The organism is Reyranella sp., assembly GCF_017305915.1.
GTDB lineage: Bacteria > Pseudomonadota > Alphaproteobacteria > Reyranellales > Reyranellaceae > Reyranella.
This window is the reverse complement of record NZ_JAFKJN010000008.1, coordinates 1-111400: the sequence shown is the minus strand read 5'-3', so window position 1 is coordinate 111400 and position 111400 is coordinate 1. Positions and strand designations below refer to the sequence as shown.

The window sequence follows — 111400 nt, the reverse complement described above, 5'->3', positions numbered from 1 at the left end:
TCTGCGCCGGCGCCGGCGGCCATGCCGGTGCACTGTCGCCGTTCGCATTGGTGCCCGAGGTGCGACAGTTCTACGACGGCTGCCTGCTGCTTTCGGGCTCGATCGCCAACGGCGCCAGCGTACTGGCGGCGCAGGCGCTGGGCGCCGATCTCGCCTATCTCGGCACGCGCTTCATCGCGGCCAAGGAAGCCAACGCCACCGACGCCAACAAGCAGTGCATCATCGACTCTTCGGGCGAGGAAATCGTCTACACTAACCTCTTCACCGGCGTGCACGGCAACTACCTGAAGAAGAGCATCGCCGCCTCCGGCCTCGATCCCGACGACCTGCCGGTGGCCGACAAGAGCAAGATGAACTTCGGCTCGGGCGGCAACAGCAAGGCCAAGGCCTGGCGCGACATCTGGGGCGCCGGCCAGGGCGTCGGCCAGATCCACGACGCCCCGCCCGCCGCCGAGATCGTCGGCCGCCTCAAGGCCGAGTACGACGCCGCGCGCGCCGCGCTTTTCGCCGGCGAGACCGTGCCGACCCGCCTCGCCCAGGCGGCTGAATAGGGCGGCCGAGCAGGTGTCCCTCTACGAGATCCTCGCGGTGGCCGCCCTGCTGGCCGCCGGCGGCTTCGCGTACCGGCTCTATCGCAAGGACACGCGGCCCGGCGCGCCGACGCCGCCGCCGAACGCCGGCCAGCCGATGTTCAGCCGCGACCGCGACAAACGTTGATCTAAAGGCCGATCGCGCGCCTGACGGCCTCCGGTTCGCGGTCGATCACCTGCAGCAAGGTCCGCGCGGCGCCTGCCGGCTTGCGTCGGTGCTGCTCCCACTCCTGAACGGTGCGGACGCTAACGCCGAAGACGTGCGCAAAAGCTGCCTGGGACATCTTCAGCCGCTTGCGAACGCGCGAAGGGTCGACCGCTTTCGGCGGATTGACCCGGCGGAACGAGGCCAATTGCCGGGCCGTCAGGATCGGCGCGTCATCATCGGGCGCGAACGCAGCCGGGCTGTTCAGCCGCGACTTGTCGACACGAGGCTGCAGGACACGGCCTTCGCTGATCAGGCGCCCGCTGGTGTCAATCCGTGCCTTCACGATACGTCCGGTCTTCATCCCGTTCTGCCCTTCGCGCCGATATGATTCTTATTTCTGTTGCGACGTCGCGTGTAGACGACGAAGTAGGTCAAACCGTCGATCTCGACGATCGTCTGGTGTCGAGGCTCGCCGTCTGTCTCGCCATTCGATGCGGAACGGATCGCCAAAGACCAGAGACGCGTAGCCGAAATCGAAGCCGCGCAATTCGTAGTTGGCGTCGCTCTTGGCTTCGTCCCATTCGAACAGCACAGGGGTACTATACGTCAGCGCCGTATATATGGCAATGCCTCGGACCTTTCCAAGCCCCCTGGCCCCCTGCTAGTCATCACCCCGCATGCGTCGACTTTACGATTGGGTGATGCGGCTCGCGCAGCACCGCTTCGCCATCCCCTTCATGGGCGTGGTGTCTTTCGCCGAAAGCTCGTTCTTTCCCATCCCGCCGGATGTGATGCTGATCCCGATGGTGCTGGCCAACCGCAAGAAGGCCTTCACCATCGCGGCGGTGTGCACCGTGACCTCGGTGCTGGGCGGGCTGCTGGGCTACGCCATCGGCTTCTACTTCTTCGAGACGATTGGCGCCTGGGTGGTGAAGACCTACGGGCTGCAGGCCGGGCTGGAGAAGTTCCGCGAGGGCTTCGCCGAATGGGGCATCTGGATCATCCTGATCAAGGGCCTGACGCCGATCCCCTACAAGCTGGTGACGATCGCTTCAGGTGCCGCGCATTTTGACCTTTTCACGTTCGTGTGGGCGTCGATCGTGACGCGTGGCGTCCGCTTCTTCCTCGTGGCAGCCTTGCTGTGGAAGTACGGCGAGCCGATCCGGACCTTCATCGAGGAGCGCTTCACGCTCGTCAGTTGGGCGTTCCTGATCGCGCTGGTCGGCGGCTTCGTCGTGGTGCGTTACCTTCTGTAGCCGGACATGTCCCTGCCCTACGCCACCCGCCTCGGACTTGCAGCCGCCATCGGCAGTGCCCTGCTGCTGGGCGGCGCCTATTACTTCCAGTACGGGGTCGGGCTGGCGCCGTGCGACATGTGCCTGTGGCAGCGCTATCCGCATATGCTGGCGATCCTGTTCGGCCTGCTGACCGCCCCCCTGCTGGTCGAGCCCCGGGTGGCGCTGGTCTTCGCCCTGGGCGCGATCGTGGCGCTGTTCGCGACCTCCGGCATCGGCATCTTCCATGCCGGCGTCGAGCAGCACTGGTGGCAGGGCCCGCAGGCCTGCTCCGGCCGGGTGCCCGCCGGCCTCTCGACCGAGGAGCTGAAGAAGTGGCTGATGAGCGCCCGCATGGTCCGCTGCGACGAGATCCCCTGGCAGCTGTGGAATATCTCGATGGCGGGATGGAACGCCATCCTCTCCGGCACGTTGGCGATCGTGCTGTCGATCAGCGTGCTGAACCACATCCGGGGGGAAAAGGCATGAGAACCGCCGACCCGCGCAATCCCGGCGACCCCGACCCGCGCCAGACCGTCGAGCGGGTGATCCGCGTCGACCAGGCCGGCGAGTTCGGCGCCGTGCGCATCTACGAGGGCCAGCTCGCCGCGCTGCGCTGGACCGGGCGCAGCAACAGCGACGCGGGCCGCAAGATCTCCAACATGGCCCGCGCCGAGCGCGAGCACCGCGCGGCCTTCGACAAGATGATGACCCAGCGCCGGGTCCGGCCGACCCTGTTGTCGCCGCTGTGGAGCGTGGCGGGCTTCGGGCTGGGCGCGGTCACGGCGCTGATGGGCGACAAAGCCGCGATGGCCTGCACCGTGGCGATCGAGGAGACGATCGACGAGCACTATGCCAGCCAGGCCGCCCAGCTGGGCGACGACGAGGCCGAGTTGCGCAGCACGGTCGAGAAGTTCCGCGCCGACGAGATAGCCCATCGCGACGAGGCGCTGGCCTCGGGCGCCGAGCAGGCGATCGGCTACCCGGCGCTGACGGCGGCGATCAAGGCGGGCTCGCGGCTCGCGATCTGGCTGTCGACGAGGATTTGATCCGGGACCGTCGTCTTTTCTGAAGCGTGCGGGCTCTCGCGCCTCAGAAGGCGCTGCCGCCCGCCAGCGCGTATGAACGCGCTAGAGCGATTTCCGGGCAGATGGAACCGCTCGCGGTTCCATCTGCCCGGAAATGCGCGCACGGGCGTTGTTGTTGCAGCAGGCATATTCCGTTCGGCTGATTCCAGCCGAACGGAATATGCTCTAAGGCTGATCCGTATCCGTCTCCAGCTCGCTGTCCCAGTACAGGAAGTCGCGCCAGCTTTCGTGCAGGTAGCCGGGCGGGAAGGCGCGGCCGTTCTCCTGCAGCTCCATGGTCGTCGGCTCCGACGGGTAGCGCTTCATCGCCATGCCGCTCTCGCGCAGCAGCCGGTTGCCCTTGAGCAGGTTGCACGGGCTGCAGGCGGTCACGACGTTGGTCCAGCTCGTCCGGCCGCCGCGCGACTTCGGCACGACGTGGTCGAAGGTCAGCTCGTTGGTCGCGAAGTCGCCGTTGCAGTACTGGCAGACGAAGTGGTCGCGCAGGAACACGTTGAACCGCGTGAACGCCGGCCGCCGCGCCGCGGGGACGTACTCCTTCAAGGCGATCACGCTGGGCAGCCGCATCTCGAAGCTGGGGCTGTGGATGATGCGGTCGTATTCGGAGATCACGCTGACCCGGTCGAGGAACACCGCCTTGACCGCGTCCTGCCATGACCAGATCGACAGAGGGAAGTACGACAACGGCCGGAAGTCGGCGTTGAGGACCAGCGCATGGCAGGACTCAAGGCCGGGCGTCACGGCTAGCTCCGCCGCCGTTGGCTGGGACTACTCGGAAAGTCGATCCGATCCATCATGGCGGCGCGCATTGTGGCAAGGTTTTGCGGAAACACAATATGTCGGCGACGCCGTCATCGACGTGTCTCCCAGAGGTAATATGATCGTTGCCGGAGGAGACGCCACATGGACACCGCAATCCGCACGGACGCGCAAAATTTTCCCCTGCCCGCGACCGACCTCGACTCGGCGGGATTCCGCAAGGATCAGATCAATCGGCTGTTCGAATTGATCGAAAAGCACATCGCCGAGGGCCGCTACCCCGGCTGCCAGATCGCGCTGGCCCGCCACGGCAAGCTCGCCCTGTTCAAGAGCTTCGGCAATGCCGTGACCGAGCCCGCCAGGCGCGCCGCGGCTGACGACACGCTGTGGCTGCTCTACTCGAATACCAAGGTCGTGACCGCGGTGGCGACATGGGTGCTGGCCGAGCGCGGGCTGTTCGGCTTCTCCGACAGGATCGCCGACCACGTGCCGGAGTTCGCCAGGCACGCCAAGGGCAACATCACGGTGCTGCAGACCATCACCCATCAGGCCGGCTTCCCCAACGCGGTGGTCGGGCCGGACGCCTGGGCCGACCACAAGCGCCTGCGCGAGGTGGTGTGCAACTTCCCGCTCGAGTTCACGCCGGGCACGAAGGTTCACTATCACGGCGCGACCGCGCACTGGACGCTCGCCGTGCTGATCGAGGCGGTGACCGGCCGCGACTTCCGCGACGTCATCCGCGAGACCGTGATCGAGCCGCTCGGCCTCGGCCGCGAGCTGTTCGTCGGCCTGCCCGACAGCGAGTTCGGCCGCGCCGCCGACATGCACCAGCCCAAATCCGACGGCACCGGTCACCAGCCGCTCGCCGACAACAACGGCGCCGACTTCCGCCGCGCCGGCGTGCCGGGCGGCGGCGGCTACGCGTCGGCACGGGCGATGGCGGCGCTCTACCAGATGATGCTGAACGGCGGCGAGCTCGGCGGCACGCGCATCATCTCGCCGCGGCTGCTGCAATACGCCGTGCGCAACCACACCGGCGATAGGGTCGACGAGTTCATGGGCATGCCGATGCATCGCGGCCTCGGCCCGCACCTGCGTGGGCTGACCGAGAACGTGCGCGGCCTCGGCGGCTTCGCCAGCCCGCGGGCGTTCGGCCATGGCGGCGTCGGCACGTCCTATTGCTGGGCCGACCCCGATTCGGGCGTGTCGTTCGCCTACCTCAGCAACAACCGCATCCCCGATCCCTGGCACTCCAAGCGCCTCGACCTGGTGGCGAACTTCGTCCACTCGGCAATCCTGTAGCTCCCGTGTCATCCCGAGCGCAGCGAGGGATCTAGAATCATGCGTCGCCATAGATCCCTCGCTGCGCTCGGGATGACACCTCGCGCTAGCGACTGAGCCTCTCCCTCGCCCCCGCCTCGCTGCCGAGCGACGCGGCGGCGAGCGCGAGCGAGCAGACCGAGAAGACCATCACCGCGGCGTAGTCGCCGGTGAGGTCGTGCAGCAGGCCGCCGACCCAGGCGCCGGCAAAGCCGCCCAGCCCCATGCCGATGCCGATCAGGCCGTAGATGCGGCCGAAATTGGCGCCGCGGTAGCGCAGCGTCGCGAGCGTCGAGATCATCGGCCCGCGCGAGCCCTGGCTGCCGCCGAATAGCAGCACGTAGATCCACAGCCAGTGATCGTCGCCCGGCCCGCGCACCATCGCCAGCGCGCCGACGCCGGCGATCGAGCAGCCATAGGCGAGGATCGCCGCGATCTTGCGGCCGCCGCGATCGGCCAGCCAGGAGAAGCCGACCATGCCGAGCGGCGTCAGGATGCCCGCGACCGCCAGCGCCCGCGCGGCGTGACCGCCGTCCATGCCGCGCTCGAGCAGGTAGCTCATGGCCTGCGGCACGATCGCGAAGATGCCGACCGAGGTGAAGGCGAACGAGAAGGTCAGCGCCCAGAACGGCCAGTCGCGGATCGCCTGGCCGACGGTCGGCCCCTCGCCGCTCGCCGCATGCGCACGCACCAGGCCGGGCGCGCCGGCCGCGATGCGCCGCCACGGCAGGAACAGCACCAGCGGCAGGAACACCACGCTGACGATCGAGAAGACCAGGTAGGCGTGGCGCCAGCCGGACTCGGCGATCATCGCCTGCGCCGCCGGGATGGTGACCATGGTGCCGACGCCGGTCGCCGACCAGGCGACGGCGAGCGCCACGCCGAGCCGCCGCGCCGGGAACCAGCGGCCGAGCAGCCCGGCGCTCAGCACGCCCGACACCGACGCACCGCCGAAGCCCAGCATGACGCCGAGCGTCGCGTAGAGATGCCACAGCGCCGTCGCATGCGCCGCGGCGACGGTCGCGGCGGCGGCGAGGCTCATGCCGATCACCGTCAGCGCGCGCAGGCCCAGCCGATCGAGGATCCAGCCGTTGACCGGGCCCGAGATGCCGCCGACCAGCAGGGCGAAGCTGTAGATGATGGTGACGTCGCCGCGGCTGGCCGCGAAGGCGCGCTCCAGCGCCGGCACGAACACCGGGAAGCTGTCGCCGATCGAGCGGCTGGCCACGCCCAGCACGAAGCAGAGCGCCACCAGCATCCACGGAACGAAGCGAGCCATCGTCAATTCCCTTCGCACGCTGCGAGGCTTGCGTCAGCCGTGGCCGTGCTGCAGTTTTCGCGCCGCGGAGAGGGTTCAGGTGGACACGATCACGATTGCGCCGGGATTCAACGGTCCCCGGCTTTCCGGGAATGGCGGCTATGTCGGCGGCGTGCTGGCCGAGCGCTACACGCGCGCCTTCGGCGGCAACGGCACGGTGGAAATCACGCTGCGTGCGCCGATCCCGATCGCGAGAGTGCTGCAGGTCGCTCCCGAGGACGAGGCCCTGATGCTGCGCGACGGCGACACGCTGCTGTGCGAGGCGCGCGCGGGCTCGGTCGATCATCTGAAGCCGCCGCCGGCACCGACCGACTGGATCGACGTGATGCGCCGCGGCGAGGAAGGCGGCAGCCCGCCCGAGAGCGACTTTGGCTCGTGCATCGTCTGCGGCCGCGACCGCGCCGTCGGCGACGGCTTGCGCGTGCTGGGCTCGGCCGGGCCGGCGCCGGGCTATTCGCTGTCCTGCTACGTGCCCCACCCCAACCATGCCGATGCCTCAGGCCGCATCCGGCCGGAGTTCGTGTGGGGCACGCTCGACTGCCCGGGTGCCTTCGCCGTCCAGGATCCCGACGACATTCGGCCGGCGCTCACCGGCCGCATGACCGTCAAGGTGATCGAGCCGCCGAAGGTCGGCGAGCGCTGCGCGGTGGTCGGCTGGCGGATCGGCGCCGAGGGCCGCAAGCTCTATTCCGGCACCGCCCTCTACACCGAGAGCGGCCGGCTGTGCGCGTTAGGCACCTGCACGTGGATTTTGCTGCGGGGCTAGTCTTTCTCCTCTCCCCCGCCAGGGGGAGAGGACGGGTGAGGGGGAAACGCACGTCGTAGCCCCCTCACCTAGCCTCTCCCCCTAGCGGGGGAGAGGAATACGAGTCACTCCCTGACGAAGATCGTCGTCTTGTCGTCGCTGTAGGCCATGCGCCAGCCCGGCAGGGTCGCGAGCAGCTTGTTGGCCGGCTGCTCCTTGAGCAGCATCGTCCAGTCGATCCGGTACTTCTCGAGCGTCTTCTGCAGCACCTCGGGGTCCTCGCCGCGCAGATGCACGGCGTCGACGTACTTCTTGATGAACTCGCCGCCGAACAGCTCGCCGCGGCCGTCGATGAAGGTCGGGACGCCCTGGCTGATCAGGTAGCCACCGTAGCCGTAGTGGTTCAGCACGCGGCCCTTCAGCCCGGCCTCGCGCGCATAGTCCATCGCCGCGGTCGGCATGGTCGCCTCGGGCGGCTTGATGCCGGCGAAGCGCACCAGGCCCGTCGCATAGACCGTCGCCACCAGCAGGCCGAGGCCGATCGCGCGGAAGCTCGCCGGCGCGGCCATGCCGCCGAACAGCATCTTGGCGCTGTCATCGCGGCGGATCGCCGGCCAGTTGCGCGCCAGCACCGGCGCGATCGCCAGCGGCGCGATGGTCGCCAGCAGCTCGGCGTTGCGGACGTGTTGCAGGAACATGTGCACCAGCCCGACCACGATCAGGGTGCGCATGATCGGCAGCTTCACGCCGCGCGCCAGCACCAGGTAGAGGCCGACCAGCAGGATCAGCTCGGTAAGCGGCTGGGTCTGGAAGTCGGGCGACTTCCATTCGTCGATCAGCGCCAGCGCATCGCCCAGGCCGAAGATCTGGAAGGTGATCAGGATCGAGCCGACACCGTAGGGCGTGATGCAGGCGACCAGCAGCGCCGCGACGCCGAACTTCAGCCAGCTCCAGAAGATCCGCTTGCGCTCGGCCCCGTCGGCGCCGTTGACCAGCGCCTCCAGGCCGAACGCGCCGCCCAGCAGCAGGCCCATGGTGAAGCCGCCATGCAGGTTGGCCCAGATCAGCATCGCCAGCAGCAGGATCGGCTCGGGCGCCCGCTTCTCCTCGACCGCGCGGATCAGGCCCGACACCCACCACAGCATGAAGGGGAAGGCCAAGGCGAACGGCCGCGCCAGGAAGTGCGACGCCATCATCACGAACGCCGCCGCGGTGAACATCAGCGCCGGCAACGGCCGCAGGTCACGCAGCAGGAGCCGCAGCAGCATCGCCGAAGTGGCGCCGAAGGCCGCCGCCGCCAGCACCACCACGCCGGCCCAGCCGCCGATGTCGTAGGCCCCCGCCATCAGCACCTGGGAGAGCCATTCCTTGGCGATCCAGGGCTGGCCGGTCAGGGTGAAGGAATAGGTGTCGACCGACGGCACCGCGCCGTGCTGCAGGATCCAGTGGCCGACGGCGATGTGCCAGTGGCTGTCCGGATCGGCGAGCAGCGGCAGGCCGTTCACATTGGCGAGGCAGATGAACACCGCCAACCCGACCGCGAGCGGCAGCGACGGCAGCCAGGAGGCGCGATTGGCTAGACGGTCGGGGGACAGCGACAGGCCGGAGGATACGGCCATGCGAAGCTCCAATATGACTGTAAGAATAAAGAATAATCGATTGATATAACTGGATTTTGCCCACTTTGTATCAGCGCGTCAAGCACGACGCGTGCAACCCTTTGAGATTGCTTGCGTTTGCCGCGGGGGATTCCCTGGGAGAACGATATGGCACGAAGGAAGAAGAGCACGATCGTCGGCGCCGTCGCCGATTCCGTCACCGACGCCGTCACCACCGCCATCGACGCGCTGGCCCACCCCGGGGCCACCGTGGCGCAGGCACGCGAGGCGATCATCGGCGCGACCCGCAAGGCCGCCACCACCGCAACCCGCCAGGTCGCCTCGGCCAAGCGCCGGATCGCGGCCAAGAAGCGCCCGGTGAAGAAGGCGGCCGCCAAGGCCAAGCGCAAGGTCGCCGCCAGGAAGGGTGCCGCCAAGCGAGTGGTGAAGAAGGCGGCAAAGAAGGTCCGCCGTCGCTAAACTCGCTCCCGCGCCCCGGTCCCGTTCGGCCGGGGCGCGGAGGAGCTCATGGCGCACGCACAGGCAAGCATCGGCACGGTCGACTACGCGACCGCCATCACCACCGGCCATCGCCACCAGCTCACCGCCGACGAAGGGCCGGAGCTGGGCGGCAAGGATGCCGGCCCCGCGCCCTACGACCTGCTGACCTCGGCGCTCGGCGCCTGCACCGTGATCACCTTGCGCATGTATGCCGAGCGCAAGCAGTGGCCGGTCACCAACGTCCGGGCCGACATCCATTTCAAGCGAACCGACAAGGTCGAGAGCATCGACCGCGTCCTGCACATCGAGGGCGCCGACGACGAGCAGAAGAAACGCATGGCCGAGATCGCCGAGAAGACGCCGGTGACCCTCACGCTGAAGCGCAGCCTCGAGATCCGCACCACGCTCGCTTAGCGCGTTTTCGATCGAAAACGCGCCCACTGACGATGTCGACTACACAGGACATATAGAGGGGAGAGACACCATGAAGATCGGTTTCAGCGCGCCCACCGCCGGACCTCTGTCCGCGCTCGATCCCCTGGTCCGGCTGTGCGTCGGTGCGGAGGAGCTGGGCTTCGACTACGGCACCTTCAGCGACCACGTCGTCATCCCGACCGAGATCTCCTCGCCCTACCCCTACTCCGCCACCGGCGAGTTCACGAACCAGGGCACCGGCGAGCGCAACGAGCAGCTCATCGAGCTGGCCTTCGTCGCGGCGCGCACCCAGACGCTCCAGCTCGTGACCTCGGTGATGGTGGTGCCGCACCGGCCGGCGGTGCTGGCGGCCAAGCAGCTCGCCACCATCGACACCCTGTCGGGCGGCCGGGTGATCCTGGGCATCGGCGCCGGCTGGATGAAGGAGGAGTTCGAGGCGATCGGCGCCCCGCCGTTCGAGGCGCGCGGCAAGGTGACCGACGAATACGTCGCCGCCTTCAAGGAGCTGTGGACCAAGGACCGGCCGAAATTCTCCGGCGCGTTCGTGAAGTTCGACAAGATCACCTTCGCGCCCAAGCCGGCGCAGAAGGGCGGCATCCCGATCTGGGTCGGCGGCGAATCAGGCCCGGCGCTGCGGCGCACCGCCACGTACGGCGACGCCTGGTATCCGATCCCCAACAACCCGGCCTTCCCGATGGACAGCCTGAAGCGGCTGACGGCCGGCATCGAGCGGCTGCGCAAGCTAACCCGCGAGGCCGGCCGCGACGCCCAGGCGGTCGGCGTCACCGTGCGCTTCCAGCGCTACGCGCCCGGCACGCCCGACAAGGCGGGCGACGGCGAGCGCAAGCTGTTCACCGGCTCTGCCGCCGACATCGTGGGCGACATCAAGGCGATGGCCGCGCTGGGCGTCGGCGCCATCGACCTGGGCTTCGCCGGCACGACGATCCCCGAGATCCTGGCCGAGATGAAGAAGTTCAAGGCCGAGGTGATAGCCAAGATCTGATCGGCAATCCTCCCCGTTCGTATGGGGAGGGTTTCCGCTTTCCTCAGCCGTAATTCAGCGACAGCGGCGCTGCGGCGATGATGCCGAGCACCACCGCGGCCAGAAGCAGGGCGACGATGGCGGCAATATGCTTGCGCACGAGCATGGCACCGGAGTCTACACGCGATTCGCGTGGGGCTCTTTCGGCGCCGACCGTCAAAACCCCGTCATCTTGCCGTGAGGGCGATCACGCGGCGGTGACTGCGGCTCAGAACCAGGACGCCTTGTCGACCTGGTTGCGCAGCGGACGCCCTGCCGCGAAGGCGCGGCAGTTGTCCGCCATGATCTCGAACCGGCGGTCGTCGAGATAGGGCCCGTGTCCGGCCATGTGCGGCGTGAGCAGCACATTGGGCAATCCCCAGAGCGGGTGCTCGGTCGGTAACGGCTCCAGCTCGTAGACGTCGAGGGCAGCGCCGGCAATCTCGCCGGCCTGCAGCGCCGCGACCAGGTCGTCCAGCCGGGTCGTCATGCCCCGGCCGATGTTGATGAAGAATGCCGCGGGCTTCATGCGCTGGAAGCGGGCGCGATTGAAGAAGCCTTCGGTGGCCGGCGTATGCGGCACCGTCAGGATCACGAAATCGGCGCGCGGCAGCAGCTCGTCCAGCGCTTCCGGCGGATGCAGCTCCGCCACCCCGCCGAGCGCGGTCGTGTGGCGGGCGTCGGTTGCCAGCACGGTCACGCCGAAAGCCGCGAGCAGGCGCGCGGCCTCGGCCCCGATGCCGCCGACGCCGACGACCAGGGCCGTCGCTTCGGGCAGATGCACGACGTCGCCCGTTTCCAGCGGGCTCTTCTTCCATTCGCGGCGGAGCTGCTGCGGGATGAACACGTGCAAGCCGCGTGCAAAGGCCAGGACGAAGGCCAGGATGTGGGCGCCGATGTGGTCGTTGTAGATCTCGCGGAAGTTCGTCACGACCGCGCGATGGCCGACCAGCTCGGGATAGAAGTAGCCGGCCGGCGGCGCCGCCATGGGCGCCTGGAGCCAGCGCAGGTTCCTGGCCTTCGCCAGCAGCTCCTTGCCGAGCCAGCCGAAGGCGGCTTCCGCGTCGGCGATCTCGCGCGCGGCGGTGTCGGCATCCTCGGCAACGACCACGCGGACCTCCGGCACCGATTCGGCCAGGCGTCCGGCCCAACGGCGGGTGGTGTCGGTCTGCGGCGGCAGCATGACGAACTTGAAGGAATTGCTGCTGACCACGATGATCCCCTCATGAAGCAGATTCCGCTCGGAGCCACGGGAACGGCGACCTTGCGCGTGCAGCCCGAACACCTCGCCGATCGATTCAAGGACGCCATCTTGCCACAGGTGCTCGCGACGCCCGTGATGATTCTGATCATGGAGAACGCGGCGCTCAATGCCATCAGGCCGTTTCTGGACGCCGGCGAAAGCGCGGTCGGCATTGCCGTGGATGTAAAACACCTCGCCGCCACGCCGGTCGGCCACGAGGTCCGCGCGACGGCCGAGGTCGTCGCGGTCGACGGCAAACGGATCGACTTCAAGGTGTCGGCCCGCGACGGCAGGGAGGAGATCGGCACGGGAAGCCACCGGCGGATCGTGATCGATCTCCGGTCGTTCAACGAGCGCCTTGCCCGGAAGAGCGTGTAGTCAGTGGACCGCGCGCATCTTGCGCGCTCATTCGGCGCATGCACATGCGCCTCCATCAGGAGGTGCGCGGTCCGCTGAGCTACTTCTTCCCGCCAGCCTTCTTCCAGGCCTCGTAGTCGGCCTTGGCCTGGTCGCCGGCGACCGGGAACAGGCCCTTGAGCGAGCGGCCCTTCGCCACCTCGAGCTCGGCCCACTCCTCGTACTCGTAGTTCTTCAGCGCCTCCTCGGCGACCGCCTCGACGATGTCGGGCGGGATCACCAGCACCGCGTCGCGGTCGCCGACCACGATGTCGCCGGGATAGACGGCGACGCCGCCGCAGGCGATCGGCAGCTGCAGGTCGACCGGCCGGTGGACGATCGGCGACGGCGGCGACGAGGCGCGGCGGTGATAGGCCGGCAGTCCCGTGCGATGCACGCCGTTGGTGTCGCGGAAGCCGCCGTCGGTGACGACGCCCGCCGCGCCGCGCGCCTTCAGCCGGCCGATATAGAGATCGCCCGCCGAGGCGGCCCGCGAATCGCCGCGGCTGTCGATCATCAGCACATGGCCGGGCGGGCATTCCTCCATCGCCTGCGGCTGGATCATGCTGCGGTTGGTCGATTGCGGCCCGTCCTTGTCCTCGCGCGAGGGGATGAAGCGCATGGTGTAGGCGATGCCGACCATCGCCGGCTGCTCGTCGCGCACCGGGCGGACGTCGAACAGGGTCATGCTCTTCAGGCTCCGGCGGTTCAGCACGCCGGTGAGCGTCGAGGTGCCGACCTTGGCGAGCACGTCGCGCAGGTCCTTGGACAATTCCTTCATGCGGTTTCCTCTTTCGTTGGCTCGACCCTAGAGCGATTTCCGGTCAGAGGGAACCGCACGCGGTTCCCTCTGACCGGAAATGCGCGCACAGGCGATCGTGGTTGAGAGAGGCACATTCCGTCCGGCTTCGCCGGACGGAATGTGTTCTAGTCTTTTCCGGGAGCGCGGGCGACTCTACCATCCCAGGCATGAAGATCACCGGCCGACAGTGGCTGATCCTGCTGTCGGTCCAGTTCACGACCGTCCTGTTCGGCCTGACGGCAACCAGCGTCACCGTGATCCTGCCGCAGCTCAAGGGCGCGTTGTCGGCGACCCAGGAGCAGATCTCCTGGGTGCTCACCTTCAACCTGGTGGCCACCGCGATCGCCACGCCGCTCACCGGCTGGCTGGCGGGCCGGCTCGGCTGGCGGACGCTGATGGTGCTGTCGGTGGCCGGCTTCACCGCCGCGTCGATGCTGTGCGGCCTGGTCGATTCGCTGGAGGCGCTGCTGGCGCTGCGGGTCGTGCAGGGCGCGTTCGGCGCACCGATCTTCCCGATGGGCCAGACCATCGTGCTGACCTCGTTCCATCGCAGCCAGCATCCCTTCATCATGATGATGTGGGGCGTCGGCGGCGTCATGGGGCCGATCCTGGGGCCGACCTTCGGTGGCCTGATCAGCGATCACCTGAGCTGGCGCTGGATCTTCTTCCTGATCGTGCCGCTCGGCGTGGCCGCCGGAATGCTCGCCTTCGCGGCCTTGAACGACGACGAGAAGGGCCGCACCCGGCCGTTCGACTTCACTGGCTTCGCCTTCATCGCCATCGCGATCGCGGCGACCCAGCTGATGTTCGACCGCGGCCAGCGCAACGACTGGTTCGACTCGGGCGAGACCGTCACCGAATGCGTGCTGGCCGGCGTGTTCTTCGTGATGTTCGCGATCCACGTGATGACGGCGCGGTCGCCGCTGTTCGATCCGGCCGCCTTCCGCGACCGCAATTTCACGATCGGCGTCGTCGTGGCGCTGATCATGGGCATGCTGCAGTACGTGCCGATGGTGCTGTTCCCGCCGCTGCTGCAGGAGCTGCAGGGCTACCCGGAGACGACGATCGGCTACCTGGTGGCGTCGCGCGGGCTCGGCAACTTCGCGTCGTTCGTGGTGGTCGCACAGCTCACCCGCTTCGACGCCCGGCTCTGCCTGTTCCTTGGCCTGTCGATCCAGGCCTTCGCCGGCTGGATGATGGGCGGCCTCGACATGCAGATCACGCCGCAGAGCGTGATCGTGAGCAACGCCCTGCACGGCTTCGGCTTCGGCCTCAGCTACACGCCGATGGCTGTGCTCGCCTTCTCGACCATGCCGGCCCAGTACATGACGCAGAGCAACGCGGTGTTCGCCCTGATCCGCATGCTGGGCTCGAGCGTGTTCGTGTCGATCACCCTGGTGGTGTTCGCCCATTCGACCGCCGAGGCCAACGCCAACCTCGCGGGCTCGATCACGTACTTCACCCGCGACCTGATCGCGCCGTGGGTCCAGGCCTTCGGCCATCTCGGCGACACCCACGTGCAGGCCCGCCTCGCCGCCGAGATCCAGCGCCAGGCCAGCATGATCGGCTACGTCAACGCCTTCCACCTGATGACGCTGATCCCGATCCTGACCGCCCCGCTCGCCTTCCTGTTCGTGCTGCGGCGGAGCTAGAGCGATTTCCGAGCAGATGGAACCGCTCGCGGTTCCATCTGCTCGGAAATGCGCGCACGGGGGGTGTTGTTGCAGCAGGCATATTCCGTTCGGCTGATTCCAGCCGAACGGAATATGCTCTAGGCCTGACCCCTCAGGGCTTCTTCTGGGTGTAGGCCCCGCCGGAATTGGCGGCGCGCACTTCCTTGGCCGACTTGGCCTTGCGCAGGTCGACCAGGCGGCGCGCCTCGTCGTCGAGCATCGCCTTGGCGTTCTTCACCACCGCCTCGGCGTGCTGCACGGGGAACTTCACGGCGCCGTTCTCGTCCATGTGGATGAGGTCGCCCGGCGCCACGTCCATGCCGCCAACCGACACGGGGACATTCACCGCATGCACCGCCTGCTCGCCGTGGCCGGCGGTGACGCCGCCCAGCATGTACTGGAACTTGAGCTTGCGGATCGCGTCGACGTCGCGCGACGGGCCGTTCGACAGGAGGCCGACGCAGCCGACCGCCATCATCGAGCTCACCATCATCTCGCCGGCCAGCCCCGCCTTCTTCATGATGCCGTCCGGCCACTTCTGCTGGATCACCAGGACGGTCGGCTTCTTCATCGCATCGAGCGCGTCGACCACGTCCATGAAGGAGAGCCGCCCCGAGTAGTTCGGATCGGGCATGCCGTAGACGCAGGTCACCGCATGGCCGACGATCGGCCCGAGCTCGGGATAGAGGCAGCGGATCGAGGTGTCGGTGTACCAGTTCTCGGTCCACGGATTGTAGAGGCCGAGGCACAGCGGGTTCTTCGGATAGGTCGCCACCACGTTGGTGATGGTCGGCGTGTCGATCTTGCGCAGCTCGGCGAAGAGCTCGTCCATGTTGCTCATTGCGGTCTCTGATCTCCCTTTGGCCGGGCCAGCTTAAAGAGAAAGGGGCGGTCCTGCCGCCCCTTTCTTGCCGTGCCGGCGCCGGTCAGCCGCGTGGCGGCAGATCGATCCGTGCGTTCTTCAGTGCCTTCTCGATCACCGGGATGGCGGTGGCGCTGTTGGTCGAGCATTGGGTGATCGCGGTGTCGACCGTGGCGTCGCGCTGCTGGCCGCGATGTGCCGCCGCGCTGTCGCCGACATAGCGCTGGTATTGAGTCGCCAGCGCCGCGCAGTAGGCGCTGTCGGCCTGCTGTGCCGATGCCGCGACGGGCAGCAGTGCGCCCGCGCAAATCATGAAAAGCGTGATCGTCCTGGTCATGTTGATCTCCGTTCGACCGGATCTTTCGGCCGAGCGCATGCTCCTCTCCCGATATGGCGAAGAGTGGGCGGTTGGCTGACGGCAGCCTTACGTCAGCGCGACCAGCAGCGAGCCGGCCGCGATCAGCGCGACGCCCAGCCAGTTGCCGCCGCTCAGCCGCTCGCCGAGGAACAGAACGCCCATCACGGCGACGAACACCACGCTCAGCTTGTCGATCGGCGCCACGCGGGCGGCGTCGCCGAGCTTCAGCGCCCGGAAGTAGCACAGCCACGACGCGCCGGTGGCCAGCCCCGACAAAGCGAGGAACATCCAGGTCCGCGGCCGAATCGACTCGGCCGGCTGCCACTGGCCGGTGGCGCTCACCAGCACGACCAGCACGCCCGCGATGACCACGGTCCGGATCAAGGTCGCGAGGTCCGAATTGATCTCGCTCACGCCGACCTTGGCGAAGATCGCGGTCAGCGCGGCGAAGGCCGCCGACAGCAGCGCCCAGAGCAGCCAGGAATTCGAGGTCATGCCATGCCTCCCTTATCTGAGCGCCGCGACCAGCAGCACCATGGTGTCGTCCGGCACGCCCTCGAGCTCGGTGCGCGCGACGGCGAGCGCCTGCTCGCGGCTCGGCAGGCCGCCCAGGTCGATCACATGGCCGCCCAGCACCAGGAACATGTCGTGCTGCACCTCGTCCCAGCGCGCCTCGAGGTGGGCCAGCGCGTCCGACGCATGGGCGCGCTCGACCCGGGCGTTGCTGCGCTGGATGCGGATCGCGCCCTCGAGATCGACTGCGCGCACCGGGGCGCGGCCGTCGATGCTCGCCTGGATCAGGCGCATGCCGTCGGTCTGGGCGGCGAGCCGGGCGGCGCCGACCGGCACGCCGAGCGAGCCGGCGGCGATCCTGAGCGCATCGGCCTCGCCGATATGGCGGCGGTGGCGGGCGCGCATCTCGGAGGCGCCGACCGCGGTCGCGCGCACCCGCTGGCTGTGCGGATCGATCTCGATCGTGACCTCGACCGTGTCGCCCGACGCGCCGAGCCGCACCACCGCATCGCGCGCCTCGCGGCGGATGGCGCGCAGGTCGTCGTCGGTCGGATCGGCGATCACCCGCTCCACCACCTCGCGCACCATGGCGAGCGCCACCCCGATCGAGGAGATCACCTCAGCGTCGGGCGAGATGACGTGGCGCAGGCCGAGCCGCTCGGCGACGAACGGCAGCAGCGCGCCCGCGCCGCCGCCCTCGCCCACCAGCAGCTGGTCGCGCTCGAGACCGTATTCGGCGATCAGCTGCTCGACCGTCGGCAGGATCTTGGCGGTCGCGCGCTCGAGGATCTCCTGCGCCACCTCCTCGAGAGGGCCGACCAGGTCGATCGCCGCGCCGGCGGCGTCGGGGTTGCCGTAGGCGTGCATGCCGGGCGTCGCATAGCCCAGCGCATTGGCGGCGCAGGTCGTGGTGACGGCATAGCGCACGCCGTCGCGGCCTCGAATCGAGAGGGGATCGAGGCTGTCGATGCGCGCACGGTCGAACACCTCGGCCGACGCGAAGGCCGCGTAAGGCAAGCCGGCGATGTGGGCGCTGCGCGGCCCGACATCGGCGATCGCGCCGCCGCGCACGCGCACCAGGCTGCCGCCCGCAATGCCCAGCACGCGCACGTCGAGCGAGCTGACATAGGTCTCGTGGCCGCCGACCTTCGCGTACTTCACCGCCGGGCGGCCGTTGCGGATGACGCCGATGTTGGTGCTGGTGCCGCCGACCTCGAAGTAGATGCCGTCGCTAAGCCGCAGATGCATCAGCGCGCCGGCGACCGACGCGGCCGGACCGCTCAACATGGTCATCGCCGGCCGCCGTCGCATCTCGCGCACGTCCATCACGCCGCCGTCGCCGCGCATGATCATCAGGGGCGCCGCGATGCCGGCCTCGCGCACGCTCGCCTCGGTCATGTCGGCGGTCTCGATCATGCGCGGCAGGATCGAGGCATTGATCACCGCCGTGCGGGTGCGCGTGGCGAGCCCGTAGAGCTTGGAGATCTCGTGGCCGCAGGTCACCGGCAGGTCGAGCGCGGCAGCCGCCTCGCGCACCGTCTCCTCGTCCGAGCCGTCGTCGACGCCGAAGGCGCTGGTCGCCGCGATCACCCGCGCGCCCTCGTCGCGCAGCGCGCGCACCGCCTCCGCGGCGGCTTTGGCGTCCATCGCCTCGCCGTGCAGGAAACGGTGGCCGGGATGCAGCACGCGGCCCGGCGCGAGCTCGATCGCCTCGATGCGGCTCTGCTTGGCGGCGAGCTCGGCGGCGGGGCCGCTGGCGATCGCCACGATGCCGACCGGCGCCACGTCGCCCTCGAGCAGGGCGTTGGTCGCCTGGGTCGTCGAATGGGCGAGGAAGACCACGTCCTCCGGCGCGACGTTCGAATCGGCGAGGACGCGGCGGAACACCTCGACCACGCCGGCGGCGACCCCGCGCGGATCGGCGTGGGTGGTCATCGTCGAGAACCGGCCGACGATCTCATGGCTGTCGTCGTCGACCAGCACCGCCTTGGTGAAGGTGCCGCCGACGTCGATGCCGATTCGGTACGCTTTACGCTCGTCCATCGCAGGTCAGGGCCGGAAATGCTCCTGTCCGGTCCCGCGATAGAGCACCTGCACCTGCCGCCCGACGATGGCGGCATGGGCGGCGAGCGATTCCGGCGTGCAGTCCGCCGTCGGCCGCGGCTCGTGCTCGAAGTGGTTGAAGGTATCGGTGCCGCGCACCAGGGTGGCGCTGTCGCGCACGCCGACCGCCTGCTTTACATGGGTCGGGATGTAGCGGATGGCGAAGCCGATGCGCCGGTCGTTCGACTTGTTGGGCGCCGAGCCGTGCGCCAGCAGCACGTGATGCAGCGACGCCTGGCCGGGCTCGAGGATCGCATCGACGCCCTTGCTCTCGTCGACCCTGACCGCGATCTCCTGGCCGCGGCTCAGCAGATTGTTCTTGTCGAAGGTGTCGACATGCTCGAGCTGCTGGTTGTGCGAGCCCGGCATGAACTTCATGCAGCCGTTCAGGAGATTGGCCGGTGTGAAGGCGACCCACGCCGTCATGACGTCGGGCGAGCTCAGGCCCCAGTAGGTGGCGTCCTGGTGCCACGACACGAAGCCCGCATCGGCGGCTTCCTTGATGAAGAAGCTGGTGCTCCAGCACAGCAGGTTCGGGCCCAACACGTCCTCGACCGCATCGAGGATGCGCGGATGACGGATCAGGTCGTTGAGGAAGGTGAGATAGAGGTGCGGCTTGTGGCGGCGGTCGCCCTGGATCGGGCCGCCCGACGCGCGCTCGTGCGCCTCGAGCTTGGCGCGCAGGTCGCGCGTCTCGCCCTCGCTCAGCACGTCGATCGGGAAGTAATAGCCGTCGCGGCGGTATTTTGCGACCGCGTCCTCGGTGAGAAGCTTGGTCATGGCTGAATCGTCCAGCTTGGGGTCGATAGGGTCAAGGTTCAATTCCAGGGCAAAATCACGGTGCGGATGCCTTCGCCGCGCCGCATGGCGTCGAAACCGTCGTTGATGCGCTGCAGCGGCAGCCGGGCGGTGATCAGCTCGTCGAGCTTGAGCTTGCCCTCGAGGTAGCAGCGCGCCAGCCACGGGAAGTCGCGCTTCGGCCGGGCGCCGCCGTAGCTCGAGCGGGTGATCTTCTTCTCGCCCATCAGGGCGCCCCAGCGGAAAGCCACGTCCTGGCCGACGTTGACCTTGCCCAGGAACACCAGATGGCCGCCCGGCCGCACGATCTCTGCCCCCAGCCGGAATCCGTCGGCGCTGCCCGCCGCCTCGAAGACATGGTCGGCGCCGCGCCCTCCTGTGTGCTGCTTCACGAAGGCCACGACGTCGTCGCCCGGCTCGCCGACGGTCAGATCCGCACCGAACACCCGCGACAGGTTCTGCCGGCCCTTCGCCCGGTCGATGGCGATGACGGTGCCGGCATTGGCGAGCCGCGCGCCCTGCAGGGCGTTCAACCCGACCGCGCCGCAGCCGATCACCGCGACCGAGGCCCCCGCCTCGACCGGCGCCAGCCGCACCGCCGCGCCGACGCCCGTCATCACGCCGCAACCGATCAGGCAGGCGCGGTCGAACGGGATCTCCACCGGCACCCTGATCGCCCCCGACTGCGGCACGACCGCGTACTGCGCATGCGACGACACGACCGAGAAGTGATGCACCGTCGCGGACTCGCAGCTCAGCCGCGACTGGCCGTCGAGCAGATGGCCGCGCGGCTGGTGCCAGGTGAAGGGCTCGCACAGGATCGGCTGGTCGCGCTCGCAGTAGAAGCAGTGGCCGCAATGCGGGTTCCACGAGCAAACGACGTGATCGCCCGGCCTCACGTCGGTGACCGCATCGCCCACCGCCTCGACCACACCGGCGCCCTCGTGGCCGAGGACGATCGGCATCGGATAGGCGAGCGAGCCCTCGATCACCTCGAGGTCGGTGTGGCAGAGGCCCGACGCCATGATCCGCACCAGCACGTCGTCGCGCTCGATCTTGTCGATCCGCGTGCGGCGGATCTCGAGCGGTTTCTTGACCGCGGGCAGGATCGCAGCGTCGAACTCGATCATCGTGTTCCTTGCGTCCACAGCTTCAGGTGGTATGCAACGCCTCCGGACTCGCCAACCGATAGGCCTTCCTCTACCGTGTCGCGCGGCTCCGATGGGGGCGCCACGAGAACACGGAGGGGAGGCCGTGCTGGCTGTGTGCTTCGGGAGGTGGTCACTGCCACTGGCTGCAGCCTTCGTCGCTTCGCTGGCGATGGCAAGCCATGCCAAACCGATACCCGGTTCGCAAACCCAGGTCGGCGCGTGGCGCGTTGCCGCCTTCACGCGGGACAGCAGCGACCTCTTCAGCCACTGTGCCATCTACCGGGTGCAAAGCGACGGCTTCGCTGTCGCCGTCATGTATCGGCAGAAGGGCAATTGGGGCCTGGTGATCGAATCGACGGATTGGACCCTGAAGCGCGACGATTTTCGCACGGCAATCATCCAGATCGGGACGGGTGCTTCGTTCACGGCGGCGACCAAGCCCATGAACCCGCGCGCGATGGAGGTCAACACCGCCTACGAACTGTTCGGCCAGTTGCGGTCGGGCGTGCAACTCTCGGCCACCGTCGACGGGCGCCACTATTCGATCAGCCTCGACGGCGTCGAGGATGCGCTGGCGCGCGCCAGGGAGTGCACCCAAGAGTATGAAGGCGCCAACACCGCGCTGGTCGCCGGGATCCAGACGTTGCTGGCCCGGCTGGGCTACGACCCCGGCCCGGCCAATGGCATCCTCACCGTCAAAACCAACATGGCGATCTCGTCCTTCCAGAGGAGCATCGGCGAGCGCAGCGACGGGCAGCCGTCGGAAGCGCTGCGCGCCCAGCTCGAAAAGGAGGCCGCAGTCCGCGGCGTTGCGGTCGCACCGCCCGCCCCGACCGCCACCAGATCGCCCGACGGACTCATTCGCGTTCAAATGATCCAGGCCAACGGAACCTATGCCGTGCCGGTCCAAATCAACGGTGCGCTGAGCCTCAACTTCTTCCTCGACAGCGGCGCAACCAACGTCAGCATCCCGTCCGACGTGTTCGGAACGCTCGTGCGCACGGGAACGCTGGCGAAAACCGACGTCATCGGGAAATCGAAATACATGCTGGCTGACGGCTCGATCAAGGAAGCCCCCACCTTTCAGATCCGATCGTTGAAGGTCGGGACTGTAACGCTGGAGAACGTTCGCGCGCTCGTGACGGAAGCCAACGGACCGTTGCTGCTGGGCATGAGCTTCCTTGCACGCTTCAGATCGTGGTCCGTCGACAACGCACAACACCAGCTGGTCCTGGTGCGATGAGCGGAGCCCCCGGGCCATGCTGCGCGCCACCAGCACGCCTCACCAGGTCCGCTCGAGGAAGCGCATCACGTCCGCGGTGAATTGCGCCGGGTCCTGCAGCATGGAGAAATGGCTGACCTCGGGCTGCAGCAGCAGGCCCGCCCTGGGGATCGACTCGGCCATGAGCTCGGTGTTGCCGCGCTCGATCGCCTCGTCGTGGTCGGCGTCGACGATCCAGGTCGGCACCTTGATCTTCTCGAGATCGGCCTTGGTCCATTTGGGCTGCTTGGACCACATGCCGCTGATCTCCTCGACGAACTGCTTGTACTCCTTGGGTGTCGCCGACAGCGCCTCGTATTCCTTCTCGGCGCGGGCGATGAACGCCTGGAAGACCGGGCTCTTGTCGACGTCCTTCACGCCCGACGGATCGGAGTTGGCGGCGAAGGCGAACAGCCGCGACACGCGCTCGGGATGGTTCATCGCCAGCGACAGGCCGATGATCGCGCCGTCGCTCCAGCCGACGATCGCGGCCTTGGGGATGGCCAGCTTGTCGAGCACGCCCAGCACGTCGGAGGCCATCAGCTCGTAGCCGTAGGGCTTGGCATCGCGGGTGCTGCGGCCGTGGCCGCGGCTGTCGATCACGATCACCTGGTACTTCTGCGCCAGCGCCGGCACCTGGTGGCCCCAGTAGCTGGAATTGGCCAGCCCGCCATGCAGCAGCACAACCGGCGGGCCCGACCCGAACATCGCGTACCAGATCGAGGCGCCGTTGACCTCGGCGCGCGCGGCCTGGGTCGGCACGGGCAGCGACGGCGTCGGCGGCAGGGTCATCCAGCGTTCGCTCTGTGCGCTGGCCTGGGGGGCGACGAGTTGCGCGGCGAGCAGCAACGCCACGATGGCTTGCACGAACCGGATCATGGCGCAGGATACCTCGGCAGCGCCACGGCGTAACCGGCCGCAAGCGGGCGTAAACCGGCGGATTCCCGCCGTTTCCGGCCGTTTTAGCGGTTTGTTTGCGCGACCGCCGTTTAGGCGATCGCGAGGGGCGTCGATCGTGCGGGTCATGGTCGCAGCATTCTACGCGCTCGATGCCACTGGACCTATTATGGGCAATGGCCGCGATTCTTTTGCAAGAGAATCAAGGACCGAATGGCGTTCCATTGCCCATAATGGCCTCGCATCCACAGGGGCCTGTGGATAAGGCATATCCCGATCGCGCTTTATGTGCAATGGACCGGGTTTTGGAGACACGTTTTACGGGCGAATCGCGCAGGCCATTGCCCATAATAGGTGTCGCGGCGCGACGCGCGTAAGACTGACGCGCATGAGCACCCGATTCGAAATCCCCGAGTGGCTCCCCGAGGAGCCCGCGCCCGCCTTGCCGCCGGTTGACGACCATCGCCTCGAAGGGCTGATCAACCGCTTCATCGCCGGCAAGCAGGAGGCGCTGTTCACCGCGCCCGATGCCTTCTATCGCGCCCGAGGCGGCAATGCGGTCGACGGCGCGCCGGCGATCGCCGACCGCCTGCAGGCGCTGCGCTTCGCGACGCTCGACCAGGCGCGCGACGACGGCGAACGGTTGGCCCTCGGGCCGCGCCTCGACCTCCATGTCGCCGACGCGATGGACGGCATCAACCGTCACATCACCGCCCAGCGCGCGGTGCATCAACGCCAGGTCCTGGCCGAGCGCCGGCGGCTGATCCGGCGCGCGGCCGAGCTGGAGCCCGACAACGACGACAAGATCGACGGCCTCGCCGAGGCGCAGGCGAGTGCGGCCCAGGCGCTGGCGCGGCTCGACGGCATCGCGCCCGGGTCGCCCGAGGAGGCGGCGGCGCAGGCCGCCGCGCGTTCGCAGATCCTGCGCGCCGCCATCGAGCAGCGCATCGGCGCCGCGATGCCCGACAAGGCGGTGACGCTGTACGACCGGGTGAAGGCGGCGCTGTCGCCGGCCGACCGGCGCGCACTCGAGCTGCCACTCGGCGTCGCGACCGACGAGGCCGCCACCGACGCCTGGCTGGCGCGCGAAGCTGGTCGGGACGGCGCGCCGCTCGCCGACCGCGCCGGGCTCGACGATACGCTCACCAACCAGCAGCGCCTGATCCTGCACGCCAAGATCGGCGCCCGTGAGTCGGCCGAGGAGAGCCGTCGCTTCGCGACCGTGAAGGGCCTCGACGACCAACTGGCCGCGGCCACCGCGACGCTGGCTACCCAGCCGTCGCTCTATCGCCCCGGCACGCTCTCCCAACTGGCTGAGGCCTATGCTGGCGCCGGCGCGCCCGAGAAAGCCGACGAGACCCGCCGCCTCGCCTTGTGGGAACGCTATTTCCTGCCCTTCGCCCAGGCCGACGCCGCCGCGCAGCAGCGCCATCTCGAAAACCTCACCGGCCCCGAACGCGCGATGGTCGAGGCGATCCTGCGCCACCAGCAAGAGGCCTTCGCCCGCGACCCCTACGCCGCGGGCACCGCGCTCTACCCCGACGTTGGCCCGCCGCTGCCGGAGGAAGATGTCGAAGGACGGCGCCGGCAGGTGCGGATGATCGAGGCGATGCGCGGATCGGTTCAACTCCCTCCAACTGCGACTACGCCAGTGAACGGAACAGAGGCGGATTTCCTGCAGAACCGTGCCGTTTGGACGGATGGCGCGTCCGCCGGCAATACGATTCATCGCAATGGCGTGCAGCGTGTCGAAGCGACGCCCGACGATTTCCGACCGATCGGCTCGGCCAGCGAGCCGAATGGCCGACGCGTCGGCACTGGGACAGCGCAAGTCGAACCGGCGCCCGACAGTGAAGTGTACCGTGCCGCTGACGCTGAGGTCCGTCGCCGGCAAGAAATCGAGGCGATCGATACGGACCGCATGATTACCGAGTGGATGGCGAGAGCATCTCAGCCTGACTACCAGCCACGCAACATTCCACCGAGCCTGGAAAAGCGTCTCAGCCCGGAGCAGAAGGAAAGCATCAATCGGATCATGTCGGCGAAACCGCACAAACTGCAAGGTCTCACCGACCCCGCGCTCTATACTGAAATCCGGACCGGTTTGACGAGCAGCGACAGCAACGAGCGCGCGCTTTGGGCTCGCAAGCCGCTCTATCAATACAGGCTGTCCCTCTCTCCCGAGGATTTTGCGCGGCTGGCGACGTTGCAGAGCACGATCAGTCCTGGCACCGGCTACCTGAGAACAGGCAAGGCCGGACAACCCATCGGCTCACTTGAAGATCATGCGAAAGTCGCACTCGTCCTGGCGACTCTCCTGGAACTGCCCGCGTGGGTTCCCGCCTTCTTGAAGAAGGCGACGGAAACACAGACGGAGGACGCACAGGAGACGCTAAAGGCCATGATCAGGCGACGGCATCTCCGTGATCCCGGCCTCGACCACAGCGAGCGCGGTACTTACTCGCCGCCGAACACCGAGCCTCTTCCCGGCAGTCGCGAGTACCAAGCCGCCGAAGATGAGCTTCATCAACTCCAACGCGACGATCCGGACCGGGCGGACGCACCCTCACCGTGAGCGCCAAGCGCGCACTATGTTCGCGCAGCGCGTCTGGCATCGTAAGCATACCAGATTAAGACGATGAAGAACGCGGCGACGGGCAACGGCGTGCCGCCCGGATCGAGAGAAAGAGGTACGGGCGGCAATCTATGCTGGAAGAACTGACACTCGAAGCCACTGGCCGGGCTGTAGAAAAAATCGGAGATGCAAGGCTGAACAGTCGGAACCAGCCAGTCGACAGCGGCGCAAACGGCGAGAACCAGGACATATCGCAGGACGAAGACCACTCGCCCCGATCGCTCCGCAATCCACTGGCGAGCCCGGGAAACGCGCCACCAACGCCAGACGGCGACGACGCCATGCCACAAGCCAACCAAGAGCAGGGCGAGTACGGCGAGTGACAGGTAGTGCGACAGGACTGGCGGATCCGGCACCGACAGTCGGTCGAGAATCGAACGGGCACACCAGACAAGATCGCCGCCGTCGAAATCGGGCTGAGCATTCAGACGCCCGACGCATGGCTCCAAAAGGAAGATTGCTTTCCATAGAAGGACGAGGGCGACAAAGAGCAGCCCTCCTTCAACGGCACTTCTGCCGAAACTCCCCATGCGACGGAAGGACAGCGGCAACAACGGGATCTCGTTCGTTCAAGCTTATGGGATCATACGAAAATGACCGGATTGCGGCTTCCTCTACAATCCATGGTTGATCGCAAGAAGGGCCGCCCGCGAGGCAACCATTAGCCCGGAACTGCGAGCCTCGCCAGCGACGACACGTCCTCGCTCCGGTCGACCGCCCAGACCGCGTCGATCAGCGGCTGGATGTCGTGGCCCTTCTGCCAGCTATCGGCCTCGATCCTGAGCTTCTCCTCGATCTCGGCGTCCTTCAGCGGGTTGGCGGCGCTGCCGCGCGCGGCTTGCGTCGAGACGCTGTGCGTCTTGCCGTCCGACGTCACGAAATCCATCTCGGCGGCGATGGTCGAGAGGCCGTCCTTGGCCGCGACCTCGACCTTGCGGCGCAGCGCCGACACCGCGGAATCGTTGACGCAGGCATCGGTGAACTCGGCAAGCCCCGCCCGGCCCAGCACCAGTGCCGCGGCGACGGCGTGCTGCAGGCTGACCTGGGCCTCGCGGCCGGTCCTGACCTCCGGCCGGTCGGTGCGCTGCAGCAGCAGCGGGTTGCCGCGGGCGCGTACCTTCTCGACCACGGCCTTCGGGTTGGCGCGGCGCCAGTCGAGCGCCAGGTCGAGCAGCGGGTGGATGACGAAGCCCGAGGGATACGGCTTGATCGAGTTGTTGGCGACCTGCCAGTCCTGGCCCAGCCCGTCGAGCAGGCCCGACCAGTTCACCGGCTCGTCCATCACCGCGAAGAAGCCTTGGGCGCCGGCCAGCGGCTCGGGCGGGCCGGCGAAGCCCTTCTCGGCCAGCAGCGCCGACCACAGGCCGTTGCGCGCGGCGTTGCCGACGCTGACGCTCTTGGCCGGCCATCCCAGGCACTCGCAGAGGCCGGCCGACTGCGTCGCCGCCGTGCCCAGCGCCCACACCATCGGTTGCGCGGCGAGGCCCAGCAACTTGCCCGCCGCCGCGGCCGCGGCGAACACGCCACAGGTCGAGGTGATGTGCCAGCCCTTCGGATAATGGCCGGGCGAGATGGCGGCGCCGATCCGGCATTCGATCTCGAAACCCAGCACGAAGGCGGTCAGGAACTCCGGCCCGGTGACGCGCTGCAGCTCGGCCATCGCCAGCACCGCAGGCGCGAGCGGCGAGGTCGGATGCACGACCGTCGGCAGGTGGGTGTCGCAATAGTCGAAGACGTTGGCGCCGGCGGCGTTGAGGAAGGCGGCACTCAGCGCGTCGATGCGATCGCGGCGGCCGATCACCGTCGCCTGCCGGCCGCCGGAGAATTCCGCCAGCGACTTCAGCGCCATCGCCACCGGCTCGGTGCGGCAGCCCGCCAGCGCCACGGCGAAGAAGTTCAGCAGCGCCCGCTTGGCCTCGTGGCGCGCCTCGGCGGGGATGTCGTCCCACCGGGTGTCGACGACGAAGCGGGCGAGAGTTTCGGTGGTTCCGGGTCGGGGCTGCATGGCCCGAGAGATGCGGCACGCCGGACGCGTTGTCCATCGCACTCCTCCCCATTCATATGGGGAGGTGGTGCGTCGGCACTTTCACGCTCCGCGTGAAAGTGCCCTACCCGCGACGGAGGGGTCTGAGCCACAACATGACTGCGGCCCATGACCCCTCCGTCAGCGTAAGACGCTGACACCTCCCCATTTGAATGGGGAGGGTTGCTCCCGGCTCACTCCGCCGGCTGGAACACCTCGAGCTTGGAGGTGAGCTCCTTGCCCTTGGTCTCCGGGCCGAGCAGCACGAAGATCACGACCAGGATGGCGAAGCCCATGGTGCTGACCATCATCGGCCAGGCGTAGCCCATCTTCATCTCGTTCGCGAAGTAGCTCAGCAGCGGCGCGATCACGCCGCCGAAGATGGCGCCCTGGTGATAGACGAAGCCGGAGGCCGTCGCCCGCACCTCGGTCGGGAAGCGCTCACAGAGGTAGCTCGGGTTCTGGCCGTAGATCGAGCCCAGGAACAGGCCCTGCAGGATGAAGCCGCCGACCACCCAGGTCGGATCGGTGGTGTGCAGGTAGAGCGGCGTTATGAAGATGCCGATGATCGCCGGGATGTAGATGCCGGGCCGCCGTCCCCATTTGTCGGAGACGAAGCCCCACAGCGCGCTGCCCCCGAACACGATGATGTTGGCGAAGAAGATCGGCACGAAGACCTGCGCCGGCGTCCAGTGCAGCTCGCGCTGCAGGTAGGTCGGGAACAGCGCCCAGATCGAGTAGTAGACGCAGAACGCCGAGGCCATCCAGAAGCAGCCGGTCAGGGTGTTCCAGATGTACTTGCGCTTGAAGATGGTGAAGAGCGGCAGCGTGACCTCGGTGTGCTCGGCGGTCTGCTGGCGCTTGTTCTCCGCCCACACCTCCGGCTCCTTGACGAAGAAGCGGATGTAGAGCACCGCGAGCGCCGGCAGGATGCCGATCCACAGCAGGCCGCGCCAGCCGAAGTCGGCGAACAGCAGCCAGTTGGCGCCGGCCGCGAGCGCGTAGCCGAGGCCCCACGAGCCCTGCAGGATGCCGCTCATCAAGCCGCGCGAGCGCGTCGGCCAGGATTCCATCGCCAGCGACGCGCCGGCCGGCCATTCGGCGCCCATGCCGATGCCCAGCAGGGTACGGAAGACCAGCAGGAACATGAAGGTCGGCGAGAAGCCCGCGATGAAGTTGCAGAACGAGTACCACAGGATGGAGATCATCAGCGGCCATCGCCGGCCGATGCGGTCGCCCAGCCAGCCCGCGGCGGTCGCGCCCAGGAGGCGCATCCACAGCGTCAGGGTGAACACGATGGTCACCTCGGTCACCGGGACTTTGAACTCGTCGGCGATCGGACCGATGATGAACAGGAACACGGTGAAGTCGAACGCATCGAGCGTCCAACCGAGCCAGGACGCGCTATAGGCGTACCATTGGTCCTTGGTCGGCTCTTTGTACCAGGGCAGCAACGCAGAAGGGCTGGACGCGGACATCGGCTAAACCTCCCTGTTTCATGGAACGAGGTTTACGCTGAGCGACTCCGGCTACTGACGTGTCAGGAAGTGTCCGCTTTTGGCTGCACGGACGCAAGCCCGGGCGCCCCGGTTACCCTTCCGGCCGGACGATCCGCCGACGGCCGTTGAGCGAACGAAACAGGCGCTGAACCGCGCGCGGGAAGGATGGCCGTACCGCGCTTTTCTTGGCACACTAACTGCTTCCGCCTTCGCAGGTCCTGAGTGGTGTTCCCGATGACGACGACCGCACGCAAGCTGCGCTTCGGCGCGTTCATGAGCGTGCCCAGCTGCCATCCGACCGGATGGCGCCATCCCGAGGCCGTTCCCGAGACCGATCTCTCGCCGAAGCTGCTGCTTCACATGGCACGCACTGCCGAGCGCGGCCTGCTCGACTGCATGTTCTTCCAGGACTCGGTCGCCATCCCCGGCAGCACCGCGGTCTATGGCGGCCAGCCGTTCCGGGTGAAGAGCGGACGGCAGGCGCATATCGAGCCGATGACCGCGATCGCCGCGATCGGCGCCATCACCAGGAACCTCGGCCTGATCTCGACCTGTACGACCTCGTACAACGAGCCCTACAACGTGGCGCGCCGCTTCCTCACCATCGACCATATCAGCGGCGGCCGCGCCGGCTGGAACCTCGTGACCTCGCAGGCCGAGGACGAGGCGGTGAACTTCGGCCGCGACCAGCATTTCGAGCACGGCATCCGCTACGAGCGGGCGTCGGAGTTTCACGACGTCGTGGTCGGGCTGTGGGACACCTGGGAGGACGACGCCTTCCTGCGCGACAAGGCGACGGGCCAGTGGTTCGACTACGACAAGATGCACATCCTCAATCACAAGGGGGAATACTTCAACGTGCGCGGGCCGCTCAACGTCGCGCGCTCGCCGCAGGGCCGGCCGGTGGTGGCGCAGGCGGGCTCGTCGGATGTCGGCATGGAGCTCGCCGCCCGCACCGCCGACCTGATCTTCACCGCGCAGGACACCATCCCCGAGGGCCGCGCCTTCCGCGACAGCATCCGTCGGCGCATGGAGAAGCATGGCCGCCGGCCGGACGAGATCCGCGTCTTCCCGGGCATCCAGCCGATCGTCGGCCGGACCATGGCGGAGGCGGAGGAGAAGTACCAGGAGCTGCGCGCGCTGGTCGATGACGGCGTCGGCATCGCCGCGGTGGCGCGGCTGGCGGGCGGCGTCGACATCTTCTCGATGGATCCCGACGGGCCGCTGCCGCCGCTCAAGCCCTCCAACGCGGCGCGGGCGCGCCAGGATCGCATCATCGCCATGGGCAAGCGCGGCATGACCATCCGCGACATCGGCCGCGTGCTGGCGATGAGCCAGACCCATCGCGTGATCTGGGGCACGCCGCAATCGATCGCCGACGACCTGACGGAATGGCTCGAGCAGGGCGCCGCCGACGGCTTCAACCTCCTGTTCGCGCACTATCCCAGGCCGCTCGAGGAATGGGTCGACATGGTGATCCCCGAGCTGCAGCGGCGCGGGATGTTCCGCACCGAGTACGAGAGCACGACCTTCCGCGGCAATCTCGGCGTCCCGATCCCGCCGAACCGGTTCGCGAAGAACCGCGTGAGCGTGGCCGTCTCAGTGGCGGCGTCCAATGGCTGAGATCGTGTCATGTGGACCGCGCGCATCCTGCACGCTCATCAGCGGGCTGGAAGCCAGCGGTCCAATGAGGGCGTCCAATGACTAACCGCATGCTCCGCCTCGGCGGCTTCTTCAGCGTGCCGGGCAACCATCTCGCGGGCTGGCGGCATCCCGACGCCATCCCGACCTACGACATGGACTTCCAGGGTTATGCCCACATCACCCAGGTCGCCGAGGCGGCGAAGTTCGACTGCATCTTCTTCCAGGACACGGTCGGCGTGTCGGGCAGCCGGCAACTGGCGCGCGGCGAGCGGGCGCGGTCCAAGCTCTCGCGCACGGTGAAGCTCGAGCCGACGGCGACGCTGGCGGCGCTCGCCATGGTGACCGAGCGGATCGGCCTGGTGGCGACCGCCACGACCACCTACAACGAGCCCTACAACATCGCCCGCCGCTTCATGTCGATCGACCACATGAGCGAGGGCCGCGCCGGCTGGAACCTCGTCACCTCGCAGATCGAGGACGAGTCGGAGAATTTCGGCTTCGATCAGCACATGGCCCACGCCGAGCGCTACGAGCGCGCCGAGGAATTCTACGAGGTCGTCACCGGCCTGTGGGATTCGTGGGAGGACGGCGGGCTGGTCCGCGACAAGGAGAGCGGCGTCTACATGGACCGCGACAAGGTCCATTTCCTCGATCACGTCGGCAAGCACTTCAAGGTCAAGGGCCCGCTCAACATCACCCGCTCGCCGCAGGGCTGGCCGGTGATCGCCCAGGCCGGCTCCTCCGAGGCCGGCCGCGACCTCGCCGCGCGCACCGCCGACGTGGTGTTCACGGCGCAGACCAAGATCGACGAGGCCAAGGCGTTCTACGCCGACATCAAGCAGCGCGCCGCAAACTACGGCCGCTCGCCCGACGACATCAAGATCATGCCGGGCCTGACGCCGGTGCTCGGCAAGACCATGGACGACGCCAGGGCGAATTACGAATACCTGCAGTCGCTGATGCCCGACGACGTGGCTCTGTTGTCGCTGACGCATATTTCCGGCGGGCTCGACCTCACCAAATTCCCGCTCGACGGGCCCCTGCCCGACCTGCCGCCCAGCAACGCCGCCAAGGCGCGCCAGGCGCTGGTGGTGAAGACGGCGCGCGACAACAACATGACCCTGCGCCAGATCGCGCGGCACACCGCGGCCGGCACCGGCCATCGCGTGATCGTCGGCACCGCCGAATACATGGCCGACGAGATGGAGAAGTGGCTGACGGAAGAGGCGGCCGACGGCTTCAACGTCGTCTGCAACCACTATCCCAAGCCGTTCGAGGATTTCTGCACCGAGGTCGTGCCGCTGTTGCAGCAGCGCGGCGTGTTCCGCAAAGAGTACGAAGGCAAGACACTCAGGGAGAATCTCGGGCTCAAGATACCGGAGAACCGGTACACCAAGGCCCGGTTGAAGGAGGCTTCATGAAAAGACGGACTCTGATGGGAGCGGCGGCCGTAGCCGCCGTAACGCCGAAGGCCTTCGCGCAGAACGCCGCGGAGAAGGTGCGCAAGATCAACCTCTACACCTGGCCGCAGGCGGCGCTGCCGCAGGCCTACCAGGCCTCGCAGCTGATCGCCCAGCAATGGCGCCAGCTCGGCCTCGACATCGACGTCAAGCCGCTGCAGCGCCAGGCGCAGACCGCGCTGATCTGGTACAGCCGCGACAAGTGGGACGCCACGATGTGGCGCATGGTCGGCCGGCCCGAGCGCTCCGATCCCGACGAGTTCGTGTACTCGCTGTTCGATTCGAGCTACGCCGACAAGGGCTACGACTTCATCGGCTACAAGAACCCCGAGTACGACAAGCTCGCCGAGAAGCAGCGCACCCAGCTCGACAGGGAGGAGCGGCGCAAGACCATCTTCGAGGCGCAGAAGATGATCGACCGCGACCAGCCCTACGCCTTCCTGGTCCATCCGAAGTATCCGATGGCCTACAACAAGGCGGTGTTCAAGGCCGACACCGTGGTCAACCAGACCGGCATCGGCATCCGCAACATCTGGACCTTCGTCGCGATCGAGCCGCTGGGCGCGCAGAAGGATTTGATCATCAACAGCTCCGAATCGATCAACGCCACCAACCCGCTCTATATCGGCGGCGCGGTCGATAGCTGGATCACCGACCTGATCTGGGACCGGCTGATGCGCATCGGCCCCGACGGCCAGCCGCAGCCCTGGGCAGCCGAGAGCGTGACCTGGAAGGACGACACCACCATCGACATCAAGCTGCGCGCCGGCATGAAATGGCACGACGGCAAGCCGGTGACGGTCGACGACATCATCTTCTCCTTCACCGCCCCGGCCGGCGACAAGGCGCCGATGTACAAGCCGTTCGTCACCGAGATCGCCGCGATGGAGAAGACCGGCGAGCTCGGGCTGGCGATGAAGCTCAAGAACCCCAACGCCACCTTCTTCACCGCCTCGCTCAGCAAGATCAACCTGATCCCCAAGCACGTCTGGGAGCCGGTGCTGAAGGACCTCGAGGGCAAGCCGGAGAACGCCGAGCAGATCAAGGAGATCAACCGCACCGGCTCGGGGCCGTTCAAGATCGTGCGCTGGGCGCCCAACGAGGAGATCGTGCTCGAGCGCTTCGGCGAGCATTTCAGGTCGCCCAAGGTGGCGCGCTGGATCATGCGCATCGTGCCCAATGCCGAGGCGACGCTCGGCATGCTGAAGCGCGGCGAGCTCAACTTTCTCGGCTTCTTCGGCGGCGACCCCGAGGTGCTGGTGAAGTTCGCCAAGGAGAACCCCGACATCGTGGTCACCACCGAGACCGATGTCGGCTTCGAGTTCGTGGCCTTCAACAACCGCCGCGCGCCGTTCGACGACCCGGCCTTCCGCCGCGCGCTTTCCTTCGCGATCGACCGGCGGCTGATGGTCTCGGCGGCGTGGCAGGACTTCGCGGTGCCGGCCAACAGCCACGTCTCGCCGGTGCTGAGCTACTGGCACGACCCGTCGGTCGACGCCATGAAGACCGGGCTCGCGGTGTCGAAGAAGATCCTGCAGGACGCGGGCTACCGCGTGGTCAGCGGCAAGCTCTACTACCCTGCCGGCAAGCAGGAAAAGCTGACCACCGAATGAAGCTCGTCCTCGAGCGCTTTGCGCACAACGCGCTCGCCCTGCTGGCGGTGACGACGATCCTGTTCTTCATGTTCCGGCTGATGCCGGGGACGCCGCTCGCCGCCTTCATCAACGAGAACCTCAACGCCGATCAGCAGCAGGCGATGCTGCAGCAGTTCGGCCTCGACAAGCCGCTGTGGCAGCAATACTTCATCTATCTCGGCAACCTGCTCGGCGGGCAGATGGGCCTGTCGTTCTTCCAGCGCCGGCCGGTCACCGACATCCTGCTCGAGGTGCTGCCCAACTCGATCATCCTGACGCTGACGTCGCTGATCATCGCCTACGTCTTCGGCGTGCTGGCCGGCGCCTGGCTGGCCTGGAAGCGCGGAAGCTGGCTGGAGCGCGTCGCCGTGCCGGTGGTGCTGGCGACCCGCGCCGCGCCCGAGTTCTGGATCGGCATGGTGCTGCTGGCCTTCCTCTCCTTCAATCTCGGCTGGTTCCCGTCCGGCGGCGCCAGCAGCCCCGGCTTGGCCTACACCAGCAACTGGCAGCGCATCCTCTCCCTCGACTACGTCCAGCACCTTGCCCTGCCGGTGATCACGCTGGCGCTCTATCTGCAGGGCCTGCCGCTGCTGCTGATGCGCTCCAACATGCTCGAGGTGATGCACGAGGAGTTCGTCACCATGGCGCGCATGAAGGGCCTTTCCGAATGGCGCATCGTCATCGGCCATGCCGCCCGGAATGCGCTGCTGCCGGTCGTGACCGCCTTCGCGCTCGGCGTCGGCCTGTCGATGGGCGGCAACGTGGTGATCGAGACGGTGTTCTCGTGGCCCGGCATCGGCCGCATGCTGGTGCAGGCGGTGTCGGTGCACGACTATCCGCTGGCCCAGGGCGCGTTCCTCATGATCGCGCTGGTGCTGGCGCTGATGAACTTCGTCGCCGACCTGCTCTACATGGTCCTCGATCCGCGGGTGAGCCATGGCCGAAAGAGCTGAGCCGTTGCCCGCGAGGCGCACCTGGCGCCTGTCGCCGGGCGTCAAGCGGCTGCTCGCCATGCCGCTGCGCGACCCGTTCGCCTTCGCCGGCATCGTGATCTACCTCGCCTTCGCCCTGGTCGCGCTCAGCGCCGACCGGCTCGCACCGGTCGATCCGATGGAGATCCTGTTCACCAAGGCCGGCAAGGTCGCGGCCAACATGCCGCCGTCGGCGGAGTTCCTGCTCGGCACCACCAACCTCGGCCGCGACATCTATGCCCAGCTCGTGCACGGCACGCGCAGCGCCCTCGCCGTCGGCCTGTCGGCGGCGGTGATCGTCGCCACCGTCGGCACGGTGGTCGGGCTGGTGTCGGGCTATTTCGGCGGCTGGATCGATGCGCTGCTGATGCGCATCGCCGACATGGCGCTCAGCCTGCCGTTCCTGCCGTTCGTGATCGTGCTGACCGGCTTCCTCGGCGCCGAGACCGAGAACATCGTGGCGGCCGTCGCCCTGCTGCTGTGGCCCAACTCCGCCCGCGTGATCCGGAGCCAGGTGCTGTCCTTGCGCGAACGCGCCTATGTCGAGGCGGCGCGAGTCACCGGCGCCAACCAGTGGCGCATCCTGTTCGTGCACATCGCGCCCAACATCCTGCCGCTCAGCTTCGTCTACGCCGCGATCGCCATCGGCTGGGCGATCATCACCGAAGCTTCGGTCAACTTCCTGGGCTTCGGCGACCCGACCAGCGTGTCGTGGGGCATGATGCTGCAGGACGCCTTCTCCTCGCAGGCTCTGTCGCGCGGCCAGTACGCCTGGTTCGTGCCGCCCGGCCTCTGCATCATCCTGGTGGTGGTCGCCGGCTTCTTCATCAGCCGCGGCTACGAGGAGGTCTTCATGCCGAGGCTGCGCGGCCGATGATGCCCGTCCAATGATGCTCGCGGTCGAGGACCTGCAGATCCACTACGCCACGCGCGACGGCGTGGCCCGCGCGGTCGACGGCGCCTCCTTCGTCGTGCCGGAAGGCAGGATCGTCGGCCTGGTCGGCGAATCGGGCTGCGGCAAGACCACGGCGGTGCGCGCCATCATGGGCGTGCTGGCCGAGAACGGCCGCCGCGCCGGCGGCAAGGTGGTGTTCAAGGGCACGGCGATCGACGAGCGCACGACCCGGCCGCTGCTGTGGCGCGAGATCGCCTACGTGCCGCAAAGCGCCATGAGCTCGCTCGACCCGGTCTACACCGTCGGCGCCCAGATCGTGGAGGTGCTGGTCAAGCGCGGCAACGCCTCGCGCGCCCAGGCGAAGGCGCGTGCCGCCGAGCTGTTCGAGCTGGTGGGCCTCAGCGACCGGCGGCTGGCCGATTATCCGCACCAGTTCTCCGGCGGCATGCGCCAGCGCGCGGCGATCGCCATGGCGCTGGCGCTCGAGCCCAGCCTGCTGCTGGCCGACGAGCCGGTGACGGCGCTCGACGTCATCGTGCAGCGCCAGATCCTCGACATGCTGCGCGCCCTGCAGCAGCGGCTGAAGCTCTCGATGGTGATGGTGACCCACGACATCTCGGTGGTCGCCTATCTCTGCGACGAGGTCGTGGTGATGTATGCCGGCCAGGTGGTCGAAAGCGGCCCAGTGCGCGAGGTGCTGGCGCGGCCGCGCCATCCCTACACCATGGGCCTGCGCAACGCCTTCCCCGACCTCCTGTCGGACGCGATGGAGCTGGTGCCGATCCACGGCAGCCCGCCCGACCTGCGCGCGGAACTCGTCGGCTGCCGCTTCGCCCCGCGCTGCCCGTTCGTCCAGCCCGCCTGCACGTCCGGCGCCATCACGCCCGAGGTCGCCGTCAACCACCTCACCGCCTGCCGCCGCTCGGCCGAGGCCGACACCCTGCGCGCCGCCGCCCTGGACCCGAAGACATGGCATTCATAGCGGACCGCGCTGCATCGACGCCGTCTCCTGGGCGCGTTCCGGAGCTCGACCGGGGCGAGGGAGTGCGGTCCGCGTGAGCACGCTCGTCCCCAAGGAACGCGCCCTCCTCGAACTCCGCGATGTCGTGAAGCACTTCCCGGTGTCGCGGTCGCTGAGCGAGATCGTCCGCGGCCGGCATCCGGTCGTGCGCGCGCTCGACGGCATCACGCTCGATATCGGCGCGGGCGATGCGATCGCCATCGTCGGCGAATCGGGCTGCGGCAAGACCACGCTCGGCCGGCTGATGCTGAAGCTCACCGAGCCCAGCGGCGGCGCCATCGCCTTCGACGGCGCGGCGCTGGACGGCCTCGCGGGCGAGTCCTTGCGCGCCTTCCGCCGCCAGGCGCAGCTCGTGTTCCAGAACCCGTTCGATGCGCTGAACCCGCGCTTCACCATCTACCGCGCCGTCGCCGAGCCCTTGCTCAACGCCGGCATCGCCAAATCGGAGCACGCCGACCGCGTCGCGTCCGCCTTCCGCCGCGTCCACCTGCCCGACCTCGAGCGCTATCTCGACCGCTACCCGCACCAGCTCAGCGGCGGCCAGCTCCAGCGCGTGGTGCTGGCGCGCGCCCTCGTCCTCGGTCCGCGCTTCCTGGTCGCCGACGAGCCGGTGTCGATGCTCGATGTCAGCGTGCGCGCCGGCATCCTCGCGCTGCTGCGCGAGGTGCGCGACGCCATGGGCCTGACCGCGGTCTATATCAGCCACGACCTGGCGCTGGTCCGCTATCTCTGCGAGCGCACGGTGGTGATGTATCTCGGCACCGTGGTCGAGGACGGCCCCACGGCCGAGATCGTGCGCAACCCGCGCCATCCCTACACCCGCGCCCTGGTCGCCGCCGTGCCGGTACCCGACGCCGACCAGTCGCGCAGCCCTCTGCCGATCAGCGGCAACGTCCCCGACGCCCGCGAGCCGCCGTCGGGCTGCCGCTTCCGCGACCGCTGCCCGCACGCCTTCGCGCGATGCGCGGAGGAGGTGCCGGCGCTGCGCACGACCGCGTCCGGCCATCGCGTCGCCTGTCATCTCGACGGCTGATTGACATATGTAACGTGACATGCGACAGTCCGTCCCGGACCTGAGCGCATGATCGAGAGCTTTCGCCACAAGGGCCTCAAACGCCTGTTCGAGAACGGCGAAAGGAAGGGGATCAATCCTCAGTTCGTCGACAGGGTCGAGAACATTCTCGGCCTTCTGGATGCAGCCAGCACGGTCACGGATATGGCGCTGGCGAGCTTTCGCCTGCACGCCTTGACCGGGAACCTGCGGGGCTTCTGGGCCGTAACGGTACGGGCAAACTGGCGGATCATATTCCGGTTCGAGGATGGCACCGCCTTCGACGTCGATCTGGTCGACTATCATTGAGAAGCGAGAGACACATGCCGATGAAGAACCCTCCCCATCCCGGCCGCCTGGTGAAGGACGAGATCGAGGCCTTGGGACTATCGGTCGCCAAGGCGGCGCAGGGTCTTGGCGTCACGCGCCAGCAGCTTTACCGGGTGATCAACGGCGAGTCCGCGATCTCGGCGGAGATGGCGGTGCGCCTGGAGGCGGGCCTGGGCAGCAGCGCCGCCACGTGGCTGCAAATGCAGATGAATTACGACCTTGCCGCGCTCCGAAAGCGCGCGCGGTCGTTGCATGTCAAACCGCTCGCCGCCTGAAACACCTCGGAAAGCGTCGCAGCAGGTCATGATTGCTGGTATCCTGATGCCCGAGATGGCAGCCCAGGAGACCGGCCCGCAGACAGCCGCCGATGGCGAGCTCCGGCTGGAGCTGGCCCGCAGCTGCCCGAGATCGCGCGCAGGGTCGAGGCGCTCGAGGACCATGCCGAGCGGACCGGCCTGCCGACCGAGACCGCCTACCAGGTCACCCTGGTGCTCGACGAGCTGGTCACCAACCTCGTGAGCTATGGCATGGCGCCGGGCGGCACCCGGCCGATCACGCTCAGGCTGTCCTATGCGGCGGCGTGCTCGAGATCCTGCTGTCCGACCCAGGCAGGCCCTTCGATCCGCGCACCGTGTCGCCGCCCGAAACCGAGGTGTCGCTCGACGACCGCCAGATCGGCGGGCTCGGCGTGCACATCGCGTAGCGTCGGCTAGGCGTGGGTCCGGTTGAGGATCACCCAGGCCAGTTGCACGAAGAAGAGGACCCCCAGCAGGACGGCAATGGCGGCGACGACCGCATCGTCTTTCCGGCGTCCGCGTCGAAATGACGAACGAGCGGTTCCTGCCTTCCGAGCCGCGCTGTCGGTCGCCTGGTACATGGTGCGCCTGTGAAGCTGTTCGACGCGCTTATAAGAAGGCCCGGTTTCCCGAACATTGTGCGAGGGACGACTTGGGTTTCGTGCGTTTCACGGCGTGGCGCATTGCCGGCCTGATTGCAATTGCCGCGAAAGGTCCCAGTCGCATCGCGGTTCACGGTGGTCGCGGGGCCTCAGCCACTGTCTGCTAGGGCAGCAGCACGCGACCAATTTCGTGCACGACGCCGTTGTCAGCGATCTGATCCGTTGCGGTCACTTTTACTTTGTTGATGCGGATGCCTTCACCCGGATCGTCGGCGTCGATCTCGATCTCTTTGCCCAGGATCGTCTTGGTGTTGTACATCTTGCCATCCATGTCCTTCGCCGCTACCCGCGCCGGAACGATGTGGTAGCTCACCAACTTGACGAGCTGCTCGTGGTTCTCGGCCTTCATCAGATTGTCGAGCGCCTTGCCGGGCAGCCGTTTGAACGCTTCGTCCGTCGGCGCGAACACCGTAAATGGGCCCTTTTCCTTCAGCTTATCGGTCAGTCCAGCCGATTTGATGGCGGCGGCAAAGAGCGTGAGCTTCGGGTTGGCCGCGATGATCTCGACGATATCGGCTGCGCTTGCCGAAGTTGTGAACGCCGGCAGAAATGCCGCGCAGAGCAGTGCGACGACGAGTTTCCTTCGCATCAAGTCCTCCTGTGGTTGACGAATAGGCGATAGACGGTCGGAAGAACCAGAAGCGTCAGCAGCGTGCTGGTGACCAGCCCGCCGATGACGACCACGGCAAGCGGCCGCTGCACTTCCGCACCGGCGCCGGTCGCTACGGCCATGGGGACGAACCCCAGGGAGGCGACCAGCATGGTCATCAATACCGGACGCAGCCGCGTCTGCGCGCCAAGCCGCACCGCCTGGTCGACTCCCATTCCTTCGGCGAGCCGCCCGTTGATCGAGCTGGCGAGCACAAGGCCGTTCAGCACGGCCACGCCCGACAAGGCGATGAACCCAACTGCCGCGGAAACCGAGAACGGCATGCCGCTCACCAGGAGCCCCAGAACGCCTCCGGTCAAGGCGAGCGGCACACCGGTGAACACGATAAGGGACTGCCGCAGCGACCCGAGTGCCCCGTAGAGCAGCGCAAGGATTGCCGCGAGGCAGAGCGGGACCACGACCGAGAGCCGCCGCCGTGCCGACTGCAGGTTCTCGAACTGGCCGCCCCATTCGATCCAGACGCCCGCCGGCAGCTTCACCTTGTCGACGATCTGGCGACGCGCCTCGTCCACGGTCGAGCCGAGGTCGCGGCCCCGCACGTTGGCAGACACCGTGACCCGGCGCTTGCCGTACTCGCGGCTGATCTGGCTCAAGCCGTCGTTGACCTCGATACGCGCCACTTCCGACAGCGGAACGAAGTTGGTCGGCGGCAACTCCAGCAGGTTCGCCGCATTGTGCAACGGGGCGACCGTGGGTGGCGAGGTCGCGGACGGGAGCGGCACCGGCAACACACCGAGCGCTTCGGGCCTGCTGCGATAGGGGTCGGCGAAGCGAAGAACCAGCGGATAGGACAGAGTGCCGTCGTACATCTGTCCCACCGTGCGACCGATCACGGCGGCCGTCAGCGTATCGTGGATGTCCGGCACGGCGACGCCATAGCGGGCCACCGCGGTCCGATCAGGCTTCACCGTCACGATCGGCTGACCGATCGTCTGCTCGACCCTGACGCCGGACGTGCCGCGCACCTTGCTCACCACGCTGGCGACCTGGTCGGCGATATCGCGCAGCACCTCGAGGTCGTCACCGAACACCTTGATGGCGAGGTCGCTCTTGACGCCTGCGATCAGCTCGTTGAAGCGCAACTGGATCGGTTGGCTGAATTCGTAGCTGGTCCCCGGCACCTTCTCGACCGCCTCCCGCAGGCGGGCGATCAGCGCGCTCTTGGGCTCGTCCGGATCAGGCCATCGCTCCCTCGGCTTCAGGATGATGTAGACATCCGAAACCTCGGGCCCCATCGGATCCGTCGCCAACTCGGCGGCACCCGTTTTCGAGACGACTACGGAAACCTCCGGTACCTTGGATAGCGAGTTCTCGGTGACCTGCTGCAATCTGGTCGATGTCGTCAGCGAGACCCCAGGAATCTTGCGGGTCTCCGCGGCCAGATTGCCTTCGTCGAGCGTAGGGATGAATTCCTGCCCCAGGGTCAGGAAGAGGAGAACTGAGAGGGCGACCAGACCCATGGCGCCGGCAAGCAGAGAACCGCGACGCCGGAACGTGATCTCGAGCAGCGGCGCATAGAAGCGTCGCGCCGCCACCGTGATGTATCCTTCGCGTTCTCCGGCCGATCCGCCGAGGAACGTGAGGATAAGCGCCGGAATGACAGTCAACGACAGGACGAAGGCGGCAGCCAGGGCGAAGATGACCGTCATCGCCATGGGAGTGAACATTTTGCCTTCGACGCCGGTTAGCAGCAGCATCGGGATGTAGACGATGATGATGATCATCTGACCGTAGACGGACGGCTGGATCATCTCGTAGGTCGACCGGGTCACCACCTCGCGCCGCTCTTCAAAGATTAGCAGGCGTCCGAGCCGCGCACGTTCCTCGTGGAGATGGCGCAGCGAGTTCTCGACAATGATGATAGCGCCATCGACGATGAGACCGAAGTCGAGGGCGCCGAGGCTCATCAGGTTGGCGCTGACCCCCTTCTCGACCATGCCGATCGCTGTTGCCAGGATCGCGAGCGGGATGACCAACGCTGTAATCAGAGCGGCGCGCAGGTTGCCGATGGTCAGGAACAGGACGGCGATGACGAGAAGCGCCCCCTCCGCCAGGTTGGTCGCCACCGTGTGGATGGTCGAATTGACGAGCTCAGTCCGGTCGAGCACCGGCGTGACCCTGACGCCGGGCGGCAGACTGGGAAGAATCTCCTTGAGCCGATCTGCAACGGTCCGGCTGTTGCCACCTATCCGCATCAAGCCAATCCCGAGGACGACCTCTTCTCCGTTGGCACTGGCACTGCCGCTGCGCAGCTCCTTGCCTGGGACGACCTTCGCCAGATCGCCAACAGTGATTGGCGTGCTGTCGCGCACCGCAATGACTGTCTTCAGCACATCCTCGCTGTCGCGAAAGCGACTGTCGGCCCGCACCAGATAGGCGGCGCCGCGGCTTTCAAGATAGCCGGCGCCGGTAGCGACGTTGCTGCGGCCCAGCGCGGCCGCCACCTCGTCGAGGGATATGCCGTAGGCAATGAGACGCGCCGGGTCCGGCTGCACCTCGAGCTGTCGCACATATCCGCCGATCGAATCGACACCCGCCACGCCCTGGGCAGCCAGCAGGCGCGGCCGGATAGTCCAGTCCTGGAGGGTGCGCAGATAGGTCGCCCGCTCGAGTGCCGTGCGCAGCACATCGCCGTTCGGCGTCACATAGGCCCCGTTGGGCTGCAGCCCGGGTCCGGGGTGAGGTGCCGCTGGCGGCCGATCGAAGGAGAGTGTCCACCAGTAGACCTCGCCCAGTCCGGTGGCGTTCGGCCCGAGGACCGGCTCGGCGCCGGCCGGCAGGTTCTCGCGCGCGGAAATCAGGCGCTCGGTCAGCTGCTGGCGGGCGAAATAGATGTCGGTGCCGTCAGTGAAGACCGCTGTCACCTGGGAGAAGCCGTTGCGCGAGATCGACCGCGTCGAGACGAGCCCCGGCGTCCCCGCCACTGCCGTTTCGATACGGAACGTCACGCGCGCCTCGACTTCCTCGGGCGAGAGGCTCGGCACCAGGGTGTTGATCTGGACCTGCCGATTGGTGATGTCGGGAACGGCGTCGAGCGGCAGACGGACCGCTGCGAATATACCGCCGACCGCGACTGCCGCCGCCAGCAGCAGCACGACAAAGCGATTGTTCAGAGAGGCGCTAATCACCCATCTCAGCATCGCCGGCCTCCGCCGCACGCAGCGCGCGCCTCAGTCATTGTCGTCGCCGGTGTTTTCCAGTTGGCTCTTCAAGGCGAATGTCTCGCCGGTCGCGATCTTCTCGCCCGCGGTCAGGCCCTTGACGATCTCGGTGGACTTGCCATCCGTCCTGCCGACCTTCACTTCACGCAGGCGAAATCCCGACTTGACCGCGACGAAGACCGACGGCTTGCCCCCAACGACCTGCACTGCATCGTTCGGCACCGCGATGGCGACGGCTGCGCTCGGCCCGGGAATGCGCGCATCGACGACCATGCCTGGCCGCCAGCGATGCTCGGGATTGACGAGATCGACCCGGGCGCGCACCGATCGCGTGCCTTCAGAAATCATCGGCGCCAGGTAGGTGATCGGCGCCTGGGCTTTCAGGCCGGTGCTGGACACGATCTCGACCGGCTTGCCGACCTGTGCCTCTGCCAGCAGCTCGGGTCCGATCCGAAGGTTGACCCAGACCACATCGAGGTCGGCGACGACGAAGACGTCGCGATTGGCCGGCAGCAGTTCGCCGGTGAAGATCTGCTTTTCCAGGACCTCGCCGGCAAACGGCGAAACGATTTCGTAGCGCGCCAGGTCCGCGTGCTCCACGTCGAGCTTGTCGAGATCGGCGCGGCTGAGACCAAGCGTAAGAAGCGCCTGAGTGGCATTGCGCAAGTCGATCTGGGCTTGGTTGAGTTCACGTTGCGCCAGGAGGATATCCTTTTCCGTTCCGCCACCCCCGCGGACGAGTTCTTGCTGGCGACGGAGTGTCTTCTCGGCCAAGGCCAGTTTGTCCTTGGCCGCCAGATACATCGCTTTGGCATCGGCAATGTCGCGGCTGTGGATGACAGCAAGAACATCACCCGCGGCGACCTTGTCGCCGATGCTCTTGTCGACCTGACGGACCGTTCCGGAAACGCGCACGGCGATGCGGGCGACCTTCGTGTCGTCGAAACCGACCGATCCCACGACTGTGAATTCGGTCGCAAGCGTGGCCGGCCCAGCCGTGCCGATCTCGATGCCCAGCGTCTTGGCGATACCGGAATCGACGGAAACCAGTTTCTTGTCCTTCACCTCAGTTGGGGGAGCCTCCTTGTTCGTATCGCCAGCACCGAGCACGGAGAGCAAACGCGCAACCGGCCGCTCGAGCAGCCCGCCTACCGCGATGCCTGCGAGCAGGAGAGCACCAGCGCTGACAAGTCGACGACTTGGCATTTGCCTGCCTATCCGGCCTCATCTTGTGGGAAGGAACGTCGAGCGGCCGCGAGTTCTCGGCGCGCATCCACGATGATCGCGTAGGCGGAATGCAGGAACAGGCCGGCAATCACCATGGCGACCCCGAGATCGGGCCACGGCGTTCGAGTCCAGGCGACCAGGGCCGCGGCGACCACCACTGCAACGTTGGCGATGGCGTCGTTCCGACTGAACAGCCATATGGCGCGGACGTTTGCATCGCCGTGGCGATGCGGCACGAGGACGGCGGCCGCCGTGAGGTTCACGATGAGCCCGATGGCGCCGAAGATGCCCATCAGTTCTGCCTCGGGCTGCCGAAGTACGAACACGCGATAGGCAGTGGCCAGAAGGACGCCGATGCCGAGCGCCGCAAGGAAGACCCCCTGCAGCAACGCCGTGCCAGCCCGCGCCTTTGCCCCCCAGCGGATGGCGACCAGTCCCAGCAAGGAGATCAGGCCGTCGCCGATGAAGTCGAGCGCATCGGCTTTCAGCGATTGCGAGGCAGCCACGAAGCCGCCGACGAATTCGATCAGCCCATAGCCGGCATTGAGCAGCACGACGATCCAGAGCGCCCGCCTGTAACCCCGCGAAAGATGCGAGAGGCGCGGGCCTTGTTCGCGATCGCCTTCGGCGTCCAGTCGCGCAAGGCGGTAGCCTAGTCCGGCAATCTTCTGTTCGAGTTCGGCGAGCGGGCCGGCGTTCGGGCCGGCCAGCCGCAGCGTCATCTCCTGTGCAGCGAGCGAGACCCGGGCGTCGCGAATGCCGGCCACATCTCTCGCCGTGCGCTCGATCGTGCTCGCGCAGTCCGAGCAATCCATGCCCGTCACTCGGTATCTCACTTCGGCCAGCGCGCCGGACATGGCCGCAACCTCTCTTGTACTTGTGCCGATGTCGGCAAAACTGCATCCTGTAGCCGCTACAGGATCAAGCTGGGACGACGGATATGATGTCGATCGGGACACTTTCGAGACGGACCGGCGTTCACATCGAGACCATTCGTTACTACGAGCGGGTCGGCGTGTTGCCGAAAGCGGATCGGGCAGCCAACGGCCGTCGGACCTATTGCGAAGCGGACGCCGGACGAGTGGCTTTCATTCGGCATGCGCGCGAACTCGGCTTCGACCTCAAGGCGGCGCGGACGTTGCTGGCGCTGCAGGAATCGCCGGAGATGCCCTGCAAGGAGGCCGATGATCTGGCGTCGGCTCAGCTTGCCGCCGTGGAAAGCCGCCTGAGGCGTCTCACAGCGCTGCGCAACGAGCTTCGGCGCATGGCGCACCGCTGCAAGAACGAGCGGGTCGCGGACTGCCGCGTCATCCAGGCGGTCTCACGATTGAGCTAGTCCAGCTGCGATTGGCGCGCCATGAGATGACGACCCGCTCGCTGTGGGAGGACGGCTACCAGCGCGACGATTGTAACCAGGATGATGGTCGACGCCATCGGCCGGCTAACGGCGAAGCCCCCTTGTGCAGCCGGCTTGTCGAGGAGATCGCCAACGGTTGCGCCGAGCGGTCGCGTCAGAATGAACGCCGCCCAGAACAGGGAGACGCGCGAGATGTCCGTCCAGTAGTAGAGCGCGGCCAGGACCGCCAGCGCAGCCCCGAAGACGACTGCGCCGCCGCGATACCCGAGGCCGGTGTCGCCAGCAATCCAGTCGCCCAAGGCCGTGCCCAGCGTCTGCGAGAAGGTAATCGTGACCCAGTAGAAGATCTCCACCTTCGGCGTTGCGACCGTCTGCACGTTTACCGTCCCGAGGGTGAGGTACCACAGCGCAAGAGAGCCCAGCACGCAGGCCAGCAGGATCGACGCGCCGCCCGTATAGCCGATGCCGAGCGAGCGATCGAAGAAGTCCGCCATCGCCGTGCCGACCGTGGTCGACGCCACGATCGCGCACCAGTAGATCCATGGATTGAACTTCTTTGCCGCGATCTGCGCGACCGCGGCGCCAAGGAAGATGACCAAAAATACCCCGGTGCCGATGAGATAACCGCCGTTGTGGGCGTTGGTGTCGGCATGCAGCGTGGTCATCGTGACGGCGTCGCCGCCCGTCTCGCCGAGCGTCGTTGCAAGCACCTTGACGATCCAGAAGCCGAGCGTAACCGCCGGCACCTTGCTGATTACCTCTTCTGCCGATGGGGGGAGATTACCTTCATGATTGTGCGTCATGTTTCGCTTCAGGTTCGAGAGAGGAACGGAAAGCCATCACCGGCACCTCCGGATGCCGGGCTAGCTCGCCGCGTCGATGGTCTTCAGCAGGTCCTTGAGCGCCGCCTTGCAGGCGCCGTCGTCAGGGGCTGAGGCGCGAAGCGCAGCGAGCGCCTTGTCGATCGCCTTATCGACCCGATGCCATTCCGGGGCGTCGCGCGGCTTGAGGGAGGCCTCGGCATCGTCCCACGCGGTCTCGAGACTCTTGATGCGGGCCTTTGCGGCGGCCAGGTCGCCCTGTTCGACGAGCGATTGCACATCGACCACGATCTTCCGGAATCGCGAGAGATCACCGAGCTTCGATGCGGCATTGGCCGGCGCTACGAAAGAAAAGCCGCTGAGGGACAATGCGAGGGGCGGCATTGCAGAAACGAACGCGACCGCGATGCCGGCCAGAAGGACGAACCTTGCGAATCGATGCATTGTGGACTCCTTGATCAGGTTGAGAGGGGCGGGTCAGACTGCAGGACTCCTCGTGGGCGCCCGCACGGTGCAGTAGGCGACAAGAGCAACGATCACGGTCAGGAAGCCGAGGCTCGTGTAGACGGTTCCCAGCCCCGCACCGCCGTACTCGCGCGCCTGGGACAGCAGATCGCCAAGCGATGCTCCCAAGGGGCGCGTCAGAATATAGGCCAGCCAGAAGGTCAGAACTGAATCGGCTCCGAGCCAGTACGCCAGGGCGCAGCAACCGATCAGGATGCCGAACACGATCGCCCCAAGGGTGAAGCCGAGACCGAGCGCTTCCGTTGCGAGATCGCCAGCCGCAGTCCCGAGCGCAAAAGTGAACAGAATGGAGGTCCAGTAGAAGCCTTCACGCCGCAGGGTGACGATCGAGCGGATCGAAAGCGTCTTCTCGCGTGCGTACCAAATGGCAAAGGTGATGCCGAGGGCGATCGCGAAGGCCAAGGTACTCCGGTAGAGGCTTACGCCGAGCCCATCCGTGAGAGCATCGGTCAGCTGGGTGCCGACGATGCTCACCAGCACGACGGTCAGCCAGTATTTCCACTCGACCAGATGGTTTTCGCGAAGCTGCAGGGCAAGAGCGCCAACCAGGAGGAGCAGCATCAGCAGCGTCGTGACCGCGGTACCGAGGCCGACATGCACGGCCAGGTAGTCGGCGCCCGTCTCGCCGACCGTGGTCGACAGGATCTTGATGATCCAGAAGACGATCGTGACGTCCGGCACCTTATTGAACCACGCCCGTTTCTGTTGCCCGGATGTGACCATCGGTATCTCCGCCAGGTTTCGACGCTCGGCGACAGCTAGGCGCGATGACTTAGCGGGCTCTTAGCGGCCTTGGCCGTCGCCACGCTCACACATGGAGCGGTTCGGTTCCTGGAGGCTAAGGAATTCCTAAGCTTCAGGTCCTATGGGCGCCGAGTATGAGCAGCAAAAGGATGGCAAGTGGGTGTATGACATTGAAGTGGCAAGCGGCAGGGCGCTTGCCGAAGATCGACGCCAACGATGGAGCGGTCCTCGGCGTCCGCAATGCCAAGCAGCGTGGCGACGAAAGGAATGACGAGCGCAAGGATGATAGGGACTGGGTCCAACCTTCAAGCGGAGGCGCACCGCGTCGTCGGTTCTCCCCGAGCCGGGACTGGGCACTAGACCATGCGAATCCTTCTCGTCGAAGACGACCGTATGATCGGCCAGGGGATCGTGAACGCGCTGAAGGACGCTGCCTACGCCGTCGATTGGGTCACCGATGGCGCAACGGCGATCGAAAGCACAGCCGCCGAGACTTACGATCTCATTCTGCTGGATCTTGGCCTGCCACAGCCTGAAGGCCTGGAGGTGCTGCGGAACCTCCGCCCCCGCGAGAAGGTTCCCGTCATCATCGTCACGGCACGCGATGAGGTCGACGACCGCGTAACTGGCCTCGATCTTGGCGCCGACGACTATCTCGTCAAACCGTTCGAGGTTCGCGAGCTCTTGGCGCGCATGCGCGCCGTCCTCCGCCGCCAGGGCGGCGGCGGGCAGTCGGTCCTGAGCAACGGTGTCGTCAGCCTGGATCCCGAAACGCGCGAAGCCCGCACCGAAACCGCCGCGTGTGCGCTCACCGCCCGGGAATTCGCGCTGCTCCGCGCGCTATTGACGCGGCCGGGCACAATCCTCACGCGCAGCGATCTCGAGCGGCACATCTACGGCTGGAACGAGGAAGTCGAGAGCAATGTCGTCGAATTCCTGATCCATGCGGTGCGCCGGAAGCTCGGCGCCGAGGTCATTCGCAATGTCCGGGGCGTCGGCTGGATGGTCGCACGTGACGGCCGATGAAGACGCTGCGCGCCCGTCTCTTCATCGGCATGACGTTGTTCATTCTCGCGTTTGGCGTCTGCGCCGGCATCGTGGCCTTTCGCTCCGCGTTTGACGAAGCGATCGAGCTTCAGGATGCCATCCTCGTCCAAATCGCCGCGCTGCGCCTGCCGAAGGACGAGACCACGAACGCCGCCAACGCCAGCCGGATCGACGAGGAGGATCGCGTCGTCATCGAGGAGCTGGGCAGCGGCGTCTTTCCCTCCACGCTGGGTGACGGCTTCCACATCGTCGCAGCCGACGACACGAGGTGGCGCGTCCTGGTTCAATCGGAGAAGGATGGCCGCCGGATTGCCGTGGCTCAGTCCACCGCCCTGCGCGACGAGACCGCGCGCGATGCGGCACTTCGAACCCTCATTCCCCTGGGTACGCTCATCCCCTGTCTGATGGTCATGGTGGCGATCGTCATCCGCCTCACGTTCCGGCCTTTGTCGGCGCTTTCGGCCAAGGTCGATGCGCAGGAGATCGAACGGCTCGAGCGCCTTCCCGACGGCAATCTGCCGGGCGAGCTCGAGCCGTTCGTTGCCTCCATAAACCGGCTGCTGGATCGCCTCGAGCTGGTCTTCACGCAGCAGCGCCGCTTCATCGCCGACGCCGCTCATGAGTTGAGATCGCCGATTACCGCTTTGAGCCTGCAGGTTCAGAATATCGACAGCACGGCGCTGCCGCGAAACCAACAGGCAAGGTTCGACGAGCTGCGAAGCGGCATGCTCCGCATCGGGCGGCTTCTCGAGCAGCTTCTCGCGCTGGCGCGCTATGACGCGCAACCGAAGGCCAACCCGGCCAAGGTAGAATTCGATGCCGTGCTCAAAGCCCAGGTCGCGGACTTCCTTCCTCAAGCCGAGGCCCTGGGAGTGGACCTGGGCTTCGAGCGACTCGAATCGATCGCCGTTCGAGCCGATGCCGCCGCATTGGCGATGCTGACGCGGAACCTGCTCGACAATGCGATACGCCATACGCCACCGGGCGGTCGCGTCGATGTCTCCCTGCAGACGCAAGACGAGCAGGCTCTGTTACTCATCGAAGACCGTGGGCCGGGCATCCGACCGGAGGTCCTCTCACGCGTCTTCGAGCCTTTCTACCGCGGCCCGGATCCAATTGGCGAAGGCAATGGCCTTGGCCTACCGATCGTTCAAAAGATCGTGGATCGCTTCGGCGGAAAGGTGACGCTCAGCAACATCGTGAAAGAGGAAGGCCGCACGGGCCTCCGAGTCACCGTGTCGTTTCCGCGAGCATCCTAGCCGTTGTGAAAGAAAAGGCGGCCAGGACGGCCGCCTCTTCCCCGATCAGGAGCTTTCCTCAGTCCGCCGCCATCTTCGGCGCCGCCGCGTCGAGCGCCGCGCTGAGCCGCGGCGGCGAGATCGGCAGGTCGGTCATGCGCACGCCGGTCGCACGGGCGACCGCGTTGCCGACGGCGGCGAGCGGCGGGATGATCGGCACCTCGCCGACGCCGCGCACGCCGTAGGGATGCGTCGGGTTGGGGACCTCGACCAGGATGGTCTCGATCATCGGCAGGTCCGACGCCACCGGCATGCGGTAGTCGAGGAAGCCCGGGTTATCGAGCTTGCCCTTGGCGTTGTAGATGTACTCCTCGTTCAGCGCCCAGCCGATGCCCTGCACCGCGCCGCCCTGGAGCTGGCCCTCGACGTACGAGGGATGGATCGCCGTGCCGACATCCTGCGCCGCCGTGTAGCGGCCGACCGTGACGCAGCCGGTGTCGTTGTCGACCTTGACGTCGCAGACATGCACGCCGAAGCCCGGCCCGGCGCCCGTGACGTTGAGCTGGGCATGGCCGTTGATCGGCCCGCCGGTCTTGCCGGCCTGGGCGGCGAGCGCCGCCAGGGTCAGCGGCTCGAACTCGCCGACGTTGGAGCCGGCCGGCTTGGCCATGCCGTTCTCCCACATCACCGCCTCGGGATCGACGTTCCAGATCTTGGCGGCGCGCACCTTGCACTCGCGGATCAGGTCGCGGACCGAGTTCACCACCGCGAGACCGGTGGCGAAGGTAACGCGGCTGCCGCCGGTCACGAAGTTGAAGCCGATCGACGCCGTGTCGGCGATCACCGGCCGCACCTTGTCGTAGTCGACGCCCAGCTCCTCGGCCGCCATCAGGGCGAGCGAGGCGCGGCTGCCGCCGATGTCGGGATTGCCCGAGATCACGGTCACCGAGCCGTCCTCGCCGACATGCGCCGCGGCGCTGGAATCGGCACCGACGTTGAACCAGAAGCCGGCCGCCACGCCGCGCGCGTAGCCCGGCTTCGGCTTGCTCTTGTAGTGCTCGGAGCTCTTGGCCGCCTCGAGCGTCTCGACCATGCCGATGGTGTTGAAGGTGACGCCGTAGGCGGTCTTGGTGCCCTTCTTCGCGGCGTTCTTCAGGCGCAGGTCGATCGGGTCCATCTTGAGCTGCTGCGCCAGGATATCGAGCGTCGACTCGACGGCCCACGCCGAGATCGGCGCGCCGGGCGCGCGATAGGCCGCGACCTTGGGCCGGTTGCTGACGACGTCGAAGCCCACGATGTGGACGTTGTCGATGTCGTAGCAGGCGTAGGAGCACATGCAGGCCGGGCCGACCGGCGAGCCCGGGAAGGCGCCCGCCTGCATCTCGACCGTGCACTCGGCGGCGACGATGCGGCCGTCTTTCTTCGCGCCGATCCTGACCTTGACGTTGCCGCCGGGGGCCGGGCCGGAGGCGCGGAACACCTCCTCGCGCGTCATGGTCATCTTCACCGGCTTGCCGGTCTTCTGCGACAGGCGGATCGCCAGCGGCTCGAGGTAGACGACCGTCTTGCCGCCGAAGCCGCCGCCGATCTCGGTCGCGGTGACGCGGATCTGCGAGGTGTCGAGATTGAGGAGCTTGGCGCAGAAGCCGCGCACCTGGAAGTGACCCTGCGTGGTCGACCAGACCTGGACCTGGCCGTCCTCGGCGGCCGAGGCGAGCGCGGCGTGCGGCTCGATGTAGCCCTGGTGGACGGCCTGGGTGGAGTAGTCGCGCTCGATCACGATTTCGGCCTCGGCGAAGCCCGCCTTGGCGTCGCCCTTGTTGAACTCGACACGCTTGGCGATGTTGCTGGCCTTGGTCGGCGGCGGGTTGACGCCTTCGGTGATCATGCCGTCGTGCAGCACCGGCGCGTTGGGCTTCATCGCGTCGGCGACGTCGATCACGTGCGGCAGCACTTTATAATCGACCTTGATCAGGGCCAGCGCCTGCTTGGCGATCGCCTCCGACACCGCCGCGACCGCGGCGACCGGATGGCCCTCATAGAGCGCCTTCTCGCGCGCCATGATGTTGCGGGTGATGTCGCGCAGGTTCACCTGCATCTCGCCCGTCGGCACGATCAGGTTGGCCTGCTCGGGGAAGTCCTTGGCGGTGACCACGGCCTTCACGCCGGCGAGCGCCTCGGCCTTCGAGGTGTCGATCGACTTGATGATCGCGTGCGGGTGCGGGCTGCGCAGCACCTTGCCGATGAGCTGGCCCGGCAGGTTGAAGTCGGCGCCGAAGCGGGCGCGGCCGGTCACCTTGTCGGCGCCGTCCGGTCGGTCCGGACGCGTGCCGATCCACTTGTACTTGGGATTCGGGCTACCGTCAGGCATTGGGGGCTCCTCTCATTTCGGCGGCGACTTCCATGACCGCGCTGATGATCTTGTCGTAGCCGGTGCAGCGGCAGAGATTGCCGGCCAGCCAGTAGCGGACCTCGGTCTCGGTCGGGCTCGGGTTCTTCTCGAGCAGCGCCTTGGAGGCGATCAGGAAGCCCGGCGTGCAGATGCCGCACTGGAGCGCCGCCATCTCGACGAACTTCTTCTGCAGCGGATGCAGCTTCTCGCCCTGGGCCATGCCCTCGATGGTGTTGATCTTCTGGCCCTCGGCCTCCGGCGCCAGCACCAGGCAGGAGCACACGAGGCGGCCGTTGATGGTGACGCTGCAGGCGCCGCAGTCGCCCGAGCCGCAGCCCTCCTTGCTGCCGGTCAGGCCGAGATTGTCGCGCAGCACATCGAGCAGCGTCTGGTTGGGATCGCAGAGATACTCGGTGGCCGAGCCGTTGATCGTCGTGGTGACGTGAATCTTTGCCATGTTAGCGATGTCCCCGATGCTCGATGCCGTTGATGCGGTCGCGTGCGATCAGCGCCGCGCGCTTCAGCAGCACGCCGGCGATCTTGGTGCGGTACCTGATGGTGCCGCGCTTGTCGTCGATCGGCGTGCAGGCGTCGGAGCAGGCCTGGGCGGCCGCGTCGAGCGCCTTGTCCTCCAGCTTGGAGCCGATCAGCGCCTTGGCCGCCTTGTCGACCAGCAGCACGGTCGGCGCGACGGCACCCAGGCTGACGCGCGCGTCCTTCACGGTGTCGCCCTTCATGGTCAGGCTGACGCCGCAGCCCACCACCGCGATGTCCATCTCGGTGCGCGGGATCAGGCGCAGGTAGGCGTCCGACGCGTCCTTGCCGCGCTTGGGGAAGGTCAGCGAGACCAGGATCTCGCCGGTCTTCAGGTTGGTCTTGCCCGGACCGGCGCAGAACTTCTCGACCGGGACCGAGCGCTTGCCCTTGGGGCCCGCGATGTTGGCGACCACGCCGGCCGCGACCATCGCCGGCACCGAATCGGCCGCCGGCGAGGCGTTGCACAGGTTGCCGCCCGCCGAAGCGCGGCCCTGCACCTGGGTGGAGCCGATCAGGTTGATCGCCTCGACCACGCCGGGCCAGGTCTTCTTCAGCTTCTTGTGCTCGCCGATCACCGCCGCGGGCGTCGCCGCACCGACGGTGAAGGCGCCGTTCTTCTCGACGATCGACACCATCTCGGGGATCTTCTTGACGTCGACGATGACGCCCGGCTCACGCGTGCCCGACTTCATCTGGACCAGGAGGTCCGTGCCGCCGGCCAGGATGTAGCCCTTGCCCTTGGCGGCGGCCATGGCCGCGCAGGCGTCCTTGACGTTTTTCGCCACCCGATACTGGATTTCACTCATGCGACGGCGTCCCCCGCTATTCCTTTTGGAGAAGACGTATCTGAGCCGACCCCGCGTCCAAGAGCAAGTCGCGCGTGCTACGCTGCGGGAAAAGGAGGGGAGGAACCATGCTGAGCGTCTCGATCCGCGGTGTCAGGCTGGTCTACGAGGTGCTGGGAGAGGGCGGCCCGTGGGTCGCGATCTCGCCCGGCGGCCGGCGCGGCCTGGCGTCGGATCGCGCTCTGGGCGTCCTGCTGGCGGACGCAGGCTTCCGGGTGCTGGTTTATGACCGGCGCAATACGGGCGCGTCGGAGATCGGCTTTCCCGGCCAATCCGAGAGCCACGAGCAGGCCGAGGACCTGCTGGCGCTGCTGAAATCGCTCGGCACCGGTCCGGCCTATGTCGCGGGCTGCTCCTCGGGCTCGCGGCTGTCGCTGCTGCTCGCGCTGCACCATCCGGAGGCAGTGAAGGCACTTCTATTATGGCGCGTGACCGGCGGCGACTATGCCGCCAAGCGGCTCGCCTTCAATTACTACGAGCAGTTCATCGCCGCGGTCGAACAGGGCGGGATCGACGCGGTGGTCAAAACCGAACATTTCGCCGCGATGGTCGCGGCCAACCCGGCCAACCGGAAGATCCTCGAGGGCATGGGTGCCGAGGCTTTCCTGGCGGCGATGAAGCGCTGGCGGGCGGGCTTCCACCAGGGCAGCGGACACCCCGTGGCCGGGCTCAGCCCCGACGAGATGCGCGGCATCGCGCTGCCGACCCTCATCATCCCGGGCAACGACCGCATCCATCCGCGCGCGCCGGGCCAGGCGGCGCATCGGCTGATGCCCAACAGCGAATATCGCGAGGTCATGGCGGAAGACGTGGACGTCGACGTCGATTTCGACGGCTGGGCGAAGAAGAACGGCACGCTCGGTGCCTACTTCATCGACTTCCTGCGCCGGCGCGAGCGGGCTGCCTAGGCGCGAATGGACAAGTTCATCGCCCTTCGCGTCTTCACCCGCGTGGTCGAGCATGGCGGCTTCACCGCCGCGGCGGCGCGGCTCGGCCAGTCGCCCTCGGCGGTGACCAAGACGATCTCGCGGCTGGAGGACGAGCTGGGCGCGCAGCTCTTCAACCGCTCGACGCGGCGGCTGCGCACCACCGACTTCGGCCGCGAGTTCTACGAACGCACGGTACGCATCCTGGCCGACCTCGAGGAGGCCGAAGCGACGATCAAGAGCGGCAGCGGCGCGCCGCGCGGCACCATCCGCGCCGTGTTCCCCCTGTCGTTCGGCCGCGTGACCCTGGCGCCGGAGCTGCCGCGCTTCTTCGCCAAGTATCCGGAGATCAGTCTCGAATTGCATTTCAACGACAGCGCGGTCGACCTGATCGCCGAGGGCTACGAGCTGGCGGTGCGCACCGGCCATCCGACCGATTCGCGGCTGACGACGCGGCTGCTGACCAAGGGGCCGCAGGTCACCGTCGCGGCGCCGTCCTATCTGGCGCGCCACGGCGAGCCGAAGACGCCGCAGGATCTGCGCCAGCACAACTGCATCATCAGCCGCTTCGGCCCCGACTGGACCTACAAGGGCAAGGACGGCCGGACCTTCACCATCCGCGCCCGCGGCAATGCCGTGATCAACAGCGGCGACGTGCTGCGCGAGACGGTGGTCGCGGGCTCGGGCATCGCCCAGGGCACGTGGTGGCTCTATCGCAAGGACCTGGCGGGCGGCGACGTCAAGGCGATCCTGCGCGACTACGAGATCGAGGGCGCGCCGGTCTCGGTGCTCTACCCGCCGCAGCGCCATCTGCCGGCCAAGCTGCGGGCGTTCATCGACTTCCTGGCGATGATCACCAAGAGCGGCTAGAGCGCGATGGGTTGAACTGCGTCCATCCGGCCGCCCGGAGTCCACGAAAGTCCATAAGAGTCCACACGGGTGTGGACCGGTTCGATGCCGATGGCATCGGCGTTTTCGGCCCGGAGGCCACGAATCCACCGACCCCCGCGGGGCCCTGAAAAACACTTTATCAGCCGTGACGGAATGGCCGCGCAGGCAGTGGGTGGCCTGTCCGGGAATGGTAGTGACGTGGCGCATCATCATGCGCGCCACCCTGCACCAGCGCGCGTCGAACACCTATTATGGGCAATGGCCGGTGCTATTCCTTAGGGAAGAGAGGCCCGAAACAGGGTTCCATTGCCCATAAAGCGTTCCGGCGAAGAAGGCTTGTCCACAGAAAGTGGATCAAATCTGAGCGTGAGCCCAAGTAAGTTGGGTGATCGGGCATGGTCGGTTTGAGAGCCTGCGTCGAGCAGATGCAGCAGCAGCGCACGAGGAAGTTTCCAAATCCACGCGAACGAACTCCGCCGAACTACGATATTTCGATGAACCACGCCAACGCCAGCCAGGCTAAACCTCTTCCGAAGGTCTTTTACAAGTACACGACCCGTGAGACGGCAAGGATAGTCCTTCAGAACCGTACGCTTCGATGGTCAACGCCAGCTCTGTTCAATGATCCTCACGACCATCAATTCGATCTTCATGTTGACGTGGACAAGGAAGTGCTTAGAGGCCTCGCACTTGAGAAGGTGTGGAAGGCAATGTTCGGCGGCGGCCTTTACATCCCTCATCCTAAAAACCTGATGGGGAAGCTGATTCAGTTGAGTCGCCTCAAGGGCCTCGTGCTCTCACGTGAAGAATTCGAAGCAGAATTCGGGCCGGCCATCATTGAGGGCTATGAAAATGCAATGCGTCGATTGCCGGAAACACATCAAAAATTTCGAGAGGTGATCGGCACAAGCAAGGTCCTTTGTCAGAGCGAGGTGCGAGATAGCTTGTTGATGTGGGCGTACTACGCAGAGCAGCACAAAGGCGCTGTGCTTTGCTTTCGCTCAGACACTGTGCCCGACAGTCCATGGCGTGTCGCACGACCTGTCCAATATCAAAATGCGATGCCGCGACTGGCTGACGAAGCGTTCCTATCCGACATGTCGGCAGGACTTGCGGTCCTCGATCCGCAGACCCTTGTTGACCGCGTCATCTACACAAAGGCCGCCGAGTGGTCTCATGAACAAGAGTGGCGACTGCAGGCTGGCAGTGGTCGGCATTCCAGTGCCTCTTACGAGGACGTCCCGTTCGACGCACGTGAGCTTGACGCCGTGATTCTTGGCTGTGTCATGCCCGATGATGATCGAAGATCCATCATCGACATAGTCAGGTCGAAGTATCCTCATGCCAGCGTACTCCAGGCGACGAAAAACGACAAGAATTTCCGGCTGAACATTGCGGAGTGCTAGACTGGCTTGGATGGCCCACGTCCGCACGATGGCCGTCGTCTTCCTCAGCGCACCCTCGCAAGGCAAAGAGAGTATGAGCGCGGCTGGAGTCGCACACTCCCGGAGATGATGGCTACTCCGCCGCCGCGCGTTGCGGCGTGAACGCCGGCATCACCTCGCGGGCGAAGGCGCGCAGGTTGGCGACCGAAGCATTCGGATCGACCAGCAGGATGTTGGTGGCGCCGCCCGCCTCGAGCTCCTTCAGCCGGGCAATGATCTCCTGCGGCGTGCCGAGCAGCGGCGCGGTGTCGTCCTCGACGCGGTCGGCGAGCTTGTCGCGCGCGAGGTCGCCGATCACGCTGATCACCCGCTTGCGCGTCTCGTAGGCGGCGGCGCGCTCGCCCTCGTCGTGGATCATCTGCAGCGCGCGCGACGTCGCCACCATGTTGGAATTATACGGCCGGCCGATCTTCTCGCACTCCTCGCGGAAGATCGCGATGCGCCGCAGGATCTGGTCGGTCTGGGCGAGCTGGTCGAGCAGCATGTTGTAGCCCTCGCGCGCCGCGCGCCGCACGCTGTCGGGGCTGCCCGCCGCGAGCCACAGCGGCGGATGCGGCCGCTGCAAGGGCTCGGGCTCGACCACGATGTTGTCGTAGTGCCAGCGCTTGCCGTGGTGCGAGAAACGGCCTTCGCTGGTCCACGCCTTGCGAATGATCTCCATCGCTTCGTCGAAGCGCTCGGTCGCCTCGCCGATCGGGATGCAGAAGCCGTCGAACTCGGCCTGGCGATAACCCTTGCCGACGCCGAAATCGACCCTGCCACCGCTCAGGAGATCGAGGGTTGCGGCTTGTTCCGCAATGAGTGCCGGGTTGTGCCACGGCAGCACGACGACCGCGGTGCCGAGACGGATGGTCCTGGTGCGCGCCGCGAGATAGGCCAGCAGCGTCATCGAGGCCGAGACCTGGCCCTGGCCGGTGAAGTGATGCTCGACCAGGAAGAGCTGCTTGAGGCCGAGCCGATCGGCTTCGATCACGTAGTCGATGAAGCTCTCGTAGCCTTGGCTGTCTTCGATGCCGACGCTGCGCTTGGTGCGCGCGCCTCCGAACAGTCCGAACTGCATGTCGCGCTCCCGTGTGGCGCTCCCGTGGGGGACGCCCTCCTAGGATAACGCCGGGATTTCGGACACGGGGGAAAAGGTCTTTTGCCCTTCTTCCCGTGCCGTCGGCGACCGGTTGGCGCATTGTGGCAGCCATAAGAAGAACAGCGCGGGAGGAGATCCGGCCGATGGTCGATCCGCTGGCTGTGGTGAACGCGGTGGTTGCCGGCGTGATGCTCGGGGGATTCTACGCCGCCGTGGCGCTGGGCATCGCCATCGCCTTCGGCATGCTCGACATCCCCAACCTGTCGCATCCCGCCTTCGTCGTCGCCGGCGCCTTCTCGACCTGGCAGCTCAACAGCCATCTCGGCCTCGATCCCGTGGTCGCCGGATTGGCGATGGCGCCGGTCTTCTTCGGGCTCGGCTGGCTGGTCTATCGCCTTTACTATGTCTGCTTCGAGCGCCGCGGCGAGGCGGCCTTGCAGGGCCTCGCCTTCTTCTTCGGCCTGCTGTTCATCACCGAGGTGGCGCTGGTGATGACCGCCGGCGCCGACTACCGCTCGGTGGTCGCCCCCTATATCGGCGTCAGCTTCACGGTCGGCAGCCTGGTCGTACCGCAGCGCATGCTGGTGCCGTTCTTGGTGTCGGTAGTGATGATCGCCGTGCTGCACCAGTACCTGCTGCGCACCTTCACCGGCCGCGCCATCCAGGCGGTGGCGCAGGACGAGGTCGCGCTGCGCCTGATGGGCGTCGGTCCGATGCGCATCAAGGGCCTGGCCTTCGGCCTCGCCACCGCGACGGCGTCGGTGGCGGGCGCGCTGCTGATCATCATCCAGCCGGTCGAGCCCTCGATCGGCCGCGAGTTCATCGGCCGCGCCTTCGCCGCCGTGGTGCTGGGCGGCATGGGCAGCTTCTGGGGAATGCTGTTCGCCAGCATCATCCTCGGCATCACCGAGAGCCTGGTCTCCGACATGTGGAACCCGTCCTGGGCGCCGGCGATCGCCTTCGGCTTCCTGCTGCCGACCCTGGCCTTCCGCTCGAGCGGCCTGCTGGGGCGCAAGCTGTGAGCAACCTGCGCTTCTGGGGCCTGATGGGCGTGCTGATCGTCGTGGTCTGGCTCGCCGGCCGGCTGGTGACCAACGAGTACGTGTTCTTCGCGGGCTATGCCGTCCTGCAGTACATCCTGCTCGCCACCGCCTGGAACCTGCTGGGCGGCTATGCCGGCTACATCAACTTCGGCAGCGCCGCCTTCTTTGCGCTCGGCGCCTACATGTCAGTGGCGCTCAACAAGCTGGTCGAGCTGCCCGTGCCCATCCTGATCGTGGCGGGCGGCGTCTCGGCCGGCGCGCTCGGCCTGGTGATGGGCTATCTGACGCTGAAGCTGCGCGGCGTCTTCTTCTCCATCGCGACGCTCGCGCTGGCGATCGTCTTCCAGGCGGTGATCACCAACTGGTCGTGGGTCGGCGGCGCTTCGGGCGCCTATGTGATGCGCCCGGCCGACGGCCCGTGGGGCGGCAGCTACGTCGAGTACCTTTTCTACCTGATGCTGGCGATGGCCTGCGGCTCGGTCGCGCTCGCCCGCACCATCGAGCGCTCGGACATGGGCTACGGCCTCTCCGCCATCCGCGACGACGAGGGCGCGGCCGAGAGCAATGGCGTACCGACCTTGCGGCTCAAGGTGCTGGCGACCGTGCTCAGCGGCACGCTGATGGGCATGGCGGGGGCGCCGCTCCCTTTTTACGTCGCCTATCTCGACCCGCCGTCGGCCTTCAACCTGTCCTACGCCGTCAACACCATCGCCATGCCGCTGGTCGGCGGCACGCAGACCTGGATCGGGCCGGTGATCGGTGCGGTGCTGCTGACCGCCGTCCAGGAGACGGCGATGGTCACCATCTCTTCCGCTTCCAACCTGCTGCTGGTCGGCCTGCTGATGATCGCCTTCATCGCATTAGCCCCCAACGGCATCGTCGGTCTGGCAAAAGCCTGGAAAAAGGGAGAAACGCATGACGCAGTTTCCAATCGGTCGGCGCACCGTCATCGCGGGCGCTCTGGGTAGCGTGGTCCACGGCGGAGCGTCCTTTGCAGCCGAGCCGATCAAGATAGGCTTCTCGATCCCGCAGACCGGCGGGCTGGCCGCGATCGGCCTGCAGGCGCTGCTCACCATGCAGATCTGGGCGGAGGACGTGAATGCCGCCGGCGGCATCATCGGCCGGCCGGTGCAGCTCGTGACCTACGACGACCAGTCCAACCCGGCCAACGTGCCGCGCATCTACACCAAGCTGCTCGACGTCGACAAAATCGACCTGCTGGTGACCAACGGCACCAACCTCACGGTGCCGGCGATGCCGATCGCCATCCAGCGCGGCATGGTCGTGTTCTGCATGCTGGCGCTGGCGGTCAACGAGAAGTTCAAGTACGGCCGCTTCTTCCAGACCATGCCCTACGGCCCGCGCGGCAAGGAATCGATCAGCGAGGGCTTCTTCGAGGTCGCGATGGCCATGACCCCCAAGCCCGCCACCGTCGCCCTGGTCGGCGCCGACGCCGAGTTCGCCAAGAACGCCGTCGACGGCGCGCGCGAGCAGGCCAAGAAGCACGGGCTGAAGATCGTCTACGACCGCACCTATCCGCCGCCGACCGTCGATTTCGGGCCGGTGATCCGCGGCATCGCCGGCACCAACCCGGACATCGTCTATGTCGGCAGCTATCCGGTCGACACCTCGGGCATGATCCGCGCCGCGCGCGAGCTCAACTTCCGGCCCAAGCTGTTCGGCGGCGGCATGGTCGGCACGCAGGCCGCGACCTTGAAGGGCGACCTCGGCGAGATGTTGAACGACGTGGTGAGCTACGAGCTCTACTGCCCCGCGGTCGCGGCCAGGTTCCCCAACGTCGAGGCCGTCCTGAAGAAGTACCAGCCGCGCGCCAAGCAGAAGGGCATCGACCCGCAGGGCTACTACGTGCCGCCGTTCTGCTACGCCACCATGGAGATCCTGCACCAGGCGGTGACCGGCGCGGGCGGCACCGACCAGGAGAAGATCGCCAAGGTCATGCACGCCACCACCTTCAAGACGGTGGTCGGCGACATCAAGTTCGGGCCCGACGGCGAATGGGACCATCCGCGCATGCTGTGGGTGCAGTTCCGCGGCCTGAAGGGCCAGGGCATGGACCAGTTCACCAATCCGGCCGCGGAGGTCGTGGTGTCCCCCGCCGCGTACAAGACCGGCGAGCTGCGCTATCCGATGGGGCTCGCGAAGCAATGAGTGTCGCGATCGTCACCGGCGGCCTGCGCGGCCTGGGCAAGGCGATGGTGCTGGGCCTGCTGCGCGGCGGCCACAAGGTCCTCGCCGTCGGCCACATCGCCGACGACATCCCCGCCCTGCAGCGCGACGCCGCCAACCATGCCGGCGACCTGCAATGCCTCGCCTTGGACCTGCGCCGGCCGGAGAATTGCGCCGCCGCGATCGCGGCGGCGCAACGCCTCGGCGGGCCCGACATCCTGGTCAACAATGCCGGGCTCACCTTCACCTACACCGATCCCGAGCGCTTCATCAAAGGCCCGCGCAAGTTCTGGGAGCTCTCCGACGAGATCGTCCAGAACACCATGGACACCAACTACATGGTGGCCGATCAGCTCGGCCGCCGCGCGGCGCCGCTGATGCTGGCCAAGGGCTGGGGCCGCATCGTCAACGTCACCACCAAGCTCAGCACCATGAACATGCTGGGTGCGGTGCCCTACGGCCCGTCGAAGGCGGCGCTCGAGATGGCGACGGAGGTGTGGGCCAAGGAGCTGGCCGGCAGCGGCGTCACGGCCAACATCGTCAATCCCGGCGCCGGCGCCAACACGCCTGGCATGGCGCAGGAGATGCGCGACTGGTCGGCGACCGGCAAGGCCCCCAGGCTGGTCGAGCCCGCCGAGATGGTGGCGCCGCTCCTGTTCGTCGTCTCGCGCGAGGCCGACGCGGTGAACGGCTACCGCTTCGACGCCAACACCTGGCGCGGTGACCTCGCCCCCGCTGAAAGCGCCAAGCTCACCGGACGCAAGGCCGGCTTCGAGTTCTATCCGCTCTCCGACTGCTTCGCTTCGTGAGGCTCCCATGGACTGGAAACCGCAGCCGCTCGATCCTGCCGACATCGCCGTGCATCGCCGCGGCCGCGGCAAGCCGCTGGTGCTGCTGCATTGCCTCGGCATGGACTGGACCTTCTGGGACGTGCTCGAGCCGCTCACCGACAAGTTCGAGCTGATCGCCTACAGCTTTCCCGGCCATCACGACACCAGGCTGCCGAAGGGCCAGTACGGCGAGGCCGAGCTCACCGCGCAGCTCCGCACGGTGATGGATCGCGAGGGCGTCGCCAAGGCCAGCCTCGCCGGCATCTCGATGGGCGGCTCGCTCGCCCAGGCCTTCGCCGGCACCCATCCCGAGCGGGTCGAGCGGGTGATCCTGTGCGACTGCACCCCGCGCTACACCGACGAGATGCGCGCCGCCTGGCCGGTGCGCGCCGAGGCCGCGCGCAAGAACGGCGTCGCGAGCCTGATCCCGGTGCTCGAGAAGGTGTTCTTCACCGAGGCCTCATTGCAGGAGAACGGGCCCAACGTGCGCCATGTGAAGGACAAGTGGGCGTCGTGCAGCGGCGAAGGTTATGCGCGGGGCTGCGAGTGGCTGGCGATGCTCGATGCACGGCCGCAGGCCCAGCGCATGACCATGCCGACCCTGGTGATGCTGGGCTCCAACGAGGGCCCGCCGTTCAAGGAGGCCGCGCGCTGGATGGCCGACACCATTCCCGGCAGCCGCGGCATCGTCGAGGTGCCGAACGCGGGCCACGCCTCGGTGCGCGAGCGGCCGGCGTTCGTTGTGCAGGAGTTCCGTCGCTTCCTGAGCTGATGGACAAAGCGGCGGTCCCTCCCCCAGACTGCCCGCATGGACACCCTTTCGGCCAGCAATTCCACAGCCGGTGCCTGCGATCCGGTGACCCTCGAGATCGTGCGAGGCGCCATCCGCGCGGCGCAGGCCGAGATGGAGGCGCTGATAGAGCGCACCGCCATCTCCGCCTTCATCCGCGAGAAGAAGGATTTTTATACCGCACTGTTCGACGCGGACGGCGTCATGGCGGTCGGCTCGAACCTGCCGGTGTTCGGCGACATCTGCGGCCCGGTGTTCCGCGACTTCCCGCCGGAGACCATGCGCGAGGGCGACCTCTACTGGTACAACGACTGCTACGGCTCGCGCGGCGCGATCTCGCATTCCAACGACCAGGTGCTGGTGGCGCCGGTGTTCCACGACGGAAGGCGCTGCGGCTTCGTCATGGGATGGGCGCACTTCTCCGACATCGGCGGCATGCGCGCGGGCTCGATCAGCCCCGACACGCTCGACATCTTCCAGGAAGGCATCATCGTGCCGCCGACCAAGCTGATCGATGCCGGCGTCACCAACGAGGCGACGCTCCGGATCTTCTTCCGCAACTCCCGCTTCCCGGCCCAGAACATGGGCGACATGCGCGCCCTGATGGCCAGCACCGCGCTCGGCGTGAAGCGCATCGAGGAGATCGTCGCCCGGTTCGGCGCCGATATCGTGGCCGATGCGCTGAGCCAGCTCGTCGCCCGCACGCGCAAGCTGGTGCGCACCAAGCTCGCCGAGACCTTCGACTACGGCACCCACAAATTCACCGACGCGATCGATTCGGACGGCCACGGCAATGGCCCATTCCATCTCCGCCTCGCCCTCACCCGCGAGAAGACCGAGGGCGGCGACGACAAGTTCGTCTTCGACGCCACCGCGACCGACGACCAGTCGCCCGGCCCGGTCAACCTGCTGCTCAATCCCGACGTGCCGGGCACGGCTTTGTCGATGTTCTATCTCGGCGGCGATCCGGCGCAGGTCTGCAACGCCGGCGGGCCGCAGGCGCTCGACGAGGTGAGACTGCGCGAAGGCTCGCTGCTGTGGCCGAAGTGGCCGGCGCCGCTCGGCATGCGCGGCCTCACGCTGATGCGCTTCCTGGCGGCGGTGAACGGGCTGATCAACGTCGCGGGCGGCAAGGCGCCGGCGGCGCACTCGGCCTATGTCATCTCCTTCATGCGCGGCACCTATCGCACGCTCGAAGGCAAGCTGGAGCCGTTCCTGATGTCCGACGGCATCGGCGTCGGCTGGGGGGCGCGCGCGTCAGCCGACGGCACCGACGCGGTCTACTTCGTGGCGCAGGAGAACTACCCGGTCGAGTTCCTCGAGGTCGGCTATCCGGTGCGGCTACGCACCTACGGCATCCTCACCGATTCCTGCGGCGCCGGGCGCTGGCGCGGCGGCTGCGGCATCGTGCGCGAGTACGACATCCTCGCCGAGGAGGCGATGCTGGCGGTGCGCATCGACAGCGTGAAGAACCCGCCCTGGGGCATGGCCGGCGGCATGGCGGGCGGCACCGGCCGCGTGCTCGTCAATCCCGACACCAACCACGAGCGCCACCTGCAGCCGCTCTCCGACGGCAACATGCTGAAGCGCGGCGACATCCTGCGCATCGAGACCGGCGGAGGCGGCGGCTACGGCCATCCCTTCGACCGGCCGCCGGCCAGCGTGCTCGACGACGTGCTGGGCGGCTTCGTCACCGCCGGTGCGGCGAAGGAATTGTACGGCGTCGCGATCGATTCCGACGAGATCGATCCCGACCTGACGCGCCGCCTGCGCGCCAAGCGTCCCGACGTGAAGGCGTTCCATCGTCACGGTTATGTCGACAGCCTGTCGACGTGATGCTCTCCCTTGTCGTCCTGAGCGTAGCGAAGGACGACAGAATTGCTTGCTCATGAGTGCCGATAACTCCCTCGCCATCGCCGTCGATATCGGCGGCACCTTCACCGACATCGCCCTGCACGACGCTTCCTCAGGCCGGATCTGGCGCGCCAAGACGCCTTCCGTGCCGAGCGACCCGTCGCAGGCCTTCCTGACCGGCATCCGGCTGGCGCTCGACGACGCCGGCAAGGCGGCGCCCTCGCTGGCGCGCGTGCTGCACGGCACGACCGTCGCCACCAACATGATCCTCGAGGGCAAGGGCGCGAAGGCGGCGCTGGTCACCACGGCCGGCTTCCGCCACGTGCTGACCATCGGCCGCCAGGACATTCCGCGCCGCGCCAACTACCTCGCCTGGGTGAAGCCCGCGCGCCCCGTCCCCGCGTCCCGCGTGTTCGAGGTGAAGGAGCGCATCGGCGCCGGCGGCGTGGTGATCGAGCCGCTCGACGAGGCGAGCGTCGACGCCGCCGCCCGGCAATGCCGCAAGCTCGGAGTCGAGGCCGTCGCGGTCTGCCTGCTGCATTCCTTCGCCAACCCCGCGCACGAGCGCACGGTCGCCGACATCCTGAAGGCCAGGCTGCCGGGCGTCGCGGTGACGGCGTCGTCCGACGTGCTGCCGGTGGTGCGCGAGTACGAGCGCTCGCTGGCCACGGTGTTCAACGCCGTGGTGATGCCCGGCGTCTCGACCTACGTCTCGCGGCTGGAGAAGCGGCTGCTCGACGAGCATGTCGCGGCCCCCCTGCTGCTGATGCAGTCGAACGGCGGCGTCGCCGGCGGCGCCACCATCCGCCGCGCGCCCGCCCTGACGGCGCTGTCGGGCCCGGCCGCCGGCGTCGTCGGCGCGCGCGACGTCGCCGAGGCCTGCGGCATCAGGGACATCATCACCGTCGATATCGGCGGCACCAGCGCCGACATCTGCCTGATCAAGGACGGCCGCATCAGCCTGACCCAGCAGGGCCATGTCGGCGAATGGCCCCTGCCCTTGCCGATGGTCGACATGGTGACGATCGGCGCGGGCGGCGGCTCGATCGCCAAGGTCGATTCGGGCACGCTGACCGTCGGCCCGCAAAGCGCCGGTGCCGATCCCGGCCCGGCGGCTTACGGCCGCGGCGGCGAGTGCGCCACCGTCACCGACGCGCATGTCGTGCTGGGCCACCTGCCGGCCAAGCTGCTGGGCGGGCGCATGGCGCTCGATGTCGACGCTGCCGCGAGGGTGATCGACCGCGAGGTCGCCGAGCCGTCGAAGCTCGACCGCGCCGCGGCGGCGCGCGGCGTGCTGTCGATCCTCGACCACAACATGGTCGGCGCCGTGCGCATCGTCTCGGTCGAGCGCGGCCACGATCCGCGCGACTTCACCCTGGTCGCGTTCGGCGGCGCCGGCCCGTTGCATGGCTGCTCGCTGGCCGAACTGCTCGGCATCACGCGCGTGCTGATCCCGCCGGCGCCCGGCGTGCTCTGCGCGGACGGGCTGCTGGCGGCCGATCTCAAGGCCGAGTTCAGCCGCACCCTGCCCAAGGCCGGCGCCGTCGCCCTCTCCGAGGCGCGCCGCATCTTCGCCGAGCTGACCGCGCAGGCCGACGACTGGCTCACCGCCGAGAAGGTCGCGGCCGAGGATCGCCAGCAGACCAGGGTCGCGATGCTGCGCTATCACGGCCAGGGCGGCGAGGTGCTGGTGCCGTGGGCCGACAGCAAGAACGGCGTCGAAGCCGCCTTCGCCTCGGCCCACAAGAGCCTCTACGGCTTCACCCTGGACGCCCCGATCGAGCTGGTGACGCTCCGCGTCGAGGCGACCGGCCGCATGCCCGAGCCGCCGCGCCCGATGCTCGCCAAGGGCCGCGGCGCCCGCATGCGCGGCCAGTTCCCGGTGCATTTCGAGACGGGCCTGGCGCAGGTGCCGCTGTTCGAGCGCGCGTCGCTCGGGGCTGGCGACTTCATCGCCGGCCCGGCCATCGTCTCGCAGCTCGATGCGACCACGCTGGTGCTGCCGGGCTGGACCGGCGAGGTCCATCCATCGGCTGCGATCCTGCTCAGTAATCGTAGACGTTGACCGTCTTGGCTATCAGCGACTCGAGGGCCTTCGACATCGCGGCCACGGTCTCGGGATCCTTGACCGCGTGCTCGGCGGCGATCGACTCGATGGAGCGATAGCCGACCCAGACGCGGTTGCGCGCGTCCTGCCAGATCGAGACGTGGATCGGCAGGTCGAGGCCGGCCGACTGTCCCGCCTGCATCAGCCTGGTGCCGACCTTGGGGTTGCCGAACACCAGCACGCGGGTGGGCCGCAGGGACATCTCAGCCTTCTTCGCGTTGCCGTCATGGTCGAATGACGCGAAGATCGGCACGTTCTGGGCCTTCAGGAGCTTCTCCAGCCTGGCCACGGTCTCGTCGAGGCTCCACTTGCTCTCCTGCTCGACGATGTTCTCCGCCGGCACGCCGGCACCGAGGCCAGGTTTGTAGGAGTCGGCGATGTCGCGCGCGAGGTTGGTGAGGTCGACCTTCTCCTTGTTGGCGAGCAGCGTCACGCACACCAGGTCGGCAGCGTCGGTGAAGCGGCTCAAATAGGCGGTGAAGCCCGGCGCCGAGCCTTTGATCTCCATGAAGCCGGTATGCATGGTGAACTCCCAGCCCGCCATCGCCGGCACCACCGTGCCGTTGGCGAGCGTCGTCGGCTTGTAGATCAGCGCGCGGTTCTCCGGCTTCTTCACGAGGATGCCGCCGGCGAGGCCCACGTCCCACAGGCTGATGTCCTCGGCCGACGACCAGAGGGTCGCGAAGGCGAACAGGTTGGCCGTCGCCATGGGATCGACCACGACCAGCCCCGAGGCGCCCGCCTTGTAGCCGGTGGCGGGCTCGATCGGGCTGATGAACGGCACCTCGGACGTGAAGCGCGTGTGCTGCTTCTTGCCCGGCGCGCCCGAGCGGTCGGTGTAGGCCCACGTCTTGAAGTCCGCGACGAACTGCGTCGCGCGCAGGCCAAGCGGCGTAATCTGCTTGCTCCAGACGAAGTCGTGATACGACATGCCGCTCGCCTTCTCGACGATCATGCCGAGCAGCGCGAAGCCGGTCGCCGACTGACGGACCTGCGTGCCGGGCTGGAACTCGAGCGGCAGGCCCGAGACCAATGCCAGCAGCTCGGCCGGCAGGTAATGCTGGCCCTCCTTGAAGGCGCCGGCGGTGCGATAGTCGGGGATGCCCGAGGCATGCTGCAGCAGGTCGAGGATGGTGATCCTGCCCCACGCCGCCGGCAGGCCGGCAAGGTGCTTGTCGATCGGGTCGCGGACCTCGAGCTTGCCCATCTCCTGCAGCTGCAGGGTGGCGACGGCGGTGAAGCCCTGGGTCATCGGCCCGATGGCGAACATGGAGCGGGTCGAGGCGAGCTCGTCGCGCGCCAGGCTCGCCCGGCCGTAGCCCGCCGAGCGCGGTATATAAGGTGCCTGCACGATCGCCATGGTCATGCCGGGTACCTCGTTCTTCGCCATGAACTCGGCGATGCGCTGGTCGATGTACTGGCCGCGCACCTGCAGCGCCGGCTTCCCGCGCGGTTCGGCCTGGGCGAGCGCCAGTGCCGGCGCAAGCGCCAAGGCGAGGATGAGCAGCAAGCGCATCAAGAATGCCTCCCTTTGCCTCAAGCTCCTTAGGCGTCTTCGATCAACTTCCCACCCAGGTCGAACATCAGCGAGAAGCCCATTTCGGCGGCACGCTCCTTCACCATGTCGTAAAACCTGGCGGCCTGCTCGCTCAAGGGATGCTGAGCCGCCACGTGAATGAGAACCGGAAGCCCCCGCAACTCGGGCTTGGCCTCCGCCAGCTGCCCGCTCTCGATGAATTCGAGGTAGTGATTGAGCTTGTCCTGGAGCAACAACAGATGCTCGCCCTCATCCTCCCAATCGAGATGATCGGAGATCGTCAAGACGGCCCGATTGTTCTTCTGATCTTTCCACAGAAAGTCGATGACTGCCGGCTGGTCGACTGACATTAAAGCCCCCCTTGATCATAAGATTGGACTGTCGCGGAAAGCCAATCTGTAACGTGTACGCTATACGACATACCTAATCGAGGTGTACCAACCTCTAGTTGCAACCTTAACCGGAGATATCATCGAGACGACCCGCTGGCTCTGTCCATCTGACCAAAGGAATTCGGTTACCGACGGCTTCTGGATGGACGTGGTAGGGCCCGTTCGGCGTTTGAATTTGGATTCGCGTGGGTGGAATCTTCATTCCTTCGTGGAAATTTCCCTCGCTCGCCAGTCTAGGCCAGCCCTCCTTAGTGATGACAGCACCCATCCTCTCGATCTCGGGATAAGCTATTCTTTGGTTCGGCTCCTTCAGTCTCAACCTTTGCATGTCCTTCCCATCTATTAGGAAGATTTCTTTCGTTTCCTTGTTTCTCACGATGAAGTCTATCCGAACGACAGGCCCATTGGGCGCCTTGATCATCACCTGTTGGGCGAAGTCGTATTTCGAACTCTGTTTCACGAGACGAGCGGCAAGTTCCCTTTCCCATGCCATGCCTTTGCGCACGCTGGCGGCTCCTCCTCCTCTCAGTTCGGCATCGGTCAACTCCTTTGTCGGCTTGCCACCTCGCCCGATGCCGCCGGCAAACGCGGCCAAGGCGGCGGCGCCGGCCTCGATAGCGCCGTCGGTCCTCGCGTCCTTGCGGACGTCATCCATCAGCTCTTTGTGCTGAAGGGCAGCCGCAACCGCGTTGGGATTGGTGACGTCGATCCCGCGCTGGGCGAGGGCACCGACAAGGCCTCTGCCGTAGCCTTCCAGTCCGGCCGAGCCGGTGAGCACAATTCCGCCGCCGACCCCACCCAGGACGGCCGTCGCGACGATGCCCGTGGTCAGGTCGGGCACGCTTCCGATCGCCGCGGCGCTGGCGATCTTGCCGCCCTTCTCGTCCAGCAGCTTTGCGAATTCCGCGACGGATCCCACTTCGAACAGCTGCCGAAGGGCATCGCTGCTCGGCAGCTCGTTCAGCTTGCGTTGCGCGTCGGCCAGTTGCCCTGCGGCAGCGGCAAATTCTGCGGCGACATTTCGGTTCTCAATAAGAAAGCGCTTGCCGACAACGCCGATGTTGTCTCCCTCATTGAGCAACTCCTGCACTCGCTGCCATCGCTGCGCGGCGGAATCGGCCCTGTACGTGGCACCTCGGCTATCGCCCTCCAGGAAGAACCGTTTGGTCGCGACCTTGAATCGCTCCCACCCGCTGAGGTCGTCGTAAGAAGGCTTTTCGAGCTCACGAGCCTGCGCTTCGGCTGCCTGGTATTCCGGGCTTCCTGGGATGGGTCCGATCGTCGGCGCGCCTGCGTAGCCGCCGGCCGAAGGTGTGGCGTCAGTGTTCGCCGCTTCCGCTGTCTCATTCGCATCGATCCCTGAGGCGGCCTGGACGCTGAACGCTTGCGCCGATCCCCCCGACGACGCGGCTTCCTGGTCGGTCGATGCGGCGCCGTTCCCGGGCTCGATCGGCGGTCGCATATCGACGGGTACCGCTGCGAGGCGCGTCCGGACGGCTTCCTTGTCCTGGTCTGATCCACTCCCCAGCACGCGCTGCATCTGGCGGATCTCGCGGACCGTGAACGGCAAGACCGGATTGCCGCCGCGCAGCTGCGCGATCTGACGGGCTTGGCGGATGCGGCCCTGGATGTCGTCGATCGGGACCGGCGAACCGACTTCCTTGTAGATGGCGGTGCCGGCGGCGAAGGCATCCTGTGCAAAGACTGCGGCTTGGCGGTCCTGGATGATGGCGGCGATATGACGCCACTCTTCCGGCAGCTCATCGATCATCCGCTGCTGTTTTTCGGCGCTGGCCTGCGCGAACGACGCAATGAATGCGTCGTACGTTGCCAAACGCCGCGCGAACGCAGCCGATTCGGACGCGCCGGCTGCGTCATAGGCATCGGCCAGCCTGGCGAACGTGCCTGGCTTGTAAGCTCGAGGATTGACCGCTTGGTCGTACATGGCAGCGCGGGCTTCGTCGTCCAGCGCCTGCACACGGGCGGCACGCGTGCTCTCGCTCGCGGACTCCTGAGCATCGACCTTGGCGCGGACGATTGCCTTGGCTTCCGACGGCAGGTTGGCATCCGAGTCGACGCGCCGCTGCAGAGGCGGTCCGTCTGTCCCGGCCTGGCCGGCGATCCACTGGTCGGCTGCGTGTTCGTATCGAGCGGCCTGCACCGGAGTGTCGAGCGACAGGCGGTCCGCCGGCACCAGCCGATCCTTCACCCGATCGAACAGGACGATCGCCTGAGGACCCTTGCCGCCGGCGATGCGTTGATCGATAGCGGTACGCCAGACCGCCGAGCGCGCTCCATCGATGGACGGAGTCTCCGGTTGACCGTCGATTCGCGCGAGCTCACTTGCGGCGCTCGCGTTGGCTTCGGCGAGGCCGGCGATCTTGTCGTCGTTGTCGTGCTCGAGCTCGGCAGCACGCAGGATCAGCGCCTGGCGCTCCGAGAGGACCCTGTCGCTGATGTACGCGCCGCTGTTCGGCGACGTGACGGTCGATGCCGTTGTTCGCATCATCGATATGGAGGTCGAGGCGCGGGCCGAGAGCGGCGCGCTCGCTGTCGTCGCGCGCCTGCTCGAGGATTGCCGACTTGAAGTCGTTTAGACGCTGGACAGTTGTGGGCGCCCCATCTACGGCATCGCCGCCGGACAGGCGATAGAAGGCATCGGGCGCCGTGAAGAGCGCCTCTTGCTTGCCGGCGATGAAGCGGTTGACCAGCGCTTCGATGCGATGGTCATCGACGGGTGGTGAAGGCGGTGGCTCGGCAACTGGGAACCACTCGGGCAACTGGAACGCGGTACTCATGCGTGCCAGTCTTACGCGTACTGCGTGTGGCCACCTATTATGGGCAATGGCCCGCGCTATTCCTTAGGCGAACGCACCCCGAAAGGGGGTTCCATTGCCCACAAAGGCTCAACGCGGCGACATCTTATCCACAGATCGTGGATATCTCTCAGCCGCGACAGCGACGCCCCACGGACATCCTGCCGATGACCTAGTCTAGTTATACGTTTTCCGCAGATAATGCCGAGTTATACGTTGTTTGCGAAAAACGTATAAGAACCTCAGGCTTTTAACCCTCGCACGATCAAATCGTTGAGCCGGCGCGCGAAGGCGGCGGGGTCGGGCGGGACCTCGCCGTCGAGGATCTGCGCCTGGGCGAGCAGCAGCGCCGACAGGTCGGCGACGTCGCCCTCCTTCTTCTCCTCGATCGAATGGGCGAGCGCCTTGACCAGCGCGTGCCTCAAGTTGAGTTCCAGGATCGGCTTGGCGCCGCTGCCGCGGTCCTGGCGGGCCAGCAGCCGCTCGAGCTCGCGGTCGCGGGCGCCGGTCGCGGCGACCAGGCAGGCCGCGCTGTCGGTCAGGCGCTGCGAGGCGCGCACGTCGGAGACCTGGTCGCCGAGCGTCGCCTTCACCGCGTCGAGAATGCCCTTGTCGGCTTCGGACGATTCGGTCGCGGCCTCCTTGTCCACCAGCGGCACCAGGCTGAAATCGACGTCGCCCTGGCTCAGCGACTTCAAGGGCTTGCCCTCGTAATCCGACGGCATGATGGTCCAGAAGGCATCGATCGGGTCGGCGAGCAGCAGCACCTCGATGCCGCGCGCCTTGGCCGCCTCGAGCTTGGGGTTGGCCTTCAGCCGCTCGATGCTCTCGCCGACCAGGTAGTAGATCTCGGTCTGGTTGGGCTTGAGGTCGGCAACGTACTGCCGGAGCGACCGCGGCGCGTCCGACGCGCTCGAGGCGAAGCGGCAGAGGTTCAGGAGCTGCGCGCGCCGCTCGTGGTCCTCGTACAGGCCCTCCTTGATCACGGCGCCGAAGGCTTCCCAGATCGTCCTGTACTTGGCGGCGTCCTTGTCGGCGGCGACCTCCAGCTCGCCCAGCACGCGGCCGGTGACGGCGTTGCGGATCTGCGTCACCTGCGGGTTGTTCTGCAGCATCTCGCGCGAGACGTTGAGCGGCAGGTCCTCGCTGTCGATCACGCCGCGCACGAAGCGCAGCCAGGGCGGCAGCAGCTCGGCATCGTCGGTGATGAAGACGCGCCGGACATAGAGCTTGACGCGCCCCTTGCGCCCCGGATCGGCCAGGTCGAACGGCCGCATCGTCGGCACGAACAGCATCACCGCGTAGGACTGCCTTCCCTCGGCGCGGTAGTGCAGGGTCAGCGCCGGCTCGTCGAACGCCGTGGCGATCGACTTGTAGGCCTCGGTGTAGTCCTCGGGCTTCATTTCCGACTTCGCGCGCTGCCACGGCGCCGAGGCGGCGTTGATCTGACGGGCCTCGCCCTTCTTGTCGCCCTCGCCGTCGACCAGCTCGATCGGGAACAGGATGTGGTCGGAATAGGTCCGCACGATGCGCTCCAGCTCGAAGCGCTCGGCGAATTTCCTGGCGTCGTCCTTGAGGTGGATCAGCACCTCGGTGCCGCGCGGCACCCGCGCCGCCTGCGCCTCGCTCGCCGGCGCGACCTCGAAGCCGGCGCCGCCCTCGGAGCGCCAGACGAAGGCCTGGTCGGCGCCGGCGCGGCGGCTGGTGACCTCGATGCTCGCCGCCACCATGAAGGCCGAATAGAAGCCGACGCCGAACTTGCCGATCAGCCCGCTTCCCTCCCCTGGGCCGTCCTTGGCCTCGGCCAGCCCCTGCAGGAACGCCTTGGTGCCCGAGCGGGCGATGGTGCCGAGATTGTCGATCAGCTCCTGCTCGGTCATGCCGATGCCGCTGTCGGCGATGGCCAGCGTGCCTGCCTTGGCGTCGGGCGTCAGCCGGATCGCCAGCCGCTCGTCGCCGGCCAGCAGCTCGGGCCGGGAGATCGCCTCGTAGCGCAGCTTGTCGCAGGCGTCGGAGGCGTTGGAGATCAGCTCGCGCAGGAAGACGTCGGTCTCGGAATAGACCGAGTGCACCATCAGGTTCAGGAGCTCGGCGACCTCGGCCTGGAACGCGTGGGAATGGGGAGTCTTTTCATCCGTCATGGCGCGCGGGAATTTGAGGGTTCTTGTCCGCCGCATCAAGCTTTGTCGCGCGTCCACCGTCAGGCCGCCCGACAGCCAGAAGCTGCCGGGCGGCCTCGCTCCGTCAGGTGCGCGGCAGCTCAAACTGATAGGTGCAGGCCGTCGCAGCCTTGATCCGGAAGTTCACGATCAGCTTGTCGGCCTTGAGTTGACCCTCGACCTTGCCGCTGAAGTAGTTGTCGTTGCGGCCCTTGAACTCGAGCTCGACGATGCCGCTGTTCAACAGCGTGCCCTTGACGTTGCTGGTCGGCGTGCCGGTCGCAAGCTCCGAGAAAGTTCCCTCGAGCTCGTTGCCCTTCAGCACCAGGTCGAGCGTCGGCGTCTGGCACCACGAATCCGTCTTGCCCTTGCCCTTGTAGGTGCCCCCGGCGGCCGCGACCGCAGCCGCCGTCTCGGGCGTGGCCGGGACCGCAACGCTCGGCCGACCCGGCGCCGGCGCGCTGCACTGCTTGGACTTGACGTTGTTGTCGACCGCCTCGAACTCGCCCTTGAGGCGGCCGAGCTCGTCCTTGCGGTCCTTGGTGGCGGCGAGGCCGATCAGCGCCGGCCAGAAGATGATCAGGCCGACGCCCATCAGGGCGGCGTCGGCATTGGCATTCTCGCGTTGCAGGCCGGCGACCCGGTCGACCTCACGCGTCAGCCGCATCTTCTCGTCGACGAGCTGCTCGCAAGACCAGTTCTGATAGGTGTTCGGGCTGACATACCTGGCATCGATGGAGTCGGGCCCCTTCGCACATCCCGCCAGATAGGACACCGCCACGCCGACGCCGAGCACACGACGCAGCACCTCGCCGCGCGATGCCGCGCGGTTCTCGACAGCCGATTTCATAGACTTCCCCCCAAATATGCGCGGTGTGCGCATCTCCCTTTGTTAACTGCAGTGTAACGTCGAAGCCTGTTGATTACCAGCGCGAGTGCAAACCTGGCGCGAACATGTTCTGCATCTGCAACTGAACATTCCGACTCGCGGCTGGGCTAGACTGCCGGCAACAGGGACGGAAACCATGCGGACAGGTGCTGACTATCGGAACAGCCTGAGGGACGGGCGGCGGGTATTCATCCTGGGCGGCGGCCAGGTCGAGGACGTGACGACCCATCCGGCGACCGCGGCGATGGTCGGGGAATATGCCGCCTGGTACGACCGCCACGCCGATCCGGCGTGGAAGGACACGCTGTTCGATGCGCAAGGGCCCATCGACTACCGCGTGCCGCGCACCTCGGACGACCTGGTGCGGATGGGCCGGTGCTTCTCGGCCACCACGTTCCTGAGCGCCGGCAACATCACCCACACGCCGGCCTACGGCCACATGATCGCCCTCGGTGTGCTGCACGCGGTCGGCCTGCGCCAGGCCGCGCCCGAGCAGGTCGCCAATGCCGAGGCCTATCGCGCCGAGATCGCGCGCACCGGCCGCTTCCTGACCTTCGCCGCCGGCGCCGCGCCGATCGGCCATCGGCTGCGCGCCGATCCTGCCGACCGGGTGGCGATCAAGGTCGTCGGCCGCTCCGACGCGGGCGTGACCCTGCGCGGCAAGATCGGCATGCACACCAGCCCCGCCTTCGCCGAGGACGTCTATATCGGCGCGGTCAACGGCGCCGACATCGACGGCCATCGCGCCACCTTCGTCGTGCCGGTGAACGGCAAGGGCGTCACGGTGATCTGCCGCAAGAGCGCGGCGGGCGATCCCAACCCCTTCACCGCGCCGCTCAGCCATCGCTTCGACGAGCTCGACGGCCAGATGTGGCTCGACGACGTGGTCGTGCCGTGGAACCGCGTCTTCCTCACCGACCCATCGCCCGAGCCGGTGGCGCGCTGGCTGTTCTGGCACCAGCTCTATTGCTGGCTGTCGAAGGCGGAGTTCACCCTGGGCCTGGCGCTGGCCTGCGCGCAGGCGATGGGGCTCGCCAACCACGAGCTCACCATCGACTACCTGCTCGACCTGATCACCGACGTGCAGACCGTGCGCGCCTGCCAGATCGCCGCCGAGCGCGATCCGGAGACGACCGCCGACGGCTACTGCTCGCCCAACCACAGCCATCTCGCCGTGGGCAGCATCGCCATGCTGAAGGCGCGGCGGCGGATGGCCGAGATCCTGCGCATCCTGCCGGGCTCCTCGCTGGTGGTGGCGCCGAGCGACAAGGACCTCGCCGATCCGGCCCTCGCCGCGGGCCTCGAGGAGTCGTTCGTCGGGGCCGGCTACAGCGCGCGCCAACGCGCGGCGCTGCTGCAGCTCGCCTGGGACCATGTCGGCTCGACGCTCGATCATCGCGAGCACGTGTTCGAGCTGCATGCCAACGGCGGCGAGTTCGCCTGGCGCGGCCGCCTGCGCCGCAGCTTCGACCGCTACAACGAGCTCGCCAATGCCGTGCTGAAGCACATCGCCGAGCCGATGCCGGCGGTGAGCCTCGATGCCCTTCGTGAAGCGCCGCTGGCCGCGCGGCGCCCCGTCACCCCGCCGCGGCCCGGAGAGCGTTGAATGAAAGTGTTGAGTTCGATTGCCGTGCAGCCCGCGGTCGAGGTGCTGTTGCCGGGCTTCATCGAGGACACCGGCATCCGGCCCGTCATCGAATGGAACACCGCGCCGGCCTTCGTGAAGCGCCTGCAGGGCGGCGAGACGGCCGACCTCCTGATCCTGAACCGCGCCGGCATGGACATCATGCAGCGCGACGGCCGCATCCTCACGGGCTCGGAAGTGACGCTCGCCTCCTCGCCCGCCGCGCTCGCGGTCAAGGCGGGCGCGCCGCATCCCGACATCTCGACCGGCGAGGCGCTGAAGCGCGCGCTGCTGGCGGCGCGGTCGATCTCCTACACCGATCCGGCAGCGGGCGGCGCGAGCGGCATCCACTTCGCCAGGGTGATCGAGCGGATGGGCATCGCCGCCGAAATCAACGCCAAGAACAAGTTCCCGCCGGCCGGCGGCCTCAGCGGCACGTTCCTGCCGACCGGCGAGGTCGAGATCGCGGTCCAGCAGATTCCCGAGCTGAAGCAGGTCGCCGGCCTCTCGATCGTCGGCCCCCTGCCCGCGCCGTACGACCTGGTGACGGTGTTCGTTGCCGGCATCGAGAAGGCGAGCGCGAAGGCGAAGGAAGCGAAGGTCTTCCTCGACTTCCTGCGCACGCCGGCCGCCGCCGCGATCTTCCGCGACAAGGGACTCGATCCGGCTTAGACCCGGCGAAACGCGCGACAAGTTCCTTGTGCAGCCCGCAGGTCGCTTCTGTAGCATCCCGACCAAAGCGACTGGGGGAGGGCACGCGATGCGCAAGCGACTGACGCGGCGAAAGCTGCTGGCGACGACGGTCGGCGGAGTCGCCGTCGCGCCCCTGCTCGGCACCGGCGCCCGCGCAGCCGATCCCTGGCCGACCAAGCCGATCCGCGTCCTGATGCCGTTCGGCGCCGGCGGCTCGATGGATGTGCTGTCACGGCTGCTCGCCCCGATCGTCTCGGAGTCGCTCGGGCAGCAGGTGATCGTGGAGAACCGTCCGGGCGCCACCGGCACGGTGGCGATGGCGGCGGTGGCGGGGGCGCCGGCCGATGGCTACACGCTGATGTTCACGGGCAGCAGCTACGCCATCGTCGGCCTGCTGATGCGCAATCTTCCCTTCGGCATGGACGCCTTCACGCCGCTGTCGCGGCTGACCATCGGGCCGACCATGCTCACCGTGCCGAGCCAGCTCGGCATCAGGACCATGGCCGAGTTCGTTGCCGCCGCGAAGGCGCAGCCGGGCAAATGGTCCTACGGCAGCTCGGGCATCGGCACGTCGGTGCACATGGGAGGCGAGCTCTTCAAGATGGACGCCGCGGTCGACCTGATCCACGTCCCCTATCGCGCCACGCCGGCGATCGTCGCCGATCTCCTGGAATCGCGCCTCCAGATGTCCATCCTGGGCGTGACGGACTGCCGGCAATACCTCTTCTCCGGCCAGTTGCGCGGACTGGCGCTCAGCCACACCGAGAGGATGGCGGAGTTTCCCGACGTGCCGACCTTCGCGGAAGCGGGCTATCCCAAGGTCCGGGCCAGCAACGACTTCGGCATCGCGATCAGGGCCGACACCCCGGCGCCGATCAAGGCGCGATTGGAGGAAGCCTACCGAACGGCCGTGCGCCGGCCGGAAATCGTGAAGCGGTTGACCGACATCGGTCTGATCGTCGTGGGCACGTCATCGGCCGAGTTCGTCCGCATCCTCGCCGACGACACCGCCCGCTACACCGAGGTCATCCGGGCCGCCAACATCAAGCTGGAGTGAGGACGGAAGCGTGCGCTCGGCGCTGCCGATCGCTACTCGATCGACGTACAGGCCGTACATCTCGGCGTCGTTCCACGGGCCGCCGTCCGGCATCGCCGGCGTGACGTTCGCAAACGGCAATGCCGAATGGCCGCGCGGGAGCCCGAGCGGCGGCGAGCGTGGCGAACAACGTCGCGAGGGAACCGTCTCGGGACGCTGCGCCGGCAGCTTCACGATGAGGAAGCCGTAACCCTAGCGGGCTTCGAGGGGCGTCCCCGGGGCTTCGCCCGGCATCAGGCTGCGGATCGCGTCCAGCAGAATCGGCAGCGATATCGGCTTGGCGACGAAAGGCGCCGCCTTCAGCCCGTCCGGTAGATTTGCCTTGTCGTAGCCGCTCACCACGACGAACGGAATCCGCCGTTGCTCGAGGAAGACAGCGAGATCCGCGCCCCATCCGTCGACGAGCTTGGCGTCGAGGATCACCACGTCCACGCCCTGGGACTCGATCTCCTTCACCGCGTCGGCGACCGACGTGACCGGCCCCATCGGCTTGCCGCCGGCGCCGGCGATCTCGTTGAACAGCATCAGGCCGATGATGACTTCGTCTTCGACGATCAGGACGGACGTCCCGCGAAGAGGCTGGTTCATGGGAGGCTCCTCACCGCAGGACGTCCTCTGTGCTGGTGACGAGCACACAGGTGCAGCCCGTCCCGCTCCAGACACGGTCGTCGCCCGTCATCGGCGCGCGGCGGCTGTAGTCGCCGGGAAGCAGTTTGCGCTCGTCGATCCAGAGCTCACCGTCGAGCAGGTGCAGTTCTTCCACGCCGGCGTGGGTGTGTGCCGGATAGCTCGCGCCCGGCGCCAGCCGCACCAGCATGCTCACCCGGTGCCGTTCCGTATCCGTCGCCAGCAGCTTGCACTCGATCCCGGTCGCGAGCCGCTCCCACTCGGGCTCGCGCCATCGTCGCACCGGCAGCAGCGGCGGCTGACCGGTCGCTTGCGCAATGCGAAGCGCGAGACGCTCCTGCAGCGGTGTCGTCGGGCGCAGCAGATCGGTCGGCCAGGCCACCAACCGGTCGATCACCGGGCGCAGGCTCTCGAGCGCGCGGTGGCAGTCCGGGCACGAGGCGATATGGGCGTGGAGCGCAGGCAGTTCGGCCGCGGGCACGGCCTGCAGGGCGCCGGCATAGGCTGGCTCGGCTCTCTCGCGGCAATTCATACCCCCCAAACGTCAACCGCGCGCGCTTGGATTGCCGCGAGCGCGGTCCGGCCGGTTCAGCGCAGGGTATCTTCGGTACTGGTGATGAGAAGGCAGGTGCAGCCGGTCTCGCTCCAGACCTCGTCGTCGCCGGCACCGGGCGCACCGTAGTTGTAGTCGCCCGGCACGAGCTTGCGGTCGTCGATCCACAGCTCGCCGTCGAGGAGATGCAGCTCTTCCACGCCGGCATGGGTGTGCGGCGGATAGCTTGCGCCCGGCGCCAGGCGCACCAGCATGCTCACGCGGGACCTTTCGGTGTCCGTCGCCAGCAGCTTGCATTCGATGCCGGGCGCGACCTGCTGCCAGTGCGGTTCCGACCATGGCCGTGCAGGGGCCGTGGACGGCCTCGCGGCGTCGCCGCCGATGCGCTGCGCCAGGCGCTCGTGCAGCGATGCCGGCGGACGCAGCAGGTCGGTCGGCCAGGCCGCGAACCGCCCGACCACCGGACGCAGCTCCTCCAGTTCCTGCTGGCAGGCCGGGCACGATGCGATGTGGGCTTCGGCGGCGGCAACCTCGGCCGGCGCCAGCGCCCGGGCGGCGAAGGCGCACGTCAGCTCGCTCTGTGCGCACGGGGACTCGTGCGACGTCCTCATGGCGCCCCCGTCTTGGCGGCCAGCGCCTGCCGCAGCTTGTGCAGTCCCGACCGAATGCGTGTCTTGACGGTGCCGAGCGGCCGACCGAGCTGCGCCGCGGCCTCGGCGTGCGTCAGCCCGCCGAAGAACGTCATCTCGATCGCCTGGCGCTCGTCCGCGGTGAGTGCCGACAGCGCCGCGCGCAACAGCACGCCCTGCTGGCGCAACTCGAGCACGTCGCTCGGATCGGCAGCAGGCTCGGACATCGGCTGCCGATCGCCGCCGTCGGTCCGCTTCTTGCGGTTGTCGAAGCGCAGGCGGTCGATGGCGCGCGAACGCGCCTGGTTCATGATCCAGCCGAGCACCGTGCCGTTCGCGGGGTCATAGCCCGCGGCGCGCCGCCACACGTCATGGAAGACGTCGACGGTGAGCTCCTCGGCGGTCTCGCGGTTGCAGGTAATGCGCATGACCAGGGTGAAGACGATGCGATGAGCCATTTCGTAGAGCTCATGCAGCGCGGCCTGGTCGCCCGCAGCGATCGATTCCACGAGCCTCGACCAGGCCTGCTCCGGCACCGGCGCGGCGGGCTTGGCGTACAGGACGTCGCCCAACGTTGTTGCCGGCTTTTGTTGAGGTGCCTCGGCCATGGCTGACGACTTCGCCATCGGGCCGGATTTTGCAGGAATTCCGGCAGATCGATCAAGTTCGCGATACGAGTGTGCGATCCCGCACCGAGCAGGCGAGTCATCGGTTTGCCCGCGCCACCGCTGCGTTCAGCAGGAGGTTGGCGCCGGGCACCGAGCGGCTGAGCTCGATGTCTTCCTTCACGTTGTGGCTGATGCCCTCGTGGCAGGGCGTGAAGATCATCGCGGTCGGCGCCATCGTCGCCACGGCGTAGGCGTCGTGGCCGGCCTGACTGCGCATCTCGCGGTACGGCAGGCCGAGCTCCTTCGCCGTCGTGCGCAGGAGCTCGATGCAGTCGGGCGCGAACAGCTCGGTGCCCCAGCTCCAGCCCGGCGCCACGTCGATCTCGACATTGGCCTTCTTCGCCGCGTTCGCGATCGCGGCCTCGATCTCCTTGCCCATCGCCTCGAAGCGCGCGGCGTCGATGTGGCGGTAGTCGAGCGTGAGCTTGACCTCCTCGGCGTAGGTGCCGGGCAGGTTGGGGAAGCTCTCGATGCGCGTCGTCGTGGTGCGGCCCTCGTCGGCCGCGTAGGCCAGCCCGATGTCGTTGACCGCGGCGATCACGTAGCCCGCGCCGACCAGGGCGTTCCTGCGCATCGCCATCGGCGTGCCGCCGGCGTGGCCGGTGTCGCCCTTGAGGGTGAGCCGCAGCGCCCGCGTCTTGTAACCGCCGACCACGATGCCGACATCGACCTTCTCTCTGTCGAGCACCGGTGCCTGCTCGATGTGCAGCTCGAGATAGGCGTCGAACTTGCGCTGGCCCAACGGCTCGGGCCCGGCATAGCCGATCGCGTCGAGTGCCTTCTCCACGGTGATGCCGTCGTCGTCCTTCGTCGCCAGCACGTCGGCCAACGGCAGCACGCCCGCGAAGGCCATCGAGCCCATCATCGGCGGCGCGAAGCGGCCGCCTTCCTCGTTGGTCCAGCAGATCACCTCGATGCCGCGCTTGGTCGGCAGCCCGCGGTCGTTCAGCGTGCGCACCACCTCCAGCCCGCACAGCACGCCCAGGATGCCGTCGTAGCGGCCGCCGCAGATCTGGGTGTCGAGATGGCTGCCGATCGCGACCGGCGGCAGCGACGGGTCGCTGCCCGCGCGACGCGCGAAGATGTTGCCCAGGCGATCGATCTCGATCGAGCAGCCCGCCTCCTTCGCCCAGGCCACGAACTGGTCGCGCATCTGCTTGTCCTCGGCCGACAGCGCCAGCCGGCGCAGGCCGACGTCGCGGAACTTGCCGATCTCCGCCGAGCGCTCGAGCGTGCTCCACAGCCGCTCGGGATCGATCTCAAGGACGTTGCTGGTCACGCGAAGCTCCTGCGTTGACGGGAACACTGAACCACAGGCGTGCGTTCACACCGGTGGCCGGGTACTGGATATCGAGCGCGCCCTGGATCTGGTGCGCGCTCGCCGCCAGCAGGCGCGCGCCGAAGCCGCGGCGCTGCGGCGGCGCGATCGTCGGCCCGTCCTGCTCGCGCCATGCCAGGTCGATTGCAAGCGCCTTGCCAACCGGCTTGACCGTCCAGGTGATGGAGACCTTGCCCGTGCCGCCCGACAGCGCGCCGTACTTGGCGGCGTTGGTCGCGAGCTCGTTCAGCATCAGTGCCAGCGTGATGGTGGTGTTGGCCGGCAGGTCGACCGCCTCGCCCGCGATCTCGACGCGGCCGTTCTGAGCGCTGAACGGCTCGAGCACGGCGGTGACCAGCCTGGTGATCGGCGCGCCCTGCCAGGCCGTCTCCGCCAGGAGGTCGTGGGCGCGCGACAGCGACTGCAGCCGCTCGCCGAAAGCCTTGCCGAAGGCCTGCGGGTCGGGGCTGCTGCGCAGCGTCTGCAGGGCGAGCGACTGGACGATCGCCAAAGTGTTCTTGACCCGGTGGTTGAGCTCGTCGAACAGCAGCCGCTGGCGCTGCTCGGAGGCCTTGAGGTCGGTGATGTCGACCAGCACGCCGATCACGCGCAGCGCCTTGCCCCTGGAATCGCGCTCGACCTGGCCGCGGTCCATCACCCAGCGGACCTCGCCGTCGGGCCGGCGGATGCGATAGGTGAGCTGGTACTGGTCCTCCTGCTCCAGGATCTGCCGCTTGCGCCAGCGCACCTGGTCGCGGTCGTCGGGATGGACGAAGTCGAAGGCGGCCTCGAGGTTGCGCTCGTCGCCGGGTGCGGCCCCCAGGATCTGGCGGATTTGCGGCGAGCGATAGACACGGTCGTTGACCGCGTCGTACTGGTGCGCGCCGAACTGGGCGGCGTCGGCCGCGGTGCCGAGCAATTGCTCGCTGTAGCGCAGCGCCAGCCGGCTGGCCTCGAGCTCGCGCTGCGTCTCGCTGAGCGCGTGGCCGACCGCGTTCACCTCGGCGACCGGGCCGTCGGGCAGCGCGACCGGATCGCCGCGGCCCAGCGAGGCCGCCGCCTCGGCGGCGCGCGCCAGCGGCTTGGTGAAAAACCAGCCGAAGACATAGGCGGCGAGGCCGGTGAAGCCCACGACCATGACGACGGCGGAGATCCACAGCCACAGCGATTCGCGGATCTGCGCATCGATCTGGCGCGCCGGAAACGACACGCGCACGGTCCAGCCGGCCAGCCGCACCCGGCCGGCGCGCGCCAGCACTTCCTCGTCCTCGAGGCTGCGATCGTCGGCCACGAGGCCCATCGCCTGCTGGCGCCAGTGCGCCGGCGCCGGCTTGCCGAGCCACTGCGCGCTGTCGCGGCTGCGCGCCATGATCGTGCCGTTGCGGTCCCAGATCGCGGTGATCCAGCCGGCATCGAGCCGCTGGTCCAGCAGCAGGCCGAGCAGGTCGTCGGGGAACAACCCGAGGCTCATGACGTAGAGCAGCCGGCCGTCGCGCACGATCGGAATGGAAATGTTGAAGACGAGGCCCCTGGTGGCGAAGCTGGTGAACAGGTCGGACACGACCGGCCGCATGGTCCGCCGCACCTCCTCCAAGGTCGCCGGATCGCCGGTCAAGGTCGGCGCCTCGCCGTAGGGCAGATACGTGTTCAGCAGCTGCCGGCCCTCGGTATCGACCAGCACCAGGTAGTTGCGGCCGAGGCTCGCCTTGGCCTGGGCATGGAAGGCGGCCCAGTCCCGCGCGTCCAGCGCCGGCGCGGTGGCCAGCGTCTGCAGCACCGCCGTGCGCCGCTCGATGTCGCGATCGATCGTGACGACCAGCTCGTCGAGCTCCTGGCCGATCAGGCGCTCGAGTCGATGGTGCTCCTGTACCGCCGAGCGGTAGAGCAGCGCCGCCAGCAGCACGAGCAATGGCACCGCGATGATGACGCCGAACAGGACGAGATGCAGGGCGGCCGGCCAGGCGCGGCGTCTCCCCGGGGCCGCGCTCATCGCTCCTCGACCTGCGGCGCCAGCACCTCGCGCAGGCCGCGGGCCAGCTCGGCCGCCCGGAAGGGCTTGCCGACCCGCGTCGCCCGCGCGATGCCCTGCGGCAGCGAACGGGCCTCGTAGCCGGTCACGAACACGATCGGGATGCCGCGGGCCGCGATCAGCTCGGCCACCGGGTCGATGCGCCGGCCGGCGACGTTGACGTCGAGCAGGGCGACATCGGCCGCCGTGTGGCGCGCCAGGCGCAACGCGTCCTCGAGATGCCGCGCGGAGGCGACCACCTGGCAGCCGAGCTCGGCCAGCATGTCCTCGAGCGTCATCAGGACCAGCGCTTCGTCCTCGACGACGAACGCGCGCAAGCCCGCAAGGTCCAAAGGCATGCTCCCCAATCGCCAGCCAGTACCGGTACCGAACCCTTGGGATCGTATAGCCTGTTACGGTTGCGGGACAAGACGAGCGGCCAGATGAGCGACCTTGGGGCGTGGCCTTCCGGAGCGGGATGCGCTATCGCTTTGCGCACGAGGGAGTATGTACAACGATGCCGAGTCGCTACCGTGATGCGGGCCTGATCGTCCTGTTGCTGTCGGCCGCCGCGCTGGCGGGCTGCAAGCCCGAGAACCAGTTCGTGGCACCGCCGCCTGCCGAGGTCAGCGTTGCGCCGCCGGTGCAGCAGAGCGTGCAGCCGTTCGTCGAGTTGACCGGCAACACCGTGTCCGTCGCCACCGTCGACCTGGTCGCCCGGGTCGAAGGCTTCCTGGTCGGCATCGACTACAAGGACGGCAGCTTCGTGAAGAAAGGCGATCCGCTCTTCCAGATCGAGCCGACGACCTACGACGCCAAGGTCAAGCAGGCGGTGGCCGAGCTCGATTCGGCCAAGGCCCAGCTCGTCCAGGCCGAGGCCGAGTTCACCCGCCAGGAGACGCTGCTGCGCCAGAACGTGTCGGCACAAAACACCTTCGACCAGGCCAAGGCCAAGCGCGACTCGGCCAAGGCCAACGTCGAGAACAACCAGGCGAACCTGATCGTCGCCCAGACCAACTTCAGATACACCAAGGTCGTCGCCCCGTTCGACGGCATCGTCACCAACCACCTGGTATCGGTCGGCGAGCTGGTCGGCTCGTCGACGCCGACCAAGCTCGCGACCATCATCCAGCTCGACCCGATCTACGCCACCTTCAACATGAGCGAGCAGATGCTGCTCGACATCCGCGCCCGGCTCGGCAACGCCAACATCAGCCCCGAGGACTTCAACAAGATCCCGCTCGAGATCGGCCTGATGACCGAGGAGGGCTACCCGCACAAGGGCAGGCTCAACTATGCATCCCCTTCGGTCGATTCGGCGACCGGCACGGTCCTGGTGCGCGGCATCTTCGACAACCCGAGCCGCGGCCTGCTGCCGGGCTTCTTCACCCGCATCCGCGTGCCGACCGACACCAAGTCGGCGCAGGCGCTGATCGTGCCGGACCGCGTGTTGGCGGAGGACCAGGCCGGCAACTATCTGCTGGTGGTCAACAAGGACGACGTGGTCGAGCAGCGCCGGGTCGCCTCGGGCATCCTGCTGCCCGGCGGCCTGCGCGTCATCGACAAGGGCCTCGCCGCCGACGACCGCGTCGTCATCAGCACCAACGGCCGCGCCATCCAGGGCCGCAAGGTCTCGCCCAAGGTCACGGCGATCCAGGTCCCGGCGGCCGCGAAGTAACGGCCGCGCCATGATCTCCAAGTTCTTCATCGGGCGGCCGGTGCTGGCCAACGTGCTGGCGATCGTCATCGTGCTGATCGGCGGCGTCGCCGCCTTCAGCCTGCCGATCTCGCAGTATCCCAACATCGTGCCGCCGACCGTGTCGGTGACCACCACCTACCCCGGCGCCTCGGCATCGACGGTGGTCAACCAGGTGGCGCTGCCGGTCGAGCTGCAGGTCAACGGCGTCGAGGGCATGATCTACATGCAATCGACCAGCACCGACACCGGCGCCTACACGCTCACCGTCACCTTCGAGATCGGCACCGACCTCAATTTCGCGCAGGTGCTGGTGCAGAACCGCGTCAGCGCCGCGCTCGCCTCGCTGCCGACCGCAGTGCAGGCGCAGGGCCTGACGGTGCAGAAGAAATCGACCTCGATCCTCGAGATCGTGTCGCTGTTCTCGAGCAAGGGGCAGTACGACGCCCTCTATCTCAGCAACTACGCCACCATCAACCTGGTCAACGAGCTGAGCCGCGTGCCGGGCGTCGGCAACGTCAACGTGATGGGTGTCGGCAAGTACTCGATGCGCATCTGGATGGATCCGCAGAAGCTCTACAGCTACCAGCTCACGGCGCAGGACGTGATCCAGGTCATCCAGTCGCAGAGCCAGTCGGTGACCGCGGGTCAGGTCGGCACGCCGCCCGCCGGCCGCGACCAGAGCTTCCAGTACACCGTCGACGTCGCGGGTCAGCTCGACGATCCCAACGAATTCGCCAACATCATCGTCAAGGCCGCGCCCGGCAATGGCGGCCGCATCGTCCGGCTGAAGGACATCGGCCGCATCGAGCTCGGCGCCCAGACCTACGCCCAGGACTTCAAGGTCGACGGCAAGCCGGCGGCCGGCCTCGCGATCTACCAGACGCCGGAAGCCAATGCACTGGGCGTCGCGACCGCGGTCGAGAAGAAGATGCAGGAGCTGAAGAAGGCCTTCCCCGAGGGTCTCGAGTTCAGCGTGCCGTTCGACACTACCGCCTTCGTGAAGACCTCGATCAACGAGGTGGTCATGACCCTGATCGAGGCCGGCATCCTGGTGCTGGTGGTGATCGTGATCTTCTTGCAGGACTGGCGCGCGACGCTGGTGCCGGCGACCACCATCCCGGTCACCATCATCGGCGCCTTCGCGGCGATGGCGGCGCTCGGCTTCACCATCAACCTGTCGACGCTGTTCGGCATCGTGCTGGCGATCGGCATCGTAGTCGACGACGCGATCGTGATCGTCGAAGGCGTGGCGCGCCACATCGAGCGCGGCCTGACGCCCCACGACGCCGCGGTGAAGGCGATGGAGGAGCTGCTCGGGCCGGTGATCGGCATCACCCTGGTGCTGATGTCGGTGTTCATCCCGGCGGCCTTCGTGCCCGGCCTGACCGGCAAGATGTTCGCCCAGTTCGCGCTGGTGATCGCCGCGACGGCCTTCATCAGCGCGGTCAGCGCCGTGACCCTGAATCCGACGCAGTGCGCGCTATGGCTGCGCCCCGCGCCGCCGCCGGAGCAGCGCAATTTCTTCTTCCGCGGCTTCAACTACGGCTACAACAAGTTCGAACGCGGCTATGCCTGGCTGATGCGCGGCATGATCAAGCGCAGCAGCCTGATGGTGCTGCTGGCGCTGGCGGTGGCCGGGATCGGCGGCTGGGGCATCGCCCGCCTGCCCTCCGCCTTCATCCCCAACGAGGACCAGGGCTATCTGATGCTGGCGGTGCAGCTGCCCGACGGCGCCTCGCTCGGCCGCACCAGCAAGTCGCTCGACGAGGCAGCGGCGATCGCCCGCAAGGTGCCGGGCGTCCGCCAGGTGGTGGCGATCACCGGCGTGTCGATGCTCGACAACATGGCGCAGCTCGCCAATGCCGGCGTCGCCTTCATCACCCTCGACGACTGGAGCGTGCGCGACGGCAAGAAGGGTCAGGACGCTCGCTCGATCGCCCAGGCCCTGATGCAGCAGACCTCCGGGCTGCAGGACGGCCGCGTCATCGTGCTCGGGCCGCCGCCGATCCAGGGCATCGGCAACGCCTCGGGCTTCCAGATGCAGGTCGAGCAGCGCGACGGCAGCTTCGATCTGGCCAAGCTGCAGAGCGCGACCGACGAGCTGGTTGAGCAGGCGCGGACCCAGACCTCGATCTCCAACCCGGTGACGACCTTCCGCGCCGGCGCGCCGCACATCGAGCTCGAGATCGACCGCGCCAAGGCCGAGAGCCTGAACGTCGCGGTCGGCGACGTGTTCTCGACGCTGTCGGCCTACGTCGGCTCGACCTTCGTCAACCGCTTCAACAAGTTCGGCCAAAGCCTGCAGGTCTACGTCCAGGCCGATTCGCAGTACCGTGCGCGGCCGGAGGACCTGCTGCAACTCAACGTGCGCAGCAGCGACAACAAGATGGTGCCGATCGGCGCGCTGGCGCGGATCAAGCCGGCCCAGGGCGCGGCGCTGATCAGCCTCTACAACCTCTACCCGTCGGCCTCGGTGATCGGCGCGCCGGCGCCGGGCTTCTCGAGCGGCCAGTCGCTGGAGCTGATGGACCAGGTCGCCAAGCGCGCGCTGCCGCCGGGCACGACCTACGAATGGACGGCGATGTCGTACCAGGAGACGATCGTAGGCAACCAGCTCCTCTACGTCTTCCTGCTCGCGATCCTGCTGGTCTATCTCTGCCTCGCCGGCCAGTACGAGAGCTGGATCGCGCCGATGGGCGTCATCCTCGCGGTGCCGCTGGCGCTGGGCGGGCCGGCGATCGTGCTCGAGCTCGTCGGCCTGCCGAACAACCTCTACACCCAGATCGGCCTGATGCTGCTGATCGCGCTCAGCGCCAAGAACGCCATCCTGATCGTCGAGGTGGCGCGCGAGGAACGGCTGCTGCACGGCAAGCCGATCGAGGAAGCCGCGCTCGAGGCCTCGATCACCCGCCTGCGGCCGATCCTGATGACCTCGTTCGCCTTCATCCTCGGCGTGGTGCCGCTGGTGACGGCGACCGGCGCCGGCGCCGCGGCGCGCGTGTCGCTCGGCCTCTGCGTGTTCTCGGGCATGATCGCCTCGACCTGCCTCGCCGTGCTGTTCGTGCCGTCATTCTTCGTCGTGCTGCAGCGCTTCGAGGAGCGCGGCAGCGCGAAGAAGAAGGGTGCCGCGCCCGCCGCTTCCGGTGCCTGAGACGGTCTTACGGCGTCCTTAGCTACGGCGTGTTCTTCGGCTGCTTTTGCTCGCCCACCGGCGGCGGCGCGGTTGCATTGTGCAGCCGGCTGTTGAAGTCCGGCTGGACGTGGATGTGCTCTTTGGTCGCCCGTGGCGGGACGTTCGCCTGACCGACCTGCTTGCCGTCCTTGTAGTAGGTCTGGACGTCCTGGCCCTTCGGTCCGGCCTTCGGCTGCTCGTGGATCGTGAGGTATCCCCGCCCGGTCTCCTTGCTGATCTTGGCGGCGTTGCCGGGCATATCCTTGGGCGTCGTCACGTCGACTGCCCCGCGATCATGGGCAGGCGAATGCAGCGGATGCTTGGGACCGCGATCCTGGCTGGTTACCGTCGCGTTGCCGTTCGTGCCGCGCTTGGCGCTGTCGATCGCATGGTCGCGCGCGACGCGATCGACAATCGGCGACACGCCCTTGGCGGTCTGCTTGATCTCGGGAAACTTGTCGAGGGTCGCCCGGTCGCGCGCCGCCTGCTCCTGCGCGCGCTGCTGCTTGGGCGACGGGCTTTGCGGCGTGGTCGTCGGTCGCGACGGCGATGACGTTGACCGAGCGGTGGACGCGGTCGTCGAGGGCGCGGTTGTCGGCCGGGCGGCGGGCGCCGCGTTCGGCGCGGGGCGCGGCACGCTCGGCGTCGCCGTGGATCGCGGCGGCGGACCGGGCTGCGGGCGCGGCGCCACGTTAGGTGCCGGACGCGGCGTCGAACTCGGCGACGGCTTGTAACTGCTGCCGGACGACGACGATGACGATGAGCTGGACGAGGAGCGCGAACTGTTGCCCGACGACTCCCTGTCCTTCGACTCCACCGCTGCAGATGCCAAAACGAAGACCAGGCACATGGCCGGCAATCGGACTGCCCCCATCCGTCACCCCCTATGGTTGCATAAATGTCGACCGAATCTCGCTAAAACGTCAATGGCGCAGACTTTCGCGGGAGAACCGGTAGTTGGAGGACAACCTTAAAGGTGATAACTCAATCGCGACCGGCGCCACCCTTCACGAACGTCACCAGGTCGTCATGCCGCTGCTTGCAGGCCAGGTACGCCTCGGCGACGCGGATGCGCTCGGCCGCCACGTCGTTGTCCGTGGCGGTGTCAGGGTCGGGCACCAGCGCCGGGTCCCGGCACGGCAGCAGCAGGCTGGCGTCCGGCTGGCGCGCCACCGGCACCGCCGAAAAGCTCGTGCAGGCCGCGAGAAGCATCGCGCATGACAGGGCCGCAACCGGTGGTCTTGGGCGCATTGTCGATCCTCTTGACGATGGCATTCGCCTTCTCCTCGAGCGCGGCGAGCTGCTCGGCCTGCCGGGCGATGATCTGCTTCGACAGCGCCGCGTCGCGCCGCTGCTGGTCGATCACCGCCTTCTGGTCGGCCGCGATCACGCCGGCCGCGGCTTCCGCCCGCCACGCCGAGCGAAGCGCGAAATAGCCGCCGACCAGGCCAGCCAGCAGAAGGGCTGTTGCGGCGAACGGAAGCCACGAGGGCAGAAGGCCGAGCAGCCTGTCGAAGATCTTCATGCCGCCAGGTCCATGCGCCGCAATGCGCCCTGGAACGCGATCAGGTATCGGCGGCGCTTGTCGAGGTTGACGGTGCCGCCGTTCACCAGCCTCACGGCGCCGACGAAATCGCCGGCATCGGCCCGCTGGTTGCAGCCATTGACTTGCCAGAAATGCGCCGCCGAGCGCGCGCCGAACGCAGGCAGCAGCAGCAGATCCGGATCGCTGTCGGCCGGCAGGCCGAGCGACGTGAAGAACCGCCCGTAGTTGTCGCGGCCGGTGAGCTGCATCGGTCCGCGGCCGCGATACTTCCAGCCGTCGCCCGCCTGCGTATTGCCCATGCGGTAGCCGGCCGGCCGATTGGCGTCGGCATAGATGAAGTTCGCGATGGCCTCGGGGCCCCGCGCCGCCAGCGCCGCCGCCGGGCCGATGCCGCCCGGGAACAGGCTCGGAAAGACCTGCAGCAGTCGCGGGCCGCTGTAGTGCAGGTTCTCCTCCTGCACGGCCAGCTCGCCGGTTTCCTCGGCCAGGTTGGCGAGGAACATCGCCTGGCGCGGATCGCTGCCGATCTCGTGCGCGGCCATCTCCTGGGCAAGCAGCGGATGCCAGACATCGAGCCGGCCGGCGTGCGCTGCCAGCGGCAGGGCGAGCGCCATCTGGGCTTTCGAGATCATCGACGCCTCCGCTTCACGTGCTGCCACCATTGGAAGATCGTCTCGCGGCAGGCCCAGCCGGCGAGCATCACGATCAGGGCGCCCAGCGCCTCGGGGCTCGCGAGGTTCACGGTCCGCTCCGACGGAAGATCGACAGCGCCTTGCCGAGGAAGCCCAGCGGATCGGCGGCGAAGGCGCGCGCCGCGGTGTTGAGGCCGGCCATCACCTCCATGCCGACGGCGGCCGCCACGATGGTGGCGACCGAGACACCCGAGGCGCTGAGGCCGAGCAGCTCGCCCAGCCACGGCCCGACCGTGATGCCGACGGCGCACGAGCACAGCCAGGCGGCCGCGCGCGCCCGGGCGCTCTGCTCGACCGCGTAGCGCAGGCCGATCAGCGCGCCGACCGGCGCCGGCGCGATCAGCAGCACGTACTGCCAGAGCTCGCGGAGATCCTGCCGGTCGATCATGGTCTGCTCCCGAAGCGTTACGGCGCGTAGGGCGGCGGGAACGTCGGGTCGGTCGAATCCCTCTGCGGCAGGCCGGCGAGGTAGGGCCAGGCCGTCGCGAAATCCGCGTTGGCCTGCACCGCGGCGTTCACGATGTAGCAGGGATCGGGGTTCGTTCCGCCGCCCTGGCGCCGCACCGGCTGGAGCTGGCTGCCGTTGAGATAGCCCTTGTCCTCGCCGCCGGCGACGGCGTCGCGGCCGTCCTGGTTCATGATGATGCACATCGTCATGGCCTGCTCCTTCCGCTCACGGGACGCCGACGGCGGTCATGTGGGTGCGCAGCCGGTTGTTGAGGCTGGCCTGCAGCGTCGGGCCGAGCGCCGCGCCGAGGAGAGCCGCCGAGACGCCGCTGTTGGTCGGCGCGGCGGCGCCACCGCTGCCGGCCGCGGCAAGCACATAGAAATTCCGGTTCGCGACGGCGACGCTGGCGCCCGAGCCGGTGCCAATCTGCGCACCCGTACGATAGAGCGCCGTGGCATTGGCGCCCGTCCGCTCGATCATGACCAGGCCCGTACGCGCCGGCGGGATTATGCCGCTGGGCGACGCGCTCTGGTTGATGCCGGCGGTGATGGCGCCGTTGGCATTGAACTGGATTTCACCCCAGATGTCGTCGTCGTTGCCCATCTCGCGATAGGAGCCCGGCACGCCGGGATCGTTGTAGACCCAGAGACCGTAGCTGGCGTTGTCGCGGGCGTAGTTCGTGCCGCCGGCGCCCGGATTGCTGTTGGTGTCGAGATAGGCGGCCAGAGCGTCGCCGGTATAGCCGCGATTCGTCGTGAACGTCGGGCCGTTGACCGCCGAGGCCAGGACTTGCGCCCGGACGTCCATGCGCGCCTGCATGCCGTTCTCGGCGGCGAAGAGCCAAAGTCGGTCGAGCAGCGGCCACACGCCGTCCGCCTTCAGCCCCTTGACGAGCTTCTCGACCAGCGCGGCGCGCGCGGTCGATACTCGACCGCCGACAGAGCGCACCGCTTGCACCCACTGCTTGACGTCGGGATCGGTGAGACTGGCGAAGAGCAGCAGATCAAGCACGGCCCTGCACTCCGCGCAGCGTGCAGGTGAAGGTGGTGCCGTTGGCCGACGGCGTGAACGCCGTCAGCGTCTTGAGCAGCGCATAGATCGTGGTCCCGCCGGCGACCGGCCGGGTGCCGACGAAGCTGCCGTCGACCGGCGTCAGCATGGCGATCGAGCCGTCCGATGCGGCGATGAAGCTGCCCGACAGGCGGCCGACGAAGCCGGCCTGCTTCTGCGAGAAGGCGGCGTTGTCGCCGCCGCCGACGCCGGCGTTGGCGGTCGGATCGGCATTGAACAGCCAGGCCTCGAAGGTCGCGCCGGCGGCCGCCGGACCGGTATCGGTCGACAAGATCTCGAGATGGGTCAGCAGCACCGGCGCGTCGCTGAGATCGGCCGCCGCGAAGCTGATCGGCGTCACGCTGGCGGCGGTGGCGTTGTTGCTGACCGCATCGCCGACCGCATACGGCGTCGTGTTGGCCGGCCGGCTCATCGCCGCCGCGACCGCATTGATCGGCTTGGGGAAGTACAGCACGGGTGGCGGGTTGCCCAGACTCTGCGGCACGGCATTGCCGCTGCCGTCGAGGCTGTGCGGCACCATCGCCTGCGCCACGTCAGGCGTCTTGTTGAGAACGGGGTAATCCATGAGATTCTCCTATGCGTAACAACAGTGAGGGCTGGCGAAGTGAGTCGTAAATAGACTGCGGCCAATGATCTGGCTTGCTGCTTCCTCCGCCGTCTTAGCGATCGTCTTGTGGTTCTGGAGCCGTCCTGAGGCTTCCTGAGGCTATGTTTTCGGTATCGGCAGTCGGCGCGGGCGCCACTGTGTTGATGGCAGTAGCCATCGTTCTCGGTGTGGCTGCCGCGACGATATTGGTCATCATCGGCTTGTGGCCCTGACGTTGCGATTTCTCGGAACGCCTGATCTGGTTTGCTCTCCTAGCTGTCCTCGCGGGCGTCTCATGGTTCTTGTTGTCGAACTTGGAGGGACGCAGCGACGCTATTGATGCAGGCGACGCGAGCGCCACCATCTTTCCTGCGCTGATCACCGCGCAATCCTCTGCATATGCCATAGCGAGCATCTCGTTCAGTCAGGTCATTCGCCTATGCATTGCGGCCACGATGGTCGATCCAGCCCAGGGTGTTCAGGATCAAACCAGTGAGAGCGTCGCTATAGCTAATGCGGCTGCGGACCTGTGCCGAGGTGTCCGTCCATACTGCCTTGAGTGCCGTGCCGATGCTCGCCTTAGGCGTGTCACTATTGCCGACTGACGGTGCCATGTCCGTCAGTGATCTGTCAGTGATCAGGCAGTAGGCGAAATCGCTTCCGCTGTTATTGACAACTATGTTTAGGACCGCTTGCATCCGGACGCCGGTTGGCACCGAAACTAGGGTACGGTTAACTGCTGATGTGCCAGGATTGGTGCCGCTAACACCACCGAGATCCATCACTGGCGTCTTCCACATGAATGAATCACCGTCCTGCACGAATAGCAGGATGTGCGCTGCGACGTCGGTTTTGAAGCTGCCGATGCGACGCTTGAGTGTGTAGCCGGCTGGCAGGGCCGGCGATGTCGGCGAGGTCGATGCCAGTCGCGCCGTCGTGCCGTCCGGCTTGCCGATGGCGAAGGCGTGGTACCAGGTGTTGTTGGCGAGGCTGCCGGTGTCGAGGCCGTTGGCGCCTGTGGTCGTGCAGTCGAGGGTGCCGCTCGCCAGGGACAGCATCTGGGTGTTGGTGTCGTCGGCGCAGATGCCGGTGGCGACGTCGATCCTGGCATTCGGCGCGCCGACGTTGTTCGACAGGCCGAGGCCTGCGAGATACGAGCGCAGGGCGGCGCGGGTGACGAAGGCCGTGGTGGCGACGTCGCTGCCGCTATCGCCGCTGGCGCGCGTCGGTGCCTTGAGGCGGCCGCCGCTGACGTCGATCGTGCCGGTCTCGACCAGGCCGGCGGCGCCCAGCGCGGCGCGCGCGCTGGCCGCCGAGGTGGCGGCCGCGAGGAAATTGTTGACCAGCCACGTCGCCACATCGACCAGCGAGCCGGTAAGCGTCGCGGCATAGGGCTGGCCCGCGCCGTCGAAGGCCAGCACCGAGTTTGCGCGCGTCGCGGCGTTGGGCAGCACCGTGAGCTGACTCGAATCGGTGGGCGAGATGACGACCGCACGGCTCACCGCATCCGTCACCTTCTGCGCGACGTAGGTCAGCCGGTCGAGCGCCGCTTCGATGACCTGCGGCCACATCGCACCCTGGTTCGACAGCGACGTCGGCTGGGTGACCGCGACATCGCGATAGATCGTGAGCCTGGCCGGCGCGGCGATGGCGCCGCCCGACAGCGGATAGGTCACCGAACCGCCGGCATCGAGCCCGAAGCCGGTCGCCGCGTACTGCGACGGCGACAGCACGATGTCCGTCCCGCCGGCGTCGGTGTAGACGACCACCAGGTCGGCCGGCTGATTCACCTTGAAGGCGAAGGGAAAGTCGGTCGCGCTGCCGTCGCCGACATAGACGATGCGCGAGGAGGTGCTGGAGACGGTCATGTGGCTGTGCAACCGCTGAAGAGGAGGTTCGCGGTTATAGGCGCGGTCACACGCGCACTCCTATTACGGGCAATGGCCGCTCGATTTCCCGCGATAAACAGGGGTCCGAGACGCGGTCCATTGCCCAAAAAGACATTGCGCGCCGAAAGCTATCCACAAGCATCGGTGGATAACGCGCGCGATGAACACGCATTGTGGGCAATGGACCGCGTTTCAGGCCCCTCGTTTGCGGGCGATTCGCGTCGGCCATTGCCCAGAATAGGTGTCGACGGGGCAGCGCGATTATGGTCCGCGCCCATGGGACTCTTTTCACCGCCTTCCCCTTCCTACGCGCCGCCGATGATGCCGGCGCCTCCCCCACCGCCGCCGACGCCCGTCGACAAGGCTGCCGAGGACGCAGCGGCGCGCACCAAGGCCCAGCTCGCAGCCGCGGGCGGCTTTGGCGGCACCCTGCTGACCGGCGGGCAGGGCGTCACCACGCCCGCCCTCACCACCAACAAGACCCTCTTGGGTCAATAGCAGACGAGCTCGCGCGCGGGGCACTGTGCCGCCGCGGATTGTAACCAGAGGCGCCAGAGCATCGGCGCTTCGTAGAGTGAGTAGTACCGTGGCGGCACAGTCAGCCTCTCCTTCCCCCTCCTCTTCCTCGCGCAGCGCGTCCGATCTCAAGGACCCCTGGCTGCGCAACTACTTCACCAACCGGCTCGCGGCGCTCGACCGCGAGCGCGCGTCGTACGTGCCGACCTGGCGCGACCTCAGCGCCAACTTCGCGCCACGCCGAGGCCGCTTCCTCGACGGTGCGCCCGACGCCTCGCGCGGCCGGCGCCGCGACCAGAAGCTGATCGACAACACGCCGCTGATCGCCGCCCGCGTGATGGCGAGCGGCATGATGGCGGGCATTTCGTCGCCCGCGCGCCCGTGGTTCCGGCTGCGCCTCAGTTCAGAGCGCGCCAACGAGGACCCGGGCGCGCGGGCGTGGCTGGACGAGGTGCAGCAGCGCATGCTGCGCGTCTTCGCCCGGTCGAACCTCTACAACTGCCTGCACACGCTCTACGGCGAGCTCGGCGTCTTCGGCACCGGCGCGCTCTGGGTTGACGAGGACGAGGAGGACGTCGTCCGCGGCTACACGCTGACCGCCGGCGAATACTGGCTGTCGAACAGCAATCGCCTCGCCGTCGACACGCTCTACCGCTCGATGTGGTGGACGGTGCGGCAGATCGTCGACACCTTCGGCCGCGACGCCGTCAGTGCCGGCCTGCGCGCCGCCTACGATTCGGGCCAGCTCGACCTGGAATACGAGATCGTCCACGCCATCGAGCCCAATCCGAACGCCGCCGGACCCAAGATCCGCGGCGCGCACAATCCCTGGAACGGCCATCTCTCCGCCCGCCTGCCCTGGCGCTCGGTGTGGTTCGAGCGCAGCGCGCAGGGCGAGAACCTGCTGCTGCGCGTCTCGGGCTACCAGGAGTTCCCCTGCATGGCGCCGCGCTGGGACGTGGTCGGCACCGACAGCTGGGGCACCGGCCCAGGCTGGATCGCGCTCGGCGACAGCCAGCAGCTACAGGTCCAGCAGAAGCGCAAGCTCGAGGCGATCGACAAGCAGGTCAAGCCGCCGATGGTCGGCCCGCCGTCGCTCAAGAACGAGCCGGCGAGCCTGCTGCCGGGCGGCGTCACCTACGTCGCCGATCCCAACGGCCAGAGCTTCCGGCCGGCGATCGACGTGCGGCTCGACCTCTCCCACCTCGCCCAGGACATCGCCGAAGTCCAGGGCCGGGTGAAGGAGGCGTTCTACGCCAACCTGTTCCTGATGCTGGCCGAGTCGGACCGCCGCGAGATCACCGCGCGCGAGATCGACGAGCGGCGCGAGGAGAAGATGCTGATGCTCGGGCCGGTGCTCGAGCGCCTGCACGACGAGCTGCTGTCGCCGCTGGTCGCCCGCGTCTTCAACATCATGGCGCGCAACGGCCGTATCCCCGAGCCGCCGCGCGGCCTCGACGGGCGCGGCCTGCAGGTCGAGTTCATCTCGATCCTCGCCCAGGCGCAGAAGTCGGTCGCCACCGCCGGCATCGAGCGGATGTGGCAGTTCGGCGCCCAGATCGGCGCGCTCAAGCCCGAGGCGCTCGACCGGCTCGACGCCGACGGCACCATGGACGCCTACGCCGACATGACCGGCGCGCCCGCCTCGGTGCTGGTCCGCCAAAGTGGGCAAGACTGCCAGCCAGATCGATGTCGGCGGCGGCCAGAACGCCGTCGCCGCCCTGCTCGGCCGGGGTGCTCCGGACACGGGCGGCGCGCGATGAGCGCCGAGTTCGTCATCCCCCACTGGATGGCCCCGGCCGAGCCGCCGCCACGGCCGGACGTGACCGACGTCGATCCGTACCGCGTCGAGGAGCTGGTCAACCGCTTCATCGCCGCCAAGCAGGACGCCCTCTTTACCGGTCGCGACGCCTACTTTCGTTACAAAGGCAGCGATGCAGTTCAACTGCTGCCGCACATCACCAATCGGCTGATCGACCTCAAGAACGAGCAGCTCGCCCGTCCCCTGCCCTACTACCCCCAACCGTCGGGCCAGCATGACCCTGAGAGCCTGATCCGACTGTTGACCGACGGCGAGCACGCTGCGCTCGGCGAGCGCCTCGACGCTCACATCGCCGACGCGATGGATGGGATCAACCGCCACATCGCGGTGCAACGCGAAGTCTCCAACCGGCAGACCCTCGCCGAGCGCCACGCGCTGATCCAGCGCGCGGCCGAGCTTGAGCACACCGACGACGACAAGCTCGCCGGCCTCGCCGAGGCTAATGCCAGCGCCGCGCTCGAGCTGGCGCGCATGAACGGCGAGCCCGAAGCCCAGGTCGCGCAATCCGCACGCTCGGCGGTCTGGCGTGCCGCCATCCGCAAGCGCATCGCCAACGGCAACGGACCGCAGGCGCTCGCCCTGTTCGACCGCATGCAGGACCAGCTCACTGCGTCCGACAAGCTGTCGCTCGACACGCCGACGCAGGTCGCCCGCCAAGACCAGACGGCCGAGCAATGGATCGCCAACCAGACCGCGACCGAGGGCCCGCCGCTGCAGGATCGTGTCACCGCCGATCCCAACCTGCCGCTCGACACCAAGCACATCATCCGCGCCAAGGTTGATGCCCGCGATTCCGCCGAGGAGAGCAAGCGCGCCGCCACGCTGCAGGCGCTCGAGGACCAGGTCCGCGCCGCTTACCGCGCCCAGGCCGCAAACCCCGGAGCTTACAAGCCCGGCACCTTTGCCCGCCTTGCCGATGCCTACACCGCGGCAGGCGACCTCGAACGCGCCAACGGCGCCCGACGCGCCGCAGAATGGGAGTCCTTCATGCTGCCCTTCGCGCAAGCCAGCGCGGAAAAGCAGCAGCGCATGCTCGACGCCCTGCCGCCCGGCGCGATGCGCGACCATGCCACGGGGCTGCGGGACCTCCAGACCCATCTCTTCTCGCTCGACGCCTTCGCCGCCGGCACGGCCGTCTACAAGGAAGTCGGCCCACCCGTCCCGATTGACGATCTCGAGGGCCGCGTCCGTCAGGCCCGCCAGATCGCACAGCTGCGCGGCAGCATCCCCGTCGCACCCTTCACCGCCGACGAGATCGCCGGCATGGAGCGAACGTTCGCGAGGGGATCGGAGAAGGAGAAGCAGGCCGTCCAGGCGCGTCTCGCGGGGCTTCCGGACGATATGCGCGCCATGGTCAAGGCGAGACTGGCGCCGCCCTCGATCGACACGCCAGCGACCGGTGCCAGCAGCACCATGCGAGTCGACGCCGCACCGTGGACCGCGATGGACGAGCTGTCCGGCGTGGGCACTGACGGCCCTCCTGCAGAGGTAGCGGCAACGAGAACCGAAGGCACGGGTGGATTCGGCGGCGCGCCGCAATCTGGACCCGATCCAGGCAGCGCCGCCTATCAGGCCGCCGACGCCGAAGCCCGTCGCATCGTCGCCGAGCAGGCGAAGGCGCCAAACGAGGGCGGCGCCGCCACTTCGGGTGGACAAATCGGATCGTTTGCCACCGAACCTGCGCCGGGTAGCGACGTATATCGAATCGCGGAAGCGAAAGCGCGCACCGAGCAAGTCAAGGAGAGGGTCACCACCGACCGCGCGGTCAGCGAATGGCTGGCAAAGGCGCGGCCTGGACAGTCGATGCCGTCGGCTTTGGTGGAACGACTGAGTCCCGACCAGAAGCGACAAATCGAAGACCTGGCATCAGGCAGCGACGCCATCAAGACCGATCCCGCAGTCTTGAACACGATCGTCAACGGCCTCAAGAGCCGCAATCCGGAAACACAGCGCGAATGGGCCCAGACGCCACTGTACCGCTACAGATCGCAGCTCTCGGCCAGCGACTTCAGGAAGGTCGCGGAACTGCAGGCCGACCTCGATCCTGACTCCGGCTACTCGCGATCGGAAGTCGCCCGGATCAGGAAGCAGCTCGCCGACAGACCCGACACGAGCGACCTCGACGGGTTCTACCAGGCCTTGGCGCCCGATCCCGATGTCGCTTACGGCGAAATCCTACCTATCGGAGTCGACAGAAATGGCAAGACTCGCTGGTTCGTCTTGCCTGAATCGACACGCCGCTTCCTCAAAGGCTTCCTTGACCTTCTCAAAGGTACGAAGACTGGCGAGCTTACCCCCGAGGCCATCGAAACTTTCACGGATATCACCGGCGGGGTCGGCCATGCGTTCGGTCCTCGCGGAGATGGCGTAACCTTCGGGGCCGGTGGCACGCGACGGCCACTTAGCGATGCAGAAAAGCAACGCGCTCGTGCTCAGCTTGACAAGAACAAGGCCGCCGGGAGAGAGCAGGAAGAAAAGATGGATCGCTACTTTGCACGCGATCCAGACCTTATCGTCGGTCGCCATATCACAGTTCAGCCGGAGGGTGGTCCGCCTACGGTGATGGACTTCCTCACGTATCACCGAGTAACGAAGAAATTTGGCTATTATGAAGGAAAAGGTAGCGAAACTGCGGGCTTCACACCAAACCAGACCATGTCCCACCCCCTGATCGAAGAGAAGGGTTCTGTTATCAGAGGCAGAGCCAAAGCCGAACCACCGTTCGTCGGCGGATTAAAACTACCCGCGGAAAAGGTACAGGTCATGAGGCCGAAAGATGTCGATTGAACAGCCAAATACCATCGATTTCCTGGCACACGACAAGAAATGCCGGAGAGCAGTCCTGTTCATTTCTGACCATCTCGACTGGGAGCAAGATGAGGATGCACACCTCGAACTCCTCCAAGACAAGCTTAACCACTACATCTGGGCTATCCAGCACGGAAAGGCCGGGGAAGCGATGCCGGAACTGAAGGGATTGCCGGTCTCCATCATCGTTTGGGGAAGCCATCCGCTGAGCGACAACGCCAAGAAATACTACGACCTTGCAAAGAAGCGTGCCTCGGAGCTGGGTTTCTCACTTGAGTTCGACCTGGAGGGCAAATCCTTCGGCACTCGCTAACTTTCTCCGCATGTTGCTCTCAGCTGGCGGGCTACCAGCTGAGAGCGGACGCCCGAGCTGACGAATTGGCGTAAGCTTACCTAGCAGGCTGTTGAAGAAGTCGTCGAGGGACGAGCGATGAAGGCGGCTTCTCCTTTTGACGCGAGAGGTCGTCAGATCGCCTATCGTCCGCGTTCTTCCGAGCCAAAAACACGGGTTTGTGTACCTGCGCGAGGTAAAGCTCAACGGTCGCATCATAGGTGCTCTCAGGAAGATCAGGGCACCGACATCAATTCTTACTATCTTGACCGACAAGGAAGGAAACCTTGTCACTATGTTTCCAAGAAGGTTGTAGTGGCGCAGAAGTCGGTCGCCACCGCCGGCATCGAGCGGATGTGGCAGCTCGGCGCCCAGATCGGCGCGCTCAAGCCCGAGGCGCTCGACCGGCTCGACGCCGACGGCACCATGGACGCCTACGCCGACATGACCGGCGCGCCCGCGCCAAAGTGGGCAAGACTGCCAGCCAGATCGATGTCGGCGGCGGCCAGAACGCCGTCGCCGCCCTGCTCGGCCGGGGTGCTCCGGACACGGGCGGCGCGCGATGAGCGCCGAGTTCGTCATCCCCCACTGGATGGCCCCGGCCGAGCCTTCGAACAAAAGATCCGGCCCAATCGAACGTGAGGGCCGATCGAGCGCTTGCAAGCCATACGTGTATCGCCTTGCGGCGCGCATCTTGCGACAAAAGGGAATGCAAATTTATTTGAATTGCCGGTGAGATAACCGTGTCCTAGAACGTCTTCATCGCATCGGACGCGGGTTCATCCTGCCCTGTCCCCCAATCCAGGCGGGGCGATGCTGTTGGAGTATTGAGTCGTACGAGCATGTCCACGAGGCTTTCTTGAACACCCGGATCCGCGCGTTTCTGACGGTCGTCAGCCTGCTCTTCGCCGCCCTGCTGGTGCTCGAGATCGGCCGCTCCCTGCTGCGCACGACCGACCGGCAGGCATCCGGCGTCGACACGCATCGCGTCGTCGACCGGCCGGCGGATCCTGCGCCCGCGGCCAACCCGCCACGCACGCCTGGCCGCAGCCTGATCCGCAACACCGCGCAATTCGCCGCCAAAGCCGGCTGACAAGCCCGGCTGGTACCGCGCCGCCGCCGAACGCGACGAGCCGCCACACGGCCCGCCGCTGGCGAAGCTGCGTGCCCTGTGCTCATTGCCGCCCACTATTGGCGGCAGGGTGTCGTGAGCAACATCGTCGAGCTGACGGCGCGTCGCGCCAGGGATATCGCGGCCGATGCGGATCAGGTCGCCACCCGCGCCGATCTGCGCGCCCTGCAGGAGCTCCAGCTTCTCTGTGAGAAGGCCCTCGCGGCCGGCGGTCTCGATGCCGGCGGCCCGACCATGCTCGACCTCACGGTGGCCGTGCATCGCGCGGTCAAGGGCAGCGAGTGGAACGTCCGCTTCCACCGCGGCCAGGCGACAGGCCTCTAGGCGACGGCCATGGCACGCCGCGACCTCATCGCCCTCAGCCGCACCATGTCGCACGCGCTGCGGCACGAGCCGTGGCTCTACGAGCTCGAGCTCGACGCCGAAGGCTGGACGCCGGTCGAGGCGCTGCTCGCCGCCCTGCGCGCCGAGCGGAACGACTGGGCCGATCTCGCCGCGTCAGATTTCGCCGAGGTGATCCGCACCTCGGCGAAGCGCCGCTTCGACCTGGAGGGCGGCCGCATCCGCGCGCTCTACGGCCATTCGGTGCCCGGCAAGCTCGAGCGCACCGCCTCGACGCCGCCGGAGCGGCTCTATCACGGCACCTCGCCTGACGCCCTCGATGCCATCCGTCGCGCCGGCCTGCAGCCGATGCGACGCCAATACGTGCATCTCTCCAACACCCGCGCCGACGCGCTCGAGGTCGGCCGACGCAAGCATCGCGAGCCGGTCATCCTGCTGGTGAATGCCGCGGAAGCGGCGAAGAACGGCGTCGCGTTCTATGCCGGCAACGACAAGGTCTGGCTGGCCGATCGCGTGCCCTGGCAGTTCATCGCCATCGACGGCTGAAATCCTGTGGATAACTGCCCTTTTGCGAATCGCATTATGGGCAATGGAACGATGATCGACCCGCGATTTATCGGCCTCTGAATCGCGGCCATTGCCCATAATAGGTGTTCTCGTTCCGTGCGCGTAGGTTCGCGCGCATGTCGACCGAAAACACAACCTCAGAAGGCGGCCCAGGCGGCCCAGAAGGCGGCTACGACGCCGGCAACCAACGCCACGTCGAACGCCGCGAGAAGGCCGCCAGGACCCGGCGGGCGCGGCTCACCGAAGCGGTGCGCTGGATCGCGGGCGATGCCCGCGGCCGGCTCTATCTCGCCGACCTGGTGCGCGAGAGCGGCGCGCTCGAACGCGTCGTCGCAGCCGACTCCCACACCGTGATGTTCCTCGATGGCCAGCGCTCGATCGGCTTCAAGGTCCTGAACGACGTGCGCTCGCTCGACGACGGCAAGCCCTTCACCGCGCTGGTCACCGGCGCCCTCACCGGAGAAACCGATGGAACCGACGTCTGACCAAGCGCCGCAGCTCGCCCAGGCGCGCCCCGAGGAGTCCGTTCTCGGCGCCGATCCCGCGACGGAGCAACAGCACGAGCAAACGCCAGCGCACCCGTCCGCCGAAGAGGTGCCGGCGCAGCCGGGCTACGGCGACTTCAAGCTGCCCGAGGGCGTGAGCCTCGATGCCGAGCAGCTCAAGCCCGCGACCGAGCTGTTCGCCGACTCCGGCCTCAGCCAGGAGCAGGCGCAGAAATTCATCGACCTGGCGATGGCGCGCGAGAGCGCCGCCGCGCACCGGGGCGTGCAGGCCTTCGTCGACCTGCAGAACCAATGGGTCTCGGAGATCAAGGCGGATCCCGACATCGGCGGCGACAGGCTGAAGACTTCCCTCGCTTCGGCTGCCCGCGCGATCGATCGCCTGAACGTCCCCGGGCTCCGCGAGGCGCTGAACTTCACCGGCGCGGGCAACCATCCTGCGGTGGTCAAGGCCTTCGTGCGTCTCGGGCAGATGATCTCGGAAGACCGCTACCGGCCCGGCGCTCCCGCCCGGCCGCAGGTCCCGCGATCGCCGGCCGAAGTCATCTACGACGGCAATCCCCGAACCTGAGGAGACATAGACAATGGCAACCCTTGCTTCTTCCGCCCTGACGCTCGGCGAATGGGCGACGCGTCTCGATCCCGGCGGCAAGCCCGCGGCGGTGATCGAGCTGCTCGGCCAGACCAACGAGATGCTGACCGACATGCTGTGGATGCAGTGCAACGACGGCGCCGGCCACAAGACCACCGTGCGCACCGGCCTGCCCACCGCAACCTGGCGCCTGCTGAACTACGGCGTCGTGAAGTCCAAGAGCACCACGGCGCAGGTCCGTGACGCGACCGGCATGCTGGAAGCGTACTCGGACATCGACAAGGCGCTGGCCGATCTCAACGGCAACTCCGCCGAGTTCCGCATGGGCGAGGACATGGCCTTCATCGAATCGATGAACCAGGGCATGCAGGGCTCGGTCGTCTACGGCAACACCTCGGTCAATCCCGAGCGCTTCACCGGCCTCGGCCCGCGCTTCAGCGCGCTGTCGGCGCCGAGCGGCGGCAACATCGTCAATGCCGGCGGCAGCGCCAACACCAACACCTCGATCTGGCTGATCGGCTGGGGCCAGAACACCTGCCACGGCCTGTTCCCCAAGGGCAGCAAGGCCGGCCTCCAGGTGCGCGACCTCGGCGAGGTGGCGCTCTACGACGCCAACAACAACGTCTTCCAGGGCTATCGCACCCACTTCAAGTGGGACTGCGGGCTCTCGGTGCGCGACTGGCGCTTCGTGGTGCGCATCGCCAACATCAACGTGACGGCCGGCGCGGTGACGACCTCGAACCTCGTCAACACGCTGATCGCGGCGGTCAACAAGCTGCCGTTCGTCAGCGCGGCCGGCAACAGCCCGCCGCCGGGCGGCACCAAGCCCGGCCAGGTCAACACCGCCTTCTACTGCAATCGCACGGTGCGGGCGGCGCTCGACATCCAGGCGATGAGCAAGGCCAACAACTTCCTGACCATCGAGACGCGGGACTCCCGGCCCTACACCGCCTTCCGCGGCATCCCGATCCGGATCTGCGACCAGATCACCAACGCGGAAGCCAACGTCACCTGAGGCCTTCCCCCTCCCGGCCTCCCCCGTCTGACGGGTTCGCGTTTTGGCCGCTCAGCGGCCAAAAGCGCGCCGGTGGAGGGCCGGAGGGGGAAAGCCACACACCCAACCCCTATTCGGAGTTTCTCATCATGCTCATCGACAAGCAGAACCAGTTCTCGGCCGACGCCGGCGACAGCCCGACCTCCATCGGCTCGACCGCCTCGACCAACATCGTCGATCTCGGCATCGCCCGCGACATCGGCGGCGCCATGACCGACAACCTCATGCTGCTCTGCCAGGTCGCGACCGCCTTCACCTCTGGCGGCTCGGCCACCATGCAGGTGCAGTTCCAGACCGCGCCGGACAACGGCTCGGGCCTGCCCGGCTCCTGGGTGACGCTGGCGCAGTCCGACGCCATCCCGGTCGCCTCGCTGGTGCAGGGCTACAAGTTCCTGCCCGGCGAGCTGCCCGGCCAGACCCAGCGCTTCGTGCGCCTGAACTACTCCATCGGCACGGCGGCGATGACCGGCGGCGCGCTCAAGGCGGCGCTGGTGCCCTCGCTGGATGTCTCGCCCGTCTATGCCCGTGGCTACGCAGCGTGACGTCCCCGGGGCGGGCTTCGGCCCGCCCCGGCCCTTCTCTCTTCCGGCGGAGTAGCGCATGCCGTCCATCACCGACATCTGTAACGCCGCGCTCTCCCACTGCGGCACGCGCTCGAAGATCAGCGCGATCGACGAAGGCTCGACCGAGGCCAGCGCCTGCCAGACGCACTTCGCCCTGGTGCGCGACGCGACGCTCCGCGCCTTCGACTGGAACTTCGCCCGGCTCACCGCGCAGCTCGCCGAGCTGCCGCTCTCGATGTCAGGGGCCCCGCCGGCGCGCTGGCGGCACAAATACGCCCTGCCGACCGATTGCCTCAGGCTGCGGCGGCTGAACGACGTGCCCTTGCTCGCTTTGCCCGAGACCTTCTGCGAGGTCGCCGCCGACCGCGATTCGACCGGCGCCTACATCACGGTGCTGCTGACCCAGGCCGCGCCGGTGGCGGCGATCTACACCGCCCGGGTCGGCGACCCGCTGCGCTGGGATACCGGCTTCGTCGACGCCATGAGCTACGGCCTGGCGGCGCGGATCTGCTTCGAGCTCACCGGCAAGGACGATCGCGTGCGCACGCTGACCCAGCTCTGGCAGGCGACGCTACAGCGCGCCGGCGCCGAGATGGCCAACGAGGGCAGCTCGATCAACCGCACCTACCTGCCCGAGTCGTTGCAGGTCCGCGGCTTCGTGCCGGACGTCGCAGCATGACCGCGATCCCCACGATTCAGCCCAGCTTCGCGGCGGGTGAACTCTCGCCGTTCCTCTACGGCCGCGTCGATCTCGCCAAGTTCAAGGTCGGCGCGCGCACGCTCCGGAACTTCTTCGTCCACGCCCATGGCGGCGCCAGCAACCGGCCGGGCACGCGCTTCGTCGGCGAGGTCGACGACAGCGCCAAGCGCCATCGCCTGATCCCGTTCCAGTTCCGCACCCTGCCGACCGGCCAGACCTACGTCCTGGTGTTCGGCGACAAGACCATGCAGGTCGCGATGTGGAATCCCGCCACCGCGAGCTGGGGGTTCGTCACCGAGGCCGGCAAGGCCATCCAGGCCGTCACCCAGGCCAATCCCGGCATTGTGCGGGCCGACGGGCACGGCTACGCGACCGGCGATCGCGTGGCGCTGTCGGGCCTCTCCGGCATGGTCGAGCTCAACGGCCGCACGGTGACGGTGACGCGCATCGACGACGACCGCTTCTCGATCGGGCTCGATATCACCGGCTTCGGCGCCTGGGTCGCCAACGGCCAGGCGGCGCGGCTGTTCAGGCTCGCCACGCCCTATGCCTCCGCGGATCTCGCGCTGCTGAAGTACGTGCAGAGCGCCGACACCATGACGCTCACCCATCCGAACTATGCCGCGCGCAGCCTGACGCGCTCCGGCCACGCCGCCTGGACGCTGGCGCCGCTCACCTTTGCACCGTCGACGCCGGCGCCGACCGGGCTCGGCTCGACCGCACCCGGAAGCGCCGCCTCCCTGGTGGTGACGGCAATCAACGACAGCTCGGGCGAGGAGAGCCTGCCGAGCGGTCCCGCCGGCAGCTCGAGCGGCGGCGGCGGCGCCTGGAACTGGAACGCCGTACCGGGCTGCAGCAACTACAACGCCTACAAGGCGAAGGGCTCGGTCTACGGCTTCGTGGCACAGGTCCAGTCGCCGACCTGGACCGACGCCAACATCGATCCCGACATCGCCAACACCCCGCCGGGCAGCCGCAACCCGTTCGGCACCGGCACCTTCACCGGAGTCACGCTCGGCGCCGGCGGCTCGGGCTACACCAGCCCGACCGGCCGGCTGATGGACAACGGCAAGCAGGTCACCACGGTGAGCTTCGGCGTGTCGGGCGGCGCGATCGTGTCGGCGACGCCGGCGGCGACCGGCCAGCGGGTCGGCGCCAACGCCTTCATCCAGATCACCGACGGCGCGGGATCGGGCGCGGTGCTGGCGCCGGTATGGACCGACGACGGCTCGGGCAACGGCACCAGCTATATCAGCGGCGTCACCGTGGTCGCCGGCGGCTCCGGCTATCTCGCCAACGCACAGGTCCACAGCATCTACTACGGCGTCACCGACTACGGCGGCTACGTGTTCACGCCGACGGTGGTCGGCGGCGCGATCGTGTCGATCGCCGTGACGCCGGGCTTCGGCGCCTGGGATGCGGCCTCGCAGGCGCTGCTGTCGATGGCGGCGACCGACAGTGCCGGCGCCGGTGCCGTCGTGACGCCGACGCTGAACGTCGACGGCGGCACGCAGAACCCCTCCTGCTCGACCTATTTCCTGCAGCGCCAGGTCTATGCCGACACGCTCGCCCAGCCGCAGACCCTGTGGTTCACCACGGTCGGCGCCTTCGGCAACATGAACGTCTCGACGCCGACCAAGGACAGCGACGCCATCACCCGCACGCTGACCGGCCGGCAGGTCAACGAGATCCGCCACCTGGTGCCGGTCGGCACGTCGATGCTGATCATGACCTCGGGCGCCGAATGGCGGTGCTGGCCGGGCCCGAGCTCCAACGCGCTGACGCCGGGCGCCTGCTTCACGCTGCCCCAGACCGCGCACGGAAGCAGCCACGTGCCGCCGATCCAGGCCGGCAACGACGTGCTGTTCGTCCAGGAGAAGGGCAGCCGCGTGCGGGCGCTGCGCTTCGACGCGATCCAGGACCAGTACCAGAGCTTCGACATGAGCGTGCTGTCGAGCCACCTGCTCTACGACACGCCGGGTACGCAGCAGATCGTCGAATGGGCGTTCGCCGCCGAGCCGCACCAGATCGTGTGGGGCGCGCGCAGCGACGGCGTGCTGCTCGGCCTCACCTACATGCGCGAGCACGACGTCTATGCCTGGCATCGCCACACCACCGACGGCGCGGTCGAGAGCGTCGCCACGGTCACCGAGCCCGACGGCCATGGCGGCTACGAGGACGCGCTGTGGCTGATCGTCAAGCGCACGATTAACGGGCAGACCCGGCGCACCCTCGAGCGCATGGTCAGCCGGACCTTCCCGACCATCGCCGATGCCTGGTTCGTCGATTGCGGGCTGGCCTACGACGGCGACAACGGCGACGCGCCCCATACCCTGACGATGAGCGGCGCCTCCTACGCATCGGGCGCCAGCGTGACCCTGACGGCGGCGGGCTTCGCCCCGTTCAGCGATCCGGCGAGCCTCGGCCGCCAGTACATGTTGCGCGCGGGCGAGGACAGCGTGACGGTCAGGATCGCCGCCGTCACCGACGGCCTCCATGTCACGGCGACCCTCGCCGCGGCGACGCCGCCCTCGCTGCAGAACACGGCGACGGCCGACTGGGCGCTGCTCGCCACGGCCGTCGATGGCCTCGACCATCTCGAGGGCAAGACCGTGGCGATCCTGGGCGACGGCAGCGTCGTGCCGAGCCAGGTCGTGAGCGGCGGCCGCGTCGCGCTCGACAGCAGCTACCGCAAGGTGATCGTCGGCCTGCCCTACAGCGCCGACCTCGAGACGCTGAACCTCGAGCTGCCGACCCAGGCCAGCCCGACCGCGCAGGGCCAGATGAAGAAGATCGGCCAGGTCGTGGTGCGGGTGAAGGAGGCGCGCGGCCTCAGCGTCGGCCTCGACCAGGGTGCCCAGCAGGAGGTCAAGCAGCGCAGCGCCGAGACGCTCGGTACGGCACTGCAGCCGTTCAGCGGCGACTGGCAGCTCAGCGTGCCCAGCGAATGGAACCGCGACGGCCGGATCTTCGTGCGCCAGAACTATCCGCTGCCGGCCACGATCCTCGATCTGATTCCGGAGGTGAGTCTTGGCGATTGAGCGCCTGCAGCGCAGCGAAGGCGCTGGCGGGCGGCAGCGCCCGCAGCGCAGCGAGGACGCGAGAGCCCGGTGCGTGGAGCTTTGCGTACCATGATCACAGTCGTCCCCGCGACGCTCGCCCACGCCGATGCGATCGATCTGCGCCCCGGCGACCGCCGCGAGATCGAGGCGCTGGGCCTGTCCGTGCGCGAAGGCCTCGCGCAGGCGCTCGCCCGCTCGCTGTCGGCGGAAGCCTACATCGCCGATGGCGAGGTCGCGGCCCTGACCGGCGTGGTGCTGCAGCCCGTGCTGGGCGGCATCGCGATGCCCTGGCTGATGACCGGCCGCCCGGTCGACCGCCACGCCAAGGCGTTCCTGCGGCTGACGCAGGCGCGCACGCGCCAGTTGGCGGCCGAGCACGGCATGCTGGTCGCCCAGGTCCATGCCGAGTATGGCGAGGCCATCCGCTGGCTCGACTGGCTGGGCTTCGTGCTGGCGCCGGCGCGGCCGCTGGGCGCGCGCGGCGCGCTGTTCCATCGCGCGACGCTGACCCAGCCATGCTGACCCCCATGACGCCCATGACCCCCATGCTGACCGTCGCCAGAAGCAGCGTCGCCGCGATCGCCGGCGCGACTGAGTTCGCAGCCCTCGCCGCCGAGTATGCGGCCGAGGCGGCGATCGACGGCCTGCCGCCGCCCGCGGCCAAGATGGAAACCTACCGGCAGCTCGAGGCCGCGGGCATGCTGCAGGCCTTCAGCGCGTCGATCGACGGCACCCTGATCGGCTTCATCACCCTGCTCGCGCCGGTGCTGCCGCACTACGGCGTGCCGGTCGCCGTGAGCGAGAGCTTCTTCGTCGCCGGCGCCCATCGCCGGAGCGGCGCCGGCCTCGGGCTGCTCGGCGCCGCGGAGGCCGAGGCGCGCGCGCTCGGCTCGCCCGGCCTGCTGGTCAGCGCGCCGTTCGGCGGCCGCCTGTTCGAGGTCCTGCCGCGCCGCGGCTACGTCGAGACCAACCGGGTGTTCTTCAAGAAGGTGGGCGATGGCTGAGCTGGTGCCCATCACGCCGCGCATCGCCGCAAGGATCGATGCCATGAGCCCGGCCGCGATCGACCAGGTGCGCCGGCTCGAAAGCCTCGCGCGCGGCCTGCCGCAGGTCGCGATCGAGACCGGGCACGCGCTGCATGCCGGGCTCTATGCCCGCACCGTCCGGGTGCCGGCGGGCGTGGTGATCACCGGCGTGCTGGTCAAGATCGCCACCCTGCTGGTGGTCGACGGCGACGTGCTCGTCCATGTCGACGACGGCCCGCCGCTTCGATTGCAGGGCCATCACGTGCTGCCCGCCCAGGCCGGCCGCAAGCAGGCCTTCTTCGCCCAGGCCGACACGCACATCACCATGATCTTCGCATCGGGCGCGACGGGCGTCGCAGAAGCCGAACAGGAATTCACCGACGAGGCCGACCTCCTCGTCTCGCGCCGGGACGCCGGCAGCAATCGCATCGTCAATACGGGAGAATAGCATGTCGGGAGCAACCACCGCGGTCGCCGTCGGCTCGCTTGCCATGAATGCGGCCGGCTCGGTCATGGGCATGATCGGCCAGGGCCAGCAGGCGGCGGCCAGCGCCGCGCAGGCCAACTACCAGGCCCAGCTCGCGCGCAACAACCAGCAGATCGCCGAATGGAACGCCCAGCGCGCGCTCCAGCAGGGCCAGGTCGCCGAGCAGCAACAGCGCTTCAAGACTTCGCAGGTGATCGGCACCCAGCGCGCGGCGCTCGCCAGCCAGGGCGGCGACATCAACAGCGGCAGCCCGCTCGACATCGTGGGCGACAGCGCGCGCGCCGGCGAGTTCGACGCCCAGACGATCCGCAACAACGCCGCCATGCAGGCCTACGGCTTCCGCGTCCAGGCGGCCAATGCCGGGGCGCAGTCGGAGCTCTACCGGCAGAGCGCCGACAACACGATGGCGGCGTTGCCGTTCGGCATCGGCTCGAGCCTGCTGGGCGGCGCGTCGTCGCTGTTCGACAAGGGGCTCGGCTACTACAGCAAGGGCTATTTCGACAGCGATCCCAATCCCGGCGGCACCGACGGCTTCGGCGGCCGGCGAAACTATCTCGGCTACGGCGGCGTGCCCGGGCCGGCGTTCTAGGAGGCAGCATGGCCCGCTTCGATTTCCCCGACTACCGGATCGGCGAGCAGCTCCCCAAAGGCAGCGCGCCCAGCCTGCAGGTCGACACCCCGCTCTCGGCCTTCGGCGCGCCGCAGGCCGAGGCGCTGCAGCAGTTCGGCAAGGCGCTCGACAAGGCAGCCGATCCCGATCGCGTCGAGCGGCTGATCAACCTCTTCATCGACAAGAAGCAGAAGGCGCTGTTCACCGGCCCGGACGCCTTCTTCTGGCGCAAGGGCCAGCAGGCAATCGAGGCCGAGCCGCCGCTGATGAGGAATCTCGCCGGGCTGCGCGACGCCACGCTGGCGGCGGCCGGCAGCGATGACGAACGGGCGCTGCTCGCGCCGCGGCTCGACCTGCACATCGCCGATGCGATGGACGGCGTCGGCCGCCATCTCGCGGCCGAGCGCGTGACGCGCAATCGCGACATCCTCAACGAGCGCCAGGCGCTGATCCGACGCGCGGCCGAGCTGGAGCCCGACAA

Annotated in this window: 111 protein-coding genes and 1 pseudogene (1 of these 112 cut by a window edge); 62 read left to right on the top strand and 50 right to left on the bottom strand. The window is 67.5% G+C overall.

Annotated features, from left to right (window positions below):
- Nucleotides 1–551, top strand: the 3' portion of a protein-coding gene (locus J0J01_RS05525; protein WP_296379225.1) for a nitronate monooxygenase family protein. It extends 451 nt beyond the left edge of the window; only the last 551 of its 1002 coding nucleotides appear in the window; the start codon falls outside the window, past its left edge; its stop codon occupies nucleotides 549–551.
- 13 nt (nucleotides 552–564) lie between these two features.
- Nucleotides 565–717: a hypothetical protein gene (locus J0J01_RS05520; RefSeq protein ID WP_296379224.1), complete on the top strand. Its 153-nt coding sequence runs from the start codon at nucleotides 565–567 to the stop codon at nucleotides 715–717.
- A gap of 1 nt (nucleotide 718) precedes the next feature.
- Here the strand turns inward: J0J01_RS05520 and J0J01_RS05515 are convergent, their stop codons facing one another.
- Together J0J01_RS05515 and J0J01_RS05510 are read right to left on the bottom strand one after the other, a co-directional pair.
- Entirely contained in the window at nucleotides 719–1099 is a 381-nt protein-coding gene (locus tag J0J01_RS05515) for a type II toxin-antitoxin system MqsA family antitoxin (protein ID WP_296379223.1), read from the bottom strand.
- Between the two features lie 30 nt (nucleotides 1100–1129).
- Entirely contained in the window at nucleotides 1130–1330 is a 201-nt protein-coding gene (locus tag J0J01_RS05510) for a BrnT family toxin (RefSeq protein WP_296379222.1), read from the bottom strand.
- 85 nt (nucleotides 1331–1415) lie between these two features.
- Between J0J01_RS05510 and J0J01_RS05505 the strand changes: the two genes are divergently transcribed.
- The 3 genes from J0J01_RS05505 to J0J01_RS05495 are packed head-to-tail and all read left to right on the top strand — an operon-like array spanning nucleotide 1416 to nucleotide 3061.
- Nucleotides 1416–1994 carry a YqaA family protein gene (locus J0J01_RS05505; RefSeq protein WP_296379221.1) on the top strand — a complete coding sequence of 193 codons (579 nt, stop codon included), beginning with the start codon at nucleotides 1416–1418 and terminating at the stop codon, nucleotides 1992–1994.
- A 6-nt stretch (nucleotides 1995–2000) separates the two neighbouring features.
- Nucleotides 2001–2501: a disulfide bond formation protein B gene (locus tag J0J01_RS05500; RefSeq protein WP_296379219.1), complete on the top strand. Its 501-nt coding sequence runs from the start codon at nucleotides 2001–2003 to the stop codon at nucleotides 2499–2501.
- Entirely contained in the window at nucleotides 2498–3061 is a 564-nt protein-coding gene (locus J0J01_RS05495; protein WP_296379218.1) for a demethoxyubiquinone hydroxylase family protein, read from the top strand. Before J0J01_RS05500 ends, J0J01_RS05495 begins: the two co-directional genes overlap by 4 nt.
- A 204-nt stretch (nucleotides 3062–3265) precedes the next feature.
- On the opposite strand, the gene J0J01_RS05490 is transcribed toward J0J01_RS05495, so the two are convergent.
- On the bottom strand, nucleotides 3266–3841 hold the full coding sequence (locus J0J01_RS05490) for an HNH endonuclease (protein ID WP_296379217.1): 576 nt from the start codon (nucleotides 3839–3841) through the stop codon (nucleotides 3266–3268).
- 162 nt (nucleotides 3842–4003) lie between these two features.
- Between J0J01_RS05490 and J0J01_RS05485 the strand changes: the two genes are divergently transcribed.
- On the top strand, nucleotides 4004–5161 hold the full coding sequence (locus J0J01_RS05485; protein ID WP_296379215.1) for a serine hydrolase domain-containing protein: 1158 nt from the start codon (nucleotides 4004–4006) through the stop codon (nucleotides 5159–5161).
- Between the two features lie 85 nt (nucleotides 5162–5246).
- Here the strand turns inward: J0J01_RS05485 and J0J01_RS05480 are convergent, their stop codons facing one another.
- Complete coding sequence (locus tag J0J01_RS05480; protein ID WP_296379214.1) at nucleotides 5247–6458, bottom strand: MFS transporter; 1212 nt, start codon at nucleotides 6456–6458, stop codon at nucleotides 5247–5249.
- Between the two features lie 79 nt (nucleotides 6459–6537).
- On the opposite strand from J0J01_RS05480, the gene J0J01_RS05475 reads away from it, so the two are divergent.
- Nucleotides 6538–7263 (top strand): hypothetical protein, encoded by a 726-nt coding sequence (locus J0J01_RS05475; protein ID WP_296379213.1) that lies wholly within the window; start codon nucleotides 6538–6540, stop codon nucleotides 7261–7263.
- 104 nt (nucleotides 7264–7367) lie between these two features.
- Here J0J01_RS05475 and J0J01_RS05470 read toward each other — a convergent pair whose 3' ends face one another.
- Nucleotides 7368–8861 carry a hypothetical protein gene (locus tag J0J01_RS05470; RefSeq protein WP_296379212.1) on the bottom strand — a complete coding sequence of 498 codons (1494 nt, stop codon included), beginning with the start codon at nucleotides 8859–8861 and terminating at the stop codon, nucleotides 7368–7370.
- Between the two features lie 147 nt (nucleotides 8862–9008).
- Between J0J01_RS05470 and J0J01_RS05465 the strand changes: the two genes are divergently transcribed.
- The 3 genes from J0J01_RS05465 (at nucleotide 9009) to J0J01_RS05455 (ending at nucleotide 10779) form a co-directional block, all read left to right on the top strand.
- Nucleotides 9009–9320: a hypothetical protein gene (locus J0J01_RS05465; RefSeq protein WP_296379211.1), complete on the top strand. Its 312-nt coding sequence runs from the start codon at nucleotides 9009–9011 to the stop codon at nucleotides 9318–9320.
- Between the two features lie 48 nt (nucleotides 9321–9368).
- Nucleotides 9369–9755, top strand: a complete 387-nt coding sequence (locus J0J01_RS05460; protein WP_296379210.1) for an OsmC family protein — start codon at nucleotides 9369–9371, stop codon at nucleotides 9753–9755.
- A 70-nt stretch (nucleotides 9756–9825) separates the two neighbouring features.
- Complete coding sequence (locus J0J01_RS05455; RefSeq protein WP_296379209.1) at nucleotides 9826–10779, top strand: LLM class F420-dependent oxidoreductase; 954 nt, start codon at nucleotides 9826–9828, stop codon at nucleotides 10777–10779.
- Between the two features lie 247 nt (nucleotides 10780–11026).
- Here J0J01_RS05455 and J0J01_RS05450 read toward each other — a convergent pair whose 3' ends face one another.
- Entirely contained in the window at nucleotides 11027–12010 is a 984-nt protein-coding gene (locus J0J01_RS05450; protein ID WP_296379208.1) for a D-2-hydroxyacid dehydrogenase, read from the bottom strand.
- Nucleotides 12011–12022: 12 nt separating this feature from the next.
- Here J0J01_RS05450 and J0J01_RS05445 point away from each other — a divergent pair, with 12 nt between their 5' ends.
- Nucleotides 12023–12418: a thioesterase family protein gene (locus J0J01_RS05445; protein ID WP_296379207.1), complete on the top strand. Its 396-nt coding sequence runs from the start codon at nucleotides 12023–12025 to the stop codon at nucleotides 12416–12418.
- Nucleotides 12419–12497: 79 nt separating this feature from the next.
- Here the strand turns inward: J0J01_RS05445 and J0J01_RS05440 are convergent, their stop codons facing one another.
- The gene (locus J0J01_RS05440; RefSeq protein WP_296379206.1) at nucleotides 12498–13217 is read right to left on the bottom strand and encodes a ribonuclease activity regulator RraA; all 720 of its coding nucleotides are present in this window, start codon (nucleotides 13215–13217) and stop codon (nucleotides 12498–12500) included.
- 188 nt (nucleotides 13218–13405) lie between these two features.
- Here J0J01_RS05440 and J0J01_RS05435 point away from each other — a divergent pair, with 188 nt between their 5' ends.
- The gene (locus tag J0J01_RS05435) at nucleotides 13406–14890 is read left to right on the top strand and encodes a DHA2 family efflux MFS transporter permease subunit (protein ID WP_296379205.1); all 1485 of its coding nucleotides are present in this window, start codon (nucleotides 13406–13408) and stop codon (nucleotides 14888–14890) included.
- Nucleotides 14891–15023: 133 nt separating this feature from the next.
- Here the strand turns inward: J0J01_RS05435 and J0J01_RS05430 are convergent, their stop codons facing one another.
- The 6 genes from J0J01_RS05430 to J0J01_RS05405 form a co-directional block, all read right to left on the bottom strand.
- Nucleotides 15024–15752, bottom strand: coding sequence for an RraA family protein (locus J0J01_RS05430; RefSeq protein WP_296379204.1), 729 nt, complete (start codon nucleotides 15750–15752; stop codon nucleotides 15024–15026).
- Nucleotides 15753–15837: 85 nt separating this feature from the next.
- Entirely contained in the window at nucleotides 15838–16110 is a 273-nt protein-coding gene (locus tag J0J01_RS05425; protein ID WP_296379203.1) for a hypothetical protein, read from the bottom strand.
- An 87-nt stretch (nucleotides 16111–16197) separates the two neighbouring features.
- Nucleotides 16198–16626 carry an EamA family transporter gene (locus J0J01_RS05420; protein ID WP_296379202.1) on the bottom strand — a complete coding sequence of 143 codons (429 nt, stop codon included), beginning with the start codon at nucleotides 16624–16626 and terminating at the stop codon, nucleotides 16198–16200.
- A 12-nt stretch (nucleotides 16627–16638) separates the two neighbouring features.
- Nucleotides 16639–18687 carry a hydantoinase/oxoprolinase family protein gene (locus J0J01_RS05415; RefSeq protein WP_296379201.1) on the bottom strand — a complete coding sequence of 683 codons (2049 nt, stop codon included), beginning with the start codon at nucleotides 18685–18687 and terminating at the stop codon, nucleotides 16639–16641.
- A 6-nt stretch (nucleotides 18688–18693) separates the two neighbouring features.
- Nucleotides 18694–19527, bottom strand: a complete 834-nt coding sequence (locus J0J01_RS05410; protein ID WP_296379199.1) for a phytanoyl-CoA dioxygenase family protein — start codon at nucleotides 19525–19527, stop codon at nucleotides 18694–18696.
- A gap of 38 nt (nucleotides 19528–19565) precedes the next feature.
- A complete protein-coding gene (locus tag J0J01_RS05405) occupies nucleotides 19566–20675 on the bottom strand; it encodes a Zn-dependent alcohol dehydrogenase (RefSeq protein ID WP_296379198.1) in 1110 nt (369 codons plus the stop codon).
- 124 nt (nucleotides 20676–20799) lie between these two features.
- On the opposite strand from J0J01_RS05405, the gene J0J01_RS05400 reads away from it, so the two are divergent.
- A complete protein-coding gene (locus J0J01_RS05400; RefSeq protein ID WP_296379197.1) occupies nucleotides 20800–21939 on the top strand; it encodes a retroviral-like aspartic protease family protein in 1140 nt (379 codons plus the stop codon).
- Nucleotides 21940–21978: 39 nt separating this feature from the next.
- Here J0J01_RS05400 and J0J01_RS05395 read toward each other — a convergent pair whose 3' ends face one another.
- Nucleotides 21979–22836, bottom strand: coding sequence for an alpha/beta hydrolase (locus tag J0J01_RS05395; protein WP_296379196.1), 858 nt, complete (start codon nucleotides 22834–22836; stop codon nucleotides 21979–21981).
- Between the two features lie 406 nt (nucleotides 22837–23242).
- On the opposite strand from J0J01_RS05395, the gene J0J01_RS05390 reads away from it, so the two are divergent.
- Nucleotides 23243–25429 carry a hypothetical protein gene (locus J0J01_RS05390; RefSeq protein WP_296379195.1) on the top strand — a complete coding sequence of 729 codons (2187 nt, stop codon included), beginning with the start codon at nucleotides 23243–23245 and terminating at the stop codon, nucleotides 25427–25429.
- 14 nt (nucleotides 25430–25443) lie between these two features.
- Here J0J01_RS05390 and J0J01_RS05385 read toward each other — a convergent pair whose 3' ends face one another.
- The 3 genes from J0J01_RS05385 to J0J01_RS05375 form a co-directional block, all read right to left on the bottom strand.
- Nucleotides 25444–26043, bottom strand: a complete 600-nt coding sequence (locus J0J01_RS05385) for a hypothetical protein (protein WP_296379194.1) — start codon at nucleotides 26041–26043, stop codon at nucleotides 25444–25446.
- 107 nt (nucleotides 26044–26150) lie between these two features.
- Nucleotides 26151–27494, bottom strand: a complete 1344-nt coding sequence (locus tag J0J01_RS05380) for an MmgE/PrpD family protein (protein ID WP_296379193.1) — start codon at nucleotides 27492–27494, stop codon at nucleotides 26151–26153.
- A 212-nt stretch (nucleotides 27495–27706) separates the two neighbouring features.
- Complete coding sequence (locus tag J0J01_RS05375; protein ID WP_296379192.1) at nucleotides 27707–28990, bottom strand: MFS transporter; 1284 nt, start codon at nucleotides 28988–28990, stop codon at nucleotides 27707–27709.
- 255 nt (nucleotides 28991–29245) lie between these two features.
- On the opposite strand from J0J01_RS05375, the gene J0J01_RS05370 reads away from it, so the two are divergent.
- From J0J01_RS05370 to J0J01_RS05325, 11 genes and pseudogenes are all read left to right on the top strand, one after another.
- A complete protein-coding gene (locus tag J0J01_RS05370; RefSeq protein WP_296379191.1) occupies nucleotides 29246–30634 on the top strand; it encodes an LLM class flavin-dependent oxidoreductase in 1389 nt (462 codons plus the stop codon).
- A 77-nt stretch (nucleotides 30635–30711) separates the two neighbouring features.
- A complete protein-coding gene (locus J0J01_RS05365; protein WP_296379190.1) occupies nucleotides 30712–32076 on the top strand; it encodes an LLM class flavin-dependent oxidoreductase in 1365 nt (454 codons plus the stop codon).
- The gene (locus J0J01_RS05360; protein ID WP_296379189.1) at nucleotides 32073–33728 is read left to right on the top strand and encodes an ABC transporter substrate-binding protein; all 1656 of its coding nucleotides are present in this window, start codon (nucleotides 32073–32075) and stop codon (nucleotides 33726–33728) included. Before J0J01_RS05365 ends, J0J01_RS05360 begins: the two co-directional genes overlap by 4 nt.
- The gene (locus tag J0J01_RS05355; RefSeq protein WP_296379188.1) at nucleotides 33725–34702 is read left to right on the top strand and encodes an ABC transporter permease; all 978 of its coding nucleotides are present in this window, start codon (nucleotides 33725–33727) and stop codon (nucleotides 34700–34702) included. Before J0J01_RS05360 ends, J0J01_RS05355 begins: the two co-directional genes overlap by 4 nt.
- Before the next feature lie 4 nt (nucleotides 34703–34706).
- Nucleotides 34707–35597: an ABC transporter permease gene (locus J0J01_RS05350; RefSeq protein WP_296379187.1), complete on the top strand. Its 891-nt coding sequence runs from the start codon at nucleotides 34707–34709 to the stop codon at nucleotides 35595–35597.
- A 10-nt stretch (nucleotides 35598–35607) separates the two neighbouring features.
- Nucleotides 35608–36597: an ABC transporter ATP-binding protein gene (locus J0J01_RS05345; protein WP_296379186.1), complete on the top strand. Its 990-nt coding sequence runs from the start codon at nucleotides 35608–35610 to the stop codon at nucleotides 36595–36597.
- 73 nt (nucleotides 36598–36670) lie between these two features.
- Nucleotides 36671–37669: an ABC transporter ATP-binding protein gene (locus tag J0J01_RS05340; RefSeq protein ID WP_296379185.1), complete on the top strand. Its 999-nt coding sequence runs from the start codon at nucleotides 36671–36673 to the stop codon at nucleotides 37667–37669.
- Between the two features lie 48 nt (nucleotides 37670–37717).
- Entirely contained in the window at nucleotides 37718–37996 is a 279-nt protein-coding gene (locus J0J01_RS05335; protein ID WP_296379184.1) for a type II toxin-antitoxin system RelE/ParE family toxin, read from the top strand.
- A gap of 14 nt (nucleotides 37997–38010) precedes the next feature.
- Entirely contained in the window at nucleotides 38011–38292 is a 282-nt protein-coding gene (locus J0J01_RS05330) for a HigA family addiction module antitoxin (protein ID WP_296379183.1), read from the top strand.
- A gap of 123 nt (nucleotides 38293–38415) precedes the next feature.
- Nucleotides 38416–38601, top strand: a pseudogene (locus J0J01_RS32680) (ATP-binding protein); the annotation flags it as partial.
- Complete coding sequence (locus J0J01_RS05325; RefSeq protein ID WP_296379181.1) at nucleotides 38598–38720, top strand: hypothetical protein; 123 nt, start codon at nucleotides 38598–38600, stop codon at nucleotides 38718–38720. The pseudogene J0J01_RS32680 and the gene J0J01_RS05325, both read left to right, overlap by 4 nt.
- Before the next feature lie 6 nt (nucleotides 38721–38726).
- Here the strand turns inward: J0J01_RS05325 and J0J01_RS05320 are convergent, their stop codons facing one another.
- From J0J01_RS05320 to J0J01_RS05300, 5 genes are all read right to left on the bottom strand, one after another.
- A complete protein-coding gene (locus J0J01_RS05320) occupies nucleotides 38727–38894 on the bottom strand; it encodes a hypothetical protein (RefSeq protein ID WP_296379180.1) in 168 nt (55 codons plus the stop codon).
- A gap of 184 nt (nucleotides 38895–39078) precedes the next feature.
- Nucleotides 39079–39564, bottom strand: coding sequence for a fasciclin domain-containing protein (locus J0J01_RS05315; protein ID WP_296379179.1), 486 nt, complete (start codon nucleotides 39562–39564; stop codon nucleotides 39079–39081).
- The gene (locus tag J0J01_RS05310) at nucleotides 39564–42785 is read right to left on the bottom strand and encodes a CusA/CzcA family heavy metal efflux RND transporter (protein WP_296379178.1); all 3222 of its coding nucleotides are present in this window, start codon (nucleotides 42783–42785) and stop codon (nucleotides 39564–39566) included. The genes J0J01_RS05315 and J0J01_RS05310 overlap by 1 nt, the downstream gene beginning before the upstream one ends.
- Nucleotides 42786–42815: 30 nt before the next feature.
- Nucleotides 42816–43871, bottom strand: coding sequence for an efflux RND transporter periplasmic adaptor subunit (locus tag J0J01_RS05305; protein WP_296379177.1), 1056 nt, complete (start codon nucleotides 43869–43871; stop codon nucleotides 42816–42818).
- Between the two features lie 149 nt (nucleotides 43872–44020).
- Nucleotides 44021–44890: a cation transporter gene (locus J0J01_RS05300; protein ID WP_296379176.1), complete on the bottom strand. Its 870-nt coding sequence runs from the start codon at nucleotides 44888–44890 to the stop codon at nucleotides 44021–44023.
- Nucleotides 44891–44973: 83 nt separating this feature from the next.
- Between J0J01_RS05300 and J0J01_RS05295 the strand changes: the two genes are divergently transcribed.
- The gene (locus tag J0J01_RS05295; RefSeq protein WP_296379175.1) at nucleotides 44974–45369 is read left to right on the top strand and encodes a helix-turn-helix domain-containing protein; all 396 of its coding nucleotides are present in this window, start codon (nucleotides 44974–44976) and stop codon (nucleotides 45367–45369) included.
- On the opposite strand, the gene J0J01_RS05290 is transcribed toward J0J01_RS05295, so the two are convergent.
- Genes J0J01_RS05290 through J0J01_RS05280 form a run of 3 tightly spaced genes read right to left on the bottom strand, consistent with a single transcriptional unit; the run spans nucleotide 45366 to nucleotide 47459 of the window.
- On the bottom strand, nucleotides 45366–46193 hold the full coding sequence (locus J0J01_RS05290) for a hypothetical protein (RefSeq protein WP_296379173.1): 828 nt from the start codon (nucleotides 46191–46193) through the stop codon (nucleotides 45366–45368). The two genes, J0J01_RS05295 and J0J01_RS05290, sit on opposite strands and share 4 nt — an antisense overlap.
- A gap of 60 nt (nucleotides 46194–46253) precedes the next feature.
- The gene (locus J0J01_RS05285; protein ID WP_296379172.1) at nucleotides 46254–46655 is read right to left on the bottom strand and encodes a histidine kinase; all 402 of its coding nucleotides are present in this window, start codon (nucleotides 46653–46655) and stop codon (nucleotides 46254–46256) included.
- Between the two features lie 33 nt (nucleotides 46656–46688).
- Nucleotides 46689–47459, bottom strand: coding sequence for a hypothetical protein (locus J0J01_RS05280; RefSeq protein ID WP_296379171.1), 771 nt, complete (start codon nucleotides 47457–47459; stop codon nucleotides 46689–46691).
- Nucleotides 47460–47843: 384 nt separating this feature from the next.
- Here J0J01_RS05280 and J0J01_RS05275 point away from each other — a divergent pair, with 384 nt between their 5' ends.
- On the top strand, nucleotides 47844–48506 hold the full coding sequence (locus tag J0J01_RS05275; protein WP_296379170.1) for a response regulator transcription factor: 663 nt from the start codon (nucleotides 47844–47846) through the stop codon (nucleotides 48504–48506).
- Nucleotides 48503–49786: an ATP-binding protein gene (locus tag J0J01_RS05270; RefSeq protein ID WP_296379169.1), complete on the top strand. Its 1284-nt coding sequence runs from the start codon at nucleotides 48503–48505 to the stop codon at nucleotides 49784–49786. Before J0J01_RS05275 ends, J0J01_RS05270 begins: the two co-directional genes overlap by 4 nt.
- A 58-nt stretch (nucleotides 49787–49844) precedes the next feature.
- Here the strand turns inward: J0J01_RS05270 and J0J01_RS05265 are convergent, their stop codons facing one another.
- Genes J0J01_RS05265 through J0J01_RS05255 form a run of 3 tightly spaced genes read right to left on the bottom strand, consistent with a single transcriptional unit; the run spans nucleotide 49845 to nucleotide 53500 of the window.
- Nucleotides 49845–52136 carry a xanthine dehydrogenase family protein molybdopterin-binding subunit gene (locus tag J0J01_RS05265; RefSeq protein WP_296379168.1) on the bottom strand — a complete coding sequence of 764 codons (2292 nt, stop codon included), beginning with the start codon at nucleotides 52134–52136 and terminating at the stop codon, nucleotides 49845–49847.
- Complete coding sequence (locus J0J01_RS05260; RefSeq protein WP_296379166.1) at nucleotides 52129–52614, bottom strand: (2Fe-2S)-binding protein; 486 nt, start codon at nucleotides 52612–52614, stop codon at nucleotides 52129–52131. The genes J0J01_RS05265 and J0J01_RS05260 overlap by 8 nt, the downstream gene beginning before the upstream one ends.
- A gap of 1 nt (nucleotide 52615) precedes the next feature.
- On the bottom strand, nucleotides 52616–53500 hold the full coding sequence (locus J0J01_RS05255) for a xanthine dehydrogenase family protein subunit M (protein WP_296379164.1): 885 nt from the start codon (nucleotides 53498–53500) through the stop codon (nucleotides 52616–52618).
- A 107-nt stretch (nucleotides 53501–53607) separates the two neighbouring features.
- On the opposite strand from J0J01_RS05255, the gene J0J01_RS05250 reads away from it, so the two are divergent.
- The 3 genes from J0J01_RS05250 (at nucleotide 53608) to J0J01_RS05240 (ending at nucleotide 56762) form a co-directional block, all read left to right on the top strand.
- Nucleotides 53608–54447, top strand: a complete 840-nt coding sequence (locus J0J01_RS05250; RefSeq protein WP_296379163.1) for an alpha/beta hydrolase — start codon at nucleotides 53608–53610, stop codon at nucleotides 54445–54447.
- Between the two features lie 6 nt (nucleotides 54448–54453).
- Nucleotides 54454–55335: a LysR family transcriptional regulator gene (locus J0J01_RS05245; RefSeq protein ID WP_296379162.1), complete on the top strand. Its 882-nt coding sequence runs from the start codon at nucleotides 54454–54456 to the stop codon at nucleotides 55333–55335.
- A 515-nt stretch (nucleotides 55336–55850) separates the two neighbouring features.
- On the top strand, nucleotides 55851–56762 hold the full coding sequence (locus J0J01_RS05240; RefSeq protein WP_296379160.1) for a DUF2971 domain-containing protein: 912 nt from the start codon (nucleotides 55851–55853) through the stop codon (nucleotides 56760–56762).
- Between the two features lie 112 nt (nucleotides 56763–56874).
- Here J0J01_RS05240 and J0J01_RS05235 read toward each other — a convergent pair whose 3' ends face one another.
- The gene (locus J0J01_RS05235; protein WP_296379159.1) at nucleotides 56875–57861 is read right to left on the bottom strand and encodes an LLM class flavin-dependent oxidoreductase; all 987 of its coding nucleotides are present in this window, start codon (nucleotides 57859–57861) and stop codon (nucleotides 56875–56877) included.
- A gap of 164 nt (nucleotides 57862–58025) precedes the next feature.
- Here J0J01_RS05235 and J0J01_RS05230 point away from each other — a divergent pair, with 164 nt between their 5' ends.
- The 7 genes from J0J01_RS05230 to J0J01_RS05200 are packed head-to-tail and all read left to right on the top strand — an operon-like array spanning nucleotide 58026 to nucleotide 66651.
- A complete protein-coding gene (locus J0J01_RS05230; protein WP_296379156.1) occupies nucleotides 58026–58904 on the top strand; it encodes a branched-chain amino acid ABC transporter permease in 879 nt (292 codons plus the stop codon).
- Nucleotides 58901–59893: a branched-chain amino acid ABC transporter permease gene (locus J0J01_RS05225; RefSeq protein WP_296379155.1), complete on the top strand. Its 993-nt coding sequence runs from the start codon at nucleotides 58901–58903 to the stop codon at nucleotides 59891–59893. The genes J0J01_RS05230 and J0J01_RS05225 overlap by 4 nt, the downstream gene beginning before the upstream one ends.
- Nucleotides 59841–61094 (top strand): amino acid ABC transporter substrate-binding protein, encoded by a 1254-nt coding sequence (locus J0J01_RS05220; protein ID WP_296379154.1) that lies wholly within the window; start codon nucleotides 59841–59843, stop codon nucleotides 61092–61094. Before J0J01_RS05225 ends, J0J01_RS05220 begins: the two co-directional genes overlap by 53 nt.
- On the top strand, nucleotides 61091–61921 hold the full coding sequence (locus tag J0J01_RS05215) for an SDR family oxidoreductase (protein WP_296379153.1): 831 nt from the start codon (nucleotides 61091–61093) through the stop codon (nucleotides 61919–61921). The genes J0J01_RS05220 and J0J01_RS05215 overlap by 4 nt, the downstream gene beginning before the upstream one ends.
- A gap of 7 nt (nucleotides 61922–61928) precedes the next feature.
- The gene (locus J0J01_RS05210; protein WP_296379152.1) at nucleotides 61929–62714 is read left to right on the top strand and encodes an alpha/beta fold hydrolase; all 786 of its coding nucleotides are present in this window, start codon (nucleotides 61929–61931) and stop codon (nucleotides 62712–62714) included.
- Between the two features lie 36 nt (nucleotides 62715–62750).
- Complete coding sequence (locus J0J01_RS05205; protein WP_296379151.1) at nucleotides 62751–64568, top strand: hydantoinase B/oxoprolinase family protein; 1818 nt, start codon at nucleotides 62751–62753, stop codon at nucleotides 64566–64568.
- A gap of 52 nt (nucleotides 64569–64620) precedes the next feature.
- Nucleotides 64621–66651, top strand: a complete 2031-nt coding sequence (locus J0J01_RS05200) for a hydantoinase/oxoprolinase family protein (protein WP_296379150.1) — start codon at nucleotides 64621–64623, stop codon at nucleotides 66649–66651.
- Here J0J01_RS05200 and J0J01_RS05195 read toward each other — a convergent pair.
- The 5 genes from J0J01_RS05195 to J0J01_RS05175 all read right to left on the bottom strand — a co-directional run bounded on the left by J0J01_RS05195 (nucleotide 66632) and on the right by J0J01_RS05175 (nucleotide 74447).
- Nucleotides 66632–68209, bottom strand: coding sequence for a serine hydrolase (locus J0J01_RS05195; protein WP_296379149.1), 1578 nt, complete (start codon nucleotides 68207–68209; stop codon nucleotides 66632–66634). The two genes, J0J01_RS05200 and J0J01_RS05195, sit on opposite strands and share 20 nt — an antisense overlap.
- A 29-nt stretch (nucleotides 68210–68238) precedes the next feature.
- Nucleotides 68239–68580, bottom strand: coding sequence for a DUF6572 domain-containing protein (locus tag J0J01_RS05190; RefSeq protein ID WP_296379148.1), 342 nt, complete (start codon nucleotides 68578–68580; stop codon nucleotides 68239–68241).
- A gap of 106 nt (nucleotides 68581–68686) precedes the next feature.
- Nucleotides 68687–71131: a hypothetical protein gene (locus J0J01_RS05185; protein WP_296379147.1), complete on the bottom strand. Its 2445-nt coding sequence runs from the start codon at nucleotides 71129–71131 to the stop codon at nucleotides 68687–68689.
- A gap of 549 nt (nucleotides 71132–71680) precedes the next feature.
- Nucleotides 71681–73579 (bottom strand): molecular chaperone HtpG, encoded by a 1899-nt coding sequence (htpG, locus tag J0J01_RS05180; RefSeq protein WP_296379146.1) that lies wholly within the window; start codon nucleotides 73577–73579, stop codon nucleotides 71681–71683.
- Nucleotides 73580–73682: 103 nt separating this feature from the next.
- Nucleotides 73683–74447, bottom strand: coding sequence for a hypothetical protein (locus J0J01_RS05175; RefSeq protein WP_296379145.1), 765 nt, complete (start codon nucleotides 74445–74447; stop codon nucleotides 73683–73685).
- Nucleotides 74448–74622: 175 nt separating this feature from the next.
- Between J0J01_RS05175 and J0J01_RS05170 the strand changes: the two genes are divergently transcribed.
- The 4 genes from J0J01_RS05170 (at nucleotide 74623) to J0J01_RS05155 (ending at nucleotide 78089) form a co-directional block, all read left to right on the top strand.
- Complete coding sequence (locus tag J0J01_RS05170) at nucleotides 74623–76092, top strand: 4-hydroxyphenylacetate 3-hydroxylase N-terminal domain-containing protein (RefSeq protein WP_296379144.1); 1470 nt, start codon at nucleotides 74623–74625, stop codon at nucleotides 76090–76092.
- Nucleotides 76093–76782, top strand: a complete 690-nt coding sequence (locus J0J01_RS05165) for a substrate-binding domain-containing protein (protein ID WP_296379143.1) — start codon at nucleotides 76093–76095, stop codon at nucleotides 76780–76782.
- Between the two features lie 88 nt (nucleotides 76783–76870).
- The gene (locus J0J01_RS05160) at nucleotides 76871–77860 is read left to right on the top strand and encodes a tripartite tricarboxylate transporter substrate binding protein (RefSeq protein WP_296379142.1); all 990 of its coding nucleotides are present in this window, start codon (nucleotides 76871–76873) and stop codon (nucleotides 77858–77860) included.
- A 10-nt stretch (nucleotides 77861–77870) separates the two neighbouring features.
- Nucleotides 77871–78089: a hypothetical protein gene (locus tag J0J01_RS05155; protein ID WP_296379141.1), complete on the top strand. Its 219-nt coding sequence runs from the start codon at nucleotides 77871–77873 to the stop codon at nucleotides 78087–78089.
- Between the two features lie 2 nt (nucleotides 78090–78091).
- On the opposite strand, the gene J0J01_RS05150 is transcribed toward J0J01_RS05155, so the two are convergent.
- The 7 genes from J0J01_RS05150 to J0J01_RS05120 all read right to left on the bottom strand — a co-directional run bounded on the left by J0J01_RS05150 (nucleotide 78092) and on the right by J0J01_RS05120 (nucleotide 84061).
- The gene (locus J0J01_RS05150) at nucleotides 78092–78487 is read right to left on the bottom strand and encodes a response regulator (protein WP_296379140.1); all 396 of its coding nucleotides are present in this window, start codon (nucleotides 78485–78487) and stop codon (nucleotides 78092–78094) included.
- A 10-nt stretch (nucleotides 78488–78497) separates the two neighbouring features.
- Nucleotides 78498–79058, bottom strand: coding sequence for a cupin domain-containing protein (locus J0J01_RS05145; protein WP_296379139.1), 561 nt, complete (start codon nucleotides 79056–79058; stop codon nucleotides 78498–78500).
- Between the two features lie 56 nt (nucleotides 79059–79114).
- A complete protein-coding gene (locus tag J0J01_RS05140; RefSeq protein ID WP_296379138.1) occupies nucleotides 79115–79690 on the bottom strand; it encodes a cupin domain-containing protein in 576 nt (191 codons plus the stop codon).
- A complete protein-coding gene (locus J0J01_RS05135) occupies nucleotides 79687–80334 on the bottom strand; it encodes a sigma-70 family RNA polymerase sigma factor (RefSeq protein ID WP_296379137.1) in 648 nt (215 codons plus the stop codon). The genes J0J01_RS05140 and J0J01_RS05135 overlap by 4 nt, the downstream gene beginning before the upstream one ends.
- Before the next feature lie 79 nt (nucleotides 80335–80413).
- Nucleotides 80414–81655 (bottom strand): Zn-dependent hydrolase, encoded by a 1242-nt coding sequence (locus J0J01_RS05130; protein WP_296379136.1) that lies wholly within the window; start codon nucleotides 81653–81655, stop codon nucleotides 80414–80416.
- Nucleotides 81636–83684, bottom strand: coding sequence for an HWE histidine kinase domain-containing protein (locus tag J0J01_RS05125; RefSeq protein WP_296379135.1), 2049 nt, complete (start codon nucleotides 83682–83684; stop codon nucleotides 81636–81638). Before J0J01_RS05125 ends, J0J01_RS05130 begins: the two co-directional genes overlap by 20 nt.
- Nucleotides 83681–84061 carry a response regulator gene (locus tag J0J01_RS05120; protein ID WP_296379134.1) on the bottom strand — a complete coding sequence of 127 codons (381 nt, stop codon included), beginning with the start codon at nucleotides 84059–84061 and terminating at the stop codon, nucleotides 83681–83683. The genes J0J01_RS05125 and J0J01_RS05120 overlap by 4 nt, the downstream gene beginning before the upstream one ends.
- A gap of 158 nt (nucleotides 84062–84219) precedes the next feature.
- Here J0J01_RS05120 and J0J01_RS05115 point away from each other — a divergent pair, with 158 nt between their 5' ends.
- Both J0J01_RS05115 and J0J01_RS05110 read left to right on the top strand, forming a co-directional pair.
- Nucleotides 84220–85380, top strand: a complete 1161-nt coding sequence (locus J0J01_RS05115) for an efflux RND transporter periplasmic adaptor subunit (protein ID WP_296379133.1) — start codon at nucleotides 84220–84222, stop codon at nucleotides 85378–85380.
- Nucleotides 85381–85390: 10 nt separating this feature from the next.
- Entirely contained in the window at nucleotides 85391–88552 is a 3162-nt protein-coding gene (locus J0J01_RS05110; RefSeq protein ID WP_296379132.1) for an efflux RND transporter permease subunit, read from the top strand.
- A gap of 22 nt (nucleotides 88553–88574) precedes the next feature.
- Here J0J01_RS05110 and J0J01_RS05105 read toward each other — a convergent pair whose 3' ends face one another.
- The 9 genes from J0J01_RS05105 to J0J01_RS05065 all read right to left on the bottom strand — a co-directional run bounded on the left by J0J01_RS05105 (nucleotide 88575) and on the right by J0J01_RS05065 (nucleotide 94784).
- Complete coding sequence (locus J0J01_RS05105; RefSeq protein WP_296379131.1) at nucleotides 88575–89423, bottom strand: hypothetical protein; 849 nt, start codon at nucleotides 89421–89423, stop codon at nucleotides 88575–88577.
- A gap of 134 nt (nucleotides 89424–89557) precedes the next feature.
- Nucleotides 89558–89692, bottom strand: coding sequence for a hypothetical protein (locus tag J0J01_RS05100; RefSeq protein WP_296379130.1), 135 nt, complete (start codon nucleotides 89690–89692; stop codon nucleotides 89558–89560).
- Nucleotides 89679–90098, bottom strand: coding sequence for a hypothetical protein (locus J0J01_RS05095; protein WP_296379129.1), 420 nt, complete (start codon nucleotides 90096–90098; stop codon nucleotides 89679–89681). Before J0J01_RS05095 ends, J0J01_RS05100 begins: the two co-directional genes overlap by 14 nt.
- Complete coding sequence (locus tag J0J01_RS05090) at nucleotides 90095–90751, bottom strand: hypothetical protein (RefSeq protein WP_296379128.1); 657 nt, start codon at nucleotides 90749–90751, stop codon at nucleotides 90095–90097. Before J0J01_RS05090 ends, J0J01_RS05095 begins: the two co-directional genes overlap by 4 nt.
- Before the next feature lie 106 nt (nucleotides 90752–90857).
- Nucleotides 90858–91199 (bottom strand): hypothetical protein, encoded by a 342-nt coding sequence (locus J0J01_RS05085; protein WP_296379127.1) that lies wholly within the window; start codon nucleotides 91197–91199, stop codon nucleotides 90858–90860.
- A 17-nt stretch (nucleotides 91200–91216) separates the two neighbouring features.
- Nucleotides 91217–91468 carry a hypothetical protein gene (locus tag J0J01_RS05080; RefSeq protein WP_296379126.1) on the bottom strand — a complete coding sequence of 84 codons (252 nt, stop codon included), beginning with the start codon at nucleotides 91466–91468 and terminating at the stop codon, nucleotides 91217–91219.
- A gap of 16 nt (nucleotides 91469–91484) precedes the next feature.
- Nucleotides 91485–92270, bottom strand: a complete 786-nt coding sequence (locus J0J01_RS05075; RefSeq protein WP_296379125.1) for a hypothetical protein — start codon at nucleotides 92268–92270, stop codon at nucleotides 91485–91487.
- Nucleotides 92263–92895: a hypothetical protein gene (locus J0J01_RS05070; RefSeq protein WP_296379124.1), complete on the bottom strand. Its 633-nt coding sequence runs from the start codon at nucleotides 92893–92895 to the stop codon at nucleotides 92263–92265. Before J0J01_RS05070 ends, J0J01_RS05075 begins: the two co-directional genes overlap by 8 nt.
- 458 nt (nucleotides 92896–93353) lie before the next feature.
- Nucleotides 93354–94784 (bottom strand): hypothetical protein, encoded by a 1431-nt coding sequence (locus tag J0J01_RS05065; protein ID WP_296379123.1) that lies wholly within the window; start codon nucleotides 94782–94784, stop codon nucleotides 93354–93356.
- 297 nt (nucleotides 94785–95081) lie between these two features.
- Here J0J01_RS05065 and J0J01_RS05060 point away from each other — a divergent pair, with 297 nt between their 5' ends.
- The 18 genes from J0J01_RS05060 to J0J01_RS04975 form a co-directional block, all read left to right on the top strand.
- A complete protein-coding gene (locus J0J01_RS05060) occupies nucleotides 95082–95303 on the top strand; it encodes a hypothetical protein (protein WP_296379122.1) in 222 nt (73 codons plus the stop codon).
- Nucleotides 95304–95328: 25 nt separating this feature from the next.
- Entirely contained in the window at nucleotides 95329–99930 is a 4602-nt protein-coding gene (locus J0J01_RS05055) for a portal protein (protein WP_365735992.1), read from the top strand.
- A complete protein-coding gene (locus J0J01_RS05050; protein ID WP_296379121.1) occupies nucleotides 99920–100264 on the top strand; it encodes a DUF6572 domain-containing protein in 345 nt (114 codons plus the stop codon). The genes J0J01_RS05055 and J0J01_RS05050 overlap by 11 nt, the downstream gene beginning before the upstream one ends.
- A gap of 333 nt (nucleotides 100265–100597) precedes the next feature.
- Nucleotides 100598–100924: a portal protein gene (locus tag J0J01_RS05045; RefSeq protein WP_296379120.1), complete on the top strand. Its 327-nt coding sequence runs from the start codon at nucleotides 100598–100600 to the stop codon at nucleotides 100922–100924.
- 217 nt (nucleotides 100925–101141) lie between these two features.
- Nucleotides 101142–101375: a hypothetical protein gene (locus J0J01_RS05040; protein ID WP_296379119.1), complete on the top strand. Its 234-nt coding sequence runs from the start codon at nucleotides 101142–101144 to the stop codon at nucleotides 101373–101375.
- A 114-nt stretch (nucleotides 101376–101489) separates the two neighbouring features.
- Entirely contained in the window at nucleotides 101490–101738 is a 249-nt protein-coding gene (locus tag J0J01_RS05035; protein WP_296379118.1) for a hypothetical protein, read from the top strand.
- A gap of 9 nt (nucleotides 101739–101747) precedes the next feature.
- Entirely contained in the window at nucleotides 101748–102302 is a 555-nt protein-coding gene (locus J0J01_RS05030) for an RNA 2'-phosphotransferase (RefSeq protein WP_296379117.1), read from the top strand.
- Nucleotides 102303–102439: 137 nt separating this feature from the next.
- Nucleotides 102440–102808 (top strand): hypothetical protein, encoded by a 369-nt coding sequence (locus J0J01_RS05025; protein WP_296379116.1) that lies wholly within the window; start codon nucleotides 102440–102442, stop codon nucleotides 102806–102808.
- Nucleotides 102792–103397 (top strand): hypothetical protein, encoded by a 606-nt coding sequence (locus tag J0J01_RS05020; protein ID WP_296379115.1) that lies wholly within the window; start codon nucleotides 102792–102794, stop codon nucleotides 103395–103397. Before J0J01_RS05025 ends, J0J01_RS05020 begins: the two co-directional genes overlap by 17 nt.
- Before the next feature lie 13 nt (nucleotides 103398–103410).
- On the top strand, nucleotides 103411–104433 hold the full coding sequence (locus J0J01_RS05015) for a major capsid protein (protein WP_296379114.1): 1023 nt from the start codon (nucleotides 103411–103413) through the stop codon (nucleotides 104431–104433).
- Nucleotides 104434–104561: 128 nt separating this feature from the next.
- Nucleotides 104562–105014: a Bbp16 family capsid cement protein gene (locus J0J01_RS05010; RefSeq protein WP_296379113.1), complete on the top strand. Its 453-nt coding sequence runs from the start codon at nucleotides 104562–104564 to the stop codon at nucleotides 105012–105014.
- Nucleotides 105015–105072: 58 nt separating this feature from the next.
- Nucleotides 105073–105714 carry a hypothetical protein gene (locus J0J01_RS05005; RefSeq protein ID WP_296379112.1) on the top strand — a complete coding sequence of 214 codons (642 nt, stop codon included), beginning with the start codon at nucleotides 105073–105075 and terminating at the stop codon, nucleotides 105712–105714.
- On the top strand, nucleotides 105711–108776 hold the full coding sequence (locus J0J01_RS05000; RefSeq protein WP_296379111.1) for a ubiquitin-activating E1 FCCH domain-containing protein: 3066 nt from the start codon (nucleotides 105711–105713) through the stop codon (nucleotides 108774–108776). The genes J0J01_RS05005 and J0J01_RS05000 overlap by 4 nt, the downstream gene beginning before the upstream one ends.
- A gap of 90 nt (nucleotides 108777–108866) precedes the next feature.
- Nucleotides 108867–109319, top strand: coding sequence for a hypothetical protein (locus J0J01_RS04995; protein ID WP_296379109.1), 453 nt, complete (start codon nucleotides 108867–108869; stop codon nucleotides 109317–109319).
- A 5-nt stretch (nucleotides 109320–109324) separates the two neighbouring features.
- On the top strand, nucleotides 109325–109801 hold the full coding sequence (locus J0J01_RS04990) for a GNAT family N-acetyltransferase (protein ID WP_296379108.1): 477 nt from the start codon (nucleotides 109325–109327) through the stop codon (nucleotides 109799–109801).
- Nucleotides 109794–110270, top strand: a complete 477-nt coding sequence (locus J0J01_RS04985; RefSeq protein ID WP_296379107.1) for a hypothetical protein — start codon at nucleotides 109794–109796, stop codon at nucleotides 110268–110270. Before J0J01_RS04990 ends, J0J01_RS04985 begins: the two co-directional genes overlap by 8 nt.
- A gap of 1 nt (nucleotide 110271) precedes the next feature.
- Nucleotides 110272–110898: a hypothetical protein gene (locus J0J01_RS04980; protein ID WP_296379106.1), complete on the top strand. Its 627-nt coding sequence runs from the start codon at nucleotides 110272–110274 to the stop codon at nucleotides 110896–110898.
- Between the two features lie 8 nt (nucleotides 110899–110906).
- Nucleotides 110907–111400: hypothetical protein (locus J0J01_RS04975; RefSeq protein WP_296379105.1), on the top strand; the 494-nt coding region annotated here is incomplete at its 3' end.

What these genes read in the sequence shown, in the direction of transcription:
- J0J01_RS05515 (WP_296379223.1), bottom strand. Translation starts at nt 1,099, where the DNA reads ATGAAGACCGGACGTATCGTGAAGGCACGGATTGACACCAGCGGGCGC.
- J0J01_RS05505 (WP_296379221.1), top strand. Translation starts at nt 1,416, where the DNA reads ATGCGTCGACTTTACGATTGGGTGATGCGGCTCGCGCAGCACCGCTTC.
- J0J01_RS05500 (WP_296379219.1), top strand. Translation starts at nt 2,001, where the DNA reads ATGTCCCTGCCCTACGCCACCCGCCTCGGACTTGCAGCCGCCATCGGC.
- J0J01_RS05495 (WP_296379218.1), top strand. Translation starts at nt 2,498, where the DNA reads ATGAGAACCGCCGACCCGCGCAATCCCGGCGACCCCGACCCGCGCCAG.
- J0J01_RS05485 (WP_296379215.1), top strand. Translation starts at nt 4,004, where the DNA reads ATGGACACCGCAATCCGCACGGACGCGCAAAATTTTCCCCTGCCCGCG.
- J0J01_RS05480 (WP_296379214.1), bottom strand. Translation starts at nt 6,458, where the DNA reads ATGGCTCGCTTCGTTCCGTGGATGCTGGTGGCGCTCTGCTTCGTGCTG.
- J0J01_RS05470 (WP_296379212.1), bottom strand. Translation starts at nt 8,861, where the DNA reads ATGGCCGTATCCTCCGGCCTGTCGCTGTCCCCCGACCGTCTAGCCAAT.
- J0J01_RS05465 (WP_296379211.1), top strand. Translation starts at nt 9,009, where the DNA reads ATGGCACGAAGGAAGAAGAGCACGATCGTCGGCGCCGTCGCCGATTCC.
- J0J01_RS05460 (WP_296379210.1), top strand. Translation starts at nt 9,369, where the DNA reads ATGGCGCACGCACAGGCAAGCATCGGCACGGTCGACTACGCGACCGCC.
- J0J01_RS05455 (WP_296379209.1), top strand. Translation starts at nt 9,826, where the DNA reads ATGAAGATCGGTTTCAGCGCGCCCACCGCCGGACCTCTGTCCGCGCTC.
- J0J01_RS05445 (WP_296379207.1), top strand. Translation starts at nt 12,023, where the DNA reads ATGAAGCAGATTCCGCTCGGAGCCACGGGAACGGCGACCTTGCGCGTG.
- J0J01_RS05440 (WP_296379206.1), bottom strand. Translation starts at nt 13,217, where the DNA reads ATGAAGGAATTGTCCAAGGACCTGCGCGACGTGCTCGCCAAGGTCGGC.
- J0J01_RS05435 (WP_296379205.1), top strand. Translation starts at nt 13,406, where the DNA reads ATGAAGATCACCGGCCGACAGTGGCTGATCCTGCTGTCGGTCCAGTTC.
- J0J01_RS05430 (WP_296379204.1), bottom strand. Translation starts at nt 15,752, where the DNA reads ATGAGCAACATGGACGAGCTCTTCGCCGAGCTGCGCAAGATCGACACG.
- J0J01_RS05425 (WP_296379203.1), bottom strand. Translation starts at nt 16,110, where the DNA reads ATGACCAGGACGATCACGCTTTTCATGATTTGCGCGGGCGCACTGCTG.
- J0J01_RS05420 (WP_296379202.1), bottom strand. Translation starts at nt 16,626, where the DNA reads ATGACCTCGAATTCCTGGCTGCTCTGGGCGCTGCTGTCGGCGGCCTTC.
- J0J01_RS05415 (WP_296379201.1), bottom strand. Translation starts at nt 18,687, where the DNA reads ATGGACGAGCGTAAAGCGTACCGAATCGGCATCGACGTCGGCGGCACC.
- J0J01_RS05410 (WP_296379199.1), bottom strand. Translation starts at nt 19,527, where the DNA reads ATGACCAAGCTTCTCACCGAGGACGCGGTCGCAAAATACCGCCGCGAC.
- J0J01_RS05405 (WP_296379198.1), bottom strand. Translation starts at nt 20,675, where the DNA reads ATGATCGAGTTCGACGCTGCGATCCTGCCCGCGGTCAAGAAACCGCTC.
- J0J01_RS05395 (WP_296379196.1), bottom strand. Translation starts at nt 22,836, where the DNA reads ATGATCCGGTTCGTGCAAGCCATCGTGGCGTTGCTGCTCGCCGCGCAA.
- J0J01_RS05390 (WP_296379195.1), top strand. Translation starts at nt 23,243, where the DNA reads ATGAGCACCCGATTCGAAATCCCCGAGTGGCTCCCCGAGGAGCCCGCG.
- J0J01_RS05380 (WP_296379193.1), bottom strand. Translation starts at nt 27,494, where the DNA reads ATGCAGCCCCGACCCGGAACCACCGAAACTCTCGCCCGCTTCGTCGTC.
- J0J01_RS05375 (WP_296379192.1), bottom strand. Translation starts at nt 28,990, where the DNA reads ATGTCCGCGTCCAGCCCTTCTGCGTTGCTGCCCTGGTACAAAGAGCCG.
- J0J01_RS05370 (WP_296379191.1), top strand. Translation starts at nt 29,246, where the DNA reads ATGACGACGACCGCACGCAAGCTGCGCTTCGGCGCGTTCATGAGCGTG.
- J0J01_RS05365 (WP_296379190.1), top strand. Translation starts at nt 30,712, where the DNA reads ATGACTAACCGCATGCTCCGCCTCGGCGGCTTCTTCAGCGTGCCGGGC.
- J0J01_RS05360 (WP_296379189.1), top strand. Translation starts at nt 32,073, where the DNA reads ATGAAAAGACGGACTCTGATGGGAGCGGCGGCCGTAGCCGCCGTAACG.
- J0J01_RS05355 (WP_296379188.1), top strand. Translation starts at nt 33,725, where the DNA reads ATGAAGCTCGTCCTCGAGCGCTTTGCGCACAACGCGCTCGCCCTGCTG.
- J0J01_RS05345 (WP_296379186.1), top strand. Translation starts at nt 35,608, where the DNA reads ATGATGCTCGCGGTCGAGGACCTGCAGATCCACTACGCCACGCGCGAC.
- J0J01_RS05335 (WP_296379184.1), top strand. Translation starts at nt 37,718, where the DNA reads ATGATCGAGAGCTTTCGCCACAAGGGCCTCAAACGCCTGTTCGAGAAC.
- J0J01_RS05330 (WP_296379183.1), top strand. Translation starts at nt 38,011, where the DNA reads ATGCCGATGAAGAACCCTCCCCATCCCGGCCGCCTGGTGAAGGACGAG.
- J0J01_RS05320 (WP_296379180.1), bottom strand. Translation starts at nt 38,894, where the DNA reads ATGTACCAGGCGACCGACAGCGCGGCTCGGAAGGCAGGAACCGCTCGT.
- J0J01_RS05315 (WP_296379179.1), bottom strand. Translation starts at nt 39,564, where the DNA reads ATGCGAAGGAAACTCGTCGTCGCACTGCTCTGCGCGGCATTTCTGCCG.
- J0J01_RS05310 (WP_296379178.1), bottom strand. Translation starts at nt 42,785, where the DNA reads ATGCTGAGATGGGTGATTAGCGCCTCTCTGAACAATCGCTTTGTCGTG.
- J0J01_RS05300 (WP_296379176.1), bottom strand. Translation starts at nt 44,890, where the DNA reads ATGTCCGGCGCGCTGGCCGAAGTGAGATACCGAGTGACGGGCATGGAT.
- J0J01_RS05295 (WP_296379175.1), top strand. Translation starts at nt 44,974, where the DNA reads ATGATGTCGATCGGGACACTTTCGAGACGGACCGGCGTTCACATCGAG.
- J0J01_RS05290 (WP_296379173.1), bottom strand. Translation starts at nt 46,193, where the DNA reads ATGACGCACAATCATGAAGGTAATCTCCCCCCATCGGCAGAAGAGGTA.
- J0J01_RS05285 (WP_296379172.1), bottom strand. Translation starts at nt 46,655, where the DNA reads ATGCATCGATTCGCAAGGTTCGTCCTTCTGGCCGGCATCGCGGTCGCG.
- J0J01_RS05280 (WP_296379171.1), bottom strand. Translation starts at nt 47,459, where the DNA reads ATGGTCACATCCGGGCAACAGAAACGGGCGTGGTTCAATAAGGTGCCG.
- J0J01_RS05275 (WP_296379170.1), top strand. Translation starts at nt 47,844, where the DNA reads ATGCGAATCCTTCTCGTCGAAGACGACCGTATGATCGGCCAGGGGATC.
- J0J01_RS05270 (WP_296379169.1), top strand. Translation starts at nt 48,503, where the DNA reads ATGAAGACGCTGCGCGCCCGTCTCTTCATCGGCATGACGTTGTTCATT.
- J0J01_RS05265 (WP_296379168.1), bottom strand. Translation starts at nt 52,136, where the DNA reads ATGCCTGACGGTAGCCCGAATCCCAAGTACAAGTGGATCGGCACGCGT.
- J0J01_RS05260 (WP_296379166.1), bottom strand. Translation starts at nt 52,614, where the DNA reads ATGGCAAAGATTCACGTCACCACGACGATCAACGGCTCGGCCACCGAG.
- J0J01_RS05255 (WP_296379164.1), bottom strand. Translation starts at nt 53,500, where the DNA reads ATGAGTGAAATCCAGTATCGGGTGGCGAAAAACGTCAAGGACGCCTGC.
- J0J01_RS05250 (WP_296379163.1), top strand. Translation starts at nt 53,608, where the DNA reads ATGCTGAGCGTCTCGATCCGCGGTGTCAGGCTGGTCTACGAGGTGCTG.
- J0J01_RS05245 (WP_296379162.1), top strand. Translation starts at nt 54,454, where the DNA reads ATGGACAAGTTCATCGCCCTTCGCGTCTTCACCCGCGTGGTCGAGCAT.
- J0J01_RS05240 (WP_296379160.1), top strand. Translation starts at nt 55,851, where the DNA reads ATGAACCACGCCAACGCCAGCCAGGCTAAACCTCTTCCGAAGGTCTTT.
- J0J01_RS05235 (WP_296379159.1), bottom strand. Translation starts at nt 57,861, where the DNA reads ATGCAGTTCGGACTGTTCGGAGGCGCGCGCACCAAGCGCAGCGTCGGC.
- J0J01_RS05230 (WP_296379156.1), top strand. Translation starts at nt 58,026, where the DNA reads ATGGTCGATCCGCTGGCTGTGGTGAACGCGGTGGTTGCCGGCGTGATG.
- J0J01_RS05220 (WP_296379154.1), top strand. Translation starts at nt 59,841, where the DNA reads ATGACGCAGTTTCCAATCGGTCGGCGCACCGTCATCGCGGGCGCTCTG.
- J0J01_RS05215 (WP_296379153.1), top strand. Translation starts at nt 61,091, where the DNA reads ATGAGTGTCGCGATCGTCACCGGCGGCCTGCGCGGCCTGGGCAAGGCG.
- J0J01_RS05210 (WP_296379152.1), top strand. Translation starts at nt 61,929, where the DNA reads ATGGACTGGAAACCGCAGCCGCTCGATCCTGCCGACATCGCCGTGCAT.
- J0J01_RS05205 (WP_296379151.1), top strand. Translation starts at nt 62,751, where the DNA reads ATGGACACCCTTTCGGCCAGCAATTCCACAGCCGGTGCCTGCGATCCG.
- J0J01_RS05200 (WP_296379150.1), top strand. Translation starts at nt 64,621, where the DNA reads ATGAGTGCCGATAACTCCCTCGCCATCGCCGTCGATATCGGCGGCACC.
- J0J01_RS05195 (WP_296379149.1), bottom strand. Translation starts at nt 68,209, where the DNA reads ATGCGCTTGCTGCTCATCCTCGCCTTGGCGCTTGCGCCGGCACTGGCG.
- J0J01_RS05190 (WP_296379148.1), bottom strand. Translation starts at nt 68,580, where the DNA reads ATGTCAGTCGACCAGCCGGCAGTCATCGACTTTCTGTGGAAAGATCAG.
- J0J01_RS05185 (WP_296379147.1), bottom strand. Translation starts at nt 71,131, where the DNA reads ATGATGCGAACAACGGCATCGACCGTCACGTCGCCGAACAGCGGCGCG.
- htpG (WP_296379146.1), bottom strand. Translation starts at nt 73,579, where the DNA reads ATGACGGATGAAAAGACTCCCCATTCCCACGCGTTCCAGGCCGAGGTC.
- J0J01_RS05175 (WP_296379145.1), bottom strand. Translation starts at nt 74,447, where the DNA reads ATGAAATCGGCTGTCGAGAACCGCGCGGCATCGCGCGGCGAGGTGCTG.
- J0J01_RS05170 (WP_296379144.1), top strand. Translation starts at nt 74,623, where the DNA reads ATGCGGACAGGTGCTGACTATCGGAACAGCCTGAGGGACGGGCGGCGG.
- J0J01_RS05165 (WP_296379143.1), top strand. Translation starts at nt 76,093, where the DNA reads ATGAAAGTGTTGAGTTCGATTGCCGTGCAGCCCGCGGTCGAGGTGCTG.
- J0J01_RS05160 (WP_296379142.1), top strand. Translation starts at nt 76,871, where the DNA reads ATGCGCAAGCGACTGACGCGGCGAAAGCTGCTGGCGACGACGGTCGGC.
- J0J01_RS05150 (WP_296379140.1), bottom strand. Translation starts at nt 78,487, where the DNA reads ATGAACCAGCCTCTTCGCGGGACGTCCGTCCTGATCGTCGAAGACGAA.
- J0J01_RS05145 (WP_296379139.1), bottom strand. Translation starts at nt 79,058, where the DNA reads ATGAATTGCCGCGAGAGAGCCGAGCCAGCCTATGCCGGCGCCCTGCAG.
- J0J01_RS05140 (WP_296379138.1), bottom strand. Translation starts at nt 79,690, where the DNA reads ATGAGGACGTCGCACGAGTCCCCGTGCGCACAGAGCGAGCTGACGTGC.
- J0J01_RS05135 (WP_296379137.1), bottom strand. Translation starts at nt 80,334, where the DNA reads ATGGCGAAGTCGTCAGCCATGGCCGAGGCACCTCAACAAAAGCCGGCA.
- J0J01_RS05125 (WP_296379135.1), bottom strand. Translation starts at nt 83,684, where the DNA reads ATGAGCGCGGCCCCGGGGAGACGCCGCGCCTGGCCGGCCGCCCTGCAT.
- J0J01_RS05120 (WP_296379134.1), bottom strand. Translation starts at nt 84,061, where the DNA reads ATGCCTTTGGACCTTGCGGGCTTGCGCGCGTTCGTCGTCGAGGACGAA.
- J0J01_RS05115 (WP_296379133.1), top strand. Translation starts at nt 84,220, where the DNA reads ATGCCGAGTCGCTACCGTGATGCGGGCCTGATCGTCCTGTTGCTGTCG.
- J0J01_RS05110 (WP_296379132.1), top strand. Translation starts at nt 85,391, where the DNA reads ATGATCTCCAAGTTCTTCATCGGGCGGCCGGTGCTGGCCAACGTGCTG.
- J0J01_RS05105 (WP_296379131.1), bottom strand. Translation starts at nt 89,423, where the DNA reads ATGTGCCTGGTCTTCGTTTTGGCATCTGCAGCGGTGGAGTCGAAGGAC.
- J0J01_RS05095 (WP_296379129.1), bottom strand. Translation starts at nt 90,098, where the DNA reads ATGAAGATCTTCGACAGGCTGCTCGGCCTTCTGCCCTCGTGGCTTCCG.
- J0J01_RS05090 (WP_296379128.1), bottom strand. Translation starts at nt 90,751, where the DNA reads ATGATCTCGAAAGCCCAGATGGCGCTCGCCCTGCCGCTGGCAGCGCAC.
- J0J01_RS05085 (WP_296379127.1), bottom strand. Translation starts at nt 91,199, where the DNA reads ATGATCGACCGGCAGGATCTCCGCGAGCTCTGGCAGTACGTGCTGCTG.
- J0J01_RS05080 (WP_296379126.1), bottom strand. Translation starts at nt 91,468, where the DNA reads ATGACGATGTGCATCATCATGAACCAGGACGGCCGCGACGCCGTCGCC.
- J0J01_RS05070 (WP_296379124.1), bottom strand. Translation starts at nt 92,895, where the DNA reads ATGGATTACCCCGTTCTCAACAAGACGCCTGACGTGGCGCAGGCGATG.
- J0J01_RS05065 (WP_296379123.1), bottom strand. Translation starts at nt 94,784, where the DNA reads ATGACCGTCTCCAGCACCTCCTCGCGCATCGTCTATGTCGGCGACGGC.
- J0J01_RS05060 (WP_296379122.1), top strand. Translation starts at nt 95,082, where the DNA reads ATGGGACTCTTTTCACCGCCTTCCCCTTCCTACGCGCCGCCGATGATG.
- J0J01_RS05050 (WP_296379121.1), top strand. Translation starts at nt 99,920, where the DNA reads ATGTCGATTGAACAGCCAAATACCATCGATTTCCTGGCACACGACAAG.
- J0J01_RS05030 (WP_296379117.1), top strand. Translation starts at nt 101,748, where the DNA reads ATGGCACGCCGCGACCTCATCGCCCTCAGCCGCACCATGTCGCACGCG.
- J0J01_RS05025 (WP_296379116.1), top strand. Translation starts at nt 102,440, where the DNA reads ATGTCGACCGAAAACACAACCTCAGAAGGCGGCCCAGGCGGCCCAGAA.
- J0J01_RS05020 (WP_296379115.1), top strand. Translation starts at nt 102,792, where the DNA reads ATGGAACCGACGTCTGACCAAGCGCCGCAGCTCGCCCAGGCGCGCCCC.
- J0J01_RS05015 (WP_296379114.1), top strand. Translation starts at nt 103,411, where the DNA reads ATGGCAACCCTTGCTTCTTCCGCCCTGACGCTCGGCGAATGGGCGACG.
- J0J01_RS05010 (WP_296379113.1), top strand. Translation starts at nt 104,562, where the DNA reads ATGCTCATCGACAAGCAGAACCAGTTCTCGGCCGACGCCGGCGACAGC.
- J0J01_RS05005 (WP_296379112.1), top strand. Translation starts at nt 105,073, where the DNA reads ATGCCGTCCATCACCGACATCTGTAACGCCGCGCTCTCCCACTGCGGC.
- J0J01_RS05000 (WP_296379111.1), top strand. Translation starts at nt 105,711, where the DNA reads ATGACCGCGATCCCCACGATTCAGCCCAGCTTCGCGGCGGGTGAACTC.
- J0J01_RS04995 (WP_296379109.1), top strand. Translation starts at nt 108,867, where the DNA reads ATGATCACAGTCGTCCCCGCGACGCTCGCCCACGCCGATGCGATCGAT.
- J0J01_RS04990 (WP_296379108.1), top strand. Translation starts at nt 109,325, where the DNA reads ATGACGCCCATGACCCCCATGCTGACCGTCGCCAGAAGCAGCGTCGCC.
- J0J01_RS04985 (WP_296379107.1), top strand. Translation starts at nt 109,794, where the DNA reads ATGGCTGAGCTGGTGCCCATCACGCCGCGCATCGCCGCAAGGATCGAT.
- J0J01_RS04980 (WP_296379106.1), top strand. Translation starts at nt 110,272, where the DNA reads ATGTCGGGAGCAACCACCGCGGTCGCCGTCGGCTCGCTTGCCATGAAT.